We start from the raw sequence: 110,231 nt of genomic DNA, 5'->3' as shown, positions 1-110,231 counted from the left end.
CGGTTCCGCGGCGGGCGGCTCGGGCGGCTCGGGCGGTGCCGCCGGTGGCGCCGGTGGCGAGACCGTCTCGCTCCGGCTCGGGTTCCGCACCGTGTCGATCGTCGGCGACCGGTTCCTGGTGAACGGCGAGCGCGTGGTGTTCCACGGCGTGAACCGGCACGAGACCCACCCCGTGCGCGGCCGGGTGTTCGACGAGGAGCACGCCCGCGCCGACATGGCGCTGATGAAGCGGAACAACGTCAACGCCATCCGCACCTCGCACTACCCGCCGCACCCCCGCGTGCTCGACCTGGCCGACGAGCTCGGGTTCTGGGTGATCCTGGAGTGCGACCTGGAGACCCACGGGTTCCTGTTCACCGACTGGGTCGGCAACCCCTCCGACGACCCGGCGTGGGCCGAGGCCTACCTCGACCGCATCGCCCGCACCGTCGAGCGCGACAAGAACCACGCGTCGATCGTGATGTGGTCGCTCGGCAACGAGTCCGGCACCGGTCGGAACCTCGCGGCGATGTCGCAGTGGGTGCACGACCGCGACGCCGAGCGCCCCGTGCACTACGAGGGTGACTACACGGGCGAGTACACCGACGTCTACTCGCGGATGTACCCGACGCTGCAGGAGACCGAGTCAATCGGCGGCGGCACCCCGACGCCCCTGCTCGGCTGCGGCCCGGCCGAGGCCGCACGGCAGCGGTCGAAGCCCTTCATCCACTGCGAGTACGTGCACGCGATGGGCAACGGCCCCGGGCAGATCGCCGAGTACGAGGCCCTGGTCGACCGGTACCCACGGCTGCACGGCGGGTTCGTGTGGGAGTGGCGGGACCACGGCCTGCTCGCGAAGACGCCGACGGGCGAGGACTACTACGCCTACGGCGGGGACTTCGGCGAGGTCGTGCACGACGGCGACTTCGTGATGGACGGCCTGGTGCTGCCCGACGACACCCCGACGCCGGGGCTCGCCGAGTTCGCCGCCGTCGTGGCTCCGATCCGGCTCGCGGTCTCGGACACCACGGTGCTGGTCGAGAACCGGTACCACTCGGCCTCGACCGCCGGGCTCCGGCTGTGCTGGACCCTGTCGCGGAACGGCGTCGTCGAGGCCTCGGGGCGCCTGTCCACGGGCATCGTCGCCGCCCGGGAGTCGGCGACGGTCCCGGTGCCCTCCGAGGTGCTCGAGGCGGCCACGTCCGAACTCGCACCCGGCGACGAACTCTGGTTCGACCTGACCGTGGAACTGGCGGGGCCGACCGCGTGGGCGGACACCGGCCACGTCCTCGCACGCACCCAGCGGCTCGTCGCGGCGCGCGCGGCGGACGCACCACGGGCCTCCCGGCAGGGGTGGGACGGCGACCACCTGGGTGACGGCATCTTCAACGCCCGCGGCGACCTGGTGTCGTGGAAGGGCCACGAGGTCGCCGGGCCCCGTCTGGAACTCTGGCGTGCACCGACGGACAACGACAGCCTGGCGTCACAGGGCGGCTACGAGACCGCGGACCCGGTGCTCACGCACGGGGTCGGCGACCCGACCGCTCCCCCGTCGGCGACGCGCTGGCGCGACCGAGGGCTGGACCGGCTGACGCACCGGCTGGTGTCGGTGTCGCGGACCGACTCCGGTCTGGAGCAGCGGGTGCGCGTCGCGGCGGCGAACAGCGGGTGGGGCCTCGAGGTCACGCACCGCTGGACCCTGACGTCCGACGGGCTCGTGCTGCAGACCGACGCCGTGCCGTTCGGTGCCTGGGACGTCACGTGGCCGCGGATCGGGGTGCGGTTCGACCTGCCGGCATCGCTGGCGGATGGGGACGCGACCTGGTTCGGGACCGGACCGCTGGAGTCGTACGCCGACTCGTCGCACGCTGCCCGTGTCGGCCGGTTCACCGCGCCGGTGCGGTCACTCGGGGCGGAGTACTCGCGGCCGCAGGAGACCGGGCACCGGCCTGGCCTGCGGGAGCTGTCCGTCGGGCCGTTCACCGTGTCGACGGTCGGGTCGCACCGTGCGGGGTTCACCCTGTCGCCGTGGACCGCGCAGCAGATCGACCGCGCCGAGCACCCGTACGAGCTGCCGACGTCCGACCACCTGTACCTGTACCTCGACGCCGCGCAGCACGGGCTCGGCAGCCGGGCGTGCGGGCTCGACGTGCTGCCGGAGCACCAGCTCTGGCCGCAGGCGTTCAGTTGGAGCGTGCTGCTGGGCTAGGCGGGGTCGGCTCTCTCGGAACCAGGTTTCGGACACAGCACCGCGCATCGGCGTGGTTCCGTGTCCGGAACCTGGTTTCGTCGTTTCGCGCCGCGCGCCGCGACCGCGCCCGCGACCGCGCTGCCTACGCGCCGGCGGACAGGGCCCGCAGGGCCTCGGGGTCGCTCGCGTTCAGGAAGTCGGTCAGGCGCTCGGCCTCGCCCGGCTCCTCGATCGCCTCGGCCGCACGGCGCAGGGCGAACAGCGCCCGCAGCACGCCACGGTTGGGCTCGTGCAACCACGGCACCGGACCGACACCGCGCCAGCCGGCCTTGCGCAGGGCATCGAGCCCACGGTGGTACCCGACACGGGCGTACGCGTAGGACTCGAGGGTCGCGCCGCGCGCCCACGCCTCGTCGGCGAGCAACGCCCACGCCAGGCTCGACGACGGGTAGGACACCACCACGCTGGCGACGGGGGCCTCCGCCTCGATCGCGGCGGTCACCTCCGGCTCGGCGGGCAGCAGGGTCTCGGGGTTCGACGACGGGGTCGGCAACAGGTTCTCCGGCATGCCCCCAGCCTGTCATCCCTTGCGGCTGCCCGTGTCGCGGGATTACCGTGGAGGTCACCTCGTCGTCATCGCGGGGCCGCCGGGGCGGGAGACCGACCGGCGGAACGGATGGCGGACACGGGGGTCCCCCGACGGAAGCAGACGGATTGCTGTCGATCACCGGTACCGCTCAGCCCACGCGCTGACACCGTGATCGTGCGCCCCGTCGGGCGCTCCACCGCACCGCGGTGGCCTCGGTGTCGTGCGCCCAGCATCGACACCGGGAGACACCCCCATGCCCACCAGTCCGTCCGTCGTCCTGCACGACGTCACCTTCGCCTGGCCCGACGGCACCGTCGCGCTCGACCACCTCACCGCCGCCTTCGGACGTGGCCGGACCGGGCTGGTCGGGAGGAACGGGGCCGGCAAGTCCACGCTGGTCCGGCTCGCGACCGGCCGGCTCCACCCCACGTCGGGCAGCATCACGACGTCGGGTCCCGTCGACCACCTGCCGCAGCGCCTTGCAACGGGGATCGACGACACCGTCGCCGACCTGCTCGGCGTCCGGCCCACACTCACCGCGCTCCGGGCCGTCCTGGCCGGCGACGCCACGGCAGCACAGCTCGAGGCAGTCGGCGACGACTGGGACCTGGAGGAACGGGCCGCCGCGGTGCTCGACCGGGTCGGGCTCGACGGCACCGACCTCGACCGGCCGGTGTCGACGCTGTCCGGCGGGCAGTCGGTGCTCGTCGCCGTCGCCGGGGTGCGGTTGCGCGCCCGGCCGATCGTGTTCCTGGACGAGCCGACGAACAACCTGGACCGACGGGCCCGCGGGCTGCTCCTCGACCTGGTCGACGACTGGCGCGGCACCCTCGTGCTCGTCAGCCACGACCGGGAACTCCTCGAGCACGTCGACGAGACCGTGGAGCTCCGCGCCGGGGCGGTGACGGTGTTCGGCGGGACGTTCAGCGCGTTCGAGGAGCACCTGGCCGTGCAGCAGGCAGCCGTCGAGCGCGAGGTCCGGGTCGCCGACCAGCGGCACCGCACCGAGAAGCGGCAGCGCATCGAGGCGGAGACGAAGATCGCGCGTCGCGCCAAGGCCGGTGAGAAGGCGGGCCGTTCGATGCCGAAGATCCTGGCGAACGAGCAGCGGAAGAAGGCGCAGGAGACCGCCGGTCGACTGCGCGTCGGGTACGCGGACGACGAAGCCGCCGCACTCGCCACCAAGCGCGAGGCCGAGCTCCGTCTGCGTGACGACGAGTCGATCCACGTCGCCCTGCCCGACCCGGACGTGCCGGCATCGCGTCGGATCGCCACCGTGACCGTCCGCGGACGGGACGTGATCGTCCAGGGGCCGGAACGGATCGCCGTCACCGGTGACAACGGCGTCGGCAAGTCCACCCTGCTCGAGCAGCTCGTCGGCGACCCTGCTGCCCGGCAGCACCCGCTGCCCGAGACCGCGGCCGTCGCCCACGTCGACCGGATCGCGTACCTACCGCAGCGGAAGGACAGCCTGGACGACACCGTCACGGTGCTCGACAACGTCCGCCGGGACGCCCCGTACGTGCCCGTCGCCGAGGTCCGCAACCGGCTGGCGAAGTTCCTGGTGCGCGGGGACACCGTCGACCGCCCGGCCGGGAACCTGTCCGGCGGAGAGCGGTTCCGGGTGGCGCTGGCGGCCCTGGTGCTCGCCGACCCGCCGCCGCAGCTGCTCGTGCTCGACGAGCCGACGAACGACCTCGACCTGACGAGCGTCGACCAGCTCGTCGACGCGCTGCGGGCCTACCGGGGAGCACTCGTCGTGGTGAGCCACGACGAGACGTTCCTGGAACGGCTCGAGCTCGACGATCGGATCGAACTGCGGTAGTCGGTAGCTGGCGCCGTCAGCGCGTCAGCGCCGTCGGGTCGGCCGGATCGCGAGTGACTCGACGGTGCCGCGCTCGGGCAGGTCGACGACGGTGCGGACCGCGGCGGCCACGTCCTCCGGCGCCAGGTAGTAGTCGGTGTCGTAGGACTCCCCGAGCTTCGCCACGAGCTGCCGCTGCATGTCCGAGTCGGTCCGGCCCGGGTGCACGCTCGACACCCGCACGCCGTTCGCCCGCTCCTCTTCGCGCAGGGCGTCGGCGAAGGCCCGCAGCGCGAACTTCGACGCCGCGTACACGCCACCGCCGGGGCCCGAGTGGAACCCGGAGCCGCTGTTGATCGGCACGACGATGCCCCGGGCCGCCCGCAGTGCCGGCAGCGCCAGCCGGGTGAGCTCGGCGACCGCGAACACGTTCGTCGCGAAGACCTGCTCCCACACCGCGCGCGGGGTGTCGGCGACGGTGGTGCCCTGCTCGACACCGGCCGAGTGCACGAGGACGTCGAGCCGATCGGGCAGCGCGGGGACCTCGCCCGCGCCCAGGTCACCGACGAACGGCACCGCGCTCGGCAGCTCCTGGACGAGGGCATCCACGGCGTCGGCGGACCGGCCGCCCACGAGCACGTGGTGGGTGCGGCCGAGGTCGGCGGCGATCGCGCGGCCGATGCCGCGGGTGGCTCCGGTCACCAGGGCGACCGGACGGTTCTGGAGCTGGTCTGTCGTCACGTGGGCCAGCCTACGGAAGCCGGGCCGGGCCTCCTGTGCGGTCGCGGCGACGACGCAGGACCGTCAGCGCGACGCCGGCGACGACCACCAGGCCCACGAGCGCCGCGATGCCCCACGGCGAACCGGCGAGCGCGGCGACGACCGCCCAGAACACGGCGAGCCCGACCGTCGCGTACAGGAACGCCCATGCCACGCACCCCGGCACCATCGCGATCGTGTACCGCCACCAGGCGACCCGTGCCAGCCCGGCTGCGGCGTTCATCACCGTCTGCAGGCCGACCACGACGAAGCTCACCGTGACGACGGGCAGGCCCCAGCGGTCGAGCAACGCCGAGCCGCGTCGGACCGCCGGCGAGCGCAACCAGCCGCCCCACCGCGATCGGGACGCACCCGTCACCGCGAGCCGCGCGACCCAGTACGTGGCCTGCGCGCGGCAGAACACGATCAGGAAGAGCGCGAGGACGAGCCACCGGAACGGGAGCCCCTCGAGGAAGGACGGCACGCTCGCACCGTAGCGTCCCGACCCGGAGAGCGCCCGTCAGCGCCGATCAGACGCGCGAGGCTCAGTCGTTGTCGACGTTCTGGCGGATGCGGATGCCCTCGAGCACGTCCTGCGCCCGCTTCTCGTCCTGCTTCTCGATCTGACGGGTGTCGCGCTCGGGGAGCTGGATGTCCTCCTCCGCCCGGATGCCGGCCTGCAGCTCGCGGCCCCGCTCGATCTCGGCGTCGAACTCGGCACCGAAGAGCAGGGCGTTGTTCGTGATCCAGATCCAGAGCAGGAACACGATGACCCCACCCAGGGAGCCGTACGTGGCGTTGTAGTTCGAGAAGTTCCCGACGTAGAACCCGAAGCCGACGCTCGCGATGATCCAGATGAGGAGCGCCAGGATCGAGCCGCCGCTGACCCAGGTGAACTTCGGCTGCTTGACGTTCGGCGACCAGTAGTAGAGCACCGCGACGACGATGATCGCGATGACGAGCAGGATCGGCCACTGCACGATCGACAGGACGGTGACGGCCACGTCGCCGAGGCCGATGACGTCGCCGAAGCTGCGGGCGAGCGGGGCGCTCACCAGCACCAGCAGACCGATCACGAGCAGGACGACCGTGGTGACGGTCACGCCGAGCATGGTCGGGCGGAGCTTCCAGATCGGGCGGCCCTCGCGGACGTTGTAGATCCGGTTCATCGCACGGCCGAACGCGCCCACGTAGCCGGAGGCCGACCAGAGCGCACCGAGGATACCGACGATGAACGTGATGGGGGCGGCGGGCGAGCGGACGAGTCCCTCGACCGGATCCCGGATCAGCTCGACGACCTGCTGCGACCCGATGTTGCCGATGATGTCGAGCAGCGTGTCGATCGTCTTCTTCGGATCCGACACCAGACCGAGGATCGACACGACCGCCAGCAGCCCGGGGAACAGCGCGAGCACCGAGTAGTACGTCAGGCTCGCCGCCAGGTCGGTGCACTGGTCGCTCGTGAACTCGCGCAGCGTCTTCTTCAGCGTGTAGACGAGCGTCGGCTTCTTGAGGTCGGTGGGGTTGTCGGGCTTCCGGGAGTCGTCCGGGTCCGGCTTGTGCTGTTCGTCGGTCATCGTCTCAACCCTTCCGTGCCGTGTTCGCCCGCTTGGCGGCCTGCTTCGACCGCTTGACCGCCTGCTTGCGGTTCTTGTTCGCCCGTCGCTGCACCGCCGCGATGCCGACCTGCTGCTTCACGCGGGCGCGGTGCGCCGGGTCCTGCTCGAGGGCTTCCTCGGCCGCCTTGGCCCGCGCCTTCCGCCCCTTGCGGCCTGCCTGCGCCTGCTCCTTCGCCGAGGGGGCGTCGCCGCGCGCGCCGAACGGCAGCAGCGCGGTGAACGCCGAGTTCGCCGGCGGCGCGGCCAGGTGCCCGGCGGGGCGGTTCCGCAGCGCGATGCCGAGGACGATCGCCGCGACACCGGTCAGTCCGGTGATGCCCATCGCCACCAGGGGCGTGGGGTCGCGGTGCCACCGCTGCTTCGTCTTGGCGACCGCGAGCCGCGTCCGGGCGGGCAGGTCCGCACGTCGCTTCAGCTCCGTCACGGTGTCCGTGATGCCCTCACGGGTGCGCACGTTGGCGAGTTCGAGCTCGGGCAGACTGTCCTTGGCCATTCCCCATTTCGTACACGTCCCACCCGGGATCGTGCCCAGCAGGCCGCGTCTACCGTGCCGCACATGCTCTTCCGGGACGCCGCCGAGGGGATCCACCGCCTCGAGATCGCACACACCAACACGTACCTCGTCGAGACCGGCGATCGGTTGCTCGTCGTCGACGCGGGGTTGCCCGCCGCGTGGCCGCACCTGCAGCTCGCCGTGCACGACCTGGGCTACACGCCCGACCAGGTCGAGGGACTCCTGCTCACGCACGGGCACTTCGACCACGTCGGCACCGCCGCACGGATGCACCGCGACTGGGGCACGCCCGTGTTCGTCCACCCGGGCGATCGGCACCTCGCCGCGCACCCGTACTCGTACCGGCCGCAGACGAACCGCTTCGGGTTCGTCGCGCTCCACCCGGGTGGTCTGCGCCCCCTGGGCCGGATGCTGCTGGCCGGTGCGGTCACGGTCGACGGCATCGCGGACACCGAACCGCTGGAGAGCCGCGCCGACGTGCCGGGCAACCCGTGGATCATCGAGACCCCGGGGCACACCGACGGCCACGTGGCACTGCACTTCGCCGACCGCGACGCCGTGATCGCCGGGGATGCCCTCGTCACCTTCGACCCCTACACGGGTGGGATCGGACCCCGGATCGTGGCACCCGCGGCGACTTCCGACGTCGACACGGCGGTCGCGTCGCTGGACCGGCTCGCGGACACCGAGGCGAAGCACGTGCTGCCCGGCCACGGGCCGGGCTGGTCGCTCGGTGTGCGGCGGGCCGTCGCGCAGGCGCGGCGGGTCGCCGGCGCCGCCTGACGCACGACCTGCTCGCGAGTCCACGGGCTCAGCGACACCTCACGCGCGGCGCGACGCGTGGACTGTCGGGGAGGGCGAAAGGTACCGAGGGCGCGCGCGAAACGTCACCGAGGCGGTGGACGCGACCAGAGCCGGCCTGGAGGCGCGGTGCTGGCCCGCCCCGCGCCTCCAGGCCGTGGGTGGTTGCGTTCAGGACGGGACGACGACGTCCTCGGGCAGGCCGGACGCCGCGGAGCGGCCGGCAGCCTCCATCAGCGCGAGGCTCCGCAGGTTGTCGCGCCCGCTCGTCTCGGGGGCGGGGCCGCCCTGCACCGACCGCGCGAACGCCTGCAGCCCGCCCTGGCGGTCGGTGTGCGCGAGCACGGGGAGCTCGACCGGCTCGGCGACGTCGTCCTGCGTGCGGCGGACGGTGACCCGGTCGCCGTCGACCGCGTTCGGCTCACCGTCACGGCTCGTGAACCAGAGCTCGCCGTCCTCGCCCTCGATGCTCCACTCACCGGCCCAGGCGGTGCGCGGGCCACGGCTCAACCAGCTGCCGCGGTAGTTGACGACCGTGCCGCCGTCGAGCTCGATGATCATCGAGGCGACCGCTTCGTCCTGGTACTTGCTGTAGGCCGGGTAGCTGGCCTTGGCGAAGACGCGGACCGCCTCTTGCCCGGTGATCATCCGGAGCAGGTCGAAGTGGTGGATCGCCATGTCGTTGATCATCGCGTGCGGGAACCGGTAGTGCGGGTACGTCTCGGCCGGCTGGTCGTTGTCCCACTGCCGGAAGTCGACGTTGATCGCGGAGACCTCGCCGACGACGTCCGCCTCGAGCATCTCCTGCACGACCCGCGGCGCCGGGTACCAGCGGTAGTTCTGGCTGACCTGCAGCACCAGCCCGAGCTCCTCGGCGCGACGGACCGCGGTGACGGCCTCGTCGGTGGTGTTGGCGAACGGCTTCTCGACCAGGACGTGCTTGCCGGCGTCGAGGGCCTCGAGCGCGAGCGGCACGTGCGTCACGGCCGGGGCGGTGATGACGACGGCGTGGGCCTCGACCGCGGCGAGCGCCTCGGTCAGGGACCCGAACGCCGCGGAGGCCGGGAGCCCGAGGTCGGTCCGCACGGCCTCGAGCGTCGGCGCCGACGGGTCGACGATCGCGACCACCTGCACTTCCGACACCTCTGGGATGGCGGTGCGGGCCCAGTTGCCGCCCCACCCTCCGAGACCGACGTGGATGATCCGGACGCTCATGCGCGCACTCCTTCGTGACTGCCGTCGTGACTGGTGACGCACCACGGACGCCGCGGTGCGTGCGTCCAGTCTGTCAGTGCGTGAAGGCGTACGCGATGAGCGCCATCGTCACGATGAAGCCCGCCAGGTAGTTGATCCAGAGGAACCGCTTCCACCCGGCGTTCGCGGCCTCGGCACCCTGGTCCGTGATGTTCCACCACGGCAGCACGTTGAGCGCGTACGGGATGACGACGATCGCGGCGATCGGCCCGGGAAACGCCGAGAACAGCAGCGCGACCCCGGCGACCAGGTAGGCGACGAAGGCCAGGCGGACGGTCGCCCGGGCGCCGATGACGGTCGCGACGGACCCGATGCCGCCGGCGCGGTCCGCCAGGACGTCCTGCACGGCACCGAACGCGTGCGAGGCCACGCCCCACAGGAAGAACGCGATGCACACGGCGACGAGCTCGCCGGTCCAGTGCGGGCCGGCGAGGGCGAGCCCGTAGATCGCCGGTGAGACGAAGTGCGTGCTCGACGTGAGGGAGTCGAGGAACGGCTTCTCCTTGAACCGCAGGCCGGGGGCCGAGTACGCGATGACCGCGAACACGCTGATCGCCAGGACGAGCCACGACCACGGCCCGTTGCCGCTCACCGCGCCGAGCACCACGAGCGCGACGAGGAAGGGGACGTTCGTGACGACGACGGCCCACAGCGTGGTGCGGTGGACGCTCTTGTCGAGCAGGGCGCCCTCGACACCGCCCTTCCGCGGGTTGCGCAGGTCGGACTCGTAGTCGAAGACGTCGTTGATGCCGTACATCGCCAGGTTGTAGGGCACCAGGAAGTACACGACACCGACCAGGAACGCGACGAGCGAGAACCCGCCGCCGCCCTCGACGCCGACCCCGCTGCCGAGCAGGTACGCGGCGCCGAACGGGTAGGCGGTGTTCACCCAGCTGATCGGGCGCGACGACACGAACAGGGCACGCCGGGTCGACGGCCTGGAGGCGGTGCTGGCGTTCACTTCATGTCCTCTGCTGGTGCTGGCTCCGCTGGTGCTGGGGTCGGGTCGGGCGCGGGGCGCGCGCCCGTCCGGTCGAACAGGACCCACAGGCTGGGCAGCAGCACGATGGCGGACATCGCGTAGGCGAGGTCTTCGACCGGGATCGCACCGATCTTCGCACCGCTGATGAGCGAGGGGTCGTAGGCGACGATCCGCAGCGTGACGATGACGTTGTCGAACACCATCGTCATCACCAGCAGCGCGATGCCGGCGATCACGGACGTGAGCACCGCGGCCCGGCGCCCGACCCCCGGCCGTCGACCCGCCGCACGGGCCCGGCGGGCGGCGACGACGCCGGCGGCCACGGCGACGACGGCCGTGACGCCGAAGAACGGCAGGGCCAGGAGCGCGTACGCCCCGGTGCCGTTCACGCACGCCGCCGATCGGTCGCGCGCTGCACCAGGGGCCGGACGAAGCCGACCAGGTCCATCGTCGAGTAGCAGAGCAGCAGCAGGAAGAAGAGCTCCTCGAGCGGGACCTCGGGCGCCAGGAGCACTCCGGTGAGCAGGTTCTGCGGCCCGATGAAGAAGATGCCGGCAGCGACACCGGCGACGTCCCACACCATGAAGAACGCGACACCGACGACCATCACGGCCGCCGCACGCCACGGTGCCCGCCAGAAGAACAGCCGCAAGCGGGCGTCCAGCACGGTCATGCCGACCAGGGACACCACCAGGCCGGCGAGGTAGACCCCGGGCATCAGGCGGTCTCAGTCCGGTCCCGCGGAGACCCGAGGGGGGTCGGCAGCGGCTCGGTGCTCCGGTCGCCGTGGATGCGCTTGAGCAGGACCTCGGCGCTGATCAGGCACATCGGCAGACCGATGCCCGGGATCGTCGAGGCGCCGACGTAGTACAGCCCCTCGACCTTCTTCGACGCGTTCTTCTCGCGGAAGAACGCACTCTGCTTCAGGGTGTGCGCCGGGCCGAGCATCGAGCCGTTCCAGGCGTTCAGGTCGTCGGCGAAGTCGCGCGGTCCGATCGTGCGTCGGACCCGGATGCGGTCGCGCAGGTCCGGCACCCCGGCGCGCTCGGCCAGCACGTCGATGGCACGGTCCGCGATCTGCTCGACCTGGTAGTCACCGGCACCGTCGATGCCGCCCTTGCCGATCGACAGGTCGGCGGGCAGGGGCACCAGGACGAACAGGTTGCTGGTGCCGGGCGGGGAGACGCTCGGGTCGGTCCCCGAGGGAGCGCAGACGTAGATCGAGGCGGGGTCCGGCACGTGCCGGTCGTCCCCGAAGATCGCGCCGAAGTTCGCCTTCCAGTCCGCGGTGAACACCAGGGTGTGGTGCAGCAGGCCCGGCGTCGGACCGTCGATGCCGAGGTACACGAGCACCGCGCTCGGCCCCGGGTCGCGCTTCTTCCAGTGGTCCGCGCCGTGGGTGCGGTGCTCACGCTCGAGCAGCTGCATCTCGGTGTGCTGCATGTCGGCCGCGCTGACCACGAGGTCGGCGGGGGCCGTGTGCTGCACACCGTCGCGGTCGCGGTGGACGACCCCGGTGGCGACGCCGTCCTCGACGACGATCCGCTCGACCTTCGCACCGGCGATGATCTTCGCGCCCTCGGCACGGGCGACCCGCTCGACGGCGGAGATCACCTCGGTGATGCCGCCCTTCGGGTAGAGCACGCCGTCGGCCAGGTCGAGGTGGCTCATCAGGTGGTACATGCTCGGCGCCGCGTACGGGCTCGTGCCGAGGAACACCGCCGGGTAGCCGAGGATCTGCCACAGGCGACGGTCGCGCACGGCGGTCTCGGCGAACGTGGAGAGCGGCTCGAGCAGCAGGCGTGCGAGCTTGGGCAGGCGACGCAGGACGTCGGGTGCGGCGAGCTTCGTGAGGTCCTGGAAGCTCGTGTAGAGGAACCGGCGCACGGCCATCGTGTAGGTGTCCTCGGCCGACGCGAGGTACTTCCGCATCCGCTCGCCGGCACCGGGCTCGATGGACTCGAACAACGCGATGTTGGCCTCGGCGTCGGCGCGCAGGTCGATCGGCTCGTCGTGGCCCTCGCTGTAGACGCGGTAACCGGGGTCGAGCTTCACCAGGTCGAGTTCGGCCTCGGCCGACGTTCCCAACAGCTGGAAGAAGTGGTCGAAGACCTCGGGCATGAGGTACCACGACGGCCCGGTGTCGAACCGGAACCCGTCCTGCTCCCACGAACCGGCACGGCCGCCGAGCTGCGTGCGCTGCTCGAGCACCGTCACCGAGAAGCCGTCGCGTGCGAGCAGCGCGGCGGCCGCCAGGCCGCTGATGCCGCCGCCGATGACGACGGCGCGGCGTGCGGGCACCTTGCGCCGGGTGGTGGTGGCGACCGTCGTCGGTCGGGAGGCGCGGGGCGGGGTCATGAGGAGCCTCCCGGCCGGTGGGTGGTGACGCGCGACCGGAGCGGTGCGCGACCGGCGAGGACCTGCGCCGCGAGGCGCACCTTCACCGGGTCGGGGACGCGCACGCGCGTCGTGACGAGGCGGCTCGCCGGCGTGCGCGCGAGTCGGTCGTTGAGTTCCTGGAACAGCGCGTGTGCGAGTCCGACCGCGTTGCGGGCGTCGGCCGGCAGCAGCCGGATCGTCCGTGCGGCGTGGTCGAGGTCGTCCTGCACGTCCGCGACCAGGCGGTCCTTCGTGGCCTCGTCGAAGGACCGGATGTCGACGCCCGGGAAGTACGAGCGACCGAGCACCTCGAAGTCGGCGTGCAGGTCACGCAGGAAGTTCACCTTCTGGAACGCGGCGCCGAGCGCACGCGCCCCGGCGACGAGCTCGGCCTGGTCGAACGTCGGACGACCAGCCCGGTACACGAACGCGCGCAGGCACATCAGGCCGACGACCTCGGCGGAGCCGTACACGTACGCGTCGAACGAGGCGTCGTCGTGCTCGGTGCGGTCGAGGTCCATGCGCATCGACGCGAAGAACGGTGCGGTGAGCTCGGCGCCGAAGCCGGTGGCGCGGGCGGTGCGGGCGAAGGCGTGGACGACCGGGTTCACCGAGAAACCGAGCGCGATCGCCCGTTCGGTGTCGGCCTCGAGCTCGTCGAGCACCGTGCGGGCGAGCTCGCGGTCGAGCCCGGCCTCGGTCGCGGGGCCGTCGACGACCTCGTCGGCGACGCGCACCAGCGCGTAGACGTTCCGGATGTGCTCGCGCGTGTCGCGGGCGAGCATGCGGCTCGCCAGTCCGAACGACGTGGAGTACCGGTCGATGACGACCCTCGACGCGGCCTCGGCCGTGGCGTCGTAGAGCTGGAGGCGAGCCGGACGGGATCCGGTCGCCGTGGTGGTGCTGTGGGTCACCGGGCGCGCTCCACGAGTTCGGTCACGAGGGCCTCCAGGCGGTCGGCGAGGTCGTACGGCAGCCGGGCGAGCTCGGCCCGGGCGAGTGCGGTGTGGTCGGCGACGCGTGCTTCCGCGGCGCCGCGCGCACCGCAGGAGACCAGGGTCGCACGGACCTCGTCCGCACGGGCCTCGGTCAGGTCCGGGTCGCCCAGGTACGGCTCGAGGTCCGGCCAGCAGTCCGTGGTCGCCGCGTACGCGATGAGCATCGTGCGCTTGCCCTCGCGCAGGTCGCCCAGCACGGTCTTGCCGGTCATGGTCTCGTCGCCGAAGACCCCCAGCAGGTCGTCGACGATCTGGTACGCGATGCCGATCTCGCGGCCGAAGGCCCCGAGGGCGGTGACGATCTCCTCGTCGGCGCCGGCCAGCACGGCGCCGGACTGCAGCGGGGCCTCGAACGAGTACACGCTCGTCTTCGCGCGCTCCATCGCCAGGACCTCGTCCACCGTCGGCATCACGCCGAGTGCCAGGTCGACGTCGGTCATCTCACCGGCGGCGCTGGCGAACACGGCCTCGTCGAGCAGTTCGAGCAGCCGCTCGCGCCGGGTGCCGTCGACGCCCGCGGCCTCGATGAAGCGGGGCGCACCGGCGAGGGCCAGGTCACCGGCGATCACGGCGGCGCTCATCCCCCGGTGCTCGGCGGTCGGCAGCGGCAGGCCGCCCGTCGTCCCGTTGTCCCGGAAGGACCCGGCGACGTTCGGCTGCCCACGGCGCGACCAGTCGCGGTCGATGACGTCGTCGTGCACCACCAGTGCGGTGTGCAGGAGTTCGTAGGCCGCCGCGACGTTGGCGGCGGCGTGCACGTCGGTGCCGCCCATGCCGGCGTACGCGGTCATGACCATGCGGGGCCGGAAGCGCTTGCCACCCATGCTCGCCTTGCGGAGCACGCGCCACAGTTCTTCCGACGGTCGGCCGTAGCGCTCGGCGCGTGCCGACGACGCAGCGAAGAAGCGCTCGAGGCAGTCGTCGACGAGCGCGAGGTCGATGTGCGGCACGGTGGTCGCTTCCTCGCTCATTGGCCTAACCTATCGACACAGATGAACGCTTTCCCTGAATCCGTGGTGCTCCTGGCCGACGACCGTACCCCGATCGGCACGGCGGACAAGTTCGCGGTGCACACAGCCCACACGCCCCTGCACCTGGCGTTCTCGTGCCACGTCCGGAACACCGACGGTGACGTCCTGGTGACCCGACGAGCACTGTCGAAGAAGACCTGGCCGGGGGTGTGGACGAACACCTTCTGCGGCCACCCCGGTCCGGACGAGTCCTTCGAGGACGCCATCGCCCGTCGAGCCTCTCGCGAACTCGGCATCACCGTGCGCGACGTCGAGGTCGTGCTGCCGGAGTTCCGGTACCGCGCGGTCGACGCCTCGGGCATCGTGGAGAACGAGGTCTGCCCCGTCTTCCGCGCCGTGACCGACGACACCCCGGCGCCCGCGGACGACGAGGTCGCCGAATGGGCATGGGTGTCCGAGGACTCTCTCAGGCAGGCCGTCGCTGGCGCGCCGTTCGCCTGGAGCCCGTGGCTCGGGTGGCAGCTCGCCGAGCTCGAGACCGCCGGGCTGCACGTCACGCGCTGACGCTCCTGCGCCTGCAGCGACGGGTTGTCGGACCCTCGCCGCAGGCGTACGCTCGACCGTCGGCAGCGCTCTGGGCGCCGCCACGACGAGACGAGAAGGGCAGGTGAGGCGCGATGTCGGGTGACCATCCTCGATCGGGCCGGCCGCCCGTGTCGGTCGTCGCGCCCGCTCGCTGACCCTGCCCCGTCCCGGATCGCCTCCGGGGCGCCATCGCGCCCGCCTGCTCCCCACCGAAGGAGCACGCACATGGCACTGATCGACAACGCGATCTACGTCCGGGGACGCCGCGTGGAGTCTCCGTCGACCCTGTCGCGACCGGCTCGTGGTGACCTGACGTGGATCGGGCTGCTCCGGCCCGACCCGCACGAGCTCGAGGCCGTCGCCACCGAGTTCGACCTGCACGAGAACGCCGTCGAGGACGCCCGCAAGGGACACCAGCGCGCCAAGCTCGAGCGCTACGGCGACACCCTGTTCCTGGTGCTCCGGCCCGCGTGGTTCGACCCGTCCGAGGGCACCGTCGAGTTCGGCGAGGTGCACCTGTTCGTCGGCGACCACTTCGTCGTGAGCGTCCGGCACGCCGCCCGACCCGACCTGGCGGTGCTGCGGGCACAGGTCGAGGCGGACCCGGAGTTCCTGGCGAAGGGGTCCGAGGCCGTGACCGCGGCTGTGCTCGACGAGGTCGTGGACGGCTACGGCCCCGTCGTCCAGGTGCTGCAGGAGCAGATCGACGCCATCGAGGACCAGCTGTTCGCCGGGCAGGTCGACCCCGGGGTCTCGAAGCGCATCTACCAGCTGCTCAGCGAGGTCCTGGCGTTCCAGCGGGCCACCACCCCGGTACCGGCGATGGTCACGGGGCTGCTCCGTGGTGCCGACAAGTACGGCGTGGACGACGACGTGCAGCACCGACTCCGCAACGTGCACGACCACGCGCTCCGTGTCACCGAGCGGGTCGACTCGTTCCGCGCCCTGCTCGAGAACGCCCTGACCCTGCACGCCACCCTGGTGTCGCAGGAGCAGAACGAGGCGATGCGCCGGATGACCAGCGCGAGCCTGGCCCAGGGCGAGGAGAGCCGGCAACTCGCCCGGGCAGCACACCGCCAGGGCGAGGAGGTCAAGAAGATCTCCTCTTGGGCGGCGATCCTCTTCGCGCCCGGCCTGATCGCCGGTGTCTACGGGATGAACTTCGACCACATGCCCGAGCTGCACTGGCACTTCGGGTACCCGGTCGCGATCCTCGGCATGCTCCTGCTGATGGGCGTGCTCTGGGCGATCTTCCGCAAGCGCAACTGGCTCTGAGCGGACGGCGGATCGGCGCACAGGTGGCGTCGATCCGCCGGACGTGCATAATGATCTGGCCCGGAATGTGAACGTGCACATCGATGTGCCACGACGCCCGGGCGGAAACGAGCAGCAATGGCGTCATCGCGGACACAGCAACCGCGTTCGCCCAGCATCCGTGACGTCGCACGGATCGCGGGCGTCTCGCACCAGACCGTCTCGCGGGTGCTGAACAACTCGGACGCGATCCGGGCCGAGACACGCGACAAGGTCCTGGCGGCCATGGAGCAGCTGCAGTACCGGCCGAACCGGGCCGCACGAGCCCTGGTCACGAGCCGGACCCACACGATCGGCGTCCTGACGGCCCGCCGCGCCCACTACGGTCCCGCCGTGGCACTGCAGGCGATCGAGGACGCCGCGATGCTCCGGGGCTACTCGGTCACGACGGCGAACATCGCCGAGGCGACCGACGCCGCCGTGCGCGAAGGACTCGGGCACCTGCTCGACCTCGACGTCGAGGGCATCGTCGTCATCGCGCCCCAGCAGCGGGTCTTCGACCTGATCGCGGAGCTCGGCATCCGCACCCCCTACGTCACCATGCGCGCCAGCGTCGGCGAGGACCCGACGGCCCTGTGGGTGGACCAGATGGAGGGCGCACGACTGGCGACCGCGCACCTGCTCGACCTGGGGCACGAGTACGTGCGGCACATCGCCGGGCCACAGGACTGGATCGAGGCCGACGCCCGCATGCAGGGCTTCCTGCGCGAGATGTCCGACCGCGACATGGCCGTCGCCCCGCCGATCCTGGGCGACTGGACCGCCGACTTCGGCTACCACGCCGGCCGCGAGCTGCTGCGGTGGCGGGACTGCACCGCGATCTTCTGCTCGAACGACCAGATGGCGCTCGGGGTGATGCACGCAGCGCGCTCGTACGGACTCGACGTCCCGGGTGACCTGTCCGTGGTCGGCTACGACGACATCCCCGAGGCGAAGCACTTCTGGCCACCGCTCACCACGGTGCAGGTCGACTTCGCCGAGCTCGGGCGGCGCTGCGTGGACTTGCTGCTGCCGAGTGAGGGCGAACTGCTCCGCCCGATCGACATCGTCCCGCAGCTGGTCGTGCGCGCCTCCACCAGCGCGCCCCGCACGCGCTGACGCACCGCGGGGCTCCGGCGTCCCCGGAGTACCTGCCACGAACGGGCATCCCTGCCACGAACTTCCGCCCAGGTACGCCCGGAAGCACCAGGTACGCCCGGAACCACCCGGCACCCCCCGCAGTACCTGCCACGAACGGGCATACCTGCCACGAACTTCCGACCAGGGACGCCCGGAAGCGCCAGGCATACCCGCTCCGACAAGGCGAGCGCGGCTCCGGACGCGGCCGCGAAGCGGACGGGAGGCCCGTGGCGGGCCCGCCACGGGCCTCCCGTCCGCGCATGCGGATTCGCGCAACGGAACGCCCGTTCCCGGGGCCCCTGGCCCCAACCCGGGGGACGTTCCCTCCGGATCACGCACGCCGTTACGAAAACGCGACCAATCCGAATTGACAGCCGCACCGAGGCTGTGCGTAAATTGCCTCCGTCCAGCCGATGTGACCGTTCACATGAGCGTCACACCGAGCCGGATCCGGACGCGACAACGAAGTCCACACAGGCCCCCTGTGCTTTCGCTGCCGCAGCAGAACCACCCGAACACACTGCCGCACCGAAGCGGCAGAAGGAGATGCACTGTGGCGTCAACCCCGATCGACACCGGCCTCGAGACCCGGTCGATCACCGCACCCGAGACGATCCTCGAGATGCGCTCGATCACCAAGGAGTTCCCTGGTGTGAAGGCGCTGGCCGACGTCTCCCTCAGCGTCCGCGCCGGCGAGATCCACGCGATCTGCGGCGAGAACGGCGCCGGCAAGTCGACCCTGATGAAGGTCCTGTCCGGCGTCTACCCGTACGGCACCTACAGCGGCGAGATCGTCTACGAGGGCGAAGAAGTCCGCTTCTCGAACATCAAGCAGTCCGAGCAGGCCGGCATCGTCATCATCCACCAGGAGCTGGCGCTCATCCCGGAGCTCTCGATCACCGAGAACCTGTTCCTCGGCAACGAGCCGGGGCGCTTCGGGCGCATCGACTGGACCGCCGCGCAGCTGCGTGCGCAGGACCTGCTCGCCCGCGTCGGCCTGGCCGACGACCCGGACACGCAGATCAAGAACCTCGGTGTCGGCAAGCAGCAGCTCGTCGAGATCGCGAAGGCCCTGCACAAGGACGTCAAGCTCCTGATCCTCGACGAGCCGACCGCCGCGCTCAACGAGAACGACTCGCAGCACCTGCTCGACCTGATCGTCGGGCTGAAGGCCAAGGGCATCGCGAGCATCATCATCAGCCACAAGCTCAACGAGATCGAGCAGATCGCCGACGAGATCACGATCATCCGCGACGGCAAGGCCATCGAGACGCTCAACGTCAAGGCGGACGGCGTCAACGAGGACCGCATCATCCGCGGCATGGTGGGCCGCTCGCTCGAGTCGCGTTTCCCCGACCGCACCCCGAAGATCGGCGAGACCTTCTTCGAGGTCCGCAACTGGACCGTGCAGCACCCGCTCGACTCGTCGCGTCTGGTCTGCAAGGCCTCGAACTTCCACGTCCGCCGCGGTGAGATCGTCGGCTTCGCCGGCCTGATGGGCGCCGGACGCACCGAGCTCGCGATGAGCCTGTTCGGTCGCTCGTACGGCACCTGGCTCGACGGCCAGATCATCAAGGACGGCCGCGAGATCAAGGTCACGAACGTCCAGCAGGCGATCGAGAACGGCCTCGGCTACGTCTCCGAGGACCGCAAGGCGCTCGGCCTGAACCTGCTCGACACCGTGAAGCGCTCGACGGTCGCCGCCGACCTGCGGAAGATCTCGAAGCTCGGTGTCGTCGACTCGCTCGAGGAGTACTCGGTCGCCGAGAAGTACCGCAAGATGCTCCGCACGAAGGTGCCGAGCGTCGAGGACAACGTCGGCAAGCTGTCCGGTGGCAACCAGCAGAAGGTCGTCCTGTCCAAGTGGATGTTCACCGACCCGGACATCCTGATCCTCGACGAGCCCACCCGTGGCATCGACGTGGGCGCCAAGTTCGAGATCTACGGGATCATCCAGCAGCTCGCCGCCGAGGGGAAGGGCATCATCCTCATCTCGTCCGAGCTCCCCGAACTCCTCGGTCTCTCCGACCGGATCTACACCATCTTCGAGGGCCAGATCACCGCTGACCTCCCGGCCGACCAGGCCGATCCCGAATCGCTCATGCGCAGCATGACCTCCGCGCGGAAGGGCGCCACCGCCTCATGAACAACCTGAAACTGCTCTTCGGCAAGGGCAACAGCATCGGCCAGTACGGCATGATCATCGCGCTCATCGTGCTGCTGATCTTCTTCTCGATCACGACGAACGGGCTCATCCTCGAGCCGACCAACGTCATCAACCTGTTCCTGCAGTACTCCTACATCCTGATCCTGGCGCTCGGCATGGTCATGGTCATCATCGCGGGGCACATCGACCTGTCGGTGGGGTCGGTCGCAGCGGTCGTCGGCATCGTCGTGGCGCAGTCCATGGCCGTGTGGGACTTCCCGGTGTGGGCCGCCATCATCCTGGGTCTCGCGTGCGGTGCCCTGATCGGTGCGTGGCAGGGCTTCTGGGTCGCGTTCGTGAAGGTCCCGGCCTTCATCGTGACACTGGCCGGTCAGCTCATCTTCCGTGGTGTGAACCAGATCATCGGCAACTCGACGTCGGTCCCCGTCCCGGACGCCTTCACCCCGATCGGCGCCGGCTTCCTCGGTGACTTCGGCCCCGACTTCGGCTTCAGCAACGGCACGCTGCTCATCGGCCTCGTCACGATCCTCGCGCTCATCATCATCGAGGCCCGTGGCCGTGCCCGCCGTCGGAAGATGCAGGCCGAGGTCCCGCCGCTGTGGGTCTCGATCGTCCGCACCGGCATCCTGGTCGCCGTCACGCTCGTCGCCACGTACCTGTTCGGCGCCGGTCCGGTCGGCACCTCGGTCCCGATCGTCGCGATCATCCTCGGCATCCTGACCATCGTCTACGGCTTCGTCACGAAGAACACGATCTTCGGTCGCCAGGTCTACGCCGTCGGTGGCAACGCCAACGCAGCCGTCCTGTCCGGCGTCTCGGCGCGGCGGGTCAACTTCTTCGTCATGATGAACATGTCGATCCTCGCCGCGATCGCCGGCATGGTGTTCGTCGCCTACTCCGGCGCCTCGGGCCCCGCGGACGGCACCGGCTGGGAGCTCGACGCGATCGCCGCCGTGTTCGTCGGTGGCGCGGCGGTCGCCGGTGGTGTCGGCACGATCTCCGGCTCGATCATCGGTGGTCTCGTGATGGCGCTGCTGTCGAACGGTCTGCAGCTCATGGGCCTCGAGTCCAACCAGGTGCAGATCATCCGCGGCCTGGTCCTGCTCGTCGCCGTCGCCTTCGACGTCTACTCGAAGTCGCAGGGACGCCCGTCGCTGATCGGCGGCATGATGCGGCAGTTCCAGCGGAAGGACACCGAGCAGAACACGGTGGCCGCCCAGCAGCCGCGGTCCATCGAGGACCAGCCGGACAAGATCACCCTCCCCTAGTCCACCCCTCCCCACAGCGGGGCTCCGGCCCCACACCTCCTCAACGAAGAGAAAGCAATCACATGCGCAAGAAGATCGTCGCCGGCCTCAGCCTGGCGCTCATCGCGGGCCTCGCCCTCAGCGGCTGCTCGGCACGCGGCTCGTCCGACGACGCCGGCAGCACCAGCAGCATCAAGAAGGGCGACCTCATCGGCGTCGCCCTGCCGGCCAAGACCTCGCAGAACTGGGTCCTCGCGGGTGCCGCGTTCAAGAAGTCGATCGAGGACGCCGGCTTCAAGGCCGACATCCAGTACGCCAACGCCGGTAACCCGGTCCCCGACCAGCAGTCGCAGATCTCGGGCATGATCACCAAGGGCGCCAAGGCCGTCATCATCGGTGCCGCCGACGGTTCGCAGCTGACCGCGCAGGTCAAGTCCGCCAAGGACCGTGGCGCCGTCGTCATCGCCTGGGACCGCAACATCCTGAACACGAAGAACGTCGACTACTACGTGGCGTTCAACAACTTCAAGGTCGGCCAGCTCCAGGCCGAGGCGCTGCTCAAGGGCCTCGAGGAGAAGAAGGGCGACAAGCCGTACAACGTCGAGCTCTTCGCCGGTTCGCCGGACGACGCCAACGCGACCGTGTTCTTCAACGGCGCGATGGACGTCCTGCAGCCGAAGATCGACGACGGCACGATCAAGGTCGTCTCCGGTCAGACCACGTTCCAGAAGGTCGTCACGCAGGGCTGGCTCGCGCAGAAGGCCCAGTCGCGCATGACCGACCTGCTCTCGCAGTACTACACGGGTGACACCGAGCTCGACGGCGTCCTGTCGCCGAACGACACCCTCGCCCGTGCGATCCTCACCGCGACCAAGGCCGCCGGCAAGGACAACCCCGTCGTGACGGGCCAGGACTCGGAGACCGCGTCCATCCCGCTCATCATGAAGGGCACGCAGTACTCGACGATCTTCAAGGACACGTCGAAGGAGGCCCAGGCGGCCGTCGACCTCGTCTCCACGCTGTCGAAGGGCGACAAGCCCGACACGAAGATGGACAAGACGAACAACTACAACGGCAAGAAGACGGTCCCCGCGATCGAGCTCACGCCGGTCCTGGTCACCAAGGACAACGCCGTCGAGGCCTACAAGGGCAACGACACCCTCGAGGAGCTCGCCAAGAAGGGCTGATCTCCCCAGCACCACGGACGGCCCCGTCTCGCCTCGGCGAGACGGGGCCGTCCTGCGTTGTCCGGAGGCCGGCCACACGGCGGACGGGAGGCTCGGTGCACGTCGTGATCCGTGCCTCCAGTCCGCCGTGTGGTCCGCCCAGGGCACGTGGCCGCGCCCGGTCCGTGCCCGCGTCCGTCAGGGGTGGGCAGCGCGCAACCGGCGCGCGGCGTCGGCGAGGTGCGGGACGTCGGTGCGGGCGGTGCCGAACACCAGCGCTCGCGTCGTGTCGAAGTACCGCCGGGTCAGCCGCTCGCCCAGGTCGGACACGCGCGACCACGGGATGCCGGGCTCGCTCGCGGTGACCCCGGCGGGGAGCACCCGGACCGCCTCACCGATCTCGACCAGGCGCATCCGGACCGCGTCGTGCACCAGGTCCTCGGGCACCCGCTCGTCGTCGATGTAGCGCCGGATCGCCTCGCACGCCCGGATGACGTCGTCGAGGCGGTCGGCGACGGCACGGCGGATACCGGGCTGGGCACTCACAGCGGCACCGCGGTCCGGACGACCCCGGGGCGCATGCCCGCGGCGTCGACCACGTCGACCCGGACTCCGAGCAACCGTTCGGCGGCGTCCTGGATGCGCATCAGCGCGAAGATCCCGAGCCCCGCGTCGACGTCGACCATCAGGTCGACGTCACTGTCCGGGCCGTCCTCACCCCGGGCAACGCTGCCGAAGATCCGGGGGTTCCGCCCGCCGAACCCTTGCACGATCTCGATGAGGTCCTGCCGGGCCGCGACCACGCGCTCGAGGAGCGGCGGGGGTTCCTCGACCGGCTGCAGGTCGATCGTCGTCGTGAAGCCCGCCGCGCGGAGCATCCGCTGCAGGGCCGCGAGGGACGGTTCGCGTCGACCGTTCTCGTACGTGCTGATGACGCTCTGCGTGACGCCGGCGCGCTGGGCGAGCTGGACCTGGGTCAGTTCGGCGCGTTCACGGGCGTCGCGGATGAGCACCGCGGCCGACAGTGGCGGGGCGGACCGTGGGGGAACAGCGGACATGCTGCAACGATACACAGCATCCAACATTTCGTCCGCCGCCGGAGCGGCACACGCTCAGCGGGGGTCGGAGACGTCCGCCCGGTGGAAGTTCTGTGCCGAGCGCGACGCGGTCGGGCCGCGCTGCCCCTGGTAACGGGACTGGTACTCGGCGGAACCGTACGGCTTCTCGGCCGGGCTCGACAGCTGGAAGAAGCACAGCTGTCCGATCTTCATCCCCGGCCAGAGCTTGATGGGCAGGGTCGCGACGTTCGACAGCTCGAGCGTCACGTGCCCGGAGAACCCGGGGTCGATGAAGCCCGCGGTCGAGTGGGTCAGGAGGCCGAGGCGACCGAGCGAGCTCTTGCCCTCGAGCCGAGCCGCGATGTCGTCGGGCAGCGTCACGACCTCGAACGTGGAGCCGAGGACGAACTCGCCCGGGTGCAGCACGAACGCCTCGTCCGGGTCGGTCTCGACCAGGCGGGTCAGGTCGGGCTGGTCCACCGCGGGGTCGATGTGCGGGTACTTGTGGTTGTCGAACAGCCGGAAGAACTTGTCGAGCCGGACGTCGATGCTCGACGGCTGCACGAGCGAGGCGTCGTACGGGTCGAGGCCGATCCGGCCTGCAGCGAGCTGGGCGGTGATGTCGCGGTCGGAGAGCAGCACGGACGAAGCCTAGCGGCAGCGGGCGTCGCGCCGGTATGCTGCCAGGCTGCCCACCACCCGGGCGGGCGGCGTTCGGAGCAGTGATGACCACGTACACCGTCGACGAGATCACGGTGCCCGCCACCATGGACGACGACCCGGCGACCGTCGCGACCTTCGCCGAGTGGCTCGCGGTGTCCGACGGGGCCGAAGCCGCCGTGCACGGGCTGCACGAGTTGGCCTGGACGCCGGAGGAGTACCTGCCGCTGTGCCGCGAGCCGGGTGCACCGAGCCGGCTCGTCGTCGCCCGTGACGATCGCGGCACCGTGGTCGGTTCAGGCTCGTACGACACGAAGCAGGAACCCGGCACCACGAACTGCTGGCTGTCGGTCGGCGTCGTCCCCGAGCACCAGCGCCGCGGCGTCGGGACGCTGCTCGCCGACCACCTGGAGTCGATGGCCCGCTCCGACGGCCGCACGCAGTGGAAGACGTACGCGGTCTCGCGGCAGGTCGGGCCCGCGTCCGGGCCCGGGTACGTGCAGGCCCCGACGGGGTTCGGCGCCGTCCCGGAGGACGAGGCGGGGGTGCGGTTCCTGACCGCCCGCGGCTGGCACTTCGGCCAGGTGAACCGGATCAGCCGGCTCCCGCTGCCCGCCGACGCGTCCGTGGTGCGCGGACTGCACGAGCGGGCATCTGCTGCCGCCGGTCCGGAGTACCGCGTGCACGCCTGGACCGGTCGCACGCCGGAGCAGTGGCTCGACGGCATCGCCCTGCTCGAGACCCGGATGAGCACCGACGCGCCCGCCGGGGACATGGAGGAGCCCGAGGACGTCTGGACCGCCGAACGCCTCCGGGAACACGAGGACGAGCTCGCCCGGGCGCCGCGCACCCTGCTCACCGTGGCCGTCGAGCACCTGCCGACTACCACCCTGGCCGGTTTCACGCAGCTGTCCGTGCCGGACGACCCCGCACGGCCGGCACAGCAGTGGGACACCCTGGTGCTCCGCGAGCACCGCGGCCACCGGCTCGGCTGGCTGCTCAAGGTCGTCGGGATCCAGGAGCTCGAGCGGCGGTTCCCCGGGCGCCCCTCGGTCATCACGTTCAACGCGGAGGAGAACCGCCACATGCTCGACGTGAACGAGGCCGTCGGGTTCATCGGCGTCGGCTGCGAGGGCATCTGGGAACGGCGGGTCTGAGCGCGCATCCGAGGGGCCGGTTGCCAGCCGGCACGCCTACCATTGGACGGTCATGACCGTCACGTCACCCGAAACCCAGCCCACGGGGTCAGCGCCGGACGCCGCCCCCACCACCGGGCGCTCGTCCACCGTCGCGACGGTCCTCGTCATCGCGATCCCGCTGGCCGTCGCGTGCTCGCTCCTCGGGCTGACGATCACCGGTGCCTTCAGCGCGAGTCAACAGCTGGTGTCCGCCGGCGAGGTCGTCGAGTACGGCCTGCCGATCGCCCGCGTCGTGCACGACACGATGGCGGCGCTGACCATCGGCCTCCTCATCGTCGCGGCGTTCGCGCTGCCCGCGCAGAAGAAGGACCACGGCGCCCTGTCCAGCGTGCAGCACCGTGCGACCCGGTGGGCCGCAGCGACCGGCGCCGTCTGGTTCCTCGCCGCCGCGGTGAGCATCGTCCTGACCGGCGCGAACACCCTCGGTGTCCCGCTCACCAGCCCGGTGTTCGCCCGCAACTTCATGCTCTTCGCGTTCCAGGTCGAGATCGGCCAGGCGCTCGTGGTGTCGGCTGCCGCGATCCTCGTCGCCACGGTGGTCGCCGCCTTCGCCACCCGGGTGACGACCCTGGCGTTCGCCACCGTGATCGGCCTGTTCGCCCTGCTCCCCCTGGCCCTGTCCGGGCACGCCGCCGGGTCGCTCGAGCACGCGAACGCGGTGAACTCGCTCGCGATCCACCTGGTCGGGGTGTGCGTGTGGGCCGGTGGCCTGGTCGCCGTGGTCCTGCTCCGCACCCGCACCAAGGGCGCGACCGGACGCGTGATCGCCCGGTACTCGACGCTCGCCGGGTGGTCGTTCGGGGCCGTGGCGTTCTCCGGCATCGTCAACGCGTCGCTCCGTCTGACCGGCCCGCTCGACCTCGTCACGACGACGTACGGCTGGCTCATCACCGTCAAGGCGCTCATCCTCGTGCTGCTCGGCGTCGCGGGGATCGTGCAGCGCCGGAAGCTCGTGCCCGGGCTCCTCCGCGCGCCGCTCGACCGCCGCCTGTTCACTCGGTTCGCCCTGGCCGAGATCGTGTTCATGGCCGTGGCCATCGGTGTCTCGGTCGCCGTGTCCCGTTCGCAGCCGCCGATCCCGCAGACCCCGGCGACGGGCGAGGACACCCGCTCGGGCCTGATCGGGTTCCCGTTCCCGCCGGCACAGACCACGCAGACGTACCTGACCCAGTGGCACATCGACTGGGTGTGGCTCGGCCTGGCCGTCGTCGGGGCCGTCTGGTACCTGCTGGCGGTGCGCAAGCTCCGGAAGCGCGGCGACGCCTGGCCCGTCGGTCGCACCATCGCCTGGCTCATCGGCTGCGCCCTGTTCATCTGGACCACGTCGGCCGGCCCTGCCGTGTACGGCATGATCCACTTCTCGTCGCACATGCTCCAGCACATGCTGCTGATGATGTTCGTCCCGCTGCCGCTCGTGCTCGGTGGCCCGGTGCTGCTCGCGCTCCGCACCCTGCCGGTCCGGAACGACGGCTCACGCGGCGCCCGCGAGTGGCTCATGCTCTTCGTGCACTCCCGCTGGATGCAGTTCCTCGGCAAGCCCGCCGTCGCCGGGATCATCTTCGCCGGGTCCCTCGTGGTGTTCTACTTCACCCCGGCGTACCAGGCCGCGATGCAGTCGCACGAGTGGCACGTCGCGATGATCATCCACTTCGTCCTGAGCGGCTACCTGTTCTTCTGGGTCTTCGTCGGTGTCGACCCGGGCCCGCAGCGCCCGCCGTACCCGATGCTCATCATCACCCTGCTGGCCACCCTGGCGTTCCACGCGTTCTTCGGCGTCGCGGTCATGACGTCGCAGTCGGTGTTCGCGGTCGACTGGTTCCACGCGCTGGGCCAGACGAACGACGCCGCACTGCTCGACGACCAGCACACCGGCGGCGGCATCGCCTGGGGTGCTTCGGAGCTGCCGATGGTGTTCGTGGCCCTGCTCGTCGTCCGGAACTGGATGCGCTCGGACAAGCGCGACGCGAAGCGCCTGGACCGCAAGGCCGACCGCGACGGTGACGCCGACCTCAAGGCCTACAACGAGCGCCTGGCCGCGATGAGCAAGCGGGACTGATCCGCGGTACCGGCCACACGGCTGGAACGACCCCGGTCAGTCCCCGTGGACGATGCAGACCGCGTCGAGGTCCATCGCGGCCTCGAGCGCGGCCGAGATCCCCGATTCTCCGTCGGGGCCGGCGGGCGTCACGGTGTCGACCCACCACAGCGGCGTCGCCAGGGTCGGGGCGTCCGGCAGGATCCGTTCGACCTCGTCGAAGGAGTCCACTCGGCGCACGCCGAGCACGGTGATCACCGGGTGCGTCGCGTCACGGCAGACCTGCATCATCGGGCCGTCATCGAGCGCCCGGACGCCCCAGGTCTCGTCGTGCAACAGGAGCGCCTCCGCCACCTCGCGCGTCTCCACCGGCTGGCGGCAGAGGATGGTGACGTCACGCGGCACCCTGACCGCCCACCATCCGGTCGTCGCGGACGTGGCCGTCGAGCGTGCCCTCGTCGTGCGCGGGGTCGAGCGGTGCGCCACCGACCAGCTGCAGGAAGCGGTCCTCGTCGATGCGGTCGAGGAACGACTCGAGCGCTTCCCAGCCGTCCTCGAAGCGGACGATCATGCCGCCATCGTCAGCGGCGTCGGCGTCGGCGTCGGCATCCGGGCGGGCGGCCGAGCCGGAGCCGGCTGCGAAGGTCGCGGTCGTGGTGCGCGGCGGCGGCCAGACGCCGTCGCGGTCCAGGAAGCCGGCGGCCTCGGGTCCCACGACGACGGCGAGCGGCGACGGTTCGCCGTGCGAGACGGCCCGGACCAGGTGGTCCGCGTCGCCGCGGCGCTGCATGACGACGCCGAACACGGGGACGACCTGGTCGGCGACCCGCTGCACGGCGTCGAACATCCGGTTCGCCAGCCCCGGGTCGGTGTTCTCCTCGGGCACGGTGAGCACGGCGGACATCGTCTCGACGACGACCCCGCCGACCAGGTGTGCGGTCATCGTCGCGGAGAACCCCTCGCCGACGGCGTACGAGGTCGAGATGCCGGGCGCCTCGTGCTTGGCGTACTGCGTGACGACCCAGCGGTCCCACGGCACGGTGAGCGGTTCGGCGGTGCCCCACCGGGTCGGGCAGGTGCCGACGGTGTGGCACAACGCCTCGATCGCGGAGCCCATGTCGACCGCACGGCCGGGGTGGTGCCGGAGGGTCAGGTCGATGCTGATCTGTCGCACCGAGTCGGCCGAGACCGGGTGCTCGGGCGACGGGGTGCCCACGAGTTCGGGGCCGCGGTGCACGAAGTCCTCGATGTCCGATGCGGCGACACCGGTCCGGCCGTCACGCAGTGTGCCGTCGAAGTCGGACACCGCCCACGCGGCGCCGTGCGCGCCGAGCGCGTGCCGGAGCGCCGGGGTGATCGCCGCGGCCCGGCCGGTGCGGAGCACGACCGTCCGTCCGGCGTCCGCCGACCGGCGGAGCAGCGAGGCGAGCGCATCGGTCAGCCACACGACGGGCGAGGCGGACTCGACCACGATCGCCGAGCCGACCACGTCGTCGATGAGGGGATGCCTGACCATCCGGGTCCTCCTCGGTTCGGGGCTGGAACTCCCTGGACGGTACACACAGGGGCGACACCTGTCCGTCAGGCTCGCACCCTCACAGCGGAGACTCGGGAGGCGCGACACGCGCCCGGCAGACCGCGTACGGTGCGCGGTCGGCTGGCTTCCAGGCGAGAATCCGCTAGGCTTGCCGAGTCCCGTTCTGCGGGGCGCGCGAGTGTAGTTCAATGGTAGAACTCCAGCTTCCCAAGCTGGTAGCGCGGGTTCGATTCCCGTCACTCGCTCCGTCGGACGTACGCTCGCCGCATGTCCTCCTCCTCCGGTTCCCCCGAACACATCGCACCCGTGGTCGTCATCGGTGCCGGGGTCGTCGGCGCTGCGACCGCCTACGCGCTCACCGCTCGTGGCGAGCGCGTCCTGCTCGTGGAACAGCACGCCCGCGGCCACCACCTCGGTTCCTCGCACGGTGCGACCCGGATCTTCCGGCAGGGCTACGCCGACCCGGAGTACGTCGCGCTGACCACCCGGGCGCTCGAACTGTGGGGAGCGCTCGAGGCCGCCGCCGGCGAAGAGCTCATCGTCCGCACGGGTGCCGTCGACCACGGTCGGCCCCAGGTCGTCGACGCGATCGCCGCCGCCCTCGCCGACGCGGACATCCCGCACGAGTCCCTCACGCCGGAGCAGGCGGCAGCACGTTGGCCCGGCATCGCGTTCGAGGGGCACGTGCTGACCCACCCGTCGGCCGGTCGTATCCGCTCCGACCGGACGATCGAGGTGTTCCTCACGCTGGCCGAAGAGACCGGTCTCGCGGACCTGCGCTTCGACACCGGGGTCACCGCGCTCGAGGACCACGGCGACGACGTCACCGTGACGCTGTCCGACGGCAGCGCGGTCCGTACCGCGTCCGTGGTGGCCGCGGTGGGCTCGTGGGCCCCCACGCTGGTCGGCGAGCTGCTCGCCGGACGCGGGTCGGGCCTCCCGGCCATCCGCGTCACCCAGGAGCAGCCGGCCCACTTCCCCAGCCACCTGCCGGACGCGGCCTGGCCGAGCTTCGTGCACTGGGCCGACGGCGACGACGTGTACGGGCTGCTGACGCCGGGTGAGGGCGTGAAGGTCGGGTTCCACGGCACCGGGCCCGTCGTCGACCCGGACCAGCGGGACTTCGTGCCCGTTCCGGCCGAGGCCGAGCGACTGCAGGCGTACGTCGCGCGGTACGTGCCGGGGGTCGACGCGACGAAGCCGACGTTCATCAGCTGCCTGTACGACAACTCCCCCGACGAGGACTTCGTGATCGACCGGGTCGGGCCGCTCACGGTGGCGACGGGGTTCTCCGGGCACGGCTTCAAGTTCGCGCCGCTGCTCGGCGCGATGCTCGCGGACCTCGCCACGGGCGGCGTGCCGCACCCGCGCTTCGCCCTGCCGGAGCCGGTGCCCGCGCCCTGACGCCAGCGCGCGGTCGTTCGCGAGACGCCGGCGTGTTCGTTCGACGCCGCCATGTCGTCGAGACGCCGCCGAATCCGGAGGCGTCTCACGGACGACGCGGCGTCCTGCGCACACACCGGCGTCTCACACCCGCGCACACGCCGGCGTCTGGCGACCGGCCACTACGGTGGGAGCCGTGCGCATCATCGTGGCTCCGGACTCGTTCAAGGGCACCGCGACGGCGGCGTCGATCGCTGCGGCGGTCCGTGCCGGCTGGCTGACCGAACGCCCCGACGACGACGTGGTGCTCGTCCCGATGGCCGACGGCGGCGAGGGCACGCTCGACGCCTTCGAGTCCGCGGTCCCCGGAGCCATCCGGGTCCCCGTCACCGTGACCGGGCCGGCCGGCACGCCGGTCGACACCCACTGGCTGCGGCTGCCCGACGGCCGCGCGGTGGTGGAGCTCGCGGCGACGAGCGGCCTCCCCCTGCTCAACGCACCGATGCCGGACACGGCGACGAGCCGCGGGTTCGGCGAGGCGATCGCCGCCGCGCTCGACGCCGGTGCGACGGGACTCGTGCTCGGCATCGGGGGTAGCGCGTCCACCGACGGCGGGCGTCCGGTGCTCGAGGCGCTCGGACTCGACAGCGAAGGAGCCGGCACCGGCGGCCTCCGCGCGCTCCCCCCGCTCGGTGTCACCGTGCTCACCGACGTGACCTCTCCGCTGCTCGGTCCGACCGGTGCCGCCGCCGTCTTCGGCCCGCAGAAGGGCATCACGCCCGACCGGGTGGCGTCCTTCGACGACCGACTCGCCACCTGGGCCGCACGCTTCCCCGACGTCGACCCGGGCACCCCGGGCGCCGGAGCCGCTGGCGGTGTCGGGTTCGGCCTGCTGGTGTGGGGCGCCACGCTCGCCGGTGGGGCCGCGGCCGTCGCCGAGGTCCTCGGGCTGCCGGCGCTGCTCGACGGCGCCGACGTCGTGATCAGCGGCGAAGGGTGCTTCGACGGGCAGAGCGCCGTCGGCAAGGTGCCCTCGGTGGTCCGCGACCTGACCGCGGCGCATGCTCCCGGAGCCCGCTCGATGCTCGTCGCCGGCGCGATCGAGGCCCCGCTCGACGACTACGCGGCCGCGGCGTCGCTCACCGTGCTCGCGACGCAGACCACCGGCGAGCCCGACGACGCCCTCGCCGACCCGCTGCGCTTCGCCACGATCGCGGGGCAGCGGTTGGCCCGGCTCGCCTGAGCGAACAGAACGCCGCGAGCACCGCGGCGGCGCAGTGCCGCGCCGACGCGCCGAGCAGTGCCGCGCCGGGCAGCCGCCGCGACGCGCCCATCCGCGGGCACAGGGGTGTCCTGGTTGTACCTCCCACCCGGCCGCGGCCGCGCGCACACTGGTTCCGGGCCGGAACCGGCCCGCAACGCACCACCCCCACGAGGAGATCATTGCGCACCGTCAACGCGTACGCGGCACCGTCAGCGACCGAGCCGCTCGTCAAGACCACCATCACCCGTCGGGACGTCGGCCCGGACGACGTCGAGATCGACATCGCCTACGCCGGCATCTGCCACTCGGACATCCACACCGTCCGCGGTGAGTGGGGCCCCATCCAGTACCCGCAGGTCGTCGGCCACGAGATCGTCGGGCACGTCTCCGCCGTCGGCGAGAACGTCACCAAGCACAAGGTCGGCGACCGCGTCGGCGTCGGCTGCATGGTGAACTCGTGCGGCGAGTGCGAGAACTGCGTCGCCGGCCAGGAGCAGTACTGCCTCAAGGGCAACATCCAGACCTACGCGGGCGTCGACCCGGCCGACGGCTCGATCACCCAGGGCGGCTACTCGCAGGCCGTCGTGGTGAACGAGGACTTCGTCCTCCGTGTCCCCGAGTCGCTCGACATCGAGAAGGTCGCGCCGCTGCTCTGCGCCGGCATCACCACCTACTCGCCGCTGCACCACTGGAACGCCGGCCCCGGCACCAAGGTCGCCGTCGTCGGCATGGGCGGGCTCGGCCACATGGCCGTCAAGATCGCCGTCGCGCTCGGCGCCGAGGTCACCGTCCTGTCGCAGACCACCTCCAAGCAAGAGGACTCGCTCCGCTACGGCGCGAAGGCCCACTACGCGACGAAGGACCCGGAAACGTTCGAGAAGCTCGCGAACTCCTTCGAGCTCATCATCAACACCGTCTCGGCGAAGATCCCGATGGGCGCCTACCTCGGCCTGCTCAAGGTCGACGGCACGCTCGTCAACGTGGGTGCTCCGTCCGAGCCGCTCGAGGTGCCGGCCTTCGCGCTCATCCCGCGTCGGCTCAGCTGGGCGGGTTCCGCCATCGGCGGCATCCAGGAGACCCAGGAGATGCTCGACTTCTGCGCCGAGCACGGGATCCTCCCGGAGACCGAGCTCATCAGCGCCGACCAGATCAACGAGGCCTACGAGCGCGTGCTGTCCTCGGACGTCCGCTACCGCTTCGTGATCGACACGGCCACGCTGGCGTAGTCGTCACCACCTGACAGACGGAAGGCCCGTTGCCGGCTGGCAACGGGCCTCCTGTCTGTCATCTCGGTTCCGTCAGCCGACCTCGTCACCGGACGGCAGCGCGCCGCACCAGTCGACGGAGCCCGCGTCGATGCTCGCCTCGAGCGCACCAGAGGCAGCGTCGACGATGCTCACGAGCTCGCCGGTCGCCGACTTCGTCGCGACCGCGACGAACTGACTGTTCGGGGACGGGCAGACCGCGGTGACGCTCGCGTCGTCCGGGATCGTCACGGGCAGCCGGGAGGCCCGTCCCCCGTCCACGCGCACGATCCGTGCCGCGATGGTGCCGTCCGACCGCACGTCCCCCAGCACCCGCAGGTACGTGTCGTCGGACAGCTGGGCGATGCGGCCGAGGACGGCCGCATCGGTGCTCGCGGCGGGCGCCTGCAGCGCCGACTTCGACCCGTCGGTCAGGTCCAGCCGCTCGATCCCGGTGCCCGTCTCGACGACGGCGGTGGTCCCGGTGCCGACGAAGCCGTGCAGGTAGGTGGCGCTGCCGAGCCGGACCGGGTCGGCGCGCCCGCTCATGTCGACGAGCACCAGGTCGTCGCTGCCCGTCCGGACCAGCGCGCTCTCGGTGCGCGGCACGTAGGCCCACTGCCCGACCGTCATCGGCACGGCCCCCGTCTTCGGCGTGCCGTTCGCCGCGATCGCCGTGGGCATGTGCGTGCCCGTCATGTCGACCACGTACAGGCCGGTGTTCCGGGACTGCCCGGTCGAGGTGTCGGCGTACTCGAACCCGAACGAGGCACCGTCATCGGCGACGTGGAGCGCCGTGACGCGGCCCTCGGAGGTCGGCAGGGTGAGGTGTTCGACGGGGGCATCGGCGTCCTGCACGCCGCCGCTCAGCGCCACGATGTCGACGGACGAGCTGGCGTCCGTGCCGCTCACGACCACCAGGGAACGGCCGAGCCGGGCGTACTCGGAGATCGCGGTGCCCTCGTAGACCGTGGTGGCGCCGCCCGCATCGAGGGAGCGTCGGACGATGCGGTCCTTCGCCCCGGCCTGCCCGGGCACGAGTGCGAGCACGTCGGTGCTGCCGGTGCGGATCGCCGCGGTCAGGTCGGACGTGGCGCGCTGCCCGGGTGCCCGGACGTCCGCGACCGTCACGGTGTACTCGCGGTCGTAGGCCAGGGGTCCGGCGAACTCGACCGCGATCGTGTTGCCGCTCGAGGTCACGGTGTGCGCCGCAGCCGGGCTGACCCGGACGTCGGCGGCGGCGACCTTCTGCAGCGCCTGGTTCGCGGTCAGGATCACCCGCTGGGCCGGACGGGTGACGAGGCCGGTCGCGTCGTAGGACACGTCGCGGAGCCGCGGGCCCTGCTGCGAGCCGACGACCGCGGCGAGCGCGGCGACCACGGCGAGGACCACCACGACGGCGACGTACCGGCGGTGGAAGCGGTGTGCGACGGGGCGGCGCTCGCGGCGCTGGACACCGCGGCGCTCAGAACTCATACGGGTCCTCGGGCTGGGCGATGTCGGTGATCTTCGCGGCCTTGACCACGATGCGGGCGTCGGCGGACTGGTCCGGGTTGGCGGCCAGGGCTCCGCGGACGGTGACCCACTGCCCCTCGTCGGGAACGGTCCCGGCGCCGTCGCCGTCGCCGGTCACGACACCGAGGCCGACCGGTTGCGCGTCCACGGCACAGCAGCTGATCACGAAGCGGGTGAGGGTGAAGGACCCGTCGTCGCCGGGCACCACGAAGCCGGTCAGTTCGACCTGCTTGCCGACCAGGGCCGTGGTGTCCGTGGTCTGCCGGATCAACGCCGCCCAGTCCTTGACGCCGTACTCCGAGGTGTCGACGCCCTCGCTGCCGAGCAGCTGCACCGCGGACTCCGAGCCGGTGGCGTTGGACAGGGTCGCGGAGTCCACGCTCCGCTGCTGGGCGGTGCGGGCGGAGAGGGTCGTCGGTGGCAGGACGAGCATCGCGACGGTGACGCCGATCGTGACGACGGCGGCGGCGCCGCCGAGGGCGAGGCGGACGGCGCGACCGCGGCCTCGGCCGGGGCCCGGCTCGTGGGCGCCGGCGTCGTGCTCGTCGGCGGCGGTGGCGTGCCCGTGCGCGCCGGCGTCGTCGGGCTCGTCCGCTTCGTCGCCGTGTGTATGGCCGTACCCGCGGGCGGTGGCCACCAGTCCGGCGATCGCCGCAGGCACCCCGACGGCGGCGAGCACGACCGTGAACACCGAGTAGCGCGGGTTGATGTACAGGTCGAGGTGCCCGACCAGCGCGAGCCACAGCGTGCAGAGGGCCGCGGCCAGCACCGACCCGAGGCCCAGGTACGCGGCCGCGTTGCTGCGTGCATCAGACGAGGACATTCATCACCAACCCGACGGCTCCGGCGAACAGGACGCACACGACGGACAGCAGCACCAGGAAGCGGACCCGGAACGTCGTGCGCAGCAGGGCGATCATCTTGACGTCGATGATCGGCCCGATGATCAGGAAGGCCGTGATCGACCCGGGCAGGAACGTCGACGCGAAGGACAGCGCGAAGAAGGCGTCGACGTTCGAGCAGAGCGACACCGTCATCGCCAGCAGCATCATCGCCGCGACGGACAGCACCGGGTTCGAGCCGACGGCCACCAGGGTCGAGCGGGGCACCGCGACCTGGATCGCCGCGGCGAGGCCGGCACCGACGAATAGCGCCGGCATCATCGTCGCCGTCTCGCCGCCGAACTGCGCGGCGCTCTGCCGCCAGCGGTGCAGGCCACGGGGCGCTCCGACGGCCGCACGGCACCGGGCCTCGAAGGCGGGGAGCAGCAGGTCGGCCGGACGGCGGTGCGCGGCGACGATCCAGCCGACGAGGTTCGCGATGACGAACCCGCCGACGATGCGCACCGGCAGGATCCACCCGGACCAACCGAACGCCTGCGCGGTGCTGATGATGACGAGCGGGTTGAGGATCGGGGCCGCGACGAGGAACGTGACGGCCTCGGCCGGCGTGAACCCGCGCATCATCAGGCCGCGGGCGAGCGGGACGTTGCCGCACTCGCACACCGGGAACAGCATGCCGATCAGGGAGATCACGGCCCGACGGCCGAAGGCGTTCTGCGGCAGGACCTTCTCGAGCGCGCCGACCGGCACCCAGACCTCGACGACGATCGACAGCACGATGCCGAGCACCACGAACGGCAGGGACTCGACGACGACGCTGATCGCCAGTGTGAGGAAGTCCTGCACGACGTCCGGCAGCCCGGTCGACCCGATGCTCGGGGAGAACAGCCGGATGCCCAGCAGGACGACGACGGCGAGCAGCACCAGGCCGGGGCCGGTGAGGCTCCGGGTGCGCTGCGGCGGCCGCGTGGTCGTCGTCACCGGGACAGGATAGGTGACGCCTCCTGCCCGGGGCTGCGCACCCGCTCTCGTACGGTGCGAGGGGGGCCGCGCGCTCAGCCCGCGGTGACGCCGTCCAGGTGTCGGTCGAGCACATCGATCGCCCAGTCGCCGGACTCCCCCGGAGCCAGTCGGACGACCTGCATCGCGAGTCCGTCCAGGAGCGCGTGGAGCCGGCAGGCCTCGTACTCCCGGTCGTCCGCCGGCACGCCGAGCAAGCGCAGGATCTCCTCGCACCACGTCCGCATCGCCGCGACGGTGCGGTCGAGCGTCCGCCGGAGCGCGACGTCGGTGAGCGCGGCGTTGCCGAGCGCCAGGTAGACCTCGAGCTCGATGACCCGCTCCTCGTCGAGGGGCAGCAGCTCGAGCACGATCCGGCGTGCGCGTCGGGTGGGCGTGAGGTCGTCGGGGATTGCGTCGATGCGCTCGCGGATCCGGTCGAACACGAGCGTGATGGTGTGCTCGCGGACGCTCGCCTGGGTCGGGAACGTGTAGCGGACCGTGCTCGGCGGCAGTCCGGCCTCGGCGGCGACGTTCCGCACGCTGAGCGCCCCGAGGCCGTCGCGGGCGAGGACCCGGCACGCCGCCTCGGACACGGTGCGGCGCCGTTCGTCGACGTCCATGCTCCTGGCCACGACGCCATACTCGCACAGTCGTACGAACTCGTGCTACCGTCAAGGTCGTTGTCGCACAGTCGTACGACAACGAGAACGAACGACTCCCGCAGGAAAGGACATCGTCATGGCATGGGCAATCCTCGTGCTCAGCGGCGTGCTCGAGGCCGTCTGGGCCACCGCCCTCAGCGCCTCGAACGGCTTCAAGAAGGTCGTCCCCACGATCGTGTTCGTCGCCGGGATGGCGCTGAGCATGGTGGGGCTGGCGTTCGCGATGAAGAGCATCCCGGTCGGAACCGCCTACGCAGTCTGGGTCGGCATCGGGGCGTCCCTGACCGTGGTCGTCGCGATCCTCCGCCAGCAGGAGGCCGCGTCCTTCGCCCGCCTCGCCCTGGTGTTCGGCCTGGTGGCGTGCGTCATTGGCCTCAAGGTGGTGAGCTGACGTGGCCTGGATCGTCCTGTTCGTCAGCGCCGCGCTCGAGACCGTCTGGGCGACCGCCCTCGGCGAGAGCGACGGCTTCACCGAGCTCCGACCGACGATCGTGTTCGCCGTCACGATCGTGATCAGCCTGGTCGCGTTCGGCTACGTCCTCAAGCACATCCCGATCAGCACGGCGTACGCGGTGTGGACCGGCACCGGTGCCGCCCTCACCGTGCTGTGGGGCATGGCGACCGGCGCGGAGCCCGTCACCGTCCTGCGCCTGCTGTTCATCGCCGGCATCGTCGGGTGCGTCGTCGGCCTCAAGCTCGTGCCGGCCCGCCCCGCCGCGGAGCCCGCCGCCCAGCCCACGCGCTGAGCGACAGCTCACGCACCAGCGATCCCGTGAGGTGTCGCTGACCCCGTGAGGCGAGTGCGGTCCGCGGACGCGCGCCGAGACGGACGGGAGGCCCGGTGCCAGCTGGCACCCGGCCTCCCGTCCGCCTGTGGGTCACGCCCACCACGCATGGTGAGCAGCAATGGTCGGGTCACCTCGCGGGACCCGACCGTTCCTGCTCACGAAGCGAGCGTCAGACGGACGCGCCCGTCCACTCGTCCTCGGCGGCGACGTGGTCGCTGCCGACCGTGCCGGCCGCCATCGCGGCAGCGGCACGTGCCGCGTGCGACGGCGGGTCCGACGGGACGTCGGCGGGGCGGCCCTCGTCGTTCAGCTTGCGCAGCTCGGGCACGATGTCCGTCGCCAGGATGTCGATCTGCTCGAGCACCGTCTTGAGCGGCAGACCGGCGTGGTCGATCAGGAACAGCTGGCGCTGGTAGTGGCCGACGTGGTCCTTCATCGCGGCGTACCGGTCGATGACCTGCTGCGGCGAGCCGACGGTGAGCGGGGTCTGGGCGGTGAAGTCCTCCATCGAGGGGCCGTGGCCGTAGACCGGGGCGTTGTCGAAGTAGGGCCGGAACTCGTTGATCGCGTCCTGCGAGTTCTTCCGCGCGAAGAACTGCCCACCGAGCCCGACGATCGCCTGGTCGGCGCGGCCGTGCCCGTAGTGCTCGAAGCGCTGGCGGTACAGGCCGACCATCTGCTCGGTGTGCTGGATCGGCCAGAAGATGTTGTTGTGGAAGAAGCCGTCACCGTAGTAGGCGGCCTGCTCGGCGATCTCCGGCGTGCGGATCGAGCCGTGCCAGACGAACGGCGGGACCCCGTCGAGCGGACGCGGGGTCGAGGTGAAGCCCTGCAGCGGCGTGCGGAACTTGCCCTGCCAGTTGACGACGTCGTTCTCCCACAGCTGGCGCACGAGCGCGTAGTTCTCGATCGCCAGGTTGACGCCCTGGCGGATGTCCTGCCCGAACCACGGGTAGACGGGGCCGGTGTTGCCGCGGCCCATCATCAGGTCCATGCGGCCGTCGGACACGACCTGGAGCATCGCGTACTCCTCGGCGATGCGCACCGGGTCGTTCGTGGTGATCAGGGTCGTCGACGTGGACAGCGTGATGTCCTTCGTCTTCGCCGCCAGGTAGGCGAGCAACGTCGTCGGTGACGAGGCCACGAACGGCGGGTTGTGGTGCTCACCGGTCGCGAAGACGTCGAGCCCGGCCTGGTCGGCGTGCTCGGCGATCGTCAGGATGTCGCGGACGCGCCGGGTGTCGTCCGGCGTTGTGCCGGTCGTGGGGTCGGTCGTGACGTCACTGACCGTGAAGATGCCGAACTGCATGATGCGCCGCCTTTCGCGATATCGATGCGTTTGCATCGACTTGCTCGGTACAACGTAGCGCACGGCGTGGCATTCCCGCCAGGCTCACGCCCGTCGGTCGACCGGGCGGTCAGCCCTGTCGGGCGGCCGGGAGGCCCGGCTCGGCCTCCCGGTTCAGCCGGCAGCGGGCAGCGTGGCCGGGTCGGTGCGCGCGGCGTGGTGCATCCCGTCGAGGAACCACACGATTGTCACGACCGCGAGGACGCTCGCACTGGACGCCGACCGCCCCGCCACCAGGATCGCGGCGCGGTCGTACGCGCCGTCGCCGGTCAGGCCGACCACGAGCGCCGCGACACCGATCACCAGCGTGAGCCCGGTCGCGACGAGGAGCACGACGCTCACCACCCGCCGCGGCCCCCGCCGACCGTCACGGTCACCCCGGAGCCCGCGGTCGACCCGGGGTCCGACCGCGCGGACGATCCCGAGCCAGAACATCGCGATGGCGCAGGCGCCGATGATGTCGCTGACCCGGTGCCAGCCGTAGACCACGGTCTGGTTCGCCACGAAGACCGCGTACCCGGCGCCGACGATGGTCACCAGCGGTCGGAACCGACGAGGCGTGACCATCAGGACCGCGAACAGCGCCGCCAGCGCGATCGTCGCGTGCCCGGACGGGAACGAGTTCGGCGTCGTCGACTGAGCGATCTCAGGGCGCACGGCGATACGCTTGACGAGCGTCGAGGTGGCCGCCGACGCGAGCACCACGACCCCCGCGCCGAGTCCCACCGAGAGCCGCCGTCTGGCGAACGCCACGGCGACGATCACGACGACGAGCAACAGGATCACCGGCACCGAGATGACGTTGAGCGCAGTGTCCGAACTGAACAGGTCGGACTCCCGGACCCCGCCGAGCGCGGCGTCCTCCGCTTTCTGACCGACCGGGGTCAGCACCGCGACCCCGTAGACGAGAGGCACGATCACGAACCCCAGAGCCGCCAGCGCAGCCCACCGCACCCGCCGCGAGACCCACGGTCCGCGCGACTCGGATGCACTGCGCTCGGGTGTCAAGGTCACCGGGCTGGTCCTCCTCGGAGTGGTCGTCGTCGGGCTCGTCGCACTGGCGGCGGCGCTGCGATTGGGTCGGTCGGGGTCCGACACGATACCGTTGGAGCACCGGCCGGAGGCTGGGAACCGCACCCCCGTCGGCCGTGCACTGCGCGCTGACACGAGGGGATCGGTGATCCCCGCCGGGCCGTCGCACCACGCGGGACCGACGCACGTCGCGTCGGCAGTGTACGAGGAGGAAACCGAAGTGGCCATCAAGGAACCGGGCATCATCGCCTCGCCGAACCGGGGTCTCGCACTCACGGCCGGCAGCGTCCTCGCACTCTGGGGCGTCCTGGGCTTCTTCTTCGCCGCCGACGGCGACCCGGGCTTCTTCAACCGCCAGGGCGGCATGCTGTGGAACGCGTTCGGCGTGAACCCGGCGCTCTGCCTGGTGTGGGTGCTGCTCGCCGCGGTGCTGCTCATCACCGGCCTCGGCAACACCGTCGGATCGCGCAACGGCAACCTGCTCGTCGGCGTCCTGCTCGTCCTCTTCGCGGTGTACGGCTTCGTCTTCGTCGACACCTCGGCCAACGTCTTCGCGCTGAACACCACGGACAACGTGTTCCATGCCATCGTCGGTGTGCTCCTGCTCCTCACCGCGATCGGTGCCGACAAGGAGAACCTCCGCGCACTGCGAGCGGCGCGCGCCTGACGCACCCGCTCGACCGCACTCCCGACGCCCGTCTGCCGCTCCGGCAGGCGGGCGTCGTCGCGTGCGCGGGGGCGGGGCGTTTCGGCGGGGTGGTCCGGCGGGGGTGTCGTGCGGTCACGACTCCCCGCTCACGTGCGTCGGCCGGTCACGAACTGTCGGATCCGGAGTGTCCAGGCGACAACGAATGACCACTCGGCGCAGGACCGACGGGGAGTCGTGACCGCTCGGCGGTGTGTGTCCGGGCATGCAGGCGCGCGTGCCGGCGGCGTGTGGCCGAAGCGGACCCACGGGTCAGTCGGACGCGTCAGTCGGCGTCGGAGTCGGCGTCGGGCTGCTTCTTCGGGGCCTCGAGCTCGGTGGCGACGATTCGGGGCGCCTCGGACATGAAGCGCCGGACGTCCAGGTCGACGATGATGTCCTGCGGCCGGAGCGGCCGGGTGAGGAACAGCCCCTCGAGCGAGGTCAGCCGCGACAGCGCCACGTACGTCTGGCCCGCGCTGAACACCCGGTTGCCGAGGTCGACGACGGCCCGGTCGTAGGTGCTGCCCTGCGACTTGTGGATGGTCACGGCCCAGGCGAGCCGGAGCGGGAACTGCTGGAACTCCCCGACGGTGTCCTTCTTGAGTTCCTTCTTGTCCGCGTCGTACGAGTACTTGAACTTCTCCCACACCGACGGCTGGACCTCGAACGACTCACCGTCGACGTCGACCCACACGGTGTCGCGGATGGCCGTCACGATGCCCAGGGTGCCGTTCACCCAGCGCTGGTCGGCGTCGTTGCGCAGGAACATCACGTGCGCGCCGGGCTTCAACTCGAGGGCTTCGTCGGCCGGGAAGTTCCGTCCACCGAAGTCGCCGTTCACGTCGGCCTTGGCGGTCTTCACCTTGCCGGGCAGCCGTTCGAGGGCGGCCTTGTTGATCCGGGCGACCGTGTCGTTGCGGGTCGCCAGGGTGATGGCGTCGTCCGGAGCCGGACGTGCCCCGGCGGTGTTGAGCTGCTCGGCGATGTCCGCGGTGACCCGACCGTGCCGGACGGCGGTGAGCATCGCGGCGAAGGCGTCGTCGCGCTGCCGGTGCACCGTGGCGAGCTCGATGATGTTGAGCTCGGCCTCGAGCCACACCTTGGCGTCGAAGAACCACATCGACCGGTAGTGGTCGGTGAAGTAGGCGCGCTCGTCGGCGTCGCCGGGCACCGGGGGCAGCTGGTACGGGTCGCCGAACATCACGACCTGGACGCCGCCGAACGCCTCGAACTGCCGACCGCGGGCCTTACGGAGCGAGCGGTCCATGCCGTCGAGCAGGTCGGCGTTGACCATCGACACCTCGTCGATGACCAGGGTGTCGATCGTGTTGAGGAGCTTGCGGGTGTCCGGGCCCTGCCGCAGCTCGGCGTCGGCGATGAGCCCGATCGGCAGCCGGAACAGGGAGTGGATCGTCTGGCCGCCGACGTTGAGCGCGGCGACCCCCGTCGGGGCGCAGATGACGACCTGCTTCTCGGTGTTCCACGACAGGTGGTTGAGCAGCGTGGACTTGCCCGTGCCGGCCCGGCCGGTGATGAAGACGTGATCACGGGTGTGCTCGATGTACTCGAAGACGGCGCGCTGTTCGTCGCTCAGCTCGATGCTCATCGGGCGTCCGCTCCGGGCGAGGGTTCGAGGTCGTCGCTGCCGTCGTCGAAGTCCAGGTCGTCCTGGTCGGCCCGGGCAGCAGGGGCGGCGGCGGTCGGACCGGCCGCAGCTGCGTCGCCGGCAGCCGCTGCGTCAACGGCGTCGACCGGTTCTCCCCCGTCACGCCGCAGCCGCACGAGCACCACCACGACCACGGTCACCAGGAGCAGCACCCCGGCGACGATCAGCACGAGCCCGGCCCGGGCCTGGTCGACGAGCGGATCCGGCCCCCACGTCCGACCCATCGCGCCGAACCACGATGCCTGCAGCAGCCCGAGCGGCCCGCGCATCGCGACCCCGAGCGAGACCGTGCCCGCGGCGATCACCACCGCCCCGACGATCCGGACGACGGCGGCAGCAGTGGTCGGACGACGGTGCCCGGCGGGGATCGGCGTGCAGAGCGTCGGGACGGCCAACAGCCCGACCAGCAGGAACACGGCGTCGCTGACGGTACGACCGGTGGGGTCGCTCACCGACCACCGGACGGCGTCGGTGGCGAAGAAGGCCCACCACAGGGCCGCCGCGAGCAGGAACGCGGGGAACGGCTGGGCCAGGTACCGCACGGAGGGGTGCTCGACGATGACGTCGGTCCACTCACGCACACCCGTGCTGTCGTCGCTCCGAGGGTGCACGGCGGCGCGGATCAGTGCGACGGGTGCCGCCGCCCACACCAGGGCGGGGACCACGAGGCCGAGCAGCACGTGGGCACCGACGTTCGCCGAGACGAGGAACCGGTCGTACTGGTGCAGTGAGCCCGAGGTCGCGACCACCAGGGACACGACCGCCAGGGCTGCGGCGATCGAGCGTCGCGCCGGCCACCGCACGCCGGTCCGCCGCAGTCGCACGACGCCGGCCACGTACGTCGCGGCGAGCAGCACGGCGGCCATCAGCCAGAACAGGTCGATGTTCCACTGCGTCAGCCAGCCCCACGCACCGGGCGCGTGCGGGAGCAGGTCGTCGGTCAGGAGCTCCGCGGGGCTCGGGTCGGTGGTCTTGCTCAGGGCGATCTGGTCGACCGGGGTGGCGGTCCGGCCGAGGGCCGCGGCGAACCCCGACGCCACACCCATCACCGCGAGCTCGACGACGATGAGGGCCCAGAAGGGCCGCTGCCGATCGGGCGAGGTGGTCAGCGCACGGATGGCCCGACGGCGCTGCACCGCGCCGAGGACCCCGATGGCGACGATCGCACCGATCTTCACCAGGACGAGCGTGCCGTACGGGGTGAACAGGTTCGACAGCGCCCCGACGCGGATCTGCGCCGACGCGGTGCCGGAGACGGCGACGAGCACGAAGCAGCCGAGGGCGATGCTCGAGTACCGGGCCACGACCACGGCCAGCCGGTCGCCGGGCAGCACCCCGCGCAGCAGCACGAGCATGACGAGCCCACCGACCCACAGCGCCGCACCGACCAGGTGCAGCCCCAGTGCGGTCACCGCTGCGTCGTGGCTGGCGGTGCCGGCGGCGTGGCCCTGCTGCGCGAGCGGGATGAGGCCGATCATCGAGACGCCGGCGGTCAGGGCGACCATGCCCCGCGAACGGACGGCGAAGCAGAGCACCGTGACGGCCGCGGCGACGAGGACGGTCACGAGCCAGGCGAGCCCGAGCTCGGTGCCGGTGAGGAAGACCCCCATCGACTGCCCGAACTGCTCGTCGATGCTGATGCGCGAACCGGCGACGCTGAGGAACGTGCAGAACGTGGCGACGGCCGACGCGACCGTCCAGACGCCACTGGCACCGGCCGCGACGTCGATCGCGCGGTTCCACTCGGGGCCGGAGCGCGAGAGGCCGATGGTCGCCAGTGCGAGCCCACCGATCGTGGTGGCCGCGGACAGGTCGACGACGAGCCGGGCGATCGGCAGCCCGAAGCGGACGACGGGCCCCGGGTCGGCGATGAGTGCGGGGTTCGCGCCCCCACCGATGACGAGTGCCGTGAGCAGCGCCACGAACCCGACGAGCAGGAGCACGGCGGGACCGGCGATGCGCGCGATCCGATTCACCCGTCAAGCCTAGGCGGTGCCCACCCGGCCACCGAACGGGCCGGGCCGATCTGTGCAAACCGGCACGGGCCTCCAGGCCAGGATGCCCCGGGAACGACGAAAGGGACGGCCGAAGCCGTCCCTCCCGATGCGCGGAACAGTCTTACTTGACCGCAGCCTTGAGCTTCGAGCCGGCGCTGACCTTGACCGAGTCGCTCGCGGCGATCTCGATGGCGTCACCCGTCTGCGGGTTGCGGCCGGTGCGGGCGGCGCGGTGCGTCTTCTCGAAGGCGATCCAACCGGGGATCGTGACCTTCGTGCCGTCGGCGACGGACGACGAGACGACGCTGAAGAGCGCGTCGACGACGCCGTTGACGGTGGCCTGGCTCTGGCCGGACTCAGCGGCGACGGCAGCGACGAGCTCGGTGCGGTTCAGTGACTTGTCAGCCATGGATGTCCTCCTCGGACTTCTTGCAGTATCGGTCGGACGCACGTGTCGTCCGGCGCCCGGAGCGGTTGCCCCGTGCCACGGTGCCAGTGGGCCGAGGGCCCGGCGGAACCGGAGTTGAACCTACCAGCCGCCGGGGGTGAAAACTGCCGACTCGCCCGGATTTCCGGGGTTGTCGGGGCTCCGAGGGGGTGCTGGAGGGGCAGATGTGACGAATGACGGCTCGCATGTACCCCGCACACAGCGAACGCCCCGCCACCAAGAGGTGACGGGGCGTCGTGTACTGCGAGTGCTTACCAGGAGCTCTTCGTGATGCCGGGGAGCTCACCGCGGTGGGCCATGTCACGGAAACGGACACGGCTGATGCCGAACTCACCGAGGTGGCCACGGGGGCGGCCGTCGATGGCGTCGCGGTTGCGGTAGCGGATGGGCGATGCGTCGCGGGGCAGCTTCTGCAGGCCCACGCGGGCGGCCTCACGCGACTCGTCGGTGCCGTTCGGGTCCACGAGGGCCTTCTTCAGCTCGAGACGACGCTCGGCGTAGCGCGCGATGATGACGGCACGCTGGTTGTTCTTCGCGATCTTGCTCTTCTTCGCCATGCTTAGCGCTCCTCACGGAAGTCGACGTGCTTGCGGATCACTGGGTCGTACTTCTTGAGCACGAGTCGGTCGGGGTTGTTCCGACGGTTCTTCTTGGTCACGTAGGTGAACCCGGTGCCCGCCGTCGAGCGGAGCTTGATGATCGGACGGATGTCCTGACCCTTTTTCGCCATCAGATCTTCTCCCCACGGGCGAGGAGATCCTTGACGACGGACTCGATGCCACGTGCGTCGATCACCTTGATGCCCTTCGCGCTGAGCGTGAGCGTGACGTTACGACGAAGCGAGGGCACGTAGTACGTCTTCTTCTGCACGTTCGGGTCGAAGCGACGCTTCGTCCGGCGGTGCGAGTGCGAGATGTTGTGACCGAAGCCGGGAACGGCGCCGGTCACCTGGCACACTGCTGCCATGGTTTCCTCCTGAGTACCGTGCGACCGGACGGCCGCACCCAAGTTCACTTGCCTGGTGCACACGCGCACTGCCACCGGAGTGACCGTGCGAGGGGGTTGTGTGCACCGCCCAGGTCCGCATCCCCTGTCGAAGGAGAGCCGGACACCGCGCGACCGCGGCGTTCGCGACGGTCGGAGGGCTTGGAACAACGGGTCCGCCGCGCGGACGCGGAGAACCAGGGGTCCACGTTACGCGAGGACCGGGCGTGTCGCAAGCCGCGCCTCCAGGCCTGGAGGCGCGTGGCGGTCGGACCGGACCGCTCACGCACCCGCGTGGTCGCCCCCACCGCCCGCGGCACGACCGCGCGGGAGCCCGACCGGTGCCATGAGCAGGTACCGTTCCCGCCGGATCCAGTACAGGCCCGTCTCCCGCCGCTCCGCCCGGGTGGCGAACCGGTAGTGGAACATCCGTGCGCGGACCCAGCGCGGCGGTTCCCCGTCGAACGGGTCGCGGGCGAGCAGCCGCAGCGTGGGCCGGTCGGCCTCGAGAAGCCGCAGGACGAACACCCGGAACCACCGGTCGTCGGCACCGAGGGCCAGGAACCACATCAGCCAGTCGAGCCGCAGGTGGTACGGCGCGAACTGCCCGGGCCGACGCCTCGGGTCGCCCGGCTTGCCGCGGAACTCGTACGGTTGCCAGTCCTCGTCGGACGGGTCCTCGGCCAGGGTCCCCTCGACGATGACCTCGTCGCGCTGCTGCGTCACGCTGCCGAATGCACCGTAGGCGTTCGCCAGGTGCCACCGGTTGAACGAGGCGTTCATGAGTTGCCGCCGCGACACCAGGTTCTTCGCGGCCGGCCAGGACAGCCAGGCGAGCAGGATCCCGACGGCGATCGTCACCGCGACGAAGGAGACCGGCGTCGCGGTCGGCCCGGCCTCGACGCTGTCGCCCAGCCAGGGCAGCACCGCCGCCACCGACCGGTCGTCGATCGCGGCGAAGGCCAGGACGAGGGTGATCCAGTTCAGCCAGGCGAAGTTGCCGGAGAACACCAGCCAGAGCTGGGTGAGCAGGACGAGGGCGGCGGCGATCGACGCCACGGGCTGCGGCGCGAAGAGGAAGAACGGCACGACCAGCTGCACGAAGTGGCTGCCGAGCGTCTCGAACCGGTGCACGGGGCGGGGCAGCAGGTGGGCCGTCCGCGACACCGGGTTCGGCATCGGCTGCGTCTCGTGGTGGTAGTACAGCGCCGTCAGGTCACGCCAGGAGCGGTCCCCGCGCATCTTGATCATGCCGGCACCGAACTCGAGCCGGAACACCAGCCAGCGCAGCGCGACGAGCACGACGATCGGCGGCGCGACGTCGTCGGAGCCGAGGAACGCGACGGTGAACAGCGCCTCGACCAGCAGGGACTCCCACCCGAAGGCCCAGAAGGTCTGCCCGACGTCGGAGATCGACAGGTACGCCAGCCAGAGCAGCAGGAAGCACAGCATCGGCACCCACCACGGGGCCCGTTGCGGGACGCCGACGACCAGGGCGAAGGACACCACCGCTCCCCCGCCGGCGAGCAGCCGCAACCGTCGGTCGGTGTAGCGCCACCACCGCCAGACCACCGGCAGCCGGCGGGCGTACGGGCGCTCCATGAACCGGGTCACCGGGAGCAGTCCGTGTTCGCCGACGAGCACCGGGAACTGGGCGAGGGCGGACAGGAAGGCGAGGCAGGCGATCGCCGCGACGCCGCGTTGCAGCACGAACCGTGCGACGTCGTAGTCGGACGCGCCGGCCCACTGCGTCCAGGCTGCGAGGTCCACGGGCGGGACGCTACGCGGAGCGGGCTGCGGTCCGTCTCGGCGTCACGCCCGACGCGTCGCCGACGGCGTGCGTCGCCGACGGCGTGCGTCGCCGACGGCGCGCGTCGCCTACGGCGCCTGCGTCGGCTTGGGCGCGAGCGCCTGCACCATCAGCTCCCCGAGCTGCTGCGGTGCCGTGAACATCGGCCAGTGGCCGGTCTCGAGCCCGACGATGGAGAGTTCCTCGGTCGCGACGAGCTCGGCCGCCCAGGCCTGGTGGTCCGCCACCATCGCGAGCAGCTCGGCGGCGGGGATCTCGCAGGTGATGATCGTCGCCGGGATCGTATGGCGTGCGGCGTCGGCGTAGTGGAACCGGTCCGACGGCACCGAGGCCGGCTCGGGGATCGCCCGGTGCTCGACGTCCTGCCGGACCTCGGGCGTCATGCCCCGGACGGTGGCGGGTTCCCAGATGTCCCACGACGGCAGCGGCACGACCCCGTCGACCACGGGCAGCTCGTCGTTGACGCACCCGCCCTCGGGCCCCGGGAACGTGTCGACGTAGAGCAGGTGCGCGACGAGCGATGGACGCTGGTCGGCGGCCATGTACGCGATCGGCCCGGCACCCGAGTGCCCGGCGAGCACGACGGGTTCGTCGGCGGACGCGACGTCGTCCAGGATCGCGACCAACGCGGCGACCTGCTCGTCGAGCGTGTCGCCGTCGCGGGTGACCGCCTGCACCGAGTGCCCGGCTTCGCGGAGCACCGGGGCGACGTCGTCCCACGCGCTCGCGTCGAGCCAGAACCCGGGGACCAGGATGACGTGCATGCGGGGCAGGTTACTCGTCGGTGGCGGCGGTCGCGCGGGCGGCCGTGCAGACGGCGCACTCGCCGAAGATGTCGACGACGTGGCTGGCGTTGGTGAACCCGTTGGCGGCGGCGACGTCCTGCGCCCACTGCTCCACCGGGTCCGCCTCGATCTCGACGGTCCGGCCGCAGTTCCGGCAGATCAGGTGGTGGTGGTGTGTGTCCGTCGTGCACGCCCGGTACAGCGATTCACCGTCCTGCTGCAGCGAGTCGGCGTCGCCCTCGGCCGCCAGGTCGGCGAGCGCCCGGTAGACGGTGGCCAGACCGATGGTCGATCCCTCGTCCCGCAGGTGCTGGTGCAGCGCCTGCGCACTGACGAACCCCTCGGTCGAGTCGAGGGCTCCGCGCACCGCTTCGCGCTGCCACGTGTTCCGCTTGGTCTTCTGCACGGCGTTCATGCTGACACCTCTTCCTTCCGACCGGCTGTCGACGTCGTCCCTGCCTGGAGGCCCGGCTCGACCCCGCCACCCTGGCTCCGGACGGCGACTCGGTTGCGTCCCCGCTTGTCGCGTCGCGACCCGATGATCCGGCATACCACCCAGATCGCGAAGGAGATCGTCGTCACGTACGGGCTGATCGGCAGGCCGCCGCCCAGTGCGAGCAGGATGCCACCGACGACCGACGTCACCGCGAACACCGTCGACAGCACCGGCACGACCACCGGGTGCGAGCTGAGCCGCAGGGCCGCGGCCGCCGGGGTGACGAGCAGGGACAGCACCAGCAACGCACCGACGATCTGCACCGACACCGCGGTGGCCAGCCCGAGCACGAGCATGAACACGATCGCGAGGGTCCGCACCGGGATCCCCGCGGCCGCAGCCACGTCGGGGTCGACGGAGGCGAACATCAGCGGGCGCCAGATGACGAGCAGCGTCGCCACGACGATCGCGGCGACCACGATCAGGAACGTCAGCTGCGGGTTGTCGACCGAGACGATCTGCCCGGTGAGCAACCCGAACTTGTTGGCGGCCCGGCCCTTGTAGAGCGCCAGGCAGAGGATGCCGAGCCCGAGCCCGAACGGCATGAGGACGGCGATGATCGAGTTGCGTTCCCGGGCACGCGACCCGAGGACGCCGATGAGCAGGGCGGCGATGACCGACCCGACGAGTGAGCCGGAGACGACGTTCACCCCGAGCAGCAGCGAGGCACTGGCCCCGGCGAACGAGAGCTCCGAGATGCCGTGCACGGCGAAGGGCATGTTCCGGGCGACGACGAACGGGCCGATGAGCCCGCCGACGATGCCGAGCACCGCGCCGGCCCAGATCGAGTTCTGCACCAGCACGAGGAGCTGGCCGTAGTCCTGGAACGAGAAGACGGTCGACAGCACGTCCATCAGATCCGCCCTTCGTCCGGCTGGTCGGCGTGCGGGTCGACCTCGCCCGGGTGGTGCTCGTGGGCCTCGTTCGCCCCGACGATGACGATGCGTCCCATGGTGCGGACGACGTCGACGGGCGTGCCGTACAGGTCGCTCAGGACGTCGGCGCGCAGGACCTCGTCCGGGGAACCGATCCGGAACCGTCCCCCGGCGATGTACAGCACCCGGTCGACGACGTCGAGGATCGGGTTCACGTCGTGCGTCACGAAGAGCACGGCGGCTTCGCGCTGCCGGCGCTCGCGGTCGATGAGCTCGGTGATCCCGCGCTGGTGCCGCAGGTCGAGCGAGATGAGGGGTTCGTCACACAGCAGCAGGGCGGGGTCAGCGGCGATGGCCTGCCCGACGCGGGTGCGCTGCTGCTCGCCGCCGGAGAGCTCGGCGACGGGGGCGTCCGCGAAGGCGGTGGCGCCGACCTCGTCGAGGACCCGGTCGATGCGCATCCGATCGGCCTTCGACGCACGTCGGATGCCCCACCGGTGCCCGGTCACGCCCTGGGCGATCATGTCCCGCGCGCGCAGGGGCGTCCCCGCCTCCATCAGACGCTGCTGCGGGATGTAGCCGATCTTCCGGTGGCCGCGGTGCACCGGCTGCCCGAGGAACGACATCGTGCCGCTCGTCAGCCGCTGTTGCCCGAGGACGGTACGGAGCAGTGAGGTCTTGCCGGCGCCGTTCGGGCCGAGGACCGCGACGAACTCCCCCGGCGCGAGGTCGAGGTCGAGGCCTGCCCAGAGCTTCCGGGCGCCGTACGACAACCCGGCGTCGCGGAGCGCGAGGACTGGACGAGCCGCAGCCCGGTCGTCCACCGTGGTGGTCGCCGGGCCGTGGGTCGCCGCTGCTGCGGTCGAGGTCGTCACTTCTGGAGCGCTGCCTTCACCGCGTCGATGTTCGCCTGCTGCCACGAGACGTAATCCTGCCCCTTGGGGAGCGTCTCCGTGACACCGACGACGGGGATGTCGTTCTGCTCGGCCGCCTTCTGGACCTGTTCGGTCTCGGGGCTCGACGCCTGGTTGTTGTAGGCGAGCAGCTGCACGCGCTTGCCGGTGAACAGCGCGAGGGTGTCGCGGAGGGCTGCCGGCGGGACGTCGTCGCCTTCCTCGATTGCCTCGGAGAAGTCCGGCGGGGTCTCGTTCTCGAGCCCCATCGCGTCGAACAGGTACCCGGGCACCGGCTCCGTGTACGCCACCTTGTCGCCGGAGTCCTGCTTCTTGACGGCGTCGGTCTGGGACTCGAGGTCCTCGAGCTTGGTGGTGAGCGTGGCGGCGTTCTTCTCGAAGGCGTCCTTGCCGCTCTCGTCGAGCGCGCTGAGGTCCTTCGTGACCGCCTCGACCAGCTTCACCATCGTCGGGTAGCTGTAGAAGACGTGCTCGTTGAACTCGGCGTCCCCGCCCTTGTCGAGCCCCGAGAGCTTCACGACGTTGATCGTGTCGGCCTTGGTGTCCGAGGCGTTCGCGAGCGTCGTCATGAAGTCGTCGTACCCGCCACCGTTCTCGATGAGCAGGTCGGCCTTGGAAACGGAGAGCTGCGTGCGGGCGCTCGACTCGAACGAGTGCGGGTCCTGCGACGGGTCGCTCAGGATGCTCGTCACGGTGACGGCGTCGCCACCGATGGTCTTGACGATCGAGCCGTAGACGTTCGTAGAGGCGACGACGTTGACCGTGCCGTCACCGCTGGCCTCCCCCGAGGCGGACGAGGTGGCGCACCCGGTCAGGGCGAGCGCGGCGGCGCCGGCGACGAGCGGGAGGGCGAGGAGGCGGTTGCGCATGGCACGACGCTAACGCCTACTGATAACGATTGTCAAAACCGCTATGAGGGCTCGCAGCGCGACCGGAAGACGGACGGGAGGCCCGGTGCCAGCTGGCACCGGGCCTCCCGTCCGTCGGAACGCGCGTCTACGGCTTGGTGGCCGCGTCGATCGTGTTCTCGGCGATCGTGTCCTCTTCGCGCCCGGGGGTGCGGAGGTTCCACTTCTTGATCACGAAACTGAACAGGAAGTAGTAGACGACCGCGTAGCCGAGGCCGATCGGGATGAGCCAGATCGCACCGTCCGCCTTGCCGAAGTTCAGGACGTAGTCGATCGCACCGGCCGAGAACGAGAACCCGTCGTGGATCCCGAGGGCGTTCACCAGGGCGAGCGAGGTGCCCGTGAGCACCGCGTGGATCACGTAGAGCGGGAACGCGACGAACATGAACGAGTACTCGAGCGGCTCGGTGATGCCCGTGACGAACGAGGTCAGTGCGGCGGAGATCATGATGCCGCCGACGAGCTTGCGGTTCTGCGGCTTGGCGTTGCGCCAGATCGCCAGGGCACCGGCGGGCAGCGCGAACATCATGATCGGGAAGAAGCCGGTCATGAACGTGCCGGCGGTCGGGTCGCCCGCGAGGAAGCGGTTCACGTCACCGTGCACCGCGATGCCGTCCGCGCCGGTGAAGCTGCCGAGCTGGAACCACGGGAAGAAGTTGAGCAGCTGGTGCAGCCCGATGGGGATGAGCATGCGGTTCGCGAACCCGAAGATGCCGCCACCGATCACGGCGTTGTCGGCGACGGCGGTGCCGGCTGCCGTCAGCGCGATGTCGAAGTAGCGGTAGACGAACGACATCGCGACGGCGATGACGAGACCCGCGGCGGCTGCGAGGATCGGCACCAGTCGGCGGCCGGAGAAGAACCCGAGGAAGTCAGGCATCTTCGTGCGGTGGAACTTCTCCCACAGCACCGCGGACACGAGCCCCATCACGATGCCGCCGAGCACACCGAAGTTGATGGTCGCGGGGTTGCCGGCTGAATCCTTCACCCCGTCGAGCACGATCGGCGACATGGCGGCGAACACCTGGTACATGACCATGTACCCGACGACGGCCGCGAGGGCGGTGGTGCCGTCCGACTTCTTGGCCCAGCCGATCGCGATGCCCACCGCGAACAGCAGCGGCAGCCAGGTGAACACGGCCTGCCCGGCGGCCGCGATGATCGTCGCACCCTGCTCGAAGCCGGGGATCGCACCGAGCATGTCGGACTGGCCGAGGCGGAGCAGGATGCCCGCCGCAGGCATGACCGCGATCGGCAGGAGCAGGCTCCGTCCGAGGCGCTGGGCCTGTGCGAACAGCCGTGACTGCTTCTTCGGCTTCTTCTTCTCCGGCACATCCGTGGCAGTGGTGGCGCTCATCGGAGGTCCTCTCGTCATTGGGTGGAGCTGTCGGGGTGAGTTGAGTCGTGCAGCCAGCGCAGGTAACCTCGGCGGTGTCGCCAGGTCCGGTCCTGTCCGGTCATGACCAGTTCCGTAGTCTGATCCGCGAGCGGTCCGGTGTCAACCTGCGACGCAAACCCTTAACGAGGAGGAAACGATGGCCGACATCAAGGCAGCCGACATCATCGCCGCACTCGGCGGTGCCGAGAACATCGAAGAGGTCGAGGGCTGCATCACGCGCCTCCGCGTCGAGGTCGAGGACGGGGACCTGGTCGACAAGGCCGCCCTGCAGGCAGCCGGGGCCCAGGCCGTCGTCGGTGGCGGCACCGGCTGGCAGGTCATCGTCGGCACGGTCGCCGACAACCTCGCCCAGGACATCCAGGACGAACTGTGACCGTCGTCCGCACCCCGTTCGGCGGCCCGGTCGTCGCCCTCGCCGACGTGCCCGACCCCGTGTTCGCCGGGCAGCTCGTCGGTGCCGGCGTCGCAGTCGACGCGACGGGCGTCGAGGGTGCGGTCACCGCGGTCGCCCCGGTCGACGGCACCATCGTCAAGCTGCACCCGCACGCGTTCGCCCTGCAGGGCGCCGCTGGCACCGACGTCCTGGTGCACGTCGGCATCGACACCGTGAAGCTCTCCGGCGAGGGGTTCGAGCTCCTCGCGACCGAGGGCGACACCGTCACCGCCGGTGACCCCGTCGTCCGGTTCACCCCCTCGGTCATCTCGGCCGCCGGGTACTCGCCGATCTGCCCGGTCGTCGTGCTCGGCTCGACGCCGGACAGCGTCGACCAGGGGACGGTCGGCACCACGGTGCTCGACGGCGACACCCTCTTCGAGGTCTAGGGCCACTTCCCCCTCCGAGAGCGACTGCGTACTGCGGAACACCCGCGGCGCACAGTCGCTTTCGCGTTGCTGGCCGGACTACGCGACCGCGGGGGTCGCGGTGACCTCCATCTGCACGCGGTAGCGGTCCGATCGGTACCAGCTGCGGGTGTGCTCCACGGGTCGTTCCCCCGCGTACGACACCCGGTCGAACTCGAGGACCGGCGCTCCGGTCTTCGTCCCGAGCAACGTCGCGACGTCGTCGGCCGCCGGGTTCGCCGCGACGGTCTGCTGCGCGCGGTCGATCGGGGTGCCGTACTCCGTGGCGATGATCGAGTACACCGACCCGGACAGGTCGTGGTCGAGCAGACCCGGGAACGCGTCGGCCACGAGCCAGGCGTCGTCGATCGACACCGGGGCACCATCGGCCATCCGCAGGCGCTTCACGTGGAAGGCGGGCACGTCCGGGTCGATCCGCAGGGCCGCGGCGGTGTCAGCCGGCGGTACCCGCTCTTCGCGCACGAGCACCACCGTGGTCGGCTCGTGCCCCATCGCCCGCATCTCCTCGGTGAACGAGGCGAGGTGCAGCGTCGACTGCACGGGCCTGTGCGCGACGAAGGTGCCCTTGCCGCGGACGCGCTCCAGGTAGCCCTCGTTGACCAGCTGCCCGAGTGCTTCACGCACGGTGATCCGGGAGACGCCGTACTCGGCGATGAGCTGACGTTCGGACGGGATCGCCATGCCGGGAGCCAGTCGCGTGGTGACGAGGTCGAGCAGGATGCGCCGCAGCTGCTGGTGCTTCGGTTCGGCACCCTCGGTGATGCGGCTCGTCATGCGTCCCTCGTGCTTCGTTGCTGGTCCTGGGCGGTGGTCATGCGCGGACATGACCAGTTCCCATCACAGTAGCGAGTCAGGCCGTGAAGACCAACGTGCGCGGCGGCGAACGAACGGAGCGGGTGTTCAGGCGTTGGCGACGAGCCAGGCGAACTGCTCGTCGGAGAGCAGCCGATCGGTCCAGACCTGCCCCTCGACGCCGGCGGCCGCACGGTTCTGCGCTGCGGGAGCCCCCTGCCACACCAGCGACAGCCCCGCACGACGCAGCACCGCTGCAGAAGCAGGGTTGTTCGTGAGCACGCGGCCGGTCACCGGGACGTCCGGAGCGGTGTCGGCGGCGGCACGCACGGCAGCGAGGGCGATCTCGGACGCGAAGCCCTGCCCCCATGCCGCGGGCGCCAGGCGGTAGCCGAGGTTCCAGACCCCACCGGCGGTCATGTCGACCCCGCCCACACCGACGAAGGCGTGGTCGGAGGCGCTGCGGACCGCCCAGGACCCGAGGCCGTGGCGTGCACGACCGCCGATCTTGCGCTGCACCATGTCCACGCTCGAGCTCCGCGCCACGTGCCGACCCGTGGGCAGGTGCTGCCACGTGCGGGCGTCCGAGAAGAGCGCGTGCACGTCGTCGATGTCGGCCGGGGTCAGCGGGGTGAGCAGGAGGCGATCCGTTCGGATCTCCTGCGAGGGGGTCAGGAGCTGGTGGACCATGCACCGATCATGCCGCCGACCCCCGACATCCGTGTGAACCCCACGCGACGTTTGCGGAAGCCCGCAGATGGTGAGCAGAACGACCGACGCTAGTCGAGCAGGAGCGCGGGCTCCTCGAGCACCGAGGCGACGTCGTGCACGAAGCGGGACGCCACGTCACCGTCGACGACACGGTGGTCGAACGACGCACCGATCGTGGTCACCATGCGCGAGCGGACCTCGCCGTCGACGACCCACGGCTTCGGCTTGATCGTGCCCATGGCGACGATCGCGACCTCGCCGGGGTTGAGGATCGGGGTCCCGGTGTCCATGCCGAACACACCGATGTTCGTGATCGACACCGTGCCGTTCGCCATCTGCTTCGGCGTGGTCTTGCCGTCGCGGGCGGTCAGGGTGAGTTCCTCGAGCGCCTGCGCCAGCTCGAGCAGCGACATGTCCTGCGCGTCCTTGATGTTCGGCACGATGAGCCCGCGTGGGGTCGCCGCGGCGATGCCGAGGTTCACGAAGTGGTGGACGATGATCTCGCGGTCGGTCCAGGTCGAGTTCACCGAGCGGTTCCGGCGGACGGCCCAGATGACGGCCTTCGCGACGATGAGCAGCGGCGAGACCTTGACGCCGGCGAACGTCGGCGAGGCCTTGAGGCGCTTGACGAACTCCATCGTGTGGGTCGCGTCGACGTCGACGAACAGCGACACGTGCGGTGCCGTGAACGCGGACGTGGTCATCGCGGTGGCGATGGCCTTGCGGACGCCCTTGACCGGGATCGTCTCGCTGCGGACCTCGCCCCACTCGGGCGTCTCGATGTTCCGGAAGACGCTGGCCTGCTTCGCGTGGCGGATGACGTCGTCGCGGGTGACCTCGCCGGCCAGACCGGTCGCGACGATCTCGGTCAGTTCGACGCCGAGGTCCTTCGCGAGCTTCCGGATCGGCGGCTTCGCCAGCACGTTGGTCGCGGTGCTCTGCTTGTGCGCGGAGCCCGTGCCGAGGGCGCTGATCGCCTCGGCGGTGCTCTCCTCGCCCGGGTCGACGGAGGCTTCGGCCGCCGCAGCGGTGTCCACACTGGAGGCGCGGCTCGCCTCGGCCGCGAGCGCTGCGGCCCGGCGGGCGCCCGGCTTGCGACGGGAGGGCGACGAGGTCGCCGAGCCGTAGCCGACGAGGACGGCACCGGAGGACTCGTCGGTGCCGTGGACGGTCGCGTCGACGGCGACCGGCTGCACCGGTGCCGCCGGTGCGGGGGCAGGGGCAGGTGCTGCCGGTGCGGGGGCAGCGGCGCGTGCCGGCACCGCCGCGGGAGCGGGAGGGGTCTGCGCGACCGGAGCCGACGGGGCGGCAGGGGCCGGCGGGGTGGACGCGACCACGGGCGAGACCGGGGCGGTCTGGGCGACGGGCGCCGCGCCTCCCGACTGTTCCGCAGGCGGCGTGAGGGCCGCACCGGAGGCGACCGACGCGTCCGAGTCGACGCGGATGATCGGCTTGCCGACCTCGACCGTATCCCCCTCGGAAACGAGCAGGCCCGTGACGGTGCCGGCGAACGGCGACGGCAGCTCGACGAGCGACTTCGCGGTCTCGATCTCGACGAGCACCTGGTCGACGGCGATCTCGTCCCCGATCGCGACGCGCCACTGCACGATCTCGGCCTCGGTGAGACCTTCACCCACGTCGGGCAGGGGGAATTCGGCGGCGGCCACTACGGCTCCTTCGCGGATCTGGTCGTGCTCGGTCGGACGGGTCAGTAGGCGAGGGCGCGGTCGACGGCCTCGAGGATGCGGTCGGCATCCGGCAGGTGCAGGTGCTCGAGCTTCGACACCGGGAACGGCACGTCGAAGCCGGAGACCCGCAGCGGCGGTGCCTGCATCGTGTAGAACGCCCGCTCGGCGACGGTCGCGGCGATCTCGCTGCCGACGCTGACGAAGCCCGAGGCCTCTTGTGCGATGACCAGGCGACCGGTCTTGCGGACGGAGGCGAGCAGCGGCTCCCAGTCGATCGGCGAGATCGAGCGGAGGTCGATGACCTCGCAGCTGGTGCCCTCGGCCTCGGCGATGTCCGCCGCCTGCATCAGGGTGGCGACCATGGCGCCGTGCCCGACGAGCGTGACCTCGGTGCCGGTGCGGGCGACGCGGGTGGTGTGCATCGGGACGTGGCCGTCGACGAGGTCCACCTGGCCCTTGGGCCAGTAGCGGGACTTCGGCTCGAGGAAGATCACCGGGTCCTTCGACGCGATGGCCTCCTGGATCATCCAGTAGGCGTCGTTCGGGGTGCTCGGGCTCACGACCCGCAGGCCCGGGGTGTGCGCGAAGTACGCCTCGGGGGACTCCTGGTGGTGCTCCACGGCGCCGATGTGGCCGCCGTAGGGGATGCGGATGACGACGGGCAGCGACATGTGCGCCGGCAGGCGGTTCGCCATCTTCGCGAGCTGCGAGGTGATCTGGTCGAAGCCGGGCCACACGAAGCCGTCGAACTGGATCTCGACGACCGGGCGGTAGCCGCGCAGGGCGAGGCCGATCGCGGTGCCGATGATGCCGGCCTCGGCGAGCGGGGTGTCCCGCACGCGCTCGGCGCCGAAACGGTCCTGCAGGCCCTCGGTGATGCGGAAGACGCCGCCCAGCTGGCCGATGTCCTCGCCCATCAGCAGGACCTTGTCGTCCGCTTCCATGGCCGCGGCAAGCCCGGCGTTGAGGGCCTTGGCCATCGGCAGGGTCGGCGTGGGGTCGCTCGGGACCTCCCCGGCGCCCGGGTGGGAGCGCAGCGTGTAGTCGAAGAGCTGCTCGGTGGTGCTCATGCGTGGGCGCCCCCTTCGAAGCCGGCCTCGTACTGGGCGAGCCAGGCCTTCTGCTCGGTGATCCGCGGGTGGGGTTCGCGGTACACGTTGTCGAACATGACGTCGACGGACGGTGCGGTCAGGGCGACGGTGCGGCGTCGGACGTCGGCGGCGATGTCCTCGCCCTCTTCGTCGAACGCGGCGAACTGCTCGTCCGTCGCACCCTTCGAGCGCAGGTACGCCTCGGACCGGACGATCGGGTCGCGCAGGACCCACTCCTCGAGCTCGCCGTCGGCGCGGTACCGGCTCGGGTCGTCGGAGCTGGTGTGCGCACCGATGCGGTAGGTGTCGGCCTCGATGAAGGCCGGGCCCTGGCCGCTGCGGGCGTGCTCGGTCGCGACGACCGAAGCCGTGTAGGACGCGAGGATGTCGTTGCCGTCGATCAGGACACTCGGGATCCCGAAGCCGCGCGGGCGGTCGACGAGCGGCGTCGGGGACTGCACCGACACCGGCACCGAGATGGCCCAGTGGTTGTTCTGCAGGAAGAAGACGACCGGCGCCTTGGTCGACGCGGAGAACACGAAGGCCTCGTTCACGTCGCCCTGGCTGGTGGCGCCGTCGCCGAAGTAGACGATCGAGCAGGCGTCGCGGTCCGGGTCGCCCGTGCCGACGTCGCCGTCGAGCTTCTGCCCCAGCGCGTACCCGGTGGCGTGCAGGGTCTGCGAGCCGATCACCAGCGTGGAGATGTGCGTGTTGCCGCGCTGGTCCGGGTCCCACCCGCCGTGGGTCTGCCCGCGGTACATCGCGATGATCTCCATCGGCTCGACGCCGCGGTGCATCGTGACGGCGTGCTCGCGGTAGGACGGGAACACATGGTCCTGGGCGCGCAGGGCGAAGGCCGAGCCGGTCTGTGCCGCCTCTTGCCCGTGGCTGGGCACCCACAGGCCGAGCTGGCCGGTGCGCTGGAGGTTGTGGCCGGCGTGGTCGAACCGACGGGTGAGCACCATGCGGCGGTGCATCGCCAGCAGGGTCTCGTCGGGGATCGCCCGCGCGGCGGCGGCGAACTCGGCGTTCTCGTCGGTCTCCACGAACCGACCCTCGGGGTCGAGGAGCCGGACGGTGGTCGTCGCGGGAGCCGCGGCGCGGAATGACATGCGGGCCAGCGTAGCGCCAGGCACTAGTCGGCCACCTGGAGGTCCCCCACAAGTGAGCGGGCTGTTCGGAGGAGCGTTTCCACAGCTTCGTGCTCGCCGATCGAGATGCGGATGCCCTCTGGCGGGAAGGCCCGGACGATGATGCCGGCGTCCTCGAACGCGGCCGCCGCGGTCGCCGTCCGCTCGCCCGTCGGCAGCCAGAGGAAGTTGCCCTGGGCGTCGGGGACGTCCCAGCCCTGGGCCCGGAGCTCGACGACGATCCGGTCGCGCAGGGTGGCGATCTCGGTCACGCGTCCGAGCAGTTCGGCCTCGCGTTCCAGGCTGGCGAGCGCCGCCGCCTGGCCCTGGGCGGTCACGGACAGCGGGATGGCGCAGGCCCGGACGGCGTCGAGCACGTAGTCCGGACCGAGCGCGTAGCCCACCCGGAGCCCGGCGAGCCCGTACGCCTTCGAGAAGGTACGGAGGACCACGAGGTTGGGGTGCGCGGCGAGCAGCGGGTGGCCGTGCACGGCGGCCTCGTCGGTCACGAACTCGGCGTATGCCTCGTCGAGCACGACCAGCACCGACTGCGGCACCGCGGCCATGAACGCGTCGAACTCCGCGGCGGTCACGATCGGCCCCGTCGGGTTGTTCGGCGAGCAGACGAGCACCATGCGGGTGCGTTCGGTGACGGCCGCGGCCATCGCGTCGAGGTCGTGCCCGCCGTCGGCGCGGTTCGGCACCTGCACGCTCGTGGCGCCGGCGACCGTGACGACCCCGGGGTACGCCTCGAACGAGCGCCACGCGTAGACGATCTCGTCGCCCGGGCCGGAGGTCGCGCGGGCGAGCTCGTGCAGGATCGCGACACTGCCCGGGGCGACGTGCACCTGCTCGGCGGTCAGCCCGAAGCGGTTGGCCAGCACGGCGCGCAGGGCGAGGGCGGTGGCGTCGGGGTAGCGGTTGTACGAGGTCTGCGCCTGCACGGCCTCGACGACCCCGGGGAGCGGCGGGAACGGGTTCTCGTTGCTCGACAGCTTGAAGGCGGAGTCGGCCGCCTGGCGTCCCTGCTTGTACGCGGGGAGGACGGCCACCTCGGGCCGGATGTGCACACGCTGCTCGCTCACCCGCACAGGCTACCGGCACGCACACGGCACCCACGAGGGGAAGCGAGGGCATCATGGGCACATGCGATTCCTCGTCCGCCTCGTCGTCAACGCCCTCGCGCTCTGGCTCACCACGCTCATCGTCAGCGGCGTCTCCGTGACGCCGTTCGGCGACGGCGGCACCACCGCGACCGTGCTCACCTTCCTGCTCGTGGCGTTCGTGTTCGGTCTCGTGAACGCGGTGATCGGCACGCTGATCCGGATCGTGGCGTTCCCGATCTACATCCTCACGCTCGGGCTCATCTCGTTCGTCGTGAACGCGATCCTGCTGCTCATCGTCGCGGGCATCTCGGACGCGTTCGGCTTCGGGCTCGAGGTCGACTCCTTCGGCTGGGGCATCGTCGGTGCCTTCGTGCTCGCGGTCTTCGCCTGGCTGATCGGGCTCTTCGCCCGCCCGGTGCTCAACCGCCAGCGGGCGTGACCCCGGCGGGCCTCGCGGAGGACCCCGCCCTGCGTCATGATGTGCTCATGACCCAGGACGTCGACGCCCCGTTCCGCGTCTCGTTCGTCTGCAGCGGCAACATCTGCCGCTCCCCCATGGCCGGTGTCGTCTTCGCGCAGATCGCCGCGGACGCCGGTCTCGCCGACCGGTTCCAGGTGGAGTCGGCCGGTACCGGTGACTGGCACGTCGGCGAACCCGCCGACGAGCGCACGATCGCAGCGCTGGCGGCGCGCGGATACGATGGCAGCAGGCATCGCGCCCGTCAGTTCGACCCGGACCGGTTCCCGGACCTCGACCTGGTGGTCGCACTCGACCGCTCCCACGAGCGCATCCTGCGTTCGTGGGCCCCGACCATGGACGACTCCGCCAAGGTGACGCTCCTGTTGCGGTACGACGCCGCCTGGCCCCAGCAGGCCGACGTGCCGGACCCGTACTACGCGGACCGGCACGAGTTCGACCGAGTGCTCTCGACCGTCGAACGGGCCTGCCGGGCACTCTTCCACCAGCTCGAGCCGGCAGTCCGTCAGGGAGCCCCATGACCCCCCTTCCCCCGCAGCCGATCAGCCCGCTCGACGGGCGCTACTACCCGATCGTGCACACGGTGGGCGAGCACCTCTCCGAGGCCGGCCTCAACCGCGCGCGCATCGTGGTCGAGGTCGAGTGGCTCATCTTCCTGACCGACCACGCGATGTTCACCACCTCGCCGCTCAGCGTCGACGACAAGGCAGCACTGCGCGCGATCGCCTCGACCTTCGGCCAGGACCAGATCGCGGAGCTCGCCGAGATCGAGGCGACGACGCGTCACGACGTCAAGGCCGTCGAGTACTTCGTGCGCCGCCGCCTGTCCGAGCTCGGACTCGACGCGATCGCCGAACTCACCCACTTCGCCGCCACCAGCGAGGACGTCAACAACCTGTCCTACGCCCTCACCGTGCGGGACACCGTCGACCAGGTCTGGCTCCCCGGCTTCCGTGCCGTGCTCGAGAAGCTCCGGACGCTCGCCGTCGAGCTGAAGAGCGTGCCGATGCTCTCGCACACCCACGGTCAGCCGGCCACCCCGACGACGCTCGGCAAGGAGCTCGCGGTCGTCGTCTACCGGCTCGAGCGCGTGCTCGCCCAGATCGAGGGCGGCGAGTACCTCGGCAAGTTCTCCGGCGCGACCGGCACCTTCTCGGCGCACCTCGCCGCCGACCCCGAGGCCGACTGGCCCGCGCTGTCCCGCGAGTTCGTCGAGGGCCTCGGCCTGACGTGGAACCCGCTCACCACGCAGATCGAGTCGCACGACTGGCAGGCCGAGCTCTACGACCGGGTGCGTCACGCGAACCGGATCCTGCACAACCTGGCCACCGACGTGTGGACCTACATCTCGATGGGGTACTTCACGCAGATCCCCGTCGCGGGTGCCACCGGGTCGTCGACGATGCCGCACAAGATCAACCCGATCAAGTTCGAGAACGCCGAGGCGAACCTCGAGATCTCGTCGGCGCTCTTCTCGACGCTGTCCGAGACCCTCGTGACCAGCCGACTACAGCGCGACCTGACCGACTCCACCACGCAGCGGAACATCGGCGTCGCGTTCGGGCACTCGCTGCTCGCGCTCGACAACCTGCGCCGCGGACTGGGCGAGATCGCCGTGAACGAGGCCAAGCTCGCCGACGACCTCGACCACAACTGGGAGGTCCTCGCCGAGGCGATCCAGACGGTCATCCGCGCCGAGGTCACGGCCGGGCAGTCGAACATCGAGGACCCCTACGCGATGCTCAAGGAGCTCACGCGCGGCAAGCGAGTGAGTCAGCAGGACCTCATCGTCTTCGTGAACCGTCTCGACATCTCCGACGGCGCGAAGGCCCGGCTGACCAACCTGACGCCGGCGACCTACACGGGCCTGGCGGACGAGCTGGTCGACCACCTCGACGTCTGAGCACGACGGACCGGCGGCCGGACGGTCGTCGGTCCGTCATCGGATCCGCGTCCGGGGGGGGGGTGCGAAATCCTGAGCGGTTCGATAGGTTCATATCGCTGAGTACATCTCAGCACGGGGGGCGTCGCAGTGGATGCACCCTGTCCACCGACCGGATGGATCTCCACACCGTGCTTCGTTCTCGCATCACCGCGGCCGCCGTCGGCGCCACCGTGCTCGGCGTCTCCGCCGCCCTCGTCCCGACGGTCTCGACCGCCCTGGTGACGAGCACCGCTGCTTCGGCCATCGTCACCTGGACCGACTCGGCCGACGACTTCACCGCCGCGCCCACCGGCACCTTCCCGCTGACCGACCAGTGGTACTGGGCGTCCGTGACCGACCTGGACGGTGGCGGTTCGATCACCGACCACGCCACGCTGGACGAGGACGGCCTGTCCGTCTCCGAGGGCGAGGCCGTCGGCCTGGTCCGCGGCCTGAACACGCCCGTGCCCGCGAGCAGCCTGCCCGCCCTCGCCGCCGGCATCAGCATGACGACCACCGGGGCGACGAGCTTCGGTCTCGCGGTCCAGGAGGGCGGCGACACCAGCGCGCAGACCGTGATCTTCGCCACGGACGCGCCCGAGACCGGTGACGGCGTCGCCGTCGTCGACGGCACCAGCAACTGGATCGACCCCGCGACCGGCGAGGTCGAGTCGACCACGGAGCTCACCGCCGACCTCGAGGCCGCCGACGCGCAGGTCGTCGGGTACGTCGTCTACGTCGGCATCGACGTCGCCGCCGACACCACGGCCCCGCCGACGACCGAGCCGACCGAGACGCCCGCTCCGACCGACGAGCCCACCCCGGCCCCGACCGTCGACGGCCCCCCGGCACCGACCGCGCTGCCCAGCAGCGAGCTGAAGAGCCTCGCCGCCCCGCTCGAGGCGAACGGTCAGTCCCTCGCCGCCGACGCCAGCGGTTCGATCTCCGCGCTCCGCATCGACGACACCACGACGTACTTCACGCCGCAGCCCACCGCGACCATCGAGACGTCGACGACCGTGCGCGTGTCGCAGACCCTCACCGGATTCCAGGTGACGGGTGCAGGCTTCGCCCCGAACGAGTCCGTCGCGGCGACCATCACGCAGGGCGGCGAGACCTACTCGATCCGCACCAACGCTTCGGTGGCTGACGACGAGGGCGACATCGTCGTCGTGGTGGTCCTGCCCGAGGGCGCCGTGAGCGCCGGCGCGTACACCGCCACGCTCGAAGGCCGGTCCTCCAGCCAGACCGCTTCGGCCGATGGCGCCTTCGTCGCCGACCCGGCCGCTGCCGGTGACCCGGGCACGGCACCGGTCGCCGTCCCGGTGCCCGGAACGGCGAACTTCACGGGCTGATCTTGCCGATCCTCCCGATCGAGCCACGGCGGCGTGCGACTGTGATCGCCGCCGCCGTGGCCGTCGTCTGTGCGGGGGCCGTCGCGTTCGTCGCGCTCGGTCCCCTGTCAGCCGCGCCCGCCCCGACACCGACCCGGTCCGTCGCGGCGCCGACGCCCACCCCGACGACGACACCGGAGCCGAGCCCGTCGGCAGCACCCGTCGACGCGGTCGACGCCCCGGCCAGCACCACCGTCGCCGCCGTCACCGGCGCGTCCGTCCCGGTCAGCGCGAGCGCGGGCGGCACGGCGACACAGACCCTCGAGAACCCGCAGGCGTCCGGTGCCCCGCTCGTCTTCCGGGTCGTCGACCAGCAGGACGGCTGGGCGGAGGTGCAGCTCGCACAGCGCCCGAACGGCAGCACCGGCTGGGTGCCGACCAGCGCCGTCACCCTGACCGAGGACCCGTACGCGATCGTCGTCACCCGCTCGACGAAGACGCTCGACCTGTACAAGGCCGGCAAGGTCGTCGACAGCTACCCCGTCGCCACCGGCACCGGGGGCACCCCGTCGCCGACCGGTCGGTTCGCGCTGACCGAGCTGCTCGCGCCGACCAACGAGGGCTACGGCCCGTACGCGTACGGCACGACGGCGTTCTCGGACGTGCTCAACTCGTTCGGTGGTGGTCCCGGCCAGATCGGGCTGCACGGCACGGAGGACACGTCGAGCATCGGCACCGCCGCCTCGCACGGCTGCATCCGCATGCACAACGCCGACATCACGGCGCTGGCGGAGCGCCTGCCGCTCGGCACGCCGTTCCAGGTGCGCTGACGTTCCAGGTGCGCTGACGTTCCAGGTGCGCTGACGTTCCAGGTGCGCTGACAGGCGGCCTGGAGGCACGGCGTGCGCCCGGCAGTGGGCGCCACCGTCTCAGGTGGTGACGTCCAGGGCGACGGCGACCAGCGCCTCCAGGACGGTGCGCACCACGGGACGGACGGCACGGTCGGGGCGGACCAGTGCCTCGATGCGGCGTCCGGCACGGACGTCGGCGAGCTCCGCCAGGTGGAAGCGCCCGGCGGCCCGCGTGCCCGACGTGTACCGCGGGACGAGTGCGATGCCGTGGCCGCCCGCCACCAGGTTCTCGATGACCGGCAGGTGGATCGTCCGGAACGCGACACTCGGCGGGGTGTCCGTCGCCGCAGCCATCGCGTGCAGCACCCGGTCGATCGGGTAGCCCTCCGGCACGCCGATCCAGCGTTCCCCGACGACCTCATCGATGCCCACGCGTGCGCGGCCGGCCAGGGCGTGCCCGGGCGGCAGGGCCACGTCGAGGGGTTCGCGGAGCAGCGGCACGGTGTCGACCGATCCCTGGTCCGCCGGGCGGACGCCGTCCGACCGGTGCCCGACGACCACGTCGTGGTCGGCCGCGAGCGGTGCGAACTCCCCCTCGCTGACGTCCACGTCGACCAGGGTCAGCGCGATGCCCGGGTGCGCCTGCATCCGGGTGAGCACGCCGGGCAGCAGCAGTTCCGCCGCCGACGGGAAGATCGCCAGGGACACCGGCCCGGTCGTCCCGCCGAGGTGCTCCTGCCAGGCGGCGTCCACCCGCGCGATGGCGGTCGCGACCCCGGACGCCAGGCCCGCGAGCACTTCGCCGTGCGGGGTCAGCCGGACCCCGCGCCCGACGCGTTCGACCAGCGGGACGCCGACCTGCCGCTGCAGCGTCTGCAGCTGCTGGGAGACGGCGCTCGGTGTGCGGTGGGTGGCCTCGGCGACGGCCGTGACGCTGCCGCGCTCGGCGAGCTCCCGCAGGACCGCCAGCAGCTGCACGTCGAAGTCGACCATGCAGGGACCCTACATCGTCGTTCGCGAAGGTTTCGATGGACCTACAACGTCGCGGCCGGGACGATGAGGAGCATGACCACCCGAGACCGCCTCCTCGCCGTCGTCGTCGCCGTGGTCTGGGGACTGAACTTCCCTGCGACGGCGCTCGCGCTCGAGCACTTCCCGCCGTTCCTGCTCGCAGCGCTGCGGTTCACGATCCTGGCGGTCCCGACGCTGCTGTTCGTGCCGCGCCCGCGGATCCCGTTCGGGCGACTGCTGCTCGTCGGTCTCGGGCTCGGCGTGCTGCAGTTCTCGTTCCTGTACCTCAGCATGGCGTCCGGCATGCCGTCGGGGCTGGCCTCGCTCGTGCTGCAGGCGTCCGCGCCGTTCACGGTGGTGCTGGCCGGGGTGTTCCTGCGCGAGCGGCTGACCGGCCGGCAGGTCGTCGGGGTCACCGTTGCCGTGGCCGCCCTCGCCGCGATCGCCCTGCACCGTTCCCAGACCGCTGCGCTGCTGCCCGTCGTGCTCGCACTGTGCGGTGCGCTCGGGTGGGCGATCGGCAACGTCGCGACCCGGCGGGCGGGGGCCGCGAACCCGCTGCACCTGACCCTGTGGTGGTCGGTCGTGCCGCCCGTGCCGATGGCCGTGCTGTCGCTCGTGGTCGAGGGGCCGGACCGCATCGGCACCGCACTCGGCACCGCGTTCACGGCGGCGGCACTGCCAGCCGACCTCGGCCTGCTCTACATCGTGGTCGTCGCGACCTTGGTGGGCTACGGCATCTGGTCACGGCTGCTGGCGGCCTACCCCTCGAGCACCGTCGCACCGTTCTCGATGCTCGTGCCGGTGGTCGGGGTGCTCGCGTCGTGGGCGGCCTTCGGCGAGGTGCCCGACCTGGTCGAGGTGCTCGCCGGCGCCGTCGTCGTGGCCGCCGTGCTGTGGTCGTCCCGTCCTGCGCGGGGCATCGGGCCGCGACCGGCCCTCGCCGACGAGGTCACCCGACGCGCCGCGGCCGTGTCGCCGAGGTCGCACGACGTCCCGCCCGGACCGCTCGCGACCGGCAGTCCGCGCGATCTCGACCCGGCGCTCAGCCCCGGTGCTGGCGACGCTCCGCGATGATCCCGGCGAGCGCCCCACGCAGGTGCGGGTACCGGAACTCGTAGCCCGCCTGGGTCAACCGGGTCGGGACCACCCAACGGCTCTTCAGCACGAGTTCGGTCTCGGTGCGGATCGCGAACGACCCGAGTTCGAGCATCCACCGCCACGTCGGTACCCCGAACCGGCGTCCGACGGCGTCGCGGATGGTCGCCATCACGGTGCGGTTGTCGGACGGGTTCGGGCTCGAGATGTTCACCGGCCCCTCGATCTCCGGGTGGTCGCGGAGGAACCGGATCGACCCGAGAACGTCGGCGATGTGCACCCAGCTGAAGCGCTGCCGACCGTGCGTGGGCCGGTGGTGGTGGTAGGTGCCGGCGCGGAGCCGGGAGCGCGTCGGCACCCACGGCCCGTCGTACTGCGGCCCGCCCAGGCCGGCCTGCGCGAGCCGCAGGAGCGGCAGCAGAGCGCTGCCGTCGCCGAACACGATCGCCATCCGGAGCGCCATACGACGGGTGCCGGGCAGGTCGCCGCCGAAGAAGGCGTCCTCCCACGCGCGGGCGACGGAGACCGAGAACCCCTCGCCGATCTCCCCCGTCGCTTCGTCCTGCGGTCGGTCGTCGGCGTGCCGGTAGATCGTCGCGGTCGAGGCGTTCATCCACAGCGGCGTCGGGTGCTCGGACGTGCGGATGGCCTCGGCAAGCTCGAGCGTGGTGTCCACCCGCGAGCGCATGATCTCCGCACGGTTGCGTCGGCCGTAGCGGCAGTTGACGCTCTTGCCCGCCATGTTCACGACCATCGCGGCGCCGTCGACGAGTTCCCGGATGCGCATGGTGTTGCCCCACACGGCGTCGCCGGTCCGGCCGATGGTGACGACCCGGTACCCCTCTTCCGTGAAGGCGTCCCGCAGGTACCGCCCCACGAAGCCGCTCGCTCCCGCGATCACGACGCGGCCCTTCTGGTCGTTCATCTCATCCCCGTTCTGTGTCCGGCGCGATCTCGTACCGGAACGCCCCCTCGTACCGGTACAGCGTGCCGAGCACCGGCACGGTGAGCACCAGGGACACGCGCTGCTGGTCGGCTTCGTCATCGAATCGTTCTGTGAGCGTCACACGCGGGCTCAGGGCGGCCGGGAGGCGCAGATCGCGTCCCAGCGCTCGGAACGTGACGCGCGTGGAGACCAGGCGCAGGGCGCCCGCGTCCGGGCCGTCCGCGTCGACCTGCGCCCGGAGCCGGGCGCTGACGCGCCCGTGGCGACCCAGGTGGTCGACCAGGCCGTCCGGTTCGGCGGTGATGGCGTCCACCATCGTGCGGCTACCGGAACGGAACCGGAAGGTGCGGTGCGCGCGGACGGCGACCCGGGCCTCCAGGCTGACCCCTGACCCGCGGCGGACGCGAGCCGCGCGGTTCTCGACCGTGAAGGGGACGTCCCGCTCCCAGACCGGGAACATGACGGAATCGCGGGCGAACACCGCGAGCACCGGCCAGAGCCACCGACGTGGGGTGCCGACGACGTCGAAGACGCCCTCGCCGCGGCCGACGTGACCGGGCGGGACGGGGCCGAAGTACGTGCGGAGCCGGGGGTGCAGCCGGGCCAGCACGTCCGGCGGTGTGGACAGCTCGTACGGCGACCGGCTCACGGTTCGATCCTGGCATGTCGTCAGTGCGGATCCCTACGATGTCGCACATGGGACACGACCACGGGCACGGCGTCGGGCACGCCTCGGAGCGCGCCCTGCTCATCGCGTTCTGCATCTCGGCGGGCATCCTGCTCGCCGAGGTCGTGGGCGCCGTGGTCACGGGTTCGCTCGCGCTGCTCGTCGATGCCGGGCACATGGTCGTCGACACCGGCGGACTCGGCATCGGGCTCGTCGCGACGCGGCTCGCCCGCCGGTCCCCGACCGCGCAGCGCACCTGGGGCTTCCAGCGGGCCGAGGTCCTCGGGGCCACCGCACAGGCCGCGATCCTGCTCGCCGTCGGGGTCTACGTGATCATCTCGGCGGTGCAGCGGCTGTTCGTGCCGGAGGAGATCCACTCCGGGCCGCTGCTCGTCTTCGGCATCGTCGGACTCGTCGGCAACCTGGTGGCCTACGCGGTGCTGCTGCGGGCCTCGGGCGAGGGGTTCACCTCGCGCGCCGCCCGGCTCGAGGTCCTCAACGACACCCTCGGCTCGGTCGCCGTCATCATCGCCGCGGTCGTGCTGATGCTGACCGGGTGGGAGCGGGCGGACTCCGTCGCCGCGATCCTGATCGGCCTGCTCATCCTGCCGCGGGCGATCCGGCTGCTGCGCGAGACCGCGAACGTGCTGCTCGAGTCGACGCCGCCGGGGCTCGACCTCGACGACGTGCGTGGTCACATCCTCGAACTCGACCACGTCATCGCGGTGCACGACCTGCACGCGACGCTCGTGGCGACCGGGGTGCCGAACCTGACCGCGCACGTGGTCGTCGACGACCACTGCTTCTCGACGGCGCACGCCCCGGCGATCCTCGACGAGCTGCAGCGGTGCGTGGCGGAGCACTTCGACGTGCCGGTGGAGCACTCGACGTTCCAGTTGGAGCCGGTGTCGCACCGGCGGCACGAGTACGAGGTGCACGCGTAGGGTCCGCGCTCGGGCGTGTGGGCGTCGCGATCGGGGGCGCTCCGGCTTCGCGACGATCCACCAGGTGATCGACGCGTGGTCTGTCGCAGAACGGGTGTCCGCGGGTGCCCGGTCAGCAGTCGTCGGTGCGCGTGGGGTACGCCGTGATCACCCGGTCGGTGGTGGCCGAGACGATCACCTTGACCCAGGGCTCGTCGTCGGGGCGTGAACCGTCGTCGAACCGGACGGGTGCGGCGTAGCAGACCTTGCCGTCGCCGGCGTCGAGCGGGAACCCGGGGCGCGGGTCCTCGAGCGCCGTCTGCACCGCGGTGAGCATGGCGTCGTCCCAGTCGCGCGAGCCGTGCCCGGTGACGACGTCCCGCCAGTCGGCGGTGTGCCGCACCCGGATGTGCTCGTAGCCCTGGGCAGCGGTGCCGCACTGCAGGGTGACGCGGCCCAGGGCCTCGGTCTCGTACTGCGCGACGGCCGCCTGGGTCGTGGTGTCGCACCGGCCGAGCGCGGTGCTGCCGGGCATGTCCGGCCCGGTGCGGGTGATCGTGACGGTGCCGTCACCGGCGGCGGCGGGCGCGTCGCTCGGCGTCCGTGAGGCCGAGCCCGCACCGATGGTCGGGTCGTCCGCGCCCTGCCGTGCCGTCAGGAACAACCCGCCGGCGAGGAGACCGGCGGCCACCACGGCCGCGACGCCGGTGAGCACGGGACGGTTGCGGTTCCGGGGCACGCGCCCAGTATGCCGGGAGTTCGACCGCACGACGGAACCAGGCTCCGGACACGGCACCGCGCGATCGCGTGGTTCGGTGTCCGGAACCTGGTTCCGGGAGGCGACGGGTGGACGGGAGGCCCGCCACACGTCAGGCGCGCGCGGCCAGCCGGGTACCGGCGACGACGGCCAGGACGGCGACGAGCACCACGTACCCGATCAGGACGGGGAGCGTCGGGATCACCAGCAGCGCCGCCCCGACGGCCACGACCGGCACGGTGAGCCCGGCGTACGCGATGAGGAACGTGGCGGCGAGCACGCCGCCACGACGCTCCGGGCCGACCAGTGCTGCGGCGCTGCCGATCGCGGCGCGGAACAGCAGGCCGACGCCGGCTCCCGCGACGACCCCGCCGCCGATGAACCCGGCGACCTGCAGCAGGACCGCGGCGACGGCGAGGACGACCAGCCCGACGACCAGGAGCACCATGCCGAGCCGGATCTGCGCACGCTGCGACAGTCGGGCGAAGACGATCTGCGACAGCGCGCTCGCGGCGAAGACCCCGAAGGTCGTGGCCCCGGCGGCCAGGCGGTCGGTGACGTGGAACGTGGTGCCGAGGAAGCTCGGCGCGACCGAGGTGAAGAGGCCCTGGACGGCGAGCGCGGCGAACGCGGCTGCGCCGGCGGCCCAGAACGCGGCACCCTGCCCCTCCGGCGCCTGCATGCGCTGCGGGCGGTAGGCCACGGGATGCTCGGGACGGTCGACCGTCTCCGGTGCGGCCAGCACCAGCACGAACGCGACGGCCAGCGCGATCACGAACACCACGTAGGGGACCATGAGCGGCTGCCCGACGAACTCGGCGAGCGCTCCGCCGACCAGGGCGCCGAGCGACAGACCTCCGAGGTTCACGGCCCCGGCGGCGACGCTCGCGCCCTTCGCGGAGTCGCTCGACCCGGTGGCACGGACCCGGAGCTCACCGAGGTGCGCCGTCGCGGTGGCCGTCAACGTCCCGACGCCGAGGCCGGTGACGAGCCGGGCGACGATGAGGCCGGTGACGTCGTTCCAGAGCAGGAACAGCACGGCGGCGACGAGTTCGAGGGCGATCGACACCAGGATGAGCGGGCGCCGCCCGTGCACGTCGCTGAGGTGGCCCGCCAGGTACAGCGACCCGACGACCCCGACCCCGTACGCCGCGAAGATGACCGTCGTGGTGAAGGTCGGGAACCCGTCGCGGGCCTGGTAGATGACGTACAGGGGCGCTGGGACGGTCGCGAAGGCCATCACCGCGAGGAACGCGAAGGCGACGACCCAGAAGCCGAAACCGTGACGCCGACGGGTGTGGACGCGGCGTCCGCGGGGGGCGACGACGCGGTCGCTCGCGGATGCGGGAGCGGCGGCGGTGGCGGGGACGGTGCCCGTCGGGGTGTCGGTGACGGTTGACATGCTCCGATGATCGCGCTCGCGGTGCATCGAGTCCAACGGATGCGCTTGATGTGCACGATCGATCTGCTCGATACTCGGACGATGGAGACTCGACTGCTCGAACAGTTCGTCACCGTCGCCGCCGAGGGCAGCGTCACCCGTGCGGCCGAACGACTCTGGGCGGCGCAGTCCACGGTGTCCGCGGGCATCGCCTCGCTCGAGCGCAGTTTCGGGGTGCGGCTCTTCGACCGGACCGGCCGGCAGCTCGTCCTGACCCCCGCCGGCGAGGACCTGCTCCCCCACGCCCGCGCGGTGCTCGAGTCACTCGACCGGATGCGCGACCTGGCCACCGCCGACGACGCCGACCTGCGGGGCCGGGTGCGGCTCGGCATCTTCACGAGCATGGACATCGTCGACCTGACGGGCGTGCTGCAGCGGTTCCGACGGCAGCACCCGCTCGTCGCCGTGGAGCTGATGACCTCGCCGTCGGGGACGACCGGCCTCGTGCAGGACCTCGTCGCCGGGCGGCTCGACATCGCCTACACGGGCCTGCCCACCGTGCCCGCCGGGGTCGTCGTGGAGCCGTTGCGGGAGATGCCGTTCCGGGTCTTCACCGCGTCGGACCACCCGCTCGCCGGCCGGTCGTCGGTGTCGCTCGCCGAACTCGCCGACGAGCCCTTCGTCGACACGGCGCACGGGTTCGGCAACCGGATCATCCTCGACGGGGCACTCGAGCGGCTCGGCATCCGTCGGCGCATCGTCGCGGAGATGAACGACATGCCCGCAGTGATCCGGTTCGCCTCGGCCGGGCTCGGCGTCGGGGTCGTGCCGGACTCGGGGGTGCGGTACGACGGGGCGGTGCTCGAGCTGGAGGACGAGGTCGACCCGCTCCGCATCGGCCTGGCGGTCCGGACGTCCCCGGAGCCGAGCCGTGCGGTCCGGACGCTGGCGCGCGACATCGTGGCGGCACGGCTCGGGTGACCCTGTGCTGGCGGGTGAGCCCCACCGACGGACGGGAGACACGGGGCGGGTCCGCCGCGTGCCTCCCGGCCGTCAGTCCCCCCAGATCTCCCCGACGATCGCTGCGAGGAGCCCATCGGTCGGGAAGTCGGTCTGGTTGATCTGGATCGTGACACCGTCGCGCACGAGTGTCGTCACCGTGAGCGGTCGGACGCGCTCCGCATCGGTCGTGAACTGGCACATCCGACCGCCGAGGTCGTCCGCGCACGTACCGGCCTGCTCCGCGTACTCCTCGGGGGTGTCCTGTGCGATGTCCGCCGTGTGACTGACTCGGATCGTGATGTTCGCCTCGACTCCGGAGTTCTGCCACGTGCAGTACAGCCACTCGTGTGGATCGCGGAGGTGGCCCTGGACGCGGTCGTTGCCGTCGGGCTCGCGGGTGGTCCCCGGGCCGAAGACGGTCGCGGTGTGGGTCGCGGCGCCGAAGAAGCGGGCGTAGTCGGCGTCCGGCACGAGCTGGTAGCAGTCGCCTGGGATGAGCACGTTCGAAGCGGGCTTCGCCGTCGCCGTCGGGGACGGTGTCGCCGTCGGGGTGGGCTTCGGCACCGGGGCGCCCGTGATCGGGGCGGAGCTCGGCGTCGTCGCGGACGGCGCGGGCTCGGGCTGCTGGGTCTGCGTGGGAGCGGCGACGGGGTCGGCGTCCTGCTGCGACAGGGTCAGGGCGACGGCACCGGTCGCGGTGCCGACGGCGAGCAGCGCGACGACACCGATGACGATGCCGGAGCGGCCACGACGACGCTTCGGGAGCGGGGTGGCACGCTCGAGGACGTTCTGCTTCATCGAGACGAGCATGCGCTGCAGGTCGTCTCCCTGCGGAGGCTCAGTGTTCATCGTGCATCACCACCTTCTTGAGTCGTCGACGGTTGCGGGACACCCGCTGGGTGACCGCGCCGACCGTGAGTCCGAGGAGTTCGGCGGCCTCGGCGTACGAGTGCCCCTCGAGCAGGCAGAGCTCGCAGATGCGGCGGTCGAGGTCGGGGAGCGCGGCGATCTCGGCGCGGACCCAGCGCAGGGTCTCGCGGGCCTCGTCGTGGTCGGCGGGCGAGGCGAGGTGCTCCGGGAGCTCGTCCGTGCGGCGGCGGGCCTGCTTGCGCCCGGTGTTGAAGGCGTGGTTGCGGCACACGACGAGCAGCCACGGCAGCACCGTGTCCGCCGGCAGCTCGAGGGTCGCGGCGCGCTGCCAGAGCGTCAGGAACGCGTCCTGCACGATCTCCTCGACGTCGGACCGGTCGTCGACGAGCGCCCACGCGTAGCGGGTGAGGGTGGCGGCGTACCGGTCGAACGCCCGGGCGAGCGCGCCGGTGTCCCCCTGTGCCATCGCACGGACGAGTCCTTCGTCCGTGTCGGTGCCGGTCGTCACGTCCACATCCCACCTCCTTCACCCAGAGGTGTCGGCAGGACCCGCGATCCTGACAGGACCGTGGCGGATTCGTGATCTCGGGCGTGTCCGCCCGGAGACGTCAGCGGTCAGCCGTCAGCCGTCAGCTGTCAGTGGAAGTCGTCGCCGTCGCCCTCGCCTGGCGTCTTGTGCCCTCCGAGCATGTCGTTGTCGTCCTGCTCGCTCGACGAGGCGAGCTGCAGCATCGCGAGCACGACGACGACCACGATGAACGCGACGCCGAGGAAGATCACGGCCAGCTGCAGTTCCCGCGTCGAGAACAGCACGACGAGCCCGGTGAACACGGCGATGATCGCGGAGATCCCGAGGAGCTCGACCGGGCGCAGACGGTCACGACGGCTGGGGGTGGTCATGCGTGTGGTGCTCCGTCCGGGGCGACGGCCGGCGTGGCCGTGCCCCACTTGTGCGAGAGGCCGGCGATCACGTGGAAGACGGCCGTGATGGCGAGGTACGCGCCGAGCAGGCCGACGAGCACGATCGAGGCGTCGAGGGTGCCGGTGACCTGCTCCACGCCACCGAGCTGCTGGGAGTAGTCCGGCGGCGTGACGAGGAAGGCGACCGCGAGCAGCAGCGTGAGGCCGCCGATCGTGGTCCAGTCTCGGGCGAAGGGCGAGCGTCGCCGGGCACGGAGCCCCTGCGACAGCTCGAGGGCCCCGGTCAGCACCGCGAACGCGACGATGACCGTGATGAAGGCCGGCAGCCCGAACCCGTTGCACGCGAACGCGGCGACCGCGGCGAGCAGGGTGATGACGGCCTGCAGCAGGGTCGTGCGACGCGATCGACCGTCGAGGGGCAGTCGGGAGATCCCGGCGAACAGGAGCACGAGGCCCTCGACCAGGGCGAAGCCGCCGAACAGCAGGAGACCGTAGCCCGCGGCGTGGTTGGTCGAGAAGGTGATCACCATCGCGACGACCGCTGCGGGGACCGCCCGGAGGATCGGGATCGGCCAGTACCGCGCGCGCTGGGTCGCGTCTTCCACGGTGGTGGCGTCGTCCACGGTGTCGGACACGAGACCTCTTTCGGGCATGCGGATCGTGGATCCGATCCTACCGCCGGTGGGGTGGACGCCCGACCGGAACGGACTCGACCCCCTGTGGACGTCCACACCCGTGCGCCGGGACGACACCGCCGTCCGGTGCCGTCCCGGCGGTGTCAGGGCTGCTGCGGGTCGTCGGTCGGCGCGTCCCGGCGAGCACGACGTCGGGCGAGCCACCAGCACACGGATCCGGCGGCGGCGGCCAGGGCGGCGAGCGCGGCGGCGAGGCCGAGCCCTTCGGCGCCGGTGTAGGCGAGAGCTCCGACGGGGGCAGCCGCCCGACGGTCGGCTGCGGGGTCACCGGCTCCGCCGTCGTCGTCGGCACCGACGCCGGCGCCGTCACCGTCGTCGCCACCGGAGCCGTCACCGCCGGCGTCCCCGTCCCCGTCGTCCGGAGTCGGCCCGGTCGTCGGCGCGGGGCTCGGCGCCGGTCCCTCGTCGTCCGGGCCGACGACGATCGCGACGCCGGTGGACGGGTCGCCGCCGTCCGCGTCGGTCGGCGAGGTCGCCGTCGCCACGTTCACCACGTCGGAGCCGTCCCCCTGGTACGCGGGATCGAGCTCCGCGCGGATCCGGAAGTCCAGGGTCTCGCCCACCTCGAGCGACACGTCGGAGCTGCAGGTCACCCGCTGCCCCTCGACCGTGCACCCGTCGTCGGAGCCCACGAACCGCATGGCCTGGGGCAGGTCGTCGACCGCCCCGACCTGCTGCGCCACGGACGGCCCCCGGTTCCGGGCCGTCACGAGGTACTCGACCTCGTCACCGGGCCGCACGGTCGACGGCGACACGGACTTGTCGGTCTCGACGTCGGCGGCGATCACCGGTGCCGTCACGGTGGTGGTCGCCCGCGAGGCGTTGTCGGCCTCGTTCGTGTCGGACAACGAGGTCGGCGGGGCGATGGTCGCCACGCTCTCCAGCGCTCCGGCCGTGCCCTCGGCCACCCGGCCCTCGATCGTGACGACGGCCGAACCCCCTCGGGGCAACGACAGGTCGCTCGCGACGTCACCGGTGCCCGACCCGGTGGCGCAGGCGGAGCCGTCCGCGGCCGTGCAGGTCCACGTGACGTCCTCGACGCCGTCGGGCACGTCGACCTGCAGCGGGCTCGGGTCGGCGGCGTTCGGACCGGGGTTCCGCGCCGTCACGGTGTAGCGGAGCGGTTCGCCCGCCGTCGCGGTCGCGGGCAGGTCGTGCTCGACGGACAGGTCCGCCGGCTTCCAGACCCGGAGCGCGTCGACCTCGTGCTTGTCGACGTGGCTACCCGTGGCCCCGGCGAACCCGAGCCGCAGCGTGCTCGGCAGCGCGGCCTGCCCGTCGCCGTGCAGCGGGACCGAGTCGAGCACGGTGCGCATGGTCGAGCCGACCTGCAGCCGGACGGTGACCGCGAGCCCGTCGTCGTCGTCGGGCAGCAGGGTGATCCGGACCGTCCGGGGCGTGGAACCGGCCGTCACGGTGCCACCGGGTGCCGCGGCACCGGCGACGTACCGGTAGCCCTCGGTCCCGTTGCCGGAGCCCCGGACCACCACGTGGTCGGGCTGTGCTCCGGGACCGGACCCGTTGATGCGTGACGAGAAGTTGCCGTAGTGGTCGATCGCGACGGCAGCGAAGCCCCCGGGGACGCCCGGCAGGTCACACTGCCGGCCACCACCCTCGGTCGCTTCCTTCCGGCATGCGTAGCCGAGCCCGGCGCCGAAGGACCCGACGCCCTGCGCGGAGGCCCCGTCGGCCAGGTACAGCAGCAGGCCGTCGGCGCCGGGGTCGTCCTTCTCGGTGTGCATCGCGTACGTGAACTCGATCTCGAGCCCGGTGTCCGACGGGAACGTGTCGTTCGTCGACCACGCCCCTGCCTGGTTCCGGACGTCGTCGGTGAGCCGCAGTCGGCCCCCGGACACCGCGGCGTCACCGTGCAGGGCACCGCCGGACGCGCTGGAGAACTGGTTGACGTACGGGAAGTCGAGGGCGGCCGCACTCGACCCGGACGGCAGGACGGCAGGCGCCGCGAGCACACCGAGCGCGGTCAGGGTGGCGCACGCCGCGGCGAGACGGCGGACGACCCGCGACCGGAACGACCGCTGGTCGAGAGAAGGCGCTGGGGCAAGAGCTGGAGCTGATGAGGTGGGATCTGTCATGCCCCGATGCTCGCGACCGGGACGTCACCCCCGGGCGGCGGCGAGACGATCTGTGGAACGCCCCCACGGGCCTCCGGGCTGTGGAGGAAGAACGACGCGAGCGGACCGCTCAGGCCAGCCACACCGTCGTCTCACCCGGCAGCAGCCCCGGTGCGACCCCGTCGAGCGGCCCGGACGCGACGACGACGGTCCCGGCCGGCAGGGGCACCGGCGCGGTGCCGAAGTTCGTGACCGACCGCCAGCCGTCGTGCCGGGCGAACGCCACGACCTCGGAGCCGGACTCCAGCCACGTCAGCGCCTCCCCGCGCTGCAGCCGACGGCGTGCCGCGAGCGCCCGGCGGTACAGCGACAGGGTCGACTCGGGATCGTCGTCCTCGGCCTCGACCGAGGACTCCCCGAAGTCCTGCGGCTGCGGCAGGTGCGGTGCGACGTCCCCGAAGCCGAACGACGGCCCGGAGCGGGTCCACGGGATCGGCACGCGGCAGCCGTCCCGGCCCTTCACGGTGTGCCCGGTGCGGAGCCACTTCGGGTCCTGCAGCAGGTCGCGCGGGATCGCGGCGGCCTCGTGCAGCCCGAGCTCCTCGCCCTGGTAGACGTACGAGGACCCCGGCAGCGCCAGCATCAGCATCGTCGCCGCTCGAGCACGACGGAGTCCCCGTGCACGGTCGAGCTCCGGCGTCGTGCCGTCCGTCATGAGCCAGGCGTCGGTGTCGGTGCCGTCCGGCAGGCCGTAGCGGGTGGGGTGCCGTACGACGTCGTGGTTCGACAGCACCCAGGTGCTCGAGGCGCCGGACTGCTCCGAGGCGGCCAGGTTCCGCTCGATGATCCGACGGAACGCATCGGGCTCGAACGGGGCCTCGAGCAGGTCGAAGTTGAACGCCTGCCCGAGCTCCGTCGGCCGGGCGTACAGGACACGGCGGGGTGCCGGAGCCCAGGCCTCGGCGACCGCGGCACGGGGCGGGTCGTACTCGTCGAGCACCCGGCGCCAGGTGGCGAAGATCTCGTGCACCTCGTCGCGGTCGTAGAGCGGATCGGAGCCGTCGAGCGGCAGGTCCTGCTCGTTCGACGGCCGGTACGGGGTCGACAGGTCCTTCGCCAGACCGTGCGCCACGTCCACGCGGAACCCGTCGACACCGCGATCGGACCAGAAGCGCAAGGTGTCCTCGAAGTCGGCGCGGACCTCGGGGTTCGACCAGTCCAGGTCGGGCTGCTCGGGGGCGAACAGGTGCAGGTACCACTGCCCGTCGGGCACTCGGGTCCACGCGCTGCCACCGAAGTTCGACACCCAGTCGCTCGGCGGCAGTTCCCCGGAGGCGCCCGAGCCCTCACGGAACACGTACCGCGCACGCTCGGCCGACCCCGGCGAGGACGCCAACGCGGCCCGGAACCACTCGTGCTGGTCCGAGGTGTGGTTCGGCACGATGTCGACGATGACCTTGAGGTCGTGCTCGTGGGCGGCCCGGACCAGGGCGTCCAGGTCGTCGAGGGACCCGAGCTTCGGGTCGACGGCGCGGTAGTCGGCGACGTCGTAGCCACCGTCGGCGAGCGGCGACGGGAAGAACGGGGAGAGCCACAGGGCATCGACGCCGAGCGCTGCCAGGTACGGCACCCGGCTCGTGATGCCCGCGACGTCACCGAGCCCGTCGCCGTCCGTATCGGCGAAGCTGCGCGGGTAGACCTGGTAGACGACGGCATCGCGCCACCAGGTCGGGTCGGTGGTTCGTGGCGTGCTGGCCGGGGTCCGAAGCGTGGTCACGACGCCACCGTACTCAGCGGACCGGGAATAGCGCTCCCTACGATCGCATTGGTTGTCGCTGACACTTTTCCGTCCAGCAACAGCATCCCGCAACAGAAGGAGCTCCATGACGAACGTCCTCGTCCTCGTCGGCAGCCTGCGCGCCGACTCCATCAACCGCAAGCTCGCCGAGGCCGCCGCGCACCACGCGCCGGAGGGCATCGAGCTGCACACCTTCGACGGCATCGTCGACCTGCCGTTCTACAACGAGGACATCGACGGCGACACCCCGCCCGCCGCTGCCGTGGCCTTCCGCGACGCGATCGCCACCGCGGACGCCGTCCTGCTGATCACCCCCGAGTACAACGGCACCATCCCCGCCGTCCTGAAGAACGCGCTCGACTGGGGTTCGCGTCCGTTCGGCGCCTCACCGCTGTCCGGCAAGCCCCTCGCCGTGATCGGCTCGGCGTTCGGCCAGTACGGCGGCGTCTGGGCGCACGACGACGCCCGCAAGGCCGCCGGCATCGCCGGCGCGAAGGTCCTGGAGGACGTCAAGGTCGCCATCCCGCAGTCGGTCGTCCGCTTCGCGGAGACCCACCCGCGCGAGGACGCCGAGGTCACGACGCTCGTGCAGGGCGCGCTCACCGCGCTCGCCGAGGCCGCAGCCGGCACGGACGAGTCCGCAGCCGCGTAACGCGACCGACCGACGGACAGGAGGCCCGTGGCGACCCCGCCACGGGCCTCCTGTCCGTCCGGTGCGGACGCATCGGACGGTGCGGACGCATCGGTCGCCGCAGAACCCGGGAGTTCGCTAGACGGCCGAGATACGAGACGGGTTACCCTGAACGCCATGTCGACGCAGGAGATCACCGAGGCGTCCGGGTACTGGTTCCCGGACGACGACGCGACCCAACGCGGGGTCGCGGTGCTCAACGCCCTGCGCCGGTACCGATCGGCCGAGACGGCCATGCGCCGCCGGACCCGTGACTCGATGGGCATGGGCGAGACCGACCTGCTCGCCGTGCGTTTTCTGCTGCAGGCGCAGCGCTCCGGCACCGCCGTGAGCCCGAAGGACCTCGCCGCGTACCTCAAGATCTCGTCGGCCTCGACGACGATCCTCATCGACCGCCTGGTCAAGTCGAACCACGTCCGCCGCGACCCGCACCCCACCGACCGCCGGGCCCTCGTCATCACGCCGACGACCGAGACCGACGACGAGGTCCGCGCCACGCTCGGCGTGATGCACCGCCGGATGATGTCGATCGCCGAGGGACTTCCCGCGTCCGAGGCGCGGATCGTCGCCGGCTTCCTGGAGCAGATGCGCGAAGCCGTCGACCAGGTGGACCCCGCGCCGTCGCACTGAGCGGCACCGCGCCGAAGACCTCGGGGGACGCTGCCTCCGAGCGCACTGAGAGCGTGCACTGCGGCACCGCGTAGACCGGAACGGTCACACCGACGCGAAAGGAGCCACAACCATGCACGCTTCGGACAAGATGGCCAAGAACCTCCAGGCGGTCCTCGTGGACCTCATCGACCTGCACCTGCAGGGCAAGCAGGCCCACTGGAACATCCTGGGCACCAACTTCCGCGACCTCCACCTGCAGCTCGACGAGATCGTCGACGCAGCGCGTGAGTTCGCCGACGACACCGCCGAGCGCATGCGTGCGCTGTACCTCGTGCCGGACGGCCGCTCGGCGACCGTCTCCGCGGGCAGCCACCTCGACGCGTTCCCCTCGGGCGAGATCACCACGCACGACGCCATCGACCAGGTCACGCTCCGGCTGTACCAGGCGACCGGCACCATGCGTGACGTCCACGACGAGGTCGACGACGAGGACCCGACGACCGCGGACCTGCTCCACGGCTTCATCGAGCGCCTCGAGCAGCTCGCGTGGATGGTCTCCGCCGAGAACCGCGCACCCAGCACCCCGCTGGCCTCCGCGACCACGCCCGCCGTCGCCGACGCGTCGGCACACGCGTAGGGGCCCGGGTGGACCTCGGTATCCAGGGCAAGACCGCGCTCGTCTTCGGCGGCGACTCCGGCATCGGCTGGAACACGGCGCGCATCCTCCTGGCAGAGGGTGCGACCGTGGTCGTCACCGACATCGACCAGAGCCGTCTGGACACCAGTGCGGACCAGCTCGAGGCGCCGATCGGCAAGCTGCACGCCTTCGCCGCCGACGTCCGGAGCGCCGAGAGCCTCGCCGCCCTGCACGACAAGGTGCGCGAAGCCGTCGGCGAGATCGACATCCTGGTGCAGTCCTCGGGCGTCACCGGCGCCCAGGGCATGTTCCACGAGATCGACGAGGCCGGATGGGCGGAGACGATCGACATCGACCTGATGGGGCCGGTGCGGATCACCCGCGAGTTCATCGGCGACCTGCGCCAGGGCGGCTGGGGACGCATCGTCTACCTGGTGTCCGAGGACGCCTCGCAGCCGTACGACGACGAGCTGCCCTACTGCGCCGCGAAGGCCGGGGTGCTCTCGTTCGCGAAGGGCCTGTCGCGCTCCTACGCCTCCGAGGGCCTGCTGGTGAACACGGTCTCCCCCGCGTTCATCCACACGCCGATGACCGACGCGATGATGGACAAGCGGGCCAAGCAGCGCGGGACCTCGTTCGACGAGGCCATCGGCAGCTTCCTCGAAGAGGAGCGGCCGTACATGGAGCTCAAGCGCCGCGGCGAGCCGGAAGAGGTCGCGAACGTCGTGGCCTTCCTGTGCTCGGATCTGGCCAGCTTCGTGAACGGCGCCAACTACCGGGTCGACTCCGGCTCGGTCGCCACGATCTGATCGTGGCACCTCAGCACCGCCAGGAGGCGTCATGACCGACTTCCGCTACCTCATCGTCGGCGGCGGGATGGTCGCCGACGCCGCTGCCCGCGGCGTCCGTGAGCTCGACACCGACGGGTCGATCGGCATCCTCAGCCAGGACGTCGACCGGCCCTACGCCCGGCCCGCGCTGTCGAAGAAGCTCTGGACCGACCCGGACTTCAGCTGGGACGACAAGGTCGACCTGCACACCGAGGAGACCGGGGCGCAGTTCGTCCTGGGCACCGTGGTCACCGCGATCCACCGTGCCGCGAAGACCGTCACCACCGCCGACGGCGCGACCCACGGATACGAGCGGCTCCTGCTCGCGACCGGCGGGAAGCCCCGCGGGCTGCCGGGGCTGTCCCCGTCGGCACGCGTGCTCGACTACCGCAGCGCTTCGGACTACCGCCGGCTGCGCGGGCTCGCGGACGCCGGGGCCCACGTCGCCGTCGTCGGCGGCGGGTACATCGGCCAGGAGATCACGGCGGGCATCGTGCAGAACGGCGCACGCGTCACGCTGGTCGACCCGGACGAGGTCGTCGGCGGACGGATGTTCCCGGAGGACCTGGCCCGGGCGTTCCAGCAGCGCTTCGTCGACCACGGCGTCGAGCTCCGCACCGGCCGCCGGGTGTCCGAGGGCACCGAGACGGCCGACGGCGTGCGGCTGACGCTCGACGACGGCTCCGTGGTCGAGGCCGACGCGGTCGTCGCCGGACTCGGCATCGAACCCGCGACGCAGCTCGCCGCCGACGCCGGACTCACCGTCCACGACGGCATCGTGGTGACCTCGACGCTGCTCACCGACGACGACTCCGTGTTCGCCGCCGGCGACGTCGCCGAGTACCCGGACCGCATCCTCGGCACCCGCCGGGTGGAGCACGTCGACAACGCCCAGCAGCAGGGTCGGCAGGCCGGCCGCAACCTGGCCGACGCCGACGAGACCTACGACCACACGCCGATGTTCTACTCCGACGTCTTCGACATGGGGTACGAGGCCGTGGGGCAGGTCAGCTCGAAGCTCCGCACCGTCGAGGACTGGCAGGACCCCACCGTGACCGGCGTCGTCTACTACCTGGACGACGACGACACGGTCCGGGGCGTGCTGCTCTGGAACGTGTGGGACAAGACCGACGAGGCCCGCAAGGTGCTCGCCGAGGCGAACGCGCTGACGCCCGACATGCTGCCGGGCCGCATCACGCCCTGACCGCGCGCCCGTCGCGGTGGTCGCGACCGCCTGGAGGCCCGGTGCCGGTCCGTCGGACCGGCACCGGGCCTCCAGGCTGTCGCTTCGACCGTGCTCGCTACTTCGACTCCGGCGCGACCTCGTCGACGACCGCCCGGCGGTCCGCCGGGTCGACCGGCAGGTCGTCGCCGTCCGCCATCGCGACGGCGTGGGCGGACTTGGCCGCCTCGAGCGTCTCGTCGTCGTTCCGGGCCATCCCGAACAGCTCGACGAACCGCGACTTCACCAGCAACCAGGCGTCCCCCGGGCTGAGCCGGGCCAGGTCGGACGACGTCGAATAGTCGCGCACCCGCTGCAGCGACGACACGCCCCGGTCGGGGATCCGGTGGTCGACGTGCGCCACGGCGAGCCGCGCGACCGCGTCGGCCTGTGCGTGCATGACCGAGTGTGCGCCGTCGACGACCTCGCGGAGGACCGCGTACGGGAACACCCGCGCCAGCCGACGGACCCAGTCCCGCGGCACCATCGCGTCGTGCTCACCGCGGACGATCAGGGTGCGGGCCTGCACGTGGGCGGCGCGCTCCTCGATCGGGAACGCGATCATCCGTGGCAGGACCTTCCGGAACCAGTGCCAGCCGCACAGTGCGTACGCCGTGATGCCGTGCCAGCGGACCGCGGCGGGCTCGTGCAGCGTCGACCGCAGGAACCGGAACGCCGACTGCCGGACCGTGCGCGCCGACGAGTCGACCACCGGGCTGATGAGCACGAGGTCGGAGATCCCCGGACGGCGGGCGGCGACCTCGGTGACGACCTGCGTGCCCATCGAGTGCCCGACCAGGACCGGGTCCTGGAGCCCGAGGTCGTCGATGACCCGCTCGACCGCGTCGGCGTAGCGCTCGATCGAGACCTTCCCGCGGAACCGCGGGACGCCGGCGAACCCCGGCAGGTCGAGCGCGTGCACCGGACCGTTCTCGTTGAGGTGCGGGGCGAGCCGCTCGTAGTAGGTCGACGCGATGCCCAGTCCCGCGACCAGCACGAAGGCCCGCTCGCCGGGCTCACCGATCGAGCTCACCCGGACGTAGGTGCCGTCGACCGCGACCCGGTCCACCTGCACCGTGACGTCGGCGTCCTCGGCCTGGGCGAGCTCGCCGGCCGGATCCGCCCGGGGTGCCTGGCGTTCGTCGTCCACGTGGGTCTCCTCCGGTCGGGCGGTCGCCCAGGATACCCGGCCGCCGTCCGCGCGGGCGGCGACGACGTGCTCAGCCGCTGAAGGTGTTCGCGGGGAACCCGTGCACCGTCGTCGGCACCGCGAAGACCGCCCCGGACCGCGGCGCCTGCTCCAGGTCCTGCTCGGTGAGGTTCTCGCGGGCCGTCCCGACGAAGAGCGTCGACATGTCCGGACCGCCGAACGCCACCGACGTCGGGTTGGCGACGGGGAGTTCCACCGTCTCCAGGTGCGAGCCGTCGGGCCCGTAACGCTCAACGCGAGAACCGCCGTAGATCGCGCTCCAGAAGCAGCCCTCATCGTCGCGGACCAGGCCGTCGTGCGCGTGACCGACGATGAACGGCTCGAGCTCGCCGAGCTCGCCGTCCGGGCCGTACGACCCGCGGAAGACCGTCGAGGCACTGGTGTCGGTGACGTACATCGTGCTGCCGTCCTCCGACCACTCCATGCCGTTCGTCACGCCGAAGCCGCCGCGGAGCACCCGGGTCGTGCCGTCGGCCTCGATCGAGTAGAGCGCCGCGTCGGGTTCGCCGGTCGTCACGTTCATGCTGCCGACCAGGAACCGGCCGAACGGGTCGCACTTGCCCTCGTTGAACCGGTTGCCCGAGGTGCTGTGGGTGACGCGGGCGATCTCGCGCTCCACGGCACCCTGCTCGTCCGTCACCACGACGGTGTCGCCGAGGGCCGCGACGAACCCGCCGGAGGCCCGGGGCTGGAAGCTCGCCAGCGGGGGCGGCAGCGCCACGCTCGACCGCACGGTGCCGTCGGCCTCGGCGGTGTTGAGGGTGCCGAGGGTGATGTCGGCCCACCGGAGCAGCTGTGCGGACGGGTCCCAGACGATGCTCTCGGCGAGGACCGCTCGGGCGTCGGCGAAGACGGTCGCGGGGCCGGTCGTGACGTTGGTGCTCATCGACCCCGTCTACCGCGGGGGCGGTCCGTGCTCGCTCAGGCGGCTCGGCGGCGCGGCGGCGGCTGCGGCGGCGAGTTCACGGGCGCAGCGACACCTCACGCCCGCTTCGGCCCGTGAGGTGTCGCGCAGCGCGAAAGTCCGCGCCGGTCCGGCCCGGTCGTCCATGCGCCCGCGGGTCAGAGGCGGGCGAACCGCGCGCGGAAGAAGCTGTAGACGCCGAAGGCCAGGAACCCGATGCCGATCGCAACGAGGACGAACACCCCACCGGGCATGCTCCGCACCGCGTCGAACGCGGCGTCGAGGCCGGTGGCCTGGTCGGGGTCGCTCTGCAGCCCCGCGACGGCGATGAGCACGCCCACGATGACCACGGCGATGCCCTTGCCGACGTACCCGACGACGCCGAGCACGGTGACCACGCGGTCGAGCTGGCCCGACGGTCGCGTGATCTGCTTGCGGAACGACCGGCGGCAGCCGATCACCACGAGGCCGATGCCGACCGCGGCCGCGATCGCCCCGGCGAGGAGCAGCACGAACACCCCGCCCGGCGTCGCCAGGGTCTTCGCCGCGGCACTCTGCGACGAGCTGCTCGAGCTCGACCCGGCGCCGAGCGCGTACGAGGCCGCCGAGTAGGCGATCACGCCGTAGACCACGGCCTTCGCGACGTCCTTCAGCCGGGCGAGCCAGCCCCGGGTGGTGTCGGAACGGCCGCCGACGATCGCCTCGACGACCAGACGCACGGTGAGTGCGGCGGTGCCGACGGCGATCAGCCAGAGCAGGAACACCCCGCCGGGGACCGCGGCGATCTGCTGCAGCGCACCGGACTGGTCCGTCTCGCCGCCGGAGGACGCGTTGCCGATGCCGAGCAGGATCGCCAGGTACCCGATCAGCAGGTGGACGATGCCGCTGCCGACGAACCCGGCGCGTGCCGTGAGCTCGAACCAGCGGCTGTCGGCCGCCCGCCGGACCTGTCGTCCGGTTTCCTTCGCTGCGTGCTCCGCCGTGTCGCTCATCACGGCCCAGCGTGCCCGACGCGTGGCGTCCTGTCCGGGGCGCGCCGGGCCGTGCGGTCCGCCCCGTGGCGGACGGGAGGCCCGTGGCGGTGCCGCCACGGGCCTCCCGTCCGCCGGTGGGCGCGTCTCAGTCGCCCTTCACGTTGACGACCTGCCGCAGGGTGTGCCGGATCGACACGAGGTCCTCGGCGTCCGCCATGACCTGGTCGATCGGCTTGTAGGCCGCCGGGATCTCGTCGAGGAACGCGTCGGTGTCGCGGTACTCGATGCCGGCCATCGCCTCGCGCAGCTGCTCGTGGGTGAAGGTCCGCCGAGCCGCGCTCCGCGAGAACAGCCGGCCGGCACCGTGCGGGGACGACTCGAGCGAGGGCTTGTTGCCGAGCCCCTCGACCACGTACGAGGCGGTGCCCATCGACCCGGGGATCAGACCGGGCTGACCGGCCTTCGCCTGGATCGCACCCTTGCGTGAGACCCACACGGACTTGCCCCAGTGCGTCTCACGCTGCGTGAAGTTGTGGTGGCAGTTGATCCGCTCGCGCTCGTCGACGGGCGTGCCGACGGCCTCGGACAGCTGCCGGACGACGCGGTCCATCATCTCCTCGCGGTTGAGCAGCGCGAAGTGCTGGGCCCACCGGAGCTCGGCGATGTACCGGTCGAACTCCGGCGTGCCCTCGACCAGGTACGCCAGGTCGGGGTCCGCCAACTGGATCCACCACCGCTCCATGGCCTTCTTGGCGACCTTGATGTGCCGCTGCGCGATCTTGTTGCCGACGCCCCGCGACCCGGAGTGCAGGAAGAGCCAGACGCGGTCCTGCTCGTCGAGGGAGACCTCGATGAAGTGGTTTTCTAGCGGTTGAGGGGTGTCAACCACTGGTCAAGTGACAACCTTACGCCCGTCGGGGCCCTGAGTCGCATCCGCGATCGGGTCGCCTTCCCGATGGTCCAGTAGGCCAATCAAGTCCGAGAGGTCTACCCCAAGCGCCCTGCAGAGGCGCCACCAAGAATCGATCGTCCCGCCTCGCGTCTGGTCGTCCCGCAGCAACCTGATGACCGTACGACGATCCAGCCCGGTGCTGACCGCGAGCGCGTCGAACGTCATCCCCACACGGATGCGCTGCGCCTCGACAGCCTCACGCAGCGCGCTGACGTTTGGCCGATCGGGGGTGTCCACCGCTCGACGTTGGTGCAAACCACATCTCGACGCAGTGGCAAAAATGCCACTATCGTGAACACGCGCGCCACTCGACCGCGAGCACCATGCCACGAACCTGCCATCGAGGGGCGACGGCGAATCAGGCCTCGCTGCAAACGAAGGGACACTCGTGCCGGTCTCCAACGATCTCCCCTCCCGCGGGCCATCACCCGCTGTCCGATATGTCGATGCTGCCGACTTCGGCGCTCACCCTGTCGCATGGGTGGTCGTCATGAATGGCGGTGGACAGATTGTCCTCACTGTCGAGGGCATTCCATACGCCCGGGTTGAGCCCATGGGCCTGCTCGACGAAGTCGTTGCAAGTCGGTTCGGCCAAGGGGCGACGTGAAAGTTCGCGAGCTGCGTGACAACGACGACGAAGCGCCGCGCTTGAGTACCGATGCGTTGCCGATGCTCGTGAGTCCTGAAGAGCCGGTGAACAGCAGTGGGAGCGCTCTTGAAGCAGCTACGAGGGGAACGGCGTTGAAGAACGAACATGACGATTTGCGCGGAGAGCTTGGCTTCGAGAGCCAGATGCGGCAAGTGTCCGCGAGATTCGGGCTCGCTCGAATCCCGCTATCGGCCGTCCGCGACCAGAGTCCCCCGAACCTCCAGGCCCTCTACGCCGAACTGCACGACGGCCAGGCACTGATCCCGGGGCTGAAGATGGGGCTCGGCGCTCTCACCGTTCAGCGTTGGGATCCCGCTTACGCGGCCAACGGTTGGACGCTGTACGGCGCGGACCTCACCCTGGACATGGGGCACCCGTTCGGGTCGATGTTCTACCGCAACGACGCCGACGGACGGGTGCTGCGCATCGGGGTGAAGTGGCATCCGCCGGTGCAACAGCTCGAATTCCCCGCCCTGCACCCGACGAAGCCGGAGCTCACGTCCGATTGCACTGCTGAGGAGGTCGCCTCGGTCGTGTTGGACGCAAGCAGCCGGATCGGGACTCTTGTCGCGGTCAACGCGCAGATCGGGTCGTTCGTCGCCACCGAAGAGTCCGAGAACGCCATCCTCGACGCATCCGGCCTCGGATTGGAGCGGCTCTCGGAAGACGACCCGCGGCTCGCTGGCCATGATGCACCCCGTCCGTCATCACCGGGTGGGGTTAGCGCTGATGAGTGACCGGCAGTGGGTGCAGGACATCCGGGACCAGCAGACGATCCTGTCGTTGCCGTTCGGGCTCGGGTGGACGATCGACATCACACAAACGCTGGTCACTCTCGAAACGGCGGGGATGCCCGCTCGTGTGGAAGCGTTCGATCGGCTCCGGTTCGAGGACGGCCGATCCGGATTCCTGTCCACCCCCAACCCGACCGCGACCATCAACGACGACGGCACCCCCGCCGAACGGACCGAAGACCTGATCGTCCTGCCCGGCGGTTCGGAAGGCGGCGTGCTCTCGCTGGTCCGCCGGTACCCGGATCTGGTGGTCGTGAACGGGAAACGGCAACGCGTCTGGGCGAACGGACGGCAGGTGTCCGGGTCGTCGATGGAGCGGGACGCGACCCCTGGATGGCGGACCGTGTTCGCCATCGCCCGCATCATTGCTCTGCACGGCGGTGGCACACGCGCTATCGCGGACCGCATCGGCATCCCGCTCGAAGACGTCCGCGCCGCGATGCCCACTCTCGGGACGCATGTGTTCCACACGCCGATTGGATGGGAAGCAGCCGACCAGGCCGCCCTGTGCGACTGGGCCCTGGCGGCGTACCCGGGTTACGGCGGAATCCGGACCTACTGGCGCCGCGACACCACCATCGACGCGCAGGCGGATCAGCTGATTGTGCTGGGTGGGGTGATGTCGGATCGGTGGGCGGCGCACCAGTCCGGCGTCATCGTCCCGCCGAACCGGCTGACGGCGTTCTTCGCCCAGCACCCCGACATGGCAGCGCTCGGCTACGAGCCCGCGACAGTTGACGAGGCGACAGTGTCGGTCGTCATTCCGCAGGACACCACCATCCTTGCCACCGCAGAGGGGTGCTGCACGGACGACTTCATCACCGCGCACGTCCTCTACGAAGACAGCTGGGTGGCCGCGAACACGGACGCGGTGAACGGGTTGCGCCAGCTGCTGCACTTCAAGTCGGATCTTGCCCACGACCTCCGCTGGCACCCCAACAACGGCAGCGGTGCGGGCGGGATGAACTGATGCTGCAGCTGCTGTCGCTGACGCTGGCCTACGACGACACCCGCTTCTTCGGCTCCGTCATGTTCACCAACCCCGACCACCCGAACCACAAGCCCGCCACGGTCCTCATCGACCACGCCGACGAACCGCCCTGGTTCCGCCTCACCAACGTCGACCCGGACGAGCAAGACACGTCGGTGCCGGCGATGGTCGAAGCGGACCGCGTCATGCGGTTCCTCCTCCGCTATACGCCCGGCCGCATCGGCCGCACCCCCGCCGACTTCCCCCAGCCCTAACCCCGCCCTGCTCACGCCCAATCCCCTGGAGGTAGTTGCTGATGATGCGCCTGCTGTCCATGCACCTCTCGAACGACCGGATCCTCTGGGGGCACGTGCTCCTCGAGGACACCGAGAACCCGGACGCGCACCTGACGCAGATCCTCGTCCGCCCCATCGACGTCGAGCCCGGGTACGAGCTCTACGACAGAACCAATACGGTCCTGTCGGACCTCACGGTGCCGGCGGTGCGGGAAGCGAACCGCATCGTGCAGACCCTCCTTATCCCCGCATCCGAGATCGCACGACGGGAGAAGGCCGTCCGAGCGGTGATTCACTCCGGTTACTTGGAAGGGTTCCCGGACGACATGCCGTGGCAGTCGCAGCTGTGGATGTACGCCCGCGGTGAAGTCACCCGCGAACAACTCTCCGCATACGCCGACGAAGGCCGACAGATCCCCCGCCAACCCGACCACTCCGCCGTCGGCCCGGCGGACGTACCCGAGGACTGGTGGCAAGCCACACAAGCCCGCATCCGCCGGAACCTTCTCAACACCACCCTCACCGAGCCGGAAGTAGCCGCAGCCCTGCAGATCAGCATCGACGAGGTCGGGGAGCTGTTTGAAGCGAACCGGCTGACGAGCTTCGACCTCGACGGCGAAGAACGCATCCCCGACTGGCAACTCGTCAAGCCCGCCCTCCCCGAGTTCGGCGACCCGTCGTCACTGCTGCCCGGCCTGGACGTCCTCTACGCAGCAGCACCCCAACCGCTCCTCGACGCAGCCGCAATGACGGAGTTCATGACCACACCCTGCACCTTCCTAACCGTCGATGATGTGTCGCTGACCCCGTTGACCTGGCTCCAGCAGGGCCGGCCGCTAGCGACGATCATCGCCCTGTTCCGCGGACGACGGTGGCGACCATGACCAGCCGGCCCGACCTGTTCCTCCTCAACGTCGCCTACGACGTCACCGGCGTGCACGGGCAGGTGTTCTTCCGCGACCCACCCAGCACCACGCTGCGGCAGGTCATCATCCGCAGCACCGACACCGGCAACATCTGCGAACCACCCCACGGCGACAACCGCACCGGATGGGAACCGTTCCTCGAGGAAGCTCGCTGGCTCATCGCCCTCACACGGCCCGACACCCCGGAAGAGCGCAGCTGATGATGCCTGGGCTCGAATGGGTGACCGCCGCGTACTCCGGTAGGCCGCAGATCACGATGCCGTACGGGCTCGGCGACACCACCGACCTCACCATCGCTCTCTCGGTCCTCAAGCTCGCTGGGCTTCGCGCGATCGTGGAGTCGCACGACACGATCCGCCTCCCCGACGGTCGCCGCGCACGCTTCCCAACACTCACCCAACGCCCCCGCAACGACGACCCAAATGACGCGGAACTGCTCCTCCTGGCACCACGGACCGTCACTGCCACGCAGATTGCGCTCGCGGAACAGACCGCGACGGTGCTGCTGGTCGACGTCGACCGGCGCCGCGTCTGGATTGACGGCAGACAAGCCCTCGGGACGAAGGAACGGTGGAAGGACGCCGCCCCCATCTACGTCACCTTCGCCGTCGCTCGCATGCTCGCCGTGAACGGCGCCACCTTCGACCGGCTCGTCCGGGCAGGGCTGACCGCCGGACAGGTTGATGACGGCCTCGCACGCCTTGGGAAACGCGTGCGTCGCACTGACATCGGCTGGGAGTCCCGGCAGGTCGGCGGCCTCGTCGACTTTGCTATCGCCTGTTACCCAGGACCCGGCGGCGTGAGGACCCGGTGGACGTCCGACCTCCCGCTGGTCGAGCAAGCGAAGCGGCTCATGGACGCGGGCTGCCGCATTTCCGGCCGTGCCATCTCCGACCGGCCCGGCTACCCCGCCATCAGCAAGCGCGAGATGCCCTACCGGCTCGTCGCCTTCACCGAGGAGGAAGTCGACATGGTCGCGCTCGGCTTCGAACCCGACACGATCGGCTTCGCCGGCACCGAACTCATCCGCCCCGCCGACCCATCCATCTTCCTCACCGCAGCCGCCGCCGGCTATACGGACCGCACCGACGACATCATCACCGCCAACACGCTTCTCCGCGCCGACTACCGCAACGCCGACGATGCGGCATCGCTGCAAGAAGTCCGCGACCGGCTGCAGTTTCTCGCCGACACGGGGTACGACCTGCGACACAACCTGCCCAGCTGACGGCGGGAGATCGATCAGATCGGAGTCGCACCGCTCTGCCGGCGGTGCTTCACCGAACTGCGCCACACCCAAGCAGCCAGCTTGGTCTCGCCACGACCGGCTTCCACCCAAACCGCGTCTCGGGTGAGGCGGTACGCCTGGGCGTCACTTCGACGAATCAGGCGATCGGGCAACTGGAACCACGCATGCACCGGCAACGGCTCCGGCAGTTCGCGCACCTCCGTGCCGCGAGCATCCTCTTCGAGCGAAAACGGCGAGCCGGGCATCCAACGATCCGAACGACGACGACCCATGAGCGCGACAGTAGAAGCTCGCACCGACGTCCGCATACGGGGCCCTCAGCGAGAACATCACCGGACTAGTCATCTGAGACAGAAGAAGTTGTGGTGAGAGCAGGCATCGCTGGCGCGTGCGTTGAAGGACCGGCTGTCGGACGCCATCAACCGCCGCAGGTTGTGCCCAGTGAGTGGTCAACCCTCAGCGTGCGGCAGGCTCGGAAAGGTCCTTTGTGAAGCTCAACGCCGTGTTGGTCCACCCGAGCTTCCGATACGCAGCGTGGGCGTCTGCACGGCTCGTGTTCGAACTCAGCCCAGCCTTGGCGGCGCCGTTGCTTCGTGCCCAGTCCTCGAACGCTGCCGTCAGCAAGCGCGCCGTCCCCTGCCCGCGCGCGCGTTCGTCGACGACGAGTGCTGTCAGGCGTGCTGCTGGCCCGTCGGTCTCTATGCTCCGGCTCAGCTGGCCGGTGAGCAGACCCGCGAGCCCCGCGTCGTCTTCGGCGACCCAGCAGCCGACGGCGCTGTCGGACAGGAGGAACTCGAGGCGATCACGGATTGCCTGTTCCGAGGACGGGTAGCCGAGCTGGTCGAGGAGGGGAACGAGAGCGGCAGAGTCATCGGCATCGAGCAAGCGCACCTTCACCCAACGAGCCTACTAGCGAGGGTCGAAGGATCAACCGGTAGGGATCAGGGCGACGTGATTGGACGGTCTTTCGATACCCGACCGGCTATCGGACGGCGCTCGAGGCGGGCTCCGAGCACCGTCGCGCCGTGACTGATCGCTGGATAGACAGGCTGCCCGATGCTCCGGGCGGGCTCTCCGGTGCTTGGTTCAACGCTGTCCTGGGCGATGGACTTGTGGTGGGTTCGCCGACCATCGCATTCACCACTGGCGAGCCTCCGGCGAGTGTCCTGCTCGCCGTCGCAGCCCTAGGGCTCTTCGGTGCGCTGGAAGCCGTCTTCGTGTACAAGCTCTATCAGCGAATCGCCGGTCGACGCGCACTTCGCGCAGAGCGCGACGACGGTTGAGGCCAACTACCTGACCTTCAGTCGTCCGGTAGGCGATCGGCTATCGGACACCCGCGCCAAGAGTCTTGCTGTACCAACGATCCGAGTACGGCTCGTCGTTGAAGGCCGCCACCCGCTCGTAGCCGTTCCGCTCGTACATCGCGCATGCCTCCGCGAGGGCCGCGCGGGTATCGAGCCGGACCGTACCCATTGATCGCTGTCGGCAGACCTGCTCGGCCGCGCGCAGCAACTGTGAGCCGACTCCCCGGCCTCGGTGCGACGGCGTCGTGAAGACCTTGGTGAGTTCAGCCACGCTGTTTAGGAAGCGAACGCCCGCGCAGCCGACAACTCGCCCACGTTCTACGGCGATGAGCAGCACACCGTTGGCCCCATGCAGATCGCCGTAGGGCTCGTCCTGGAGTGCCTGGCCCAGCTCGTCGTCTGTCACCGGGCGCTGGTACCACCGTGTCGCCACGTCGGTCATGTATTCCCGAACGATGTCAGCCGCTAGGGCATTGGTCGGAGCGACGGCCTCGATCGTGATCACGACATGACGCTATCCACCTCCAACGGCGTCCGGCAGCCGATCGTCATACGAGACGACGGTGTGTCGCCGTGCAGCGCTGCTCACACGTCAGCCCTGGTCCGGAGTGCGTGCGGGTCGGTGGTGAGGTCGCCGAGGGTTGTGATGCGGAGGTCGCCGGTGAGGATCTGGTCGGCGGTGTCCGCGGTGGTCTCGTTGCGGGCGGCGGCGTGTCCTTGGATGAGGAGGTACGCGTCGCTGGGTGTGAGGTCCAGGTGGGCGAGAACGATGCCGGCCGCCTGGTGCACGCTGCGCCGCTGCAACTGTCGGATGGGGGCGTAGTTGTTGCGGTGAACGATGAGGCGGTGCAGAATCCGTCGACTGACGGCGTCGGCGAGGGTCATCGCAGCTGTCGCCGCAGCTGCTGACACGTGGAGTGGGCCCCGTGCGTAGACGTCGACGGCGCCGAGGAGGAACGGCCCGAACCGGAGCGGTATCGCGAACAACGCTCCCACCCCGTCATCGGCAGCAGCCGGAAGGAATGCGGGCCACCGGTTCGTGGGGTGGTTTCGGACGTCGGGTTCTGCGATGGGTTGGTTCTGCTGGAGTGCGTCCCAGCAGGGGCCTTCGTTGAGGTCGAACTGGAGCTGGTCGATCCGGGCAGCGCGGTTGTCGGTGATCGAGATCGTCTCGTTGCCGGCGAACGTTCCGAACGTCGCAACTGATGCCCCCTCCCCCGGAATGAGGGTGAGGAAGGGCGGGCTCAGGCCGGAGTCCGGCACGGACGCGGAGCGGATGCTGCTGAGGGCAGTCTGGAGGTCGGTCATGGTGTGTCTTTTCGTTGAGTGCCGAACCTGGCCCGCACGAATCGTGCGCGGCAGGTGGGCCTTTGGCTGGGACGAGTCGGTGATGCGCTCTTCGGCATGAGCGGCGGGCGTGGTTTCGCCGGTCAGGGTGAGCGGTCGAGGGTGGTGTTCGGGGTTTCGCCGAACCTGGCCGTGTAGGCGGCGCTGAACCGGCCGTAGTGGACGAATCCCCAGTGCCGCATGAGGTCGTGCACGGCAACAGCGGAGCCGGTCGTGCGGAGGGCGGCGTGGACGCCGTCGAGTCGAAGCTGCTGAAGGTGCCGGAGCGGCGAGACGCCAATCTGGTCTCGGAACTGCTGGTGCAGCTCGTGCGGAGTGACATCGGCCGCCGCGGCGATCTCCCCGACGGTCACCGGCCTGCCCGCGTGGGCGTGCATGAACGCGACCGCGACGACCACGCATTCCCCGGCCGGACCGCCAGCGATCGGATCGGTCATGTCGAACTCCGGGTGCGTCCGGGTGGGGGTACCGGTTCCCAGGACACGCGCCGGATGAGTGCCTCGGCGACGGTGTCGGCTGGTTCGCCGCGCCGGAAGCGGGAACGGCGACGCCGGTAGGAGTGCACGCGTGCCGCCTCGATATCCGGGTCGGGTTCGTAGCGGCTCGTCATGAGAGGAACCGGTCCGCGAAGGTGTACTCCGGGACAACTTGAGCCTGGGCTCGATGAGCGTTCATCGGTACGCCTCTGGCGCCAACCGGCCCGGGAGCCGGGCGCCTGCTCAGCTCCACCCCGGGCGGTGCAAGCGATGCCCTGAAGCTACGCCCACCCACACCCCCCGGATAGGGGTCGACCGGGTGAGTTTTTCGTGCAACGCGCGCGCGGCCCTCAGTCGTGGATGCGCCCTGCTGCGTGACTGTGGAAGAACGTCCGCTCAGGGCCTCGTCGAGCTCGCGTGCTGATGGCGTGTTCACCTGCGGAGGGTGTCTTTGGGGTATTCGCCGAACTTCCGGACGTACTCGCCGGCGAACCGGCCGAGGTGGGCGAATCCCCAGCGGCGGGCGATCGTGCTGACGGCAGTCGTCTGTGGGGTCTGTTGGAGGAGTTCCTCGCGGACGTGGTCGAGTCGAAGCTCACGCAGGTAAGCCATCGGGGTTGCCGCGAGGTGCCGTTGGAAGGCTCCTTGGATGCTGCGCACGCTGAGCCCCGTCGCCTGGGTGACATCACCGATCATCACCGGTTCCGCTGCGTGCTCGTGGAGGTACTCCACCGCCTGCCGGATCCGCGAGCTTCCACCCGGACCGCTGAACCGTCGTGTGATGCCACGTCTGTTGGAGTGGCGACGGATGCGATGCTCATCGCTGCCACCCCCAACGCACCGACGCCTCGTTACAGAAGAAGCCTTGGGAGAGAACCGAATCATGCGTCGGCAGACCCTCGAGCGACGCGTGCGCGCGCAACCGCGCAATGCGCGTGTGCGTCACCAGCTGAGCTGGTGCGGTGTCACGGTTGGAGATGTACTGGCCCACGGGTCGTCCTGTTTCGTCGTCGGGCTGCCTGCTGGCAGCGGTCCGGATGTTCTGTCGGCGCCGTCCGCGCCGGAATGCGATGTCGGCCGGGTGCGCTCTCCCGCTCAGCCGGGAAGGAACATTCCCCGTTCCGATCCCTGTCCTGGGTCAGGCGGATCAGAAATCGCTAGCCGCGACCGGGTGACGCTCCGGTCCGGATCGCTGCAGCCACATCGGGATGGCTCCCGGTCCAGATGTTCCGGCTTCCACGACCACCGGAGCGTCTGTTGTTGGGTCGGACGGGGCGAACGCTCGCCGCGCATCCTCGCCGGTCAGGAACCGGTGGATCGTCGTCGGGTCGGTGAAGAACGTCGCCTCGAAGAACCCTGCGATGCGTTCGACGAATCCGAGGAGCGCGGTCACGTCGGTGGGCTCGAGCGCAGCGTTCATGACCCGCCACTGGTCATCGCCGACCAGCTCCAGCCGCACGTCCTCCACGCAAGGGACAGTGCGAACCTCCCGGCGTGTGGCGGAGGGCTGCGCACGCCATTCGGTGTCGCGAATGGACGCCCTGGTCCGAACGTCGCGCACGGTCATCATGGCTGTCCTCGAACGTTCGGCACGCCTGGAGCAGGTCTTCCCTGAACCCGCCGGAGCCAGGCGTCTGCGGAACGTGCACCAACGGTAAAGACGCCCGGACCCCGCGATGAAGGGGATTGACAGAGAAGTCGAACCTGGAGTATGAGCAGGCCTGGGAGCCCGATCAGGAGGACTCCGGCATACTGGTCATTAGCCGGGCGCACGTTACCCAATCACCGGGTCAGGAAGCGTCATGGGAAAACTTACGTACGACTCGACGTTGGTCGCGGACTTCGACGACCGAGTCCTCGCGCACCTCCAGATCGTCATCGCATCCAAGCTCCGCCGAGGAGAAGGATTCATCTTCTCCTGGCGTGACAACCAAGACACCGGAGACGGCCGCACCGCACTGTGGTTGGCCCCAGGGATCCCGTTGGCGTTCAAGTACAACGGTGGCCGCCACCCATCCATCAACCGCAACTGGGTGGAAGCATTGCACCAAGCCTCCATCGCGACCGCGGGCCTGCGCATCGTGCCAGAGCCAGCGGCCCCCGAGGAGCCCGTATGAGCCGCCGCACCGTCGTGATCTACGGCGGCAACGCCTACACCGTCGCCGACCAGGACCCCGACACTCTGCGGGACCACATCATGACAAGCCTCGCCGCCGAACCGGCGTTCTGGTTGACCGTGAACGCCACAGAGGGACGCTTCACCCGCGCGCAGCTGCTCATCACCGCCACCACCGAGATCGCGATCGTCGACGACCACAGCACCGAACACCCCACCAGGTACGAAACTGCCGCTTCGTCCACGGACGACATCAGCGACTGAACCCGACCGACGCGAAGGCACTCCCCATGCGACGAATCCACTACGCCTCCGGCAGCGTCCTCACCGGGGACCGAACCTGCAAAGCACTGCTCCGGTACGCCCGCGCGCTCGGCGAAGCACACATCGCTGACGTCGTCGAGATCCCCGTCGTCACCGACGCCGGCAGCCGCGCCTACGCGCACCTGCTGATCGGACCCGCCAGTCAAATCTTCTCCACCCCCGTCCCCGACAGCCCCGACGAGCCCCTCGACGTCGAGGTCATCGAGCGCCTCGAACGTGCCACCTACAAACTCCACCCCACCAGACCCGCCTGGCCCGAAGAAATGACCGACATCCCCAACCTCGACTGGGACTTCGACTTCGCCGACGAACCGTGACGCAGCCGATTGCACCAGGCCGGCGAAGGACCGGCGACAGGATCGGCCACGACACCTGAGCGGGCGAAAACGACAAGCGGTGCTGCTCACACACCGAAGAAGCCGGCGTGTGAGGTGAAGGGCAGCTCGGCGAGCGTCCGGTAGACGATCCCCGTACGAGACGGGGCACGGCGTTTCGCTTCGAGAGTGGTGATTGCTCACTCTCATCCGGGTAGTGCGTCCGTCACAGCATGGTCATGCCCTTGATGAGGCTCGCGAAGGCGCCTGCCCCCGCCGTGACGAGCATGATCCTTCGACCGGTCTTGTGGGATGTGTGCCGCGCTAACCATGGCCCCATCATGACGCCGATGAAGATGGCGGCAGCGGCACCAACCCATTGAGCGGCGCTGAACGTCGGCAGTTCGAGATCCCCGACCGCGGCCAGGCCGGCGATAGTGGCGACGCACATGACTGCGAACACGAACTGCGAGCTCGCCGTGAAGGCAGCGGCGCGCCAGCGAGTAAGTACGGCGAACACCGACAACGGCACCCCGCCCACCCCGGCAATCACGTTGATTGCCCCTGCCGTGATGCCAGTGATCCCGCTCGCCAGGAGTGGGTGCGAGCGATCACTCTCACCTTCCGACCGCCGGAACCGGTGGAGCAAGACGACCACGCCGAGGAGCACCAGCGTCACGGCGCCGATGATCACCTGCAACGGCCCACCGGGAAGCAACGAATGAACGGCGACTCCTGGCACAACGCCCACCGCGCCACCCACTGCGAGCGGGATGCTCGCCCGCCATTCGACCGCGCGCCATTGCTGCACGAGCAGAAGCACCGAGGCGCCACCACCGCAGATGACAACAGCAGCGACGCCCGGACCCGGCCCGAGGGCGAGAACGAGCAGCGGACTCGCGAACAACCCGAAGCCGATCCCCGCGAGCCGCTGCAGAACAGTCCCACCCAGAAGACAGGCGAGAATCAACACGTACGTCACACGACGACCCTTCCAGCCAAACAGGCCTGCACAACTCGACGACGAGCCGCCGTGGCGGGGTTGGAGGAACTGATCTCCCTCGTTCGCCTCAACCGAGGGATTTGCGTGCTCCCGACGTCGCTCGTCAGAAGATCCCGGAGGAGTCCGTGCCGTCCCCGTGTCCAATGCACCGGACAGCCACATCGCGATCGCTCGCCGCCGAGACGAGCGCAACCCATCGGTGCTGGCGCTGTTCCAGGCCGCTGCCGACACCGTGCACTGAACGCTCCATCCAGTACGGGCCCTCGTGGGTCTCGCCTCCTCGGGTGAATCGTGCGCGCAGTGGCGCCCCACCGCTCCTTACTCACCACGGCCGGTGCGACGCACCGTACTGCCGGAGGAGCTCGTCCGTCGGCCCCTTCGACTTGAGGAACTGCTCGCCGAGCAGTGCCGCGAGGTCGGACACCACGGCTTCGAGTGCCGCGCCTCCGACCCGCACTTCCGAGCGATGGGACCGTTGCCCCGAACGCGCCACGGCCAGGGCGTACGGGAGCATCGACGGGAGGGATGCGCGCCGATCTTGCTCGGAGAAGTAGTAGGACTCGCTGTTCTGGGTGAGGTCGACGCGAACCTGTGCGAGGTCGGCCGCGAGGCCGTGCAGCAGCGACGCTGATGCCACCGGGTTCATCCGTGCGAGCTCTCCGAGCGACGACGCGTCGCTCAGCGCGGCCAACCGGACGGCCAGGGCCCGACGGCGCCCGAGCGCGGGGTAGGTCTGCAGGAACCACGAGACGCCGGCCGTGAGCAGGCCGAAGCCCACGAGGGCCTGCAGCGGGGAGAGGACCCGGACGACCAGCGCCGTGGGAGTGACGTCCCCCAGGCCGAGAGTGGACAGGTTGACCGACGAGATGTAGAGCGCCTCGACGAACCGTGGGTACTCGCCCTTCGGCGAGCCGCTGCTGTAGGCGAACCCGGCCGGTACGAACGGCAGGTACAGCAACGCCCACCCGAGGACCTGCAACACCGTCCAGAGGCTCAGGACCGCGACCATGATGACTGGCCCGGCGTGCACGCGCGTCCCCGCTCTCCGTCGGAGCGCCCGCCACGTGGACTGGGCGAGCACCCGCGTCAGCCGTCCTCGCCCGAGCGGGCGCAACAGGGTGAAGAAGACCTCGCGGAACCCGACGATGATCAGCAGGACACCCGCGGCGGTGGCGATCCAGGACATGGCAGCGAGGGTAGGCGCGGGCTTCGGGGCGCGTGCTCATCCGAGGGCTGCACCGCGCGCCGCAGATCAGGGCGACAGGCTCCGCCCCAGCCATCGGGCAAACACGGTCGACGTCAGACCGTGCACGACCACCGAGCACGTGATGGCGAAGAGGATGACGGGGACGACACGCTGGTCACCGGTGCGTTCCGCCGCGGTGGTCGCGTACAGGAGTGCCGAGACACCCACCGGACCGAACCAACTCATGAAGAGCGTCTCCCGGCGCCCGTGCAGCGGCGCGATCAACGGCCTCATCGCCCAGACAGCGATGAGCCGTCGCAGGAGCAGCGCCCCGAGGACGCCAGCCGCACCTGCCCATCCCAGACCGACCCAGGCGGCGAGCGGTGCGGCGACCCCGACCAGGACGAAGACGGGGAGGATGAGGAAACGGTTCACGACGTCGTCGATCAGCCCTTCCTGTTCCTCGTCCGCCTGCGGGATCACCTGGCCGAACACGGCCGCAGCGACGAAGACGGCGAGGACTCCGTCCGTACCGAGGACCCGAGCGGCGCCGAGGACGGTGATCGCGAAGGGGATCACGAACCCGAGGTAGGACGATGACTCCATCAAGCCGCGGTGCCGGGCACGCTTGTACAGCTGCCCGCCCAACCATCCGAGGACGGCACCGGCAAGGACGGCGCCGACCACTTCGTGCAGGAACGTCTCGACGAGGAACGAGCGCCACGCATCGTCCGTGGGCCGGGTCAGGAGCAGGACCGGCAGGAGCACGAACGGGTAGCCCAACCCGTCGTTGATCCCGCTCTCGGACGAGATGTTGAACCGGACCCGATCCGGGATGTTCTGCTTCGCCAGCGAGCCGGTGACGACCGGCGTCGTCACGATGGGGTCGGTCGGCGTCATGATCGCCCCGACCAGGAGTGCGAACAGCAGCCCGGACCCGAGCGAGAGCCAGAGGATCCCGGCCGACACGGCGAACATGACGAGCATCCCCACGCCGATGGCGCTCGCAACCCACCTGATGTTGCGACGCCAGTAGCCGTGCGGCAAGCGGAGCGCCACCCCGGCCAGACCGACGGTGAGGGTCAAACGAGCGCTCTCACGCAGGAGCACGTTCGGATCGACCCCGAAGTCGTCGAGATCGATCAGGTGCAGTGCGAACGGCCCGGCGACCACCCCGGCGACGAGCGCGACGAGGGGTGCGGGAACGCTGAACCGCTGCAGCAGGAGCGAGACCGCCGACACAGCGACGACGATCCCGGCGAAGACCGCGAGCACGACGTCGAGTTGCACAGGACTCCGATCCGTCGAGCATGAGCATGGGTGGCCGTGACGATTGATCCTGCCTATCTGACGGCTGTTCCGTGCGCTGTCAGACCGAGGGCGGATCGCGCCCAACCGTAGCCTCACCACCCCGCCACCTCACGGCGCCGACTTCGGCCGGCCGGGAGCAGGTAACCGGAGAAGCCTGCCGCAGGCGCGACTTCCGGGTGGCGTTGCTGGCCGTTCATACCGACGCGACACGTTCGCCCAACCATCTGTAGGCATCTCAATCACCGATCTCCTACAGGACGAGCGCAGGGAGTAGAAGTGCGTTAGAGCACTGCGAGTAGTGCGTCGCAGGCCTCGCGGCACCGTTGGCACACCTCTGCGCAGATTTTGCAGTGCTCGTGCATCTCTGCGTGTCGTCCGCATTCGTCGCTGCACGTCGAGCATGCGGTTCGGCAGGCCTCGACGACGGCACGGGTCAGGTTCACGTCGTACCCGGTGTGCCGGGAGAGGATGGTTCCGTTGGCCGCGCAGATGTCGGCGCAGTCCAAGTTCGTGCGGATACAGGTGGTGAGATCCGCGACAGAGTCTTCGGAGAGGCATGCGTCGGCACAGGCCGTGCAGGTCTGCACGCAAGCGAAGCATGCGTCAATGCAGGCCACGAGGGCCGCCTGGTCGATGCTGCCGAGGTCCTTGGGGTAGGTGCGGAGCATGTCGGTAGTGCTACTCATGGTCAGGTTCGTCGGTGAGCTGGTGATGGAGGTTTCGCTCGCTCAGCTGCCTGCACTTTCCGCACCGGAATCACCCGCGTCGTGTGCGCCGGGGTCCTTCTGCCATGGCCAGCGTCCTGTGATCTCGAGTTCGAGTGAGAAGCTGAGGAAGGTGCGGATGAGCACGATCCCGGCGAGTACTGCGATGCTCGTCAGAGTCGGCGTGACCGCGACGGTCCGGATGATGTCGGCTGCGACGAGGAGTTCCAGACCGAGCAGGATCGACCGGCCGAGGAAGCGGCGGTACGGCCGGTAGACCGGCCCGGTCTTCCGCAGGCCGCGGACGGCTGCCCACAGCGAGGCGGCGACGACGCCGATGACGACTGCCGCGACGCCGGCTCCGTCGATGACGGTCCCGGCAAGTTCGACCCATTCCTGGAAGTCCACGCCCTGGACGGTAGCCACGCTGGCAAGGACGGCTGTCCAGGCTCTGGAGGATCACGATGTGGGAACGGCTCGGTGTGGATGCGCCTGGTGTGGTGGCTGTGGTGGTCGCCGCGATTGGTGTGTACGTGGTGTTCCTGCTGTTGATCCGGGTGTTCGGACAGCGACCGCTGGCCCGGCTCTCGACCGCGGACCTGGTGGTCGTGCTCGCCCTCGGGTCCATCACCGGACGAGTGGTGCTTGGCATGTCGGTGACGCTGACGGCCGGTGCCGTCGCCCTGGTCACTCTGTTCCTGCTTCGTTGGGCGGCGGAACGTCTGGGGCGGACACGGTGGGGGCGGGTGCTCGTCCGGGACCGGCCGGTGGTGTTGATGGCCGGTCCGACCGTACTGATGGATGCGCTCCGCCGCGCGCGCATCTCGGAACCAGAGCTCGCCGAAGCATTGCGTACCGCGGGTGTGCGCGACGAGGGTGAGGTCGCGTGCGTCGTCCTCGAGTCGACCGGGGCGATCAGTGTGGTGCGGAAGGGGAGACCGCTGTCGCGGAGGATCTACCGGGGACTGGATGGGTCGGAGCGTATCCCGGAGGAACTCTTCGGCTGATCGGCCGTCCGATCAGCAGTCGCCCGGGGAGTCGCTGTCGAGGGTTGCGTCAGGTGGTTCCGCCAGAGGTGCTGCCGGTTGTCCATCCAGGACACGATGACCACGTGTGGCACCGTCAACACGGAGATCAGCACCAGGTACACCCCGAGCGGTGCCTCCTCCCCGCGGGTTCCGCTGATCCAGCCGAGGCCGGTGAGGAGGAGGAGCGCGATGGCGGTGATCGGCCATGCGTCGCGCGCGAAGCGTGCGAAGGGGCGCCCCACCCGGCCGCCCTCGAGGTCGGCAACGGACGCCGGGTCGAGCAGTTCCAGACGGATGATGTGTCGGAGCGCGTGCCAGAAGCAGAAGTACAGACCGATCGCGAGAACTGCGGGCACGACCGCGAAGTACGCCACGAGGAACAGCGTTGCTGCCGCCTCACGGAGCACAGCTCCTCGCGGCAGCGACCCAGATCCGGCCGAGCGGAGGCTCATGCCCAGTGCCACAGCGATCATGACCACGAGCGCGACGCCGACCACGGCGCGTACCTCGGCGGTGAACACCGGCGCGACCTCGTCAGACGTGACGTTCCGAACCACACCGGCAGTGCTCTGGAGGACGCTCCGGAACGCATCGGGTTGTGCGATCAGGGGAACGAGCATGGGAATCCCGCCGCGCACCATGACGGCCGCGGCAGCGCAGCGTCGACTGAGGACACGACCGCCGACGGCTCGGATGACCCAGAGATCCCCCTGGCCCCAGTGGAACCAGGTCAGGAGGATGAAGAAGGCGAACGCCGCAAGGGGCCACTGCCACCACAAGGCGGCCGTGGCACCACCGAGGAGGAGGTAGACGACGACGACCAGCGCGATCGAACGGGATGCTGTGCGGGTACCGCCCAGTCGAGCGGGTACGAGGTGGTCGATCGCTCCGTGAGGGAGCCCGAAGAGCACCAGGCTCACCGCGAACGGGATGAGTTGCACAACGTACGGCACACCGACGCCGGCGATTCGTAGGCACACGCAGATCACCAGGACACCGCCGAGGATGATCGTCGCGGGCAACAGGATCCTGTGGCGGATGATGTTCCGGAGCGGTTGCGCGAGCTCGACGACCGTACTGGATCGGGAGGCGCTGACGCCGGTTGCTGTGCTCATCGTCGGTACGGTTCCGCCGGTGACGGGTTGTGGTTCGCGCGTCGGTGGGCGATGAAGTGGAGGAACGCCATCAGGAAGGGACGTTTCGGGAGCGCCAGGACCAGGCGGACCTCGTCCAACCAGCTCGACCTTTCCGTCAGGAAGCGCACGAGGGTCGCCGGAGGCGTTCGGGCGAACATGCGCTGGAACACCGTGGGCGCCAGGTCTGGCCGGGTCTGCAGGAAGCGGAGGAACACGGCGTCGAGGATCCGCGTGCGGAGCGCGTCCCCGACCGCGGGAGCGGCGGTGCGCGCTCCGCCGGAGCCGAGTGTCGACGCGGCGCGGTGGATCCGGAGGAATGCGTAGCCGGTGCTCGGCCGCACAGCTCGGCCTCGCGCGCCGACGGCGTCCGTCGCCTGTTCCGACGGTGACGGTGTGCGCATCGGGATGACGCCGCGCTCCGTGCCCACGGTCTCGTAGTCGTCGGATGTGAGTCCGTACCGTCGGTGCAGGTAGTCCGCCACACCGTCCTGCAGCACCGTTTCCTCGACGATGTCGGCCGTGAGGTAGGTGTCCTCGATCAGGGCCTCCGTCGGACTGGTGGGCAGCACGTAGACGAAGTGGATGCCGCGTGTCTGGTCGACGTCGAAGTCCATCAGCGTCGCCGTGGAGGGGTCGAACACCGGCCGATTCGACCGGACCCGTATCCCGAGGAAACGCTGTCCGAACACCGGTTCCGCGCCGGTGGTCTGCGGGGCAGGTCTCGGGCCGCGGGCGTCGATGACGCGCCGGGCAAGCAGCGTTCCGACGTCCGTGAGCACCGCCGTCACCGGTCCTCGAGGTTCGGTGGCGATCACCGACCTGCGGAGCTGCAGGCGGACGAGCGAGTGTGCCGACAACCGATGGAGTGCCTCCCGGTAGTAGTCGGCCGCGCGGATCGACACGTACGGCGTCGGGTCGGCCGTGACGGTCGTGGTGCCGTCGGCGGTGCGGACCGCCCACGTGTCCCAGTGACTGGTGATGCAGGCGTCGAAGGGGGTCGGCTCGACCTGCCAGAAGGACCATGTGTGATCGTCTGCGTACTCTTCCCGGCCGTCGACGAGCACGATCGGTCCGATCTCGTCGCGCTCGGCGAGGGCCAGCGCCGTTGCGAGTCCTGAGCAGCCGGCGCCGAGGATCACGCAGTCCACCACACTGCCGTCGGCAGCCGGATCGTCCTCTGCTGGGCTGGGCGCTGCGTTGAGCGGTGCTGTCAGCGCCGAGGGAACACGGACGGGCCCTGCCACACCGGTTCGTGCGACAGGGCCCGTTGCGTGGCTAGTCACGGAGTCGGGCGCGAGTGGGTGGCGTGCGCTGCAGTACGGTCGGACGCCTCGAGCGGCGGCAGGACGGCGTCGGAGGCCTTCACTGAGGACCACCACACCGATTCGGGGTGGGTGTCTTCGTGGTCGCGCACGTCGGCTGCGGTCCGGAGCTTGGCGACCTTGTGGATCAGCACACCGAAGCCGACCTTCGCGACGATGTCCGCCGCCGACAGGAGCACCTGCATCCACGTCGTCACCGCACCACCGTGCCCCCAGCCCTGCAGGCCGAACACGATCGGGTAGACGAAGAACGTCACCAGCAGGAGGATGCACGCCGACGAGTACGACCGGACGGCTTCGGGGTCGGTGAACTGCCTGCGGGCTCCGACCATCACGTAGACGATCACCAGGTACAGCACGACCATGAACACGCCAGAGATGACGCCCCAAAGCCAGAGCGCGCCGATCGACTCGCCGTCGTCCACCACGACGCCGCCGATGTAGCCGGTCGCGATCATCAGGAAGGCTGCGGCGACGCCGATGGACCGGATCCGGCGTGCGGCGGCACCAACGAGCATGGAGACGCCGATGAGCTCGATCATGAGCATCGGCACGGTGACCGACCAGTCCATGTACCGCGGCGCCCAACTGAGCAGTGCGTCACTGTTCGGCACCCAGCTGTCACCCTTCGGGTCGTAGCCGAGGTCGAACTTGAGCATGAGCAGGACGTAGGACAGGAACGCGACCGCGGTGATGCCCATGCTCGCGTACACCGACGTCCGGTACCGCGGGGACACCTCGTTGCGTGAGGTCCACGACTTGATGAAGTACGCCAGCAGCGCCAGCCCGGCAACTGCGAGCGCGTAGAAGATGATCGAATGCTCGGCCGAGGTGAGCGTCGCTTTCCACGGAGAAACGGTGTCCATGCTGGACCTTCCGGTCGACGGTGCAGGAGAGCGAACCGGCGGAACGCACCCAGGCACGGCCCGTGCCCGCTCACACGGTGCCCTCGTGTCGATGCGAGCCATCACGAGACCGCGGAGTTTGGACAGGCGGTCGAGATCGACGCGCCCGCGGAAGAGGTCTTCCTGGGGCGCAGCGTGTCCTGCCACACACCAGCATGCGAACGGAACCGCCGTGTACGTACGGTGATGGATGCCCCGCACCGTGTTCTTCGACGTCAACGGGACCCTGTCCGACACCGCGCCGCTGGCGGCCATCCTCACCTCGATCGGTGTCAGTGCGACTCCGGTCAAATGGCTCGCGGCTGCCCTCCGCGACGGCTTCGCTTTGCGCCGCACCACCGGCCGGGCCAGCGTTCCGGGATGCCTTCCCCGGGCTCGATGGCACAGTTGCTGAGGAGGGTGCCGTCCTGCACCGGAACGGAGTCAGCGATGTGGTTTCAAACCTGGTCCGACCTCGGACGGGTGCTGCTCGTCGGGGCGGCCGCCTACGTGTTCGTCGTCGTGTTGGTCCGGGTGTCTGGGAAGAGGACGTTGAGTCAGCTCAATGCGTTCGACTTCATCGTCACGGTTGCGCTCGGCTCTACGTTGGCGACGATCCTGCTCAGCAGGGACGTGTCGTGGGCCGAGGGGGCCGTCGCGCTCACATTGCTGGCGGCGCTGCAGCTGGTCTTGGCCTGGGCCTCGTCCCGGTTGCCGGCGTTCCGAGCTGTCGTGACCGCTCGCCCAGCAGTCGTGCTGTGGCACGGTGAGCTGCAACCGGAAGCCCTCCGTGCCAACCGAATTGCTCCCTCCGAGGTTCGACAAGCTGTTCGCAGTGCCGGTATTGGTGACATGACCGCTGCCGCGGCGGTGGTCCTCGAGACCAACGGCACGCTCAGTGTGATCACCGAAGACTCCCTCGGGGACGCATCGGCCCTCAGTGACTTCTCTTGAGCGTGGGGGTGAACGATGCGGGCGCATCGTCGCCGTCCCGCTTCAGAAATCGCGCGCGGTCTCGCGTCCGTCGCGTCCCCCGACCTTCCCGAGGTGGATCCGGCGCGTCAGCCTGATGACGGGTCGGATCAGCAACTGCACGCTGCCTGCGAGGAAGAGCCAGGTACCCGCCACCGTCGTGCTCTCCGAGAAGAACAGCACGCTGCCGACGATGAACCACAGTGCGACCATGATGTCGTTGACGATGCTGAGCGTCTCGTACCGGCCACGGATGACGAGTTCCTCGCGCCCGATGCTGAGGGTCAGGTCGTTCCTGCTCATGCACTGAAGGCAATCACCTTCGTCGTGCTGGATCGACCAGTTTCGCAGGACGCGCCCTGCACGACGCCCTCAACCACATCGAGCCGACATCCAGCGCGGGTCCCCGGCCATAGCCGTCAGCATCTCCATCCCGTAGGACGTCGCCGCGATGTCGGAACTGAAACCGTAACTCCGCGGCCAACGGATCAGATGGAAACAGGCTTTCGAAAGCGGAGCGTCAGATGGTCACGAGCTGACAGCTCGCCGTCCAAGCTGTCGCGAGCCCGCGTCTGCTTCAGGTGCCCAGACGCTGGCTTATTTCGCCCGTTGTTCTACCGGCTAGCGAGCCGCGGGTGGGTCATTAGCGGCGTGAAGCTCCGCCGACTCACGCTCGATGCGAGCACGACTCTCCGGGGAGAACGATCGAAGGGGTGTCGAGTAGACGACGCGCGCCTCGGCCTCGCCGCACTGCAACAGCTCGGCCAGTTGCGCAAGCGCATCGTGCGCTGGAGCCTGAGTGACTACCTCAACCAGACGTGGCATATCCCTGCTCGCTTGAACCAGCGCGTCAAGCGTAGCCAAACGCTGGGCACGAGAATCTTCGTCAGTCATCCAGCAACGGTACCGACGCCACAGTCCGCGTCTTGATGGCCGATCGTCTACACGGTCTTCGCCTGGCCCTCCGTTGGGACTGCTGCAGGTTTCGTTGACTCATCCGTTCAGACCGCGAGAGCGACTGTTGGGTTGATGGTCGTCTCGTACTCAATCGGGGTCAACTTTCCGAGGCCCCGTTGGCGTCGTTTCCGGTAATAGGTTGCCTCGATCCAGGTGATGATCGCGAGCCGGAGCTCTTGCCCGGTCGCCCACCGTCTCCGGTTCGGGACGTTCTTCTGCAGGAGCGCGAAGAACGATTCCATTGCAGCGTTGTCGGCGCACGCACCGACGCCACCCATCGATCCGAGGAGCCACCAGTGGCTGTTTTGGGGGTCCCTCGCACTCTCCCTCGCGCTCGCGTTCGTGGTCACCACTCCGGTGAACCGGTGGATGATCAGTCGCGGACTTGGCCACGCCGTCGTCCACGGCCACCATTGATTGCGGCAGGAAACGCCGCCGGGAATCATCAGCTCGGCGGTGCCTCCTGCCCTCCGGCGTGAGAGGGTGACGGTCTCGAACTCGAGGAGTTCCCGAACGGTGACCAAGGTGCCAGTGCCGACGATGACGTGGCCGGTGACGCAGAGGGCGCTGGTGGCGGTGAACAGCGCGTCGATCAGCGGCGCCCGGGTGCCGGCGGCTTTTGCGGCGGGGGTGAGACGAGCAGGGTGCTGGCGAGGACTGCGGCGGCGATCGCTGCCGCGATCAGTCCGCCGGGGCGAGCGAGCGCGTTGCCGGGTGCGCGACTCATCGGTGCGTTCTGAGGTGACGGGCAGCCACATGCCAGCGATCGTAGCGGCGCTGGCCGATGCGACGATGCCGGGGCTGAATCATCATCGGACGCGGATGGGTGCGGCGAGTTACCGGTCCGGGTCATCAAAGCGGACGTAGACCACGGTGCGTCCGTCGGCGGTACCGCTGAAGACGCCGACCGGGCCAGCGATCATCCCGGTGCGCTCCGTCGCGCCAGCGCTCTCTAGGGCGGCTGCGGCCCGATCAGTGACCGCGGCCGAGGTCCCACCGTCGAGCGTCGGCGCTGCCGCTCCTGCGGGCAGCTGCACCAGGGCGGAGATCCAGCTGCCATCGCGGGATGCTGTGGAGCGCAGCCGCTGCGTGCCGTCGGGAAACTGCACTCCGGTTCGGACGGTGACGGTGGTGAGCGGCGTGTTCGTGCACAACCCGATCTGTGCGCACTCTCCGAGCGGTCCGGGCGTCGTGGCCGTGACGGTGATCCACCACCCGCCGCCGATGAGGACTGCGAACAGCAGCACGACCAGCAGCAGCAGCGAGAGCAGTTGCCGACCGATCGGTACTTGCCGGAACCGGGCACCGGGACCGAGTGGGCCCTGCCGACGGAAAGAGGGCTGCACGCGCTCCGCTTCGAAAGCAGGCTCTGCCACCGCCGCTGCAGTTGTTGCTGTGGCAGCTGGTGGGGCCTCGCCCTCGGGGTAGGCGATGAGTGAGTCCCCGGCGGTGAAATCACCGCTCAGTACCGCTCGGGCGCGCGCTTCCATCACCGTCTGCGCAGCAATGTCGACGCTCTTGCCGGCTTGGACGACACGGAATGTACGCATCCGTCGAGTGTGGCCGGTGAGATGCGGCTCTACCCGCTGTCGTTGCTGGATCGATACGAACCCGGCACTGCCTGATCCGGTGGACGAAGAGGCACCCCGCATCAGATGCGGCGTGCCTCCTCGTCGACGGTCCCGGTGGGGTCAGTCGCTGGTGGGGTCGTCGTCGCGGGCGACGGCGACGTCGAGTCGTGGGTCGAGTGCGGGATCCGGTGACACCTGTTCGGTGTGCGCCGCCGGGTCAGGCTCGAGCGCGACGTCGGTGCTCCCAGCCGCGGTGCGGTGGCTGCTGAGTCGGTG

120 protein-coding genes, 1 tRNA gene and 2 pseudogenes (2 of these 123 only partly in view) are annotated in these 110,231 nt (G+C 70.5%); 46 read left to right on the top strand and 77 right to left on the bottom strand.

Going from position 1 to position 110,231, the window contains the following annotated elements; all coding sequences use genetic code 11:
* Positions 1–2,188, top strand: the 3' portion of a protein-coding gene (locus DEJ20_RS02570) for a glycoside hydrolase family 2 TIM barrel-domain containing protein (RefSeq protein ID WP_111234804.1). 875 nt of this gene lie to the left of the window's left edge; only the last 2,188 of its 3,063 coding nucleotides appear in the window; its start codon lies off the left edge, out of view; it ends in the stop codon at positions 2,186–2,188.
* Between the two features lie 124 nt (positions 2,189–2,312).
* Here DEJ20_RS02570 and DEJ20_RS02565 read toward each other — a convergent pair whose 3' ends face one another.
* Positions 2,313–2,738: a DUF3151 domain-containing protein gene (locus DEJ20_RS02565; protein ID WP_111234803.1), complete on the bottom strand. Its 426-nt coding sequence runs from the start codon at positions 2,736–2,738 to the stop codon at positions 2,313–2,315.
* 274 nt (positions 2,739–3,012) lie between these two features.
* On the opposite strand from DEJ20_RS02565, the gene DEJ20_RS02560 reads away from it, so the two are divergent.
* Positions 3,013–4,584 (top strand): ABC-F family ATP-binding cassette domain-containing protein, encoded by a 1,572-nt coding sequence (locus DEJ20_RS02560; protein ID WP_111234802.1) that lies wholly within the window; start codon positions 3,013–3,015, stop codon positions 4,582–4,584.
* Between the two features lie 24 nt (positions 4,585–4,608).
* Here the strand turns inward: DEJ20_RS02560 and DEJ20_RS02555 are convergent, their stop codons facing one another.
* The 4 genes from DEJ20_RS02555 to DEJ20_RS02540 all read right to left on the bottom strand — a co-directional run bounded on the left by DEJ20_RS02555 (position 4,609) and on the right by DEJ20_RS02540 (position 7,434).
* Positions 4,609–5,304: an SDR family oxidoreductase gene (locus DEJ20_RS02555; protein ID WP_111234801.1), complete on the bottom strand. Its 696-nt coding sequence runs from the start codon at positions 5,302–5,304 to the stop codon at positions 4,609–4,611.
* Positions 5,305–5,314: 10 nt separating this feature from the next.
* Positions 5,315–5,806 carry a VTT domain-containing protein gene (locus DEJ20_RS02550; protein WP_111234800.1) on the bottom strand — a complete coding sequence of 164 codons (492 nt, stop codon included), beginning with the start codon at positions 5,804–5,806 and terminating at the stop codon, positions 5,315–5,317.
* A gap of 61 nt (positions 5,807–5,867) precedes the next feature.
* A complete protein-coding gene (locus tag DEJ20_RS02545; protein WP_111234799.1) occupies positions 5,868–6,899 on the bottom strand; it encodes a YihY/virulence factor BrkB family protein in 1,032 nt (343 codons plus the stop codon).
* 4 nt (positions 6,900–6,903) lie between these two features.
* Positions 6,904–7,434, bottom strand: coding sequence for a hypothetical protein (locus DEJ20_RS02540; protein ID WP_111234798.1), 531 nt, complete (start codon positions 7,432–7,434; stop codon positions 6,904–6,906).
* A 63-nt stretch (positions 7,435–7,497) separates the two neighbouring features.
* Between DEJ20_RS02540 and DEJ20_RS02535 the strand changes: the two genes are divergently transcribed.
* Positions 7,498–8,238, top strand: coding sequence for an MBL fold metallo-hydrolase (locus tag DEJ20_RS02535; protein WP_111056720.1), 741 nt, complete (start codon positions 7,498–7,500; stop codon positions 8,236–8,238).
* A gap of 189 nt (positions 8,239–8,427) precedes the next feature.
* Here DEJ20_RS02535 and DEJ20_RS02530 read toward each other — a convergent pair whose 3' ends face one another.
* From DEJ20_RS02530 to DEJ20_RS02500, 7 genes are all read right to left on the bottom strand, one after another.
* Positions 8,428–9,471, bottom strand: a complete 1,044-nt coding sequence (locus DEJ20_RS02530; RefSeq protein ID WP_111234797.1) for a Gfo/Idh/MocA family protein — start codon at positions 9,469–9,471, stop codon at positions 8,428–8,430.
* Between the two features lie 73 nt (positions 9,472–9,544).
* Entirely contained in the window at positions 9,545–10,471 is a 927-nt protein-coding gene (locus tag DEJ20_RS02525; RefSeq protein WP_111234796.1) for a prenyltransferase, read from the bottom strand.
* Positions 10,468–10,881 (bottom strand): lycopene cyclase domain-containing protein, encoded by a 414-nt coding sequence (locus DEJ20_RS02520; protein ID WP_258377111.1) that lies wholly within the window; start codon positions 10,879–10,881, stop codon positions 10,468–10,470. The genes DEJ20_RS02525 and DEJ20_RS02520 overlap by 4 nt, the downstream gene beginning before the upstream one ends.
* Positions 10,878–11,210: a lycopene cyclase domain-containing protein gene (locus tag DEJ20_RS02515; protein ID WP_111234795.1), complete on the bottom strand. Its 333-nt coding sequence runs from the start codon at positions 11,208–11,210 to the stop codon at positions 10,878–10,880. The genes DEJ20_RS02520 and DEJ20_RS02515 overlap by 4 nt, the downstream gene beginning before the upstream one ends.
* Positions 11,210–12,850: a phytoene desaturase family protein gene (gene crtI / locus DEJ20_RS02510; protein WP_111234794.1), complete on the bottom strand. Its 1,641-nt coding sequence runs from the start codon at positions 12,848–12,850 to the stop codon at positions 11,210–11,212. Before crtI ends, DEJ20_RS02515 begins: the two co-directional genes overlap by 1 nt.
* Positions 12,847–13,785: a phytoene/squalene synthase family protein gene (locus tag DEJ20_RS02505; protein WP_111234793.1), complete on the bottom strand. Its 939-nt coding sequence runs from the start codon at positions 13,783–13,785 to the stop codon at positions 12,847–12,849. The genes crtI and DEJ20_RS02505 overlap by 4 nt, the downstream gene beginning before the upstream one ends.
* Positions 13,782–14,840, bottom strand: a complete 1,059-nt coding sequence (locus tag DEJ20_RS02500; protein WP_111234792.1) for a polyprenyl synthetase family protein — start codon at positions 14,838–14,840, stop codon at positions 13,782–13,784. Before DEJ20_RS02500 ends, DEJ20_RS02505 begins: the two co-directional genes overlap by 4 nt.
* 21 nt (positions 14,841–14,861) lie before the next feature.
* On the opposite strand from DEJ20_RS02500, the gene idi reads away from it, so the two are divergent.
* The 6 genes from idi to DEJ20_RS02470 all read left to right on the top strand — a co-directional run bounded on the left by idi (position 14,862) and on the right by DEJ20_RS02470 (position 22,459).
* Complete coding sequence (gene idi, locus DEJ20_RS02495) at positions 14,862–15,404, top strand: isopentenyl-diphosphate Delta-isomerase (RefSeq protein ID WP_111234791.1); 543 nt, start codon at positions 14,862–14,864, stop codon at positions 15,402–15,404.
* A gap of 246 nt (positions 15,405–15,650) precedes the next feature.
* Positions 15,651–16,700 (top strand): magnesium and cobalt transport protein CorA, encoded by a 1,050-nt coding sequence (locus DEJ20_RS02490; RefSeq protein WP_111234790.1) that lies wholly within the window; start codon positions 15,651–15,653, stop codon positions 16,698–16,700.
* Positions 16,701–16,817: 117 nt separating this feature from the next.
* Positions 16,818–17,837, top strand: coding sequence for a LacI family DNA-binding transcriptional regulator (locus DEJ20_RS02485; protein ID WP_017886425.1), 1,020 nt, complete (start codon positions 16,818–16,820; stop codon positions 17,835–17,837).
* A gap of 643 nt (positions 17,838–18,480) precedes the next feature.
* The gene (mmsA, locus tag DEJ20_RS02480) at positions 18,481–20,004 is read left to right on the top strand and encodes a multiple monosaccharide ABC transporter ATP-binding protein (RefSeq protein ID WP_111224820.1); all 1,524 of its coding nucleotides are present in this window, start codon (positions 18,481–18,483) and stop codon (positions 20,002–20,004) included.
* The gene (gene mmsB, locus DEJ20_RS02475; protein ID WP_111234789.1) at positions 20,001–21,293 is read left to right on the top strand and encodes a multiple monosaccharide ABC transporter permease; all 1,293 of its coding nucleotides are present in this window, start codon (positions 20,001–20,003) and stop codon (positions 21,291–21,293) included. The genes mmsA and mmsB overlap by 4 nt, the downstream gene beginning before the upstream one ends.
* A 62-nt stretch (positions 21,294–21,355) precedes the next feature.
* Positions 21,356–22,459 (top strand): substrate-binding domain-containing protein, encoded by a 1,104-nt coding sequence (locus DEJ20_RS02470; protein WP_071404928.1) that lies wholly within the window; start codon positions 21,356–21,358, stop codon positions 22,457–22,459.
* A gap of 177 nt (positions 22,460–22,636) precedes the next feature.
* Here DEJ20_RS02470 and DEJ20_RS02465 read toward each other — a convergent pair whose 3' ends face one another.
* Genes DEJ20_RS02465 through dcd form a run of 3 tightly spaced genes read right to left on the bottom strand, consistent with a single transcriptional unit; the run spans position 22,637 to position 24,138 of the window.
* The gene (locus DEJ20_RS02465; RefSeq protein ID WP_111029680.1) at positions 22,637–22,984 is read right to left on the bottom strand and encodes a HepT-like ribonuclease domain-containing protein; all 348 of its coding nucleotides are present in this window, start codon (positions 22,982–22,984) and stop codon (positions 22,637–22,639) included.
* Positions 22,981–23,496: a helix-turn-helix domain-containing protein gene (locus DEJ20_RS02460; protein ID WP_111234788.1), complete on the bottom strand. Its 516-nt coding sequence runs from the start codon at positions 23,494–23,496 to the stop codon at positions 22,981–22,983. Before DEJ20_RS02460 ends, DEJ20_RS02465 begins: the two co-directional genes overlap by 4 nt.
* 54 nt (positions 23,497–23,550) lie before the next feature.
* Positions 23,551–24,138, bottom strand: coding sequence for a dCTP deaminase (gene dcd / locus DEJ20_RS02455; RefSeq protein ID WP_071404926.1), 588 nt, complete (start codon positions 24,136–24,138; stop codon positions 23,551–23,553).
* Between the two features lie 83 nt (positions 24,139–24,221).
* Between dcd and DEJ20_RS02450 the strand changes: the two genes are divergently transcribed.
* Both DEJ20_RS02450 and DEJ20_RS02445 read left to right on the top strand, forming a co-directional pair.
* On the top strand, positions 24,222–25,313 hold the full coding sequence (locus DEJ20_RS02450; RefSeq protein WP_181431484.1) for a GNAT family N-acetyltransferase: 1,092 nt from the start codon (positions 24,222–24,224) through the stop codon (positions 25,311–25,313).
* A gap of 52 nt (positions 25,314–25,365) precedes the next feature.
* Positions 25,366–27,411 carry a bifunctional copper resistance protein CopD/cytochrome c oxidase assembly protein gene (locus DEJ20_RS02445; RefSeq protein ID WP_111234786.1) on the top strand — a complete coding sequence of 682 codons (2,046 nt, stop codon included), beginning with the start codon at positions 25,366–25,368 and terminating at the stop codon, positions 27,409–27,411.
* A gap of 36 nt (positions 27,412–27,447) precedes the next feature.
* Here the strand turns inward: DEJ20_RS02445 and DEJ20_RS02440 are convergent, their stop codons facing one another.
* Both DEJ20_RS02440 and DEJ20_RS02435 read right to left on the bottom strand, forming a co-directional pair.
* Complete coding sequence (locus DEJ20_RS02440; RefSeq protein WP_146245377.1) at positions 27,448–27,726, bottom strand: hypothetical protein; 279 nt, start codon at positions 27,724–27,726, stop codon at positions 27,448–27,450.
* Positions 27,727–27,784: 58 nt separating this feature from the next.
* On the bottom strand, positions 27,785–28,906 hold the full coding sequence (locus DEJ20_RS02435; protein ID WP_111234785.1) for a DUF6177 family protein: 1,122 nt from the start codon (positions 28,904–28,906) through the stop codon (positions 27,785–27,787).
* Between the two features lie 195 nt (positions 28,907–29,101).
* Here DEJ20_RS02435 and DEJ20_RS02430 point away from each other — a divergent pair.
* The 4 genes from DEJ20_RS02430 (at position 29,102) to DEJ20_RS02415 (ending at position 32,800) form a co-directional block, all read left to right on the top strand.
* Positions 29,102–29,172, top strand: a tRNA-Gly gene (locus DEJ20_RS02430).
* 22 nt (positions 29,173–29,194) lie between these two features.
* Positions 29,195–30,331 (top strand): FAD-dependent oxidoreductase, encoded by a 1,137-nt coding sequence (locus DEJ20_RS02425; protein WP_111234784.1) that lies wholly within the window; start codon positions 29,195–29,197, stop codon positions 30,329–30,331.
* A 175-nt stretch (positions 30,332–30,506) separates the two neighbouring features.
* Positions 30,507–31,553: a glycerate kinase gene (locus tag DEJ20_RS02420; protein WP_111234783.1), complete on the top strand. Its 1,047-nt coding sequence runs from the start codon at positions 30,507–30,509 to the stop codon at positions 31,551–31,553.
* Positions 31,554–31,753: 200 nt separating this feature from the next.
* Positions 31,754–32,800, top strand: a complete 1,047-nt coding sequence (locus DEJ20_RS02415; protein WP_111234782.1) for an NAD(P)-dependent alcohol dehydrogenase — start codon at positions 31,754–31,756, stop codon at positions 32,798–32,800.
* A gap of 72 nt (positions 32,801–32,872) precedes the next feature.
* On the opposite strand, the gene DEJ20_RS02410 is transcribed toward DEJ20_RS02415, so the two are convergent.
* The 4 genes from DEJ20_RS02410 to DEJ20_RS02395 form a co-directional block, all read right to left on the bottom strand.
* Positions 32,873–34,294, bottom strand: coding sequence for a hypothetical protein (locus DEJ20_RS02410; protein WP_111234781.1), 1,422 nt, complete (start codon positions 34,292–34,294; stop codon positions 32,873–32,875).
* Positions 34,284–35,156, bottom strand: a complete 873-nt coding sequence (locus DEJ20_RS02405; protein ID WP_111234780.1) for a TIGR03943 family putative permease subunit — start codon at positions 35,154–35,156, stop codon at positions 34,284–34,286. The genes DEJ20_RS02410 and DEJ20_RS02405 overlap by 11 nt, the downstream gene beginning before the upstream one ends.
* Complete coding sequence (locus DEJ20_RS02400) at positions 35,143–36,156, bottom strand: permease (protein ID WP_071246228.1); 1,014 nt, start codon at positions 36,154–36,156, stop codon at positions 35,143–35,145. The genes DEJ20_RS02405 and DEJ20_RS02400 overlap by 14 nt, the downstream gene beginning before the upstream one ends.
* A 74-nt stretch (positions 36,157–36,230) precedes the next feature.
* Positions 36,231–36,809, bottom strand: coding sequence for a TetR/AcrR family transcriptional regulator (locus tag DEJ20_RS02395; RefSeq protein ID WP_258377110.1), 579 nt, complete (start codon positions 36,807–36,809; stop codon positions 36,231–36,233).
* Between the two features lie 106 nt (positions 36,810–36,915).
* Here DEJ20_RS02395 and DEJ20_RS02390 point away from each other — a divergent pair, with 106 nt between their 5' ends.
* Positions 36,916–37,230, top strand: a complete 315-nt coding sequence (locus DEJ20_RS02390; RefSeq protein ID WP_111234778.1) for a DMT family transporter — start codon at positions 36,916–36,918, stop codon at positions 37,228–37,230.
* 1 nt (position 37,231) lies between these two features.
* The gene (locus tag DEJ20_RS02385) at positions 37,232–37,585 is read left to right on the top strand and encodes a DMT family transporter (protein ID WP_111234777.1); all 354 of its coding nucleotides are present in this window, start codon (positions 37,232–37,234) and stop codon (positions 37,583–37,585) included.
* A 211-nt stretch (positions 37,586–37,796) separates the two neighbouring features.
* On the opposite strand, the gene DEJ20_RS02380 is transcribed toward DEJ20_RS02385, so the two are convergent.
* Both DEJ20_RS02380 and DEJ20_RS02375 read right to left on the bottom strand, forming a co-directional pair.
* Positions 37,797–38,936, bottom strand: a complete 1,140-nt coding sequence (locus tag DEJ20_RS02380; RefSeq protein WP_071404914.1) for a CE1758 family FMN-dependent luciferase-like monooxygenase — start codon at positions 38,934–38,936, stop codon at positions 37,797–37,799.
* A gap of 153 nt (positions 38,937–39,089) precedes the next feature.
* A complete protein-coding gene (locus DEJ20_RS02375; RefSeq protein WP_181431483.1) occupies positions 39,090–39,989 on the bottom strand; it encodes a phosphatase PAP2 family protein in 900 nt (299 codons plus the stop codon).
* A gap of 238 nt (positions 39,990–40,227) precedes the next feature.
* Here DEJ20_RS02375 and DEJ20_RS02370 point away from each other — a divergent pair, with 238 nt between their 5' ends.
* Positions 40,228–40,674, top strand: coding sequence for a DUF4383 domain-containing protein (locus DEJ20_RS02370; protein ID WP_181431482.1), 447 nt, complete (start codon positions 40,228–40,230; stop codon positions 40,672–40,674).
* A gap of 304 nt (positions 40,675–40,978) precedes the next feature.
* On the opposite strand, the gene DEJ20_RS02365 is transcribed toward DEJ20_RS02370, so the two are convergent.
* The 13 genes from DEJ20_RS02365 to DEJ20_RS02305 all read right to left on the bottom strand — a co-directional run bounded on the left by DEJ20_RS02365 (position 40,979) and on the right by DEJ20_RS02305 (position 52,935).
* The gene (locus DEJ20_RS02365; RefSeq protein WP_111234774.1) at positions 40,979–42,301 is read right to left on the bottom strand and encodes an ATP-dependent DNA helicase; all 1,323 of its coding nucleotides are present in this window, start codon (positions 42,299–42,301) and stop codon (positions 40,979–40,981) included.
* Positions 42,298–44,337, bottom strand: coding sequence for a bifunctional copper resistance protein CopD/cytochrome c oxidase assembly protein (locus DEJ20_RS02360; RefSeq protein ID WP_111234773.1), 2,040 nt, complete (start codon positions 44,335–44,337; stop codon positions 42,298–42,300). The genes DEJ20_RS02365 and DEJ20_RS02360 overlap by 4 nt, the downstream gene beginning before the upstream one ends.
* Before the next feature lie 142 nt (positions 44,338–44,479).
* The gene (locus tag DEJ20_RS02355; protein WP_017886454.1) at positions 44,480–44,767 is read right to left on the bottom strand and encodes an HU family DNA-binding protein; all 288 of its coding nucleotides are present in this window, start codon (positions 44,765–44,767) and stop codon (positions 44,480–44,482) included.
* A 290-nt stretch (positions 44,768–45,057) separates the two neighbouring features.
* On the bottom strand, positions 45,058–45,363 hold the full coding sequence (gene rpsN / locus DEJ20_RS02350; RefSeq protein ID WP_017886455.1) for a 30S ribosomal protein S14: 306 nt from the start codon (positions 45,361–45,363) through the stop codon (positions 45,058–45,060).
* 2 nt (positions 45,364–45,365) lie between these two features.
* Positions 45,366–45,536: a 50S ribosomal protein L33 gene (rpmG, locus tag DEJ20_RS02345; RefSeq protein WP_017886456.1), complete on the bottom strand. Its 171-nt coding sequence runs from the start codon at positions 45,534–45,536 to the stop codon at positions 45,366–45,368.
* Positions 45,536–45,772: a 50S ribosomal protein L28 gene (gene rpmB, locus DEJ20_RS02340; protein WP_027464952.1), complete on the bottom strand. Its 237-nt coding sequence runs from the start codon at positions 45,770–45,772 to the stop codon at positions 45,536–45,538. The genes rpmG and rpmB overlap by 1 nt, the downstream gene beginning before the upstream one ends.
* 300 nt (positions 45,773–46,072) lie before the next feature.
* A complete protein-coding gene (locus DEJ20_RS02335) occupies positions 46,073–47,560 on the bottom strand; it encodes a lipase maturation factor family protein (protein ID WP_111234772.1) in 1,488 nt (495 codons plus the stop codon).
* A gap of 108 nt (positions 47,561–47,668) precedes the next feature.
* A complete protein-coding gene (locus DEJ20_RS02330; protein ID WP_111123543.1) occupies positions 47,669–48,364 on the bottom strand; it encodes an alpha/beta fold hydrolase in 696 nt (231 codons plus the stop codon).
* A gap of 10 nt (positions 48,365–48,374) precedes the next feature.
* Positions 48,375–48,800 carry a Fur family transcriptional regulator gene (locus DEJ20_RS02325; protein ID WP_111234771.1) on the bottom strand — a complete coding sequence of 142 codons (426 nt, stop codon included), beginning with the start codon at positions 48,798–48,800 and terminating at the stop codon, positions 48,375–48,377.
* On the bottom strand, positions 48,797–49,735 hold the full coding sequence (locus DEJ20_RS02320; protein WP_111234770.1) for a metal ABC transporter permease: 939 nt from the start codon (positions 49,733–49,735) through the stop codon (positions 48,797–48,799). The genes DEJ20_RS02325 and DEJ20_RS02320 overlap by 4 nt, the downstream gene beginning before the upstream one ends.
* Entirely contained in the window at positions 49,735–50,580 is an 846-nt protein-coding gene (locus DEJ20_RS02315) for a metal ABC transporter ATP-binding protein (RefSeq protein WP_051596603.1), read from the bottom strand. Before DEJ20_RS02315 ends, DEJ20_RS02320 begins: the two co-directional genes overlap by 1 nt.
* Positions 50,581–50,627: 47 nt before the next feature.
* Positions 50,628–51,539 (bottom strand): metal ABC transporter solute-binding protein, Zn/Mn family, encoded by a 912-nt coding sequence (locus DEJ20_RS02310; RefSeq protein WP_111234769.1) that lies wholly within the window; start codon positions 51,537–51,539, stop codon positions 50,628–50,630.
* Between the two features lie 127 nt (positions 51,540–51,666).
* Entirely contained in the window at positions 51,667–52,935 is a 1,269-nt protein-coding gene (locus DEJ20_RS02305; protein ID WP_111234768.1) for a PTS transporter subunit EIIC, read from the bottom strand.
* A gap of 178 nt (positions 52,936–53,113) precedes the next feature.
* On the opposite strand from DEJ20_RS02305, the gene DEJ20_RS02300 reads away from it, so the two are divergent.
* On the top strand, positions 53,114–53,350 hold the full coding sequence (locus DEJ20_RS02300) for a PTS sugar transporter subunit IIB (protein ID WP_017886464.1): 237 nt from the start codon (positions 53,114–53,116) through the stop codon (positions 53,348–53,350).
* Entirely contained in the window at positions 53,347–53,799 is a 453-nt protein-coding gene (locus DEJ20_RS02295) for a PTS sugar transporter subunit IIA (protein ID WP_111234767.1), read from the top strand. Before DEJ20_RS02300 ends, DEJ20_RS02295 begins: the two co-directional genes overlap by 4 nt.
* 78 nt (positions 53,800–53,877) lie before the next feature.
* Here DEJ20_RS02295 and DEJ20_RS02290 read toward each other — a convergent pair whose 3' ends face one another.
* The 6 genes from DEJ20_RS02290 to DEJ20_RS02265 form a co-directional block, all read right to left on the bottom strand.
* Positions 53,878–54,612: a GntR family transcriptional regulator gene (locus tag DEJ20_RS02290; RefSeq protein WP_111234766.1), complete on the bottom strand. Its 735-nt coding sequence runs from the start codon at positions 54,610–54,612 to the stop codon at positions 53,878–53,880.
* A gap of 126 nt (positions 54,613–54,738) precedes the next feature.
* On the bottom strand, positions 54,739–55,320 hold the full coding sequence (locus tag DEJ20_RS02285; protein WP_111030920.1) for a GNAT family N-acetyltransferase: 582 nt from the start codon (positions 55,318–55,320) through the stop codon (positions 54,739–54,741).
* Between the two features lie 89 nt (positions 55,321–55,409).
* Positions 55,410–57,008, bottom strand: a complete 1,599-nt coding sequence (locus tag DEJ20_RS02280) for a dihydrolipoamide acetyltransferase family protein (protein ID WP_111234765.1) — start codon at positions 57,006–57,008, stop codon at positions 55,410–55,412.
* Between the two features lie 41 nt (positions 57,009–57,049).
* On the bottom strand, positions 57,050–58,009 hold the full coding sequence (locus DEJ20_RS02275; protein ID WP_071404980.1) for an alpha-ketoacid dehydrogenase subunit beta: 960 nt from the start codon (positions 58,007–58,009) through the stop codon (positions 57,050–57,052).
* 86 nt (positions 58,010–58,095) lie between these two features.
* Complete coding sequence (locus DEJ20_RS02270; RefSeq protein ID WP_071404900.1) at positions 58,096–59,232, bottom strand: thiamine pyrophosphate-dependent dehydrogenase E1 component subunit alpha; 1,137 nt, start codon at positions 59,230–59,232, stop codon at positions 58,096–58,098.
* A gap of 23 nt (positions 59,233–59,255) precedes the next feature.
* The gene (locus DEJ20_RS02265; protein WP_111234989.1) at positions 59,256–60,335 is read right to left on the bottom strand and encodes a histidinol-phosphate transaminase; all 1,080 of its coding nucleotides are present in this window, start codon (positions 60,333–60,335) and stop codon (positions 59,256–59,258) included.
* A 61-nt stretch (positions 60,336–60,396) separates the two neighbouring features.
* Between DEJ20_RS02265 and DEJ20_RS02260 the strand changes: the two genes are divergently transcribed.
* The 5 genes from DEJ20_RS02260 (at position 60,397) to DEJ20_RS02240 (ending at position 64,922) form a co-directional block, all read left to right on the top strand.
* Entirely contained in the window at positions 60,397–60,795 is a 399-nt protein-coding gene (locus DEJ20_RS02260; RefSeq protein ID WP_111234764.1) for a phage holin family protein, read from the top strand.
* A 47-nt stretch (positions 60,796–60,842) separates the two neighbouring features.
* Entirely contained in the window at positions 60,843–61,355 is a 513-nt protein-coding gene (locus DEJ20_RS02255; protein ID WP_017886476.1) for a low molecular weight protein-tyrosine-phosphatase, read from the top strand.
* Complete coding sequence (purB, locus tag DEJ20_RS02250; RefSeq protein WP_111123552.1) at positions 61,352–62,737, top strand: adenylosuccinate lyase; 1,386 nt, start codon at positions 61,352–61,354, stop codon at positions 62,735–62,737. The genes DEJ20_RS02255 and purB overlap by 4 nt, the downstream gene beginning before the upstream one ends.
* A 170-nt stretch (positions 62,738–62,907) precedes the next feature.
* On the top strand, positions 62,908–64,113 hold the full coding sequence (locus DEJ20_RS02245; protein WP_146245376.1) for a hypothetical protein: 1,206 nt from the start codon (positions 62,908–62,910) through the stop codon (positions 64,111–64,113).
* A 2-nt stretch (positions 64,114–64,115) separates the two neighbouring features.
* Entirely contained in the window at positions 64,116–64,922 is an 807-nt protein-coding gene (locus DEJ20_RS02240; RefSeq protein WP_258377109.1) for a L,D-transpeptidase family protein, read from the top strand.
* A gap of 99 nt (positions 64,923–65,021) precedes the next feature.
* On the opposite strand, the gene DEJ20_RS02235 is transcribed toward DEJ20_RS02240, so the two are convergent.
* A complete protein-coding gene (locus tag DEJ20_RS02235; protein ID WP_017886480.1) occupies positions 65,022–65,936 on the bottom strand; it encodes a LysR family transcriptional regulator in 915 nt (304 codons plus the stop codon).
* 72 nt (positions 65,937–66,008) lie between these two features.
* Here DEJ20_RS02235 and DEJ20_RS02230 point away from each other — a divergent pair, with 72 nt between their 5' ends.
* Positions 66,009–67,031: an EamA family transporter gene (locus DEJ20_RS02230; protein WP_258377108.1), complete on the top strand. Its 1,023-nt coding sequence runs from the start codon at positions 66,009–66,011 to the stop codon at positions 67,029–67,031.
* Here the strand turns inward: DEJ20_RS02230 and DEJ20_RS02225 are convergent.
* Both DEJ20_RS02225 and DEJ20_RS02220 read right to left on the bottom strand, forming a co-directional pair.
* Positions 67,000–67,977 carry an epimerase gene (locus DEJ20_RS02225; RefSeq protein WP_111234761.1) on the bottom strand — a complete coding sequence of 326 codons (978 nt, stop codon included), beginning with the start codon at positions 67,975–67,977 and terminating at the stop codon, positions 67,000–67,002. The two genes, DEJ20_RS02230 and DEJ20_RS02225, sit on opposite strands and share 32 nt — an antisense overlap.
* 1 nt (position 67,978) lies before the next feature.
* Complete coding sequence (locus tag DEJ20_RS02220; protein ID WP_111234760.1) at positions 67,979–68,647, bottom strand: DUF4166 domain-containing protein; 669 nt, start codon at positions 68,645–68,647, stop codon at positions 67,979–67,981.
* A 47-nt stretch (positions 68,648–68,694) separates the two neighbouring features.
* Here DEJ20_RS02220 and DEJ20_RS02215 point away from each other — a divergent pair, with 47 nt between their 5' ends.
* Complete coding sequence (locus DEJ20_RS02215) at positions 68,695–69,609, top strand: cation diffusion facilitator family transporter (protein WP_111030904.1); 915 nt, start codon at positions 68,695–68,697, stop codon at positions 69,607–69,609.
* Positions 69,610–69,721: 112 nt separating this feature from the next.
* Here the strand turns inward: DEJ20_RS02215 and DEJ20_RS02210 are convergent, their stop codons facing one another.
* Both DEJ20_RS02210 and DEJ20_RS02205 read right to left on the bottom strand, forming a co-directional pair.
* Positions 69,722–70,327, bottom strand: coding sequence for a hypothetical protein (locus DEJ20_RS02210; protein WP_111234759.1), 606 nt, complete (start codon positions 70,325–70,327; stop codon positions 69,722–69,724).
* Positions 70,328–70,457: 130 nt separating this feature from the next.
* On the bottom strand, positions 70,458–71,747 hold the full coding sequence (locus DEJ20_RS02205) for an MFS transporter (protein WP_111234758.1): 1,290 nt from the start codon (positions 71,745–71,747) through the stop codon (positions 70,458–70,460).
* An 81-nt stretch (positions 71,748–71,828) separates the two neighbouring features.
* On the opposite strand from DEJ20_RS02205, the gene DEJ20_RS02200 reads away from it, so the two are divergent.
* Positions 71,829–72,707, top strand: a complete 879-nt coding sequence (locus DEJ20_RS02200) for a LysR family transcriptional regulator (protein ID WP_181431481.1) — start codon at positions 71,829–71,831, stop codon at positions 72,705–72,707.
* Positions 72,708–72,779: 72 nt separating this feature from the next.
* On the opposite strand, the gene DEJ20_RS02195 is transcribed toward DEJ20_RS02200, so the two are convergent.
* The 6 genes from DEJ20_RS02195 to DEJ20_RS02170 all read right to left on the bottom strand — a co-directional run bounded on the left by DEJ20_RS02195 (position 72,780) and on the right by DEJ20_RS02170 (position 79,063).
* The gene (locus DEJ20_RS02195) at positions 72,780–73,577 is read right to left on the bottom strand and encodes a hypothetical protein (RefSeq protein ID WP_146245375.1); all 798 of its coding nucleotides are present in this window, start codon (positions 73,575–73,577) and stop codon (positions 72,780–72,782) included.
* Positions 73,567–74,106 carry an RNA polymerase sigma factor gene (locus DEJ20_RS02190; protein WP_017886488.1) on the bottom strand — a complete coding sequence of 180 codons (540 nt, stop codon included), beginning with the start codon at positions 74,104–74,106 and terminating at the stop codon, positions 73,567–73,569. The genes DEJ20_RS02195 and DEJ20_RS02190 overlap by 11 nt, the downstream gene beginning before the upstream one ends.
* Positions 74,107–74,234: 128 nt before the next feature.
* Positions 74,235–74,498, bottom strand: coding sequence for a hypothetical protein (locus DEJ20_RS02185; RefSeq protein WP_071404886.1), 264 nt, complete (start codon positions 74,496–74,498; stop codon positions 74,235–74,237).
* On the bottom strand, positions 74,495–75,154 hold the full coding sequence (locus tag DEJ20_RS02180) for a DUF308 domain-containing protein (RefSeq protein ID WP_228513510.1): 660 nt from the start codon (positions 75,152–75,154) through the stop codon (positions 74,495–74,497). The genes DEJ20_RS02185 and DEJ20_RS02180 overlap by 4 nt, the downstream gene beginning before the upstream one ends.
* A 143-nt stretch (positions 75,155–75,297) precedes the next feature.
* A complete protein-coding gene (locus DEJ20_RS02175; RefSeq protein WP_111234755.1) occupies positions 75,298–77,307 on the bottom strand; it encodes a lectin-like domain-containing protein in 2,010 nt (669 codons plus the stop codon).
* 109 nt (positions 77,308–77,416) lie between these two features.
* Positions 77,417–79,063, bottom strand: coding sequence for a glycoside hydrolase family 13 protein (locus DEJ20_RS02170; RefSeq protein ID WP_111234754.1), 1,647 nt, complete (start codon positions 79,061–79,063; stop codon positions 77,417–77,419).
* Between the two features lie 106 nt (positions 79,064–79,169).
* Between DEJ20_RS02170 and DEJ20_RS02165 the strand changes: the two genes are divergently transcribed.
* From DEJ20_RS02165 to DEJ20_RS02145, 5 genes are all read left to right on the top strand, one after another.
* Complete coding sequence (locus DEJ20_RS02165) at positions 79,170–79,736, top strand: NADPH-dependent FMN reductase (RefSeq protein WP_111234753.1); 567 nt, start codon at positions 79,170–79,172, stop codon at positions 79,734–79,736.
* Between the two features lie 156 nt (positions 79,737–79,892).
* Positions 79,893–80,405 carry a MarR family winged helix-turn-helix transcriptional regulator gene (locus DEJ20_RS02160; protein WP_027464983.1) on the top strand — a complete coding sequence of 171 codons (513 nt, stop codon included), beginning with the start codon at positions 79,893–79,895 and terminating at the stop codon, positions 80,403–80,405.
* A gap of 112 nt (positions 80,406–80,517) precedes the next feature.
* Complete coding sequence (locus DEJ20_RS02155; RefSeq protein ID WP_071404882.1) at positions 80,518–81,024, top strand: Dps family protein; 507 nt, start codon at positions 80,518–80,520, stop codon at positions 81,022–81,024.
* Between the two features lie 8 nt (positions 81,025–81,032).
* The gene (locus DEJ20_RS02150; protein WP_111101471.1) at positions 81,033–81,833 is read left to right on the top strand and encodes an SDR family NAD(P)-dependent oxidoreductase; all 801 of its coding nucleotides are present in this window, start codon (positions 81,033–81,035) and stop codon (positions 81,831–81,833) included.
* Positions 81,834–81,864: 31 nt separating this feature from the next.
* Positions 81,865–83,058, top strand: coding sequence for an NAD(P)/FAD-dependent oxidoreductase (locus DEJ20_RS02145; RefSeq protein WP_111234752.1), 1,194 nt, complete (start codon positions 81,865–81,867; stop codon positions 83,056–83,058).
* A 97-nt stretch (positions 83,059–83,155) separates the two neighbouring features.
* On the opposite strand, the gene DEJ20_RS02140 is transcribed toward DEJ20_RS02145, so the two are convergent.
* The 5 genes and pseudogenes from DEJ20_RS02140 to DEJ20_RS02120 form a co-directional block, all read right to left on the bottom strand.
* Complete coding sequence (locus tag DEJ20_RS02140) at positions 83,156–84,226, bottom strand: alpha/beta fold hydrolase (RefSeq protein WP_111234751.1); 1,071 nt, start codon at positions 84,224–84,226, stop codon at positions 83,156–83,158.
* 70 nt (positions 84,227–84,296) lie between these two features.
* Positions 84,297–85,172, bottom strand: a complete 876-nt coding sequence (locus tag DEJ20_RS02135; protein ID WP_111234750.1) for an SMP-30/gluconolactonase/LRE family protein — start codon at positions 85,170–85,172, stop codon at positions 84,297–84,299.
* Positions 85,173–85,348: 176 nt separating this feature from the next.
* The gene (locus DEJ20_RS02130; protein ID WP_111234749.1) at positions 85,349–86,182 is read right to left on the bottom strand and encodes a DUF1206 domain-containing protein; all 834 of its coding nucleotides are present in this window, start codon (positions 86,180–86,182) and stop codon (positions 85,349–85,351) included.
* Between the two features lie 127 nt (positions 86,183–86,309).
* Positions 86,310–87,026: pseudogene (locus tag DEJ20_RS02125) on the bottom strand (RtcB family protein); the annotation flags it as partial.
* Positions 87,027–87,056: 30 nt separating this feature from the next.
* Positions 87,057–87,353: a helix-turn-helix domain-containing protein gene (locus tag DEJ20_RS02120; protein ID WP_111225243.1), complete on the bottom strand. Its 297-nt coding sequence runs from the start codon at positions 87,351–87,353 to the stop codon at positions 87,057–87,059.
* 366 nt (positions 87,354–87,719) lie between these two features.
* On the opposite strand from DEJ20_RS02120, the gene DEJ20_RS02115 reads away from it, so the two are divergent.
* The 6 genes from DEJ20_RS02115 to DEJ20_RS02090 all read left to right on the top strand — a co-directional run bounded on the left by DEJ20_RS02115 (position 87,720) and on the right by DEJ20_RS02090 (position 91,979).
* Positions 87,720–88,502 (top strand): hypothetical protein, encoded by a 783-nt coding sequence (locus DEJ20_RS02115; protein ID WP_146245374.1) that lies wholly within the window; start codon positions 87,720–87,722, stop codon positions 88,500–88,502.
* Positions 88,453–89,529 carry a hypothetical protein gene (locus DEJ20_RS02110; protein ID WP_146245373.1) on the top strand — a complete coding sequence of 359 codons (1,077 nt, stop codon included), beginning with the start codon at positions 88,453–88,455 and terminating at the stop codon, positions 89,527–89,529. The genes DEJ20_RS02115 and DEJ20_RS02110 overlap by 50 nt, the downstream gene beginning before the upstream one ends.
* Positions 89,529–89,804, top strand: coding sequence for a hypothetical protein (locus DEJ20_RS02105; RefSeq protein ID WP_111225240.1), 276 nt, complete (start codon positions 89,529–89,531; stop codon positions 89,802–89,804). The genes DEJ20_RS02110 and DEJ20_RS02105 overlap by 1 nt, the downstream gene beginning before the upstream one ends.
* A 95-nt stretch (positions 89,805–89,899) precedes the next feature.
* Positions 89,900–90,709, top strand: a complete 810-nt coding sequence (locus DEJ20_RS02100) for an antitoxin VbhA family protein (protein WP_146245372.1) — start codon at positions 89,900–89,902, stop codon at positions 90,707–90,709.
* On the top strand, positions 90,706–90,951 hold the full coding sequence (locus DEJ20_RS02095) for a hypothetical protein (RefSeq protein ID WP_111234747.1): 246 nt from the start codon (positions 90,706–90,708) through the stop codon (positions 90,949–90,951). The genes DEJ20_RS02100 and DEJ20_RS02095 overlap by 4 nt, the downstream gene beginning before the upstream one ends.
* 20 nt (positions 90,952–90,971) lie before the next feature.
* On the top strand, positions 90,972–91,979 hold the full coding sequence (locus DEJ20_RS02090; protein ID WP_146245371.1) for a hypothetical protein: 1,008 nt from the start codon (positions 90,972–90,974) through the stop codon (positions 91,977–91,979).
* A gap of 14 nt (positions 91,980–91,993) precedes the next feature.
* Here the strand turns inward: DEJ20_RS02090 and DEJ20_RS02085 are convergent, their stop codons facing one another.
* Positions 91,994–92,245 carry a hypothetical protein gene (locus DEJ20_RS02085; protein ID WP_146245370.1) on the bottom strand — a complete coding sequence of 84 codons (252 nt, stop codon included), beginning with the start codon at positions 92,243–92,245 and terminating at the stop codon, positions 91,994–91,996.
* A 211-nt stretch (positions 92,246–92,456) separates the two neighbouring features.
* Complete coding sequence (locus tag DEJ20_RS02080; RefSeq protein WP_111225236.1) at positions 92,457–92,897, bottom strand: GNAT family N-acetyltransferase; 441 nt, start codon at positions 92,895–92,897, stop codon at positions 92,457–92,459.
* Between the two features lie 128 nt (positions 92,898–93,025).
* Here DEJ20_RS02080 and DEJ20_RS02075 point away from each other — a divergent pair, with 128 nt between their 5' ends.
* Positions 93,026–93,283, top strand: a complete 258-nt coding sequence (locus DEJ20_RS02075; RefSeq protein ID WP_146245369.1) for a hypothetical protein — start codon at positions 93,026–93,028, stop codon at positions 93,281–93,283.
* Positions 93,284–93,323: 40 nt separating this feature from the next.
* On the opposite strand, the gene DEJ20_RS02070 is transcribed toward DEJ20_RS02075, so the two are convergent.
* From DEJ20_RS02070 to DEJ20_RS02050, 5 genes are all read right to left on the bottom strand, one after another.
* Positions 93,324–93,809, bottom strand: coding sequence for a GNAT family N-acetyltransferase (locus DEJ20_RS02070; RefSeq protein WP_111225235.1), 486 nt, complete (start codon positions 93,807–93,809; stop codon positions 93,324–93,326).
* A gap of 80 nt (positions 93,810–93,889) precedes the next feature.
* Positions 93,890–94,612, bottom strand: coding sequence for a GAF and ANTAR domain-containing protein (locus DEJ20_RS02065; protein WP_111225234.1), 723 nt, complete (start codon positions 94,610–94,612; stop codon positions 93,890–93,892).
* A gap of 122 nt (positions 94,613–94,734) precedes the next feature.
* Positions 94,735–95,088 carry a helix-turn-helix transcriptional regulator gene (locus DEJ20_RS02060; protein ID WP_111234745.1) on the bottom strand — a complete coding sequence of 118 codons (354 nt, stop codon included), beginning with the start codon at positions 95,086–95,088 and terminating at the stop codon, positions 94,735–94,737.
* A gap of 471 nt (positions 95,089–95,559) precedes the next feature.
* Positions 95,560–95,859, bottom strand: a complete 300-nt coding sequence (locus tag DEJ20_RS02055; protein WP_181431480.1) for a helix-turn-helix domain-containing protein — start codon at positions 95,857–95,859, stop codon at positions 95,560–95,562.
* A gap of 415 nt (positions 95,860–96,274) precedes the next feature.
* Positions 96,275–96,595 (bottom strand): hypothetical protein, encoded by a 321-nt coding sequence (locus DEJ20_RS02050; RefSeq protein WP_146245368.1) that lies wholly within the window; start codon positions 96,593–96,595, stop codon positions 96,275–96,277.
* 334 nt (positions 96,596–96,929) lie between these two features.
* On the opposite strand from DEJ20_RS02050, the gene DEJ20_RS02045 reads away from it, so the two are divergent.
* Genes DEJ20_RS02045 through DEJ20_RS02035 form a run of 3 tightly spaced genes read left to right on the top strand, consistent with a single transcriptional unit; the run spans position 96,930 to position 97,884 of the window.
* Positions 96,930–97,244 (top strand): DUF7882 family protein, encoded by a 315-nt coding sequence (locus DEJ20_RS02045; protein WP_111234742.1) that lies wholly within the window; start codon positions 96,930–96,932, stop codon positions 97,242–97,244.
* Positions 97,241–97,507: a hypothetical protein gene (locus tag DEJ20_RS02040; protein WP_111234741.1), complete on the top strand. Its 267-nt coding sequence runs from the start codon at positions 97,241–97,243 to the stop codon at positions 97,505–97,507. The genes DEJ20_RS02045 and DEJ20_RS02040 overlap by 4 nt, the downstream gene beginning before the upstream one ends.
* Before the next feature lie 26 nt (positions 97,508–97,533).
* Positions 97,534–97,884 carry a hypothetical protein gene (locus DEJ20_RS02035; RefSeq protein WP_111225229.1) on the top strand — a complete coding sequence of 117 codons (351 nt, stop codon included), beginning with the start codon at positions 97,534–97,536 and terminating at the stop codon, positions 97,882–97,884.
* A 223-nt stretch (positions 97,885–98,107) separates the two neighbouring features.
* Here the strand turns inward: DEJ20_RS02035 and DEJ20_RS02030 are convergent, their stop codons facing one another.
* The 5 genes from DEJ20_RS02030 to DEJ20_RS02010 all read right to left on the bottom strand — a co-directional run bounded on the left by DEJ20_RS02030 (position 98,108) and on the right by DEJ20_RS02010 (position 102,493).
* On the bottom strand, positions 98,108–98,863 hold the full coding sequence (locus DEJ20_RS02030) for a sulfite exporter TauE/SafE family protein (RefSeq protein ID WP_181431479.1): 756 nt from the start codon (positions 98,861–98,863) through the stop codon (positions 98,108–98,110).
* Positions 98,864–99,206: 343 nt separating this feature from the next.
* On the bottom strand, positions 99,207–100,070 hold the full coding sequence (locus DEJ20_RS02025) for a potassium channel family protein (RefSeq protein ID WP_111234740.1): 864 nt from the start codon (positions 100,068–100,070) through the stop codon (positions 99,207–99,209).
* A 66-nt stretch (positions 100,071–100,136) separates the two neighbouring features.
* Entirely contained in the window at positions 100,137–101,360 is a 1,224-nt protein-coding gene (locus tag DEJ20_RS02020; RefSeq protein ID WP_181431478.1) for a cation:proton antiporter domain-containing protein, read from the bottom strand.
* 302 nt (positions 101,361–101,662) lie between these two features.
* Entirely contained in the window at positions 101,663–102,067 is a 405-nt protein-coding gene (locus DEJ20_RS02015) for a four-helix bundle copper-binding protein (RefSeq protein WP_111225225.1), read from the bottom strand.
* A 42-nt stretch (positions 102,068–102,109) separates the two neighbouring features.
* Positions 102,110–102,493 (bottom strand): DUF1622 domain-containing protein, encoded by a 384-nt coding sequence (locus DEJ20_RS02010; protein ID WP_111225224.1) that lies wholly within the window; start codon positions 102,491–102,493, stop codon positions 102,110–102,112.
* Between the two features lie 56 nt (positions 102,494–102,549).
* Between DEJ20_RS02010 and DEJ20_RS02005 the strand changes: the two genes are divergently transcribed.
* On the top strand, positions 102,550–103,092 hold the full coding sequence (locus DEJ20_RS02005; protein WP_111225223.1) for a DUF421 domain-containing protein: 543 nt from the start codon (positions 102,550–102,552) through the stop codon (positions 103,090–103,092).
* On the opposite strand, the gene DEJ20_RS02000 is transcribed toward DEJ20_RS02005, so the two are convergent.
* From DEJ20_RS02000 to DEJ20_RS01990, 3 genes are all read right to left on the bottom strand, one after another.
* Complete coding sequence (locus DEJ20_RS02000; RefSeq protein WP_111225222.1) at positions 103,041–104,228, bottom strand: Brp/Blh family beta-carotene 15,15'-dioxygenase; 1,188 nt, start codon at positions 104,226–104,228, stop codon at positions 103,041–103,043. The two genes, DEJ20_RS02005 and DEJ20_RS02000, sit on opposite strands and share 52 nt — an antisense overlap.
* Positions 104,225–105,397: a lycopene cyclase family protein gene (locus tag DEJ20_RS01995; RefSeq protein ID WP_181431477.1), complete on the bottom strand. Its 1,173-nt coding sequence runs from the start codon at positions 105,395–105,397 to the stop codon at positions 104,225–104,227. Before DEJ20_RS01995 ends, DEJ20_RS02000 begins: the two co-directional genes overlap by 4 nt.
* Before the next feature lie 131 nt (positions 105,398–105,528).
* Positions 105,529–106,437 (bottom strand): bacteriorhodopsin, encoded by a 909-nt coding sequence (locus DEJ20_RS01990; RefSeq protein ID WP_181431476.1) that lies wholly within the window; start codon positions 106,435–106,437, stop codon positions 105,529–105,531.
* 229 nt (positions 106,438–106,666) lie between these two features.
* Between DEJ20_RS01990 and DEJ20_RS01985 the strand changes: the two genes are divergently transcribed.
* On the top strand, positions 106,667–106,870 hold the full coding sequence (locus DEJ20_RS01985; protein ID WP_181431475.1) for a hypothetical protein: 204 nt from the start codon (positions 106,667–106,669) through the stop codon (positions 106,868–106,870).
* Positions 106,855–107,409 (top strand): DUF421 domain-containing protein, encoded by a 555-nt coding sequence (locus tag DEJ20_RS01980; protein ID WP_258377107.1) that lies wholly within the window; start codon positions 106,855–106,857, stop codon positions 107,407–107,409. Before DEJ20_RS01985 ends, DEJ20_RS01980 begins: the two co-directional genes overlap by 16 nt.
* Before the next feature lie 42 nt (positions 107,410–107,451).
* Here the strand turns inward: DEJ20_RS01980 and DEJ20_RS01975 are convergent, their stop codons facing one another.
* From DEJ20_RS01975 to DEJ20_RS01960, 4 genes and pseudogenes are all read right to left on the bottom strand, one after another.
* Positions 107,452–107,730, bottom strand: coding sequence for a YrhK family protein (locus DEJ20_RS01975; RefSeq protein ID WP_111225218.1), 279 nt, complete (start codon positions 107,728–107,730; stop codon positions 107,452–107,454).
* 698 nt (positions 107,731–108,428) lie between these two features.
* Positions 108,429–108,674: pseudogene (locus tag DEJ20_RS01970) on the bottom strand (integrase core domain-containing protein); the annotation flags it as partial.
* Positions 108,675–109,220: 546 nt separating this feature from the next.
* Entirely contained in the window at positions 109,221–109,934 is a 714-nt protein-coding gene (locus tag DEJ20_RS01965) for a hypothetical protein (RefSeq protein WP_284183366.1), read from the bottom strand.
* Between the two features lie 141 nt (positions 109,935–110,075).
* Positions 110,076–110,231, bottom strand: the 3' portion of a protein-coding gene (locus DEJ20_RS01960) for a BCCT family transporter (RefSeq protein ID WP_258375104.1). The gene runs 1,686 nt beyond the window's last position; 156 of the gene's 1,842 nt are visible here — the last part of the coding sequence; the start codon falls outside the window, past its right edge; the stop codon is at positions 110,076–110,078.

It is taken from the genome of Curtobacterium sp. MCSS17_005, assembly GCF_003234225.2.
GTDB lineage: Bacteria > Actinomycetota > Actinomycetes > Actinomycetales > Microbacteriaceae > Curtobacterium > Curtobacterium flaccumfaciens.
Note: the sequence above shows the minus strand (reverse complement) of the source record. Positions and strands in the feature narration are given on the sequence as shown.

Bases quoted from the DNA above. Each gene is read 5' to 3' on its own strand.
- DEJ20_RS02095 (WP_111234747.1), top strand. From the start codon at position 90,706: ATGACCAGCCGGCCCGACCTGTTCCTCCTCAACGTCGCCTACGACGTC.
- rpsN (WP_017886455.1), bottom strand. From the start codon at position 45,363: ATGGCGAAGAAGAGCAAGATCGCGAAGAACAACCAGCGTGCCGTCATC.
- DEJ20_RS02160 (WP_027464983.1), top strand. From the start codon at position 79,893: ATGTCGACGCAGGAGATCACCGAGGCGTCCGGGTACTGGTTCCCGGAC.
- DEJ20_RS02065 (WP_111225234.1), bottom strand. From the start codon at position 94,612: ATGACCGACCTCCAGACTGCCCTCAGCAGCATCCGCTCCGCGTCCGTG.
- DEJ20_RS02535 (WP_111056720.1), top strand. From the start codon at position 7,498: ATGCTCTTCCGGGACGCCGCCGAGGGGATCCACCGCCTCGAGATCGCA.
- DEJ20_RS02105 (WP_111225240.1), top strand. From the start codon at position 89,529: ATGCTGCAGCTGCTGTCGCTGACGCTGGCCTACGACGACACCCGCTTC.
- DEJ20_RS02060 (WP_111234745.1), bottom strand. From the start codon at position 95,088: ATGACCGATCCGATCGCTGGCGGTCCGGCCGGGGAATGCGTGGTCGTC.
- rpmG (WP_017886456.1), bottom strand. From the start codon at position 45,536: ATGGCGAAAAAGGGTCAGGACATCCGTCCGATCATCAAGCTCCGCTCG.
- DEJ20_RS01965 (WP_284183366.1), bottom strand. From the start codon at position 109,934: ATGCGTACATTCCGTGTCGTCCAAGCCGGCAAGAGCGTCGACATTGCT.
- mmsB (WP_111234789.1), top strand. From the start codon at position 20,001: ATGAACAACCTGAAACTGCTCTTCGGCAAGGGCAACAGCATCGGCCAG.
- DEJ20_RS01980 (WP_258377107.1), top strand. From the start codon at position 106,855: ATGGCACAGTTGCTGAGGAGGGTGCCGTCCTGCACCGGAACGGAGTCA.
- DEJ20_RS02450 (WP_181431484.1), top strand. From the start codon at position 24,222: ATGACCACGTACACCGTCGACGAGATCACGGTGCCCGCCACCATGGAC.
- DEJ20_RS02325 (WP_111234771.1), bottom strand. From the start codon at position 48,800: ATGAACGCCGTGCAGAAGACCAAGCGGAACACGTGGCAGCGCGAAGCG.
- DEJ20_RS02380 (WP_071404914.1), bottom strand. From the start codon at position 38,936: ATGCAGTTCGGCATCTTCACGGTCAGTGACGTCACGACCGACCCCACG.
- DEJ20_RS02015 (WP_111225225.1), bottom strand. From the start codon at position 102,067: ATGAGTAGCACTACCGACATGCTCCGCACCTACCCCAAGGACCTCGGC.
- DEJ20_RS02145 (WP_111234752.1), top strand. From the start codon at position 81,865: ATGACCGACTTCCGCTACCTCATCGTCGGCGGCGGGATGGTCGCCGAC.
- DEJ20_RS02365 (WP_111234774.1), bottom strand. From the start codon at position 42,301: ATGAGCATCGAGCTGAGCGACGAACAGCGCGCCGTCTTCGAGTACATC.
- DEJ20_RS02300 (WP_017886464.1), top strand. From the start codon at position 53,114: ATGGCCGACATCAAGGCAGCCGACATCATCGCCGCACTCGGCGGTGCC.
- DEJ20_RS02445 (WP_111234786.1), top strand. From the start codon at position 25,366: ATGACCGTCACGTCACCCGAAACCCAGCCCACGGGGTCAGCGCCGGAC.
- DEJ20_RS02270 (WP_071404900.1), bottom strand. From the start codon at position 59,232: ATGTCATTCCGCGCCGCGGCTCCCGCGACGACCACCGTCCGGCTCCTC.
- DEJ20_RS01990 (WP_181431476.1), bottom strand. From the start codon at position 106,437: ATGGACACCGTTTCTCCGTGGAAAGCGACGCTCACCTCGGCCGAGCAT.
- DEJ20_RS02000 (WP_111225222.1), bottom strand. From the start codon at position 104,228: ATGAGCACAGCAACCGGCGTCAGCGCCTCCCGATCCAGTACGGTCGTC.
- mmsA (WP_111224820.1), top strand. From the start codon at position 18,481: ATGCGCTCGATCACCAAGGAGTTCCCTGGTGTGAAGGCGCTGGCCGAC.
- DEJ20_RS02275 (WP_071404980.1), bottom strand. From the start codon at position 58,009: ATGGCCAAGGCCCTCAACGCCGGGCTTGCCGCGGCCATGGAAGCGGAC.
- DEJ20_RS02565 (WP_111234803.1), bottom strand. From the start codon at position 2,738: ATGCCGGAGAACCTGTTGCCGACCCCGTCGTCGAACCCCGAGACCCTG.
- DEJ20_RS02540 (WP_111234798.1), bottom strand. From the start codon at position 7,434: ATGGCCAAGGACAGTCTGCCCGAGCTCGAACTCGCCAACGTGCGCACC.
- DEJ20_RS02035 (WP_111225229.1), top strand. From the start codon at position 97,534: ATGCGACGAATCCACTACGCCTCCGGCAGCGTCCTCACCGGGGACCGA.
- DEJ20_RS02175 (WP_111234755.1), bottom strand. From the start codon at position 77,307: ATGACAGATCCCACCTCATCAGCTCCAGCTCTTGCCCCAGCGCCTTCT.
- DEJ20_RS02215 (WP_111030904.1), top strand. From the start codon at position 68,695: ATGGGACACGACCACGGGCACGGCGTCGGGCACGCCTCGGAGCGCGCC.
- DEJ20_RS02330 (WP_111123543.1), bottom strand. From the start codon at position 48,364: ATGCACGTCATCCTGGTCCCCGGGTTCTGGCTCGACGCGAGCGCGTGG.
- DEJ20_RS02225 (WP_111234761.1), bottom strand. From the start codon at position 67,977: ATGAACGACCAGAAGGGCCGCGTCGTGATCGCGGGAGCGAGCGGCTTC.
- DEJ20_RS02025 (WP_111234740.1), bottom strand. From the start codon at position 100,070: ATGTCCTGGATCGCCACCGCCGCGGGTGTCCTGCTGATCATCGTCGGG.
- DEJ20_RS02195 (WP_146245375.1), bottom strand. From the start codon at position 73,577: ATGAACACTGAGCCTCCGCAGGGAGACGACCTGCAGCGCATGCTCGTC.
- DEJ20_RS02425 (WP_111234784.1), top strand. From the start codon at position 29,195: ATGTCCTCCTCCTCCGGTTCCCCCGAACACATCGCACCCGTGGTCGTC.
- DEJ20_RS02235 (WP_017886480.1), bottom strand. From the start codon at position 65,936: ATGGTCGACTTCGACGTGCAGCTGCTGGCGGTCCTGCGGGAGCTCGCC.
- DEJ20_RS02515 (WP_111234795.1), bottom strand. From the start codon at position 11,210: ATGCCCGGGGTCTACCTCGCCGGCCTGGTGGTGTCCCTGGTCGGCATG.
- DEJ20_RS02405 (WP_111234780.1), bottom strand. From the start codon at position 35,156: ATGTCCTCGTCTGATGCACGCAGCAACGCGGCCGCGTACCTGGGCCTC.
- DEJ20_RS02355 (WP_017886454.1), bottom strand. From the start codon at position 44,767: ATGGCTGACAAGTCACTGAACCGCACCGAGCTCGTCGCTGCCGTCGCC.
- DEJ20_RS02260 (WP_111234764.1), top strand. From the start codon at position 60,397: ATGCGATTCCTCGTCCGCCTCGTCGTCAACGCCCTCGCGCTCTGGCTC.
- DEJ20_RS02460 (WP_111234788.1), bottom strand. From the start codon at position 23,496: ATGTCCGCTGTTCCCCCACGGTCCGCCCCGCCACTGTCGGCCGCGGTG.
- DEJ20_RS02110 (WP_146245373.1), top strand. From the start codon at position 88,453: ATGATGCACCCCGTCCGTCATCACCGGGTGGGGTTAGCGCTGATGAGT.
- DEJ20_RS02085 (WP_146245370.1), bottom strand. From the start codon at position 92,245: ATGCCCGGCTCGCCGTTTTCGCTCGAAGAGGATGCTCGCGGCACGGAG.
- purB (WP_111123552.1), top strand. From the start codon at position 61,352: ATGACCCCCCTTCCCCCGCAGCCGATCAGCCCGCTCGACGGGCGCTAC.
- DEJ20_RS02200 (WP_181431481.1), top strand. From the start codon at position 71,829: ATGGAGACTCGACTGCTCGAACAGTTCGTCACCGTCGCCGCCGAGGGC.
- DEJ20_RS02230 (WP_258377108.1), top strand. From the start codon at position 66,009: ATGACCACCCGAGACCGCCTCCTCGCCGTCGTCGTCGCCGTGGTCTGG.
- DEJ20_RS02005 (WP_111225223.1), top strand. From the start codon at position 102,550: ATGTGGGAACGGCTCGGTGTGGATGCGCCTGGTGTGGTGGCTGTGGTG.
- DEJ20_RS02560 (WP_111234802.1), top strand. From the start codon at position 3,013: ATGCCCACCAGTCCGTCCGTCGTCCTGCACGACGTCACCTTCGCCTGG.
- DEJ20_RS01985 (WP_181431475.1), top strand. From the start codon at position 106,667: ATGCCCCGCACCGTGTTCTTCGACGTCAACGGGACCCTGTCCGACACC.
- DEJ20_RS02185 (WP_071404886.1), bottom strand. From the start codon at position 74,498: ATGACCACCCCCAGCCGTCGTGACCGTCTGCGCCCGGTCGAGCTCCTC.
- DEJ20_RS02040 (WP_111234741.1), top strand. From the start codon at position 97,241: ATGAGCCGCCGCACCGTCGTGATCTACGGCGGCAACGCCTACACCGTC.
- DEJ20_RS01975 (WP_111225218.1), bottom strand. From the start codon at position 107,730: ATGAGCAGGAACGACCTGACCCTCAGCATCGGGCGCGAGGAACTCGTC.
- DEJ20_RS02530 (WP_111234797.1), bottom strand. From the start codon at position 9,471: ATGAGCGTCCGGATCATCCACGTCGGTCTCGGAGGGTGGGGCGGCAAC.
- DEJ20_RS02470 (WP_071404928.1), top strand. From the start codon at position 21,356: ATGCGCAAGAAGATCGTCGCCGGCCTCAGCCTGGCGCTCATCGCGGGC.
- DEJ20_RS02165 (WP_111234753.1), top strand. From the start codon at position 79,170: ATGACGAACGTCCTCGTCCTCGTCGGCAGCCTGCGCGCCGACTCCATC.
- crtI (WP_111234794.1), bottom strand. From the start codon at position 12,850: ATGACCCCGCCCCGCGCCTCCCGACCGACGACGGTCGCCACCACCACC.
- DEJ20_RS02435 (WP_111234785.1), bottom strand. From the start codon at position 28,906: ATGGTCAGGCATCCCCTCATCGACGACGTGGTCGGCTCGGCGATCGTG.
- DEJ20_RS02205 (WP_111234758.1), bottom strand. From the start codon at position 71,747: ATGTCAACCGTCACCGACACCCCGACGGGCACCGTCCCCGCCACCGCC.
- DEJ20_RS02290 (WP_111234766.1), bottom strand. From the start codon at position 54,612: ATGACGAGCCGCATCACCGAGGGTGCCGAACCGAAGCACCAGCAGCTG.
- DEJ20_RS02155 (WP_071404882.1), top strand. From the start codon at position 80,518: ATGCACGCTTCGGACAAGATGGCCAAGAACCTCCAGGCGGTCCTCGTG.
- DEJ20_RS02485 (WP_017886425.1), top strand. From the start codon at position 16,818: ATGGCGTCATCGCGGACACAGCAACCGCGTTCGCCCAGCATCCGTGAC.
- DEJ20_RS02130 (WP_111234749.1), bottom strand. From the start codon at position 86,182: ATGAGCGACACGGCGGAGCACGCAGCGAAGGAAACCGGACGACAGGTC.
- DEJ20_RS02255 (WP_017886476.1), top strand. From the start codon at position 60,843: ATGACCCAGGACGTCGACGCCCCGTTCCGCGTCTCGTTCGTCTGCAGC.
- DEJ20_RS02545 (WP_111234799.1), bottom strand. From the start codon at position 6,899: ATGACCGACGAACAGCACAAGCCGGACCCGGACGACTCCCGGAAGCCC.
- DEJ20_RS02320 (WP_111234770.1), bottom strand. From the start codon at position 49,735: ATGGACGTGCTGTCGACCGTCTTCTCGTTCCAGGACTACGGCCAGCTC.
- DEJ20_RS02285 (WP_111030920.1), bottom strand. From the start codon at position 55,320: ATGGTCCACCAGCTCCTGACCCCCTCGCAGGAGATCCGAACGGATCGC.
- DEJ20_RS02390 (WP_111234778.1), top strand. From the start codon at position 36,916: ATGGCATGGGCAATCCTCGTGCTCAGCGGCGTGCTCGAGGCCGTCTGG.
- idi (WP_111234791.1), top strand. From the start codon at position 14,862: ATGAACGCTTTCCCTGAATCCGTGGTGCTCCTGGCCGACGACCGTACC.
- DEJ20_RS02310 (WP_111234769.1), bottom strand. From the start codon at position 51,539: ATGCGCAACCGCCTCCTCGCCCTCCCGCTCGTCGCCGGCGCCGCCGCG.
- DEJ20_RS02410 (WP_111234781.1), bottom strand. From the start codon at position 34,294: ATGAGTTCTGAGCGCCGCGGTGTCCAGCGCCGCGAGCGCCGCCCCGTC.
- DEJ20_RS02305 (WP_111234768.1), bottom strand. From the start codon at position 52,935: ATGAGCGCCACCACTGCCACGGATGTGCCGGAGAAGAAGAAGCCGAAG.
- DEJ20_RS02135 (WP_111234750.1), bottom strand. From the start codon at position 85,172: ATGAGCACCAACGTCACGACCGGCCCCGCGACCGTCTTCGCCGACGCC.
- rpmB (WP_027464952.1), bottom strand. From the start codon at position 45,772: ATGGCAGCAGTGTGCCAGGTGACCGGCGCCGTTCCCGGCTTCGGTCAC.
- DEJ20_RS02490 (WP_111234790.1), top strand. From the start codon at position 15,651: ATGGCACTGATCGACAACGCGATCTACGTCCGGGGACGCCGCGTGGAG.
- DEJ20_RS02500 (WP_111234792.1), bottom strand. From the start codon at position 14,840: ATGAGCGAGGAAGCGACCACCGTGCCGCACATCGACCTCGCGCTCGTC.
- DEJ20_RS02045 (WP_111234742.1), top strand. From the start codon at position 96,930: ATGGGAAAACTTACGTACGACTCGACGTTGGTCGCGGACTTCGACGAC.